The organism is Arthrobacter sp. 08Y14, assembly GCF_002929455.1.
Classification (GTDB): Bacteria; Actinomycetota; Actinomycetes; order Actinomycetales; family Micrococcaceae; genus Arthrobacter_B; species Arthrobacter_B sunyaminii.
Genome location: NZ_PJIX01000002.1, coordinates 900,889 through 1,016,231, shown reverse-complemented (window position 1 = coordinate 1,016,231; position 115,343 = coordinate 900,889). Strand labels below are relative to the sequence as shown.

Sequence of the window (115,343 nt, the reverse complement as noted above, 5' to 3'; positions counted from 1 at the left end):
GCATCATCCGTCAGCGGCAGGGGCGCGCCGAGGAGATCCTCTGCCCGGGCGATGAGGGTCTCAAGCGCGGCGTCGTCGAGGCGTTTCAACACGAAGACCTGGGTTCGGGAAAGGAGCGCCCCGTTGAGTTCAAAGCTCGGGTTCTCCGTCGTCGCGCCGACGAGGACGATGGTGCCGTCTTCGACATAGGGGAGGAACGAGTCCTGCTGGGCACGGTTGAACCGGTGAATCTCATCGACGAACAGCATCGTGCCCTGGCCGACCTCACGCCGGCGCTGCGCCGCGGAAAACACCTTTCGGAGGTCAGCGACGCCGGAGAAGGTGGCGGAGAGCGGTTCGAACGCCAGATCCGTCTGCTCGGCGAGGAGCCTGGCGATCGTGGTCTTCCCGCACCCCGGCGGACCCCACAACACCATGGACACGAGCCGGTGCGCCCCCACCATCTGGCCGATCGGAGCATCCGGTGCGAGCAGATGGTCCTGCCCGACGACGTCGCGCAGGGTGCGGGGCCGAAGCCGGTCGGCCAGAGGCCGGGAGGCGTCGTCGGCCTCGAACAGGGATGGTGTGTCGTTCACGAGCGCTCCGGTTTCAGGCCACCTGCGAGGTCGTAGGAGGCGTAGATGAGGTCCTCGATCAGCTCCGGCGTGATCCCGGCCCCGGGTCCAACGGATATCCAGTGTCGCTTGTCGAGGTAATGCCCAGGCGTGATCGACTCGTGGCTTACGTCGTCAAGCGATGCCGCTGTGTCACGGGCCATCTCCTGCAATTGCGCCCCGGAGAGCATCATCGCTTGTCCCGCACGTTGAATACCTCCTTGTCAGGCCTGAACGGATGCGTCCAGAGGCGGAGTGAACCTGATAAGTAACGAGTGTACGCACGCCCGCTGGTCGAGCGGGGACCCAGTGATGGCGCCGCACCCTGGAGTGAAGCCGCTACCCCAAATCTTCTGCCGAGCGGCCGCGGCGGTACTCAAGAACGGAGCAGGTTAGGAACCCAGTTGCAGCCAGGACCATGCAAAGGACCGACGCCGGCCCCCACCATTCCGGCAGCTGCTCAGCCAGCAGCACCGCGCCCACACCGAAAACGATCGAGGCACCGAACAGGCAGCGGCTCCAAGCAGTCATATGCACAGCCTAACCGCAGCACCTTCTGGTCTTGCCATTCTCCGGCGATCGGAGGCAACCGGGAGGAAGTCTCCGCTCTGGCTAGACTCTGGGCCATGACAGTTTCCGTTCTACTGCAACCGCTAGCCGGTGCCACACGCGGAATCCGGGTGACGTGATGGCACTGCCTCATGGCCAGCTGGGCTCGTCCACTATGGGTCTGGTGGTGGGTCTCGGACTTGCAGTCGCCGGCTGGTTCGCCATTGGACCCGATCACCTCGTCTACGCGTTTGTTGTCCAGGGAGCCTTTCTCTTCATGGCGCTCCTGACTGGTCCGGTACTGGTGGACGTTGCCCGCCAGCGCTACCGGGTCAAACCGTTCGAGCCACGGATTTACACCCTGCTGGGAGCGGAGGCATTCCGGCGCTTGCTCGGCGTTGTCGGCTGGAACAGGATCATTGGGCAGATGCGTCGGACAGAGCCAGGAGCGTCAGGAAAAGCCCGCTTCCTTAGAGGCACCGAGCAGTCCGAAACCGGTCACCTTCTCGGTTTCATCGCTACCGCAGTGCTGGCCATCATGGCCGTGGCGACATCGCACCCTCGAAGTGCTGCACAGATTCTGTTGATCGGGGTGATCCTGCACTTGTATCCCGTCATGATCCAGCGCATCACCCGCTTTAGAATCACCAGCCATCGAACCAGCATGAAGGAAAGCGAACGCTGACATGGATTTCATGGATATTGACGGGGCAAAGATAGCGTTCAGGGTCACGGGTTCCGGTCCTGCGTTGCTTGCACCGGAATGTAACTACACGTGGTTTCCCGAGCTGGTGGAACTGATGGCGCGTCGATTCACCGTCATCATTGCCTCGCCCCGCGATTTCGGAGCCAGCACGCGAACTCATGGACCATACAATCCTGACCGCTGGGCCAACGACTTGCGCCAAGTGGCTCTGAACCTGGGGTTTCCACGTTTCCTGTTCTTCGGTTATTCGTTCACCGGTGCATTCGGCCCTTGGCTGGCACAGCGGTTAGCCGAGCATGGGTCTGTAGCGGCCGTTGCCGCTGGTGGTTTCCCCCTGCTTGGAGACTACGGGATCACTTCCCGCGACGTTGATGCCCAGATGGCGGAAATGGAACGCGACGAAACCCTCTGGATGCAGATTGATCACAGGTTCGATCCTCTGGCGGGTGCCATTTTCTACCGTGAGCTCGCCAGCCTAGCCCCGAATTCCCTGGTTGATAGTGCTCCCAGTCCGCTCTATTGCTTCTGGGGCGACCAGGATCATGATGCTGTCGGGATGGTCCTGCCTCATGATGAGTTGGCTGACGGTTTGAGTCGGCGGGGTGTCCCATGGAAGCAGTATCCAGGGTACGACCACGAGGGCCTCAACGGTGAGTTGCAGGTTGCATGGCCAGATGTCGAGACGTGGCTCCTGGAACAGGCCGGCGAACAGGGCCTTTGAAATGGCTGTGCCTCTTGGGGGGGGTGGTCGGGGATCCGCGCAGCCGCCGGGCTGTTGCTACGGCAAACGGTACAACCACAGCGCTCTCAATCCTGGGGTTGGATCCGGCCGCTGTCCTACCAGGGGTTGGCCTTGTTCTCCTGAGCAGTACCCTCGCGGCGTTCTTGTCCAGTTTCGTCACGAACTATCTAACGCACAGGTCGCCTGTACCGTCGATTGCCGGATCCTGACCGGTAGTGACGGTGCGGGATTCTCCGCGGGACCGACCGCAGTACGATCCTCGCAGGCCCGGATCAGGGCGTGGCCCGGAACTGATCGGCGTGTTCGTTTGCCCATTGGGCGAAGGTTCGCGGGGGCCGCCCGGTAACCTCTTCGATGGTGTGCAGGATCTGGGCAGTCTCCTTGGGCGGGTTGCTGGCCAGCTGGATGCCGAACTCGACGTAGTCCTCGTCATAACCGTAACCACGAAGCCGTTCACGTTCTGCTTCCTCACTGAGGTGCACAAACTCGATTGGCTGACCGGTTGCGCCCGCAAGCAGGCACGTTCGCTCAGCCGGAGTGAGCGCTTCGGGTCCGGTCAGCGGGTACACCTTCCCTGCGTGCCCGTCTGTGGTGAGTGCGGCGACAACGACGCCGGCAATGTCGGCTTCGTGCACGACGGCGCTGGGATAGGCAGCGAGCATGGAGACTGTGCGTGAGGCCCGCACCTCGAGGGCCAGCTCGAGCGCGTTGCCCATGAACTCGGCCGGTTGCACGATGGTCCAGCTAATGGAGCTGGTTGCCAGGGCTTCTTCGACGCTGGTGGGTGACCAGCCGCCAAGGACGGTGATCCGGTCGACCCCGGAGCTCTCGGCAAGTTGAACGATCTCCACTCCGTTGGTGAGTTCTTCGCCGTTGTCACCGCCGAACGTGATCAGGTGGACGGCGTCCATGCCTGCGAACGCTGCTTCGAGGCTGGCGCCGTCGGTGAGGTCGCCGGGCACCACCTCAACTCCGTTCGGCAGAGCGGCTTTGGCGGGGTTGCGAGTGAGGGCGCGGACCGTGTGGCCGGCTGCGTGGAGCTGGGCGACAAGGTGGCGTCCGACCTGACCGGTGCCTCCGGTAACGAGGATGCGCATGGATGTGGGACCTTCCGTCGGTGTTAGCAGCAGGGATGCGGCGATCGCTGCTCCGGACAGCAACGACGGTTTTCATCGTGGCAGGGTTTGTGGCCAATATATGTCCACAAGGTCAACTAGCCTTGCAGCATGTCGACCAGCACCCGCGCCCTCGAGTTGCTTGGCTTGCTTCAGAACCGGCGCCACTGGCCCGGGGACGAGCTCGCTCGTCGGCTGGGCGTGAGCCAACGGACTTTGCGACGCGACGTGGACGGCCTCCAGGAATTTGGGTATCCCATCACGACGACGCGGGGGACGGGTGGCGGCTACCAACTCAGCGCCGGCGCATCGTTGCCCCCTTTGGTGCTCTGCGAGGAAGAAGCTGCTGCTGTAGTGTTGGGCCTCCGTGAGATGGCCTCGGGTGCCTATCCGCTGTCGGGCGATGCGGCGGTGAGCGCGATGGCGAAGATTGTCCAGGTGCTCCCTGCGCGTATCCGCCGTCGTATCGACAGTCTGCGCAGCGTTGCCGGCCCGCGAACGGATCGTCCGCGGAACGGTATGGCAGACGTGGCCTGCCTGACGACAGTGGCCCTGGCCTGCCGCGATCATGAGGTTCTGACTTTCGTGTATGTTACGCGCGATGGCCGCGGGAGCGAGCGGACCACTCATCCGCACCGAACCGTCGCGCTCGATCAGCGTCTCTATCTGATCGCCTGGGATCAGGACCGCGCGGACTGGCGCACCTTCCGCCTCGATCGCATTCAGAATCCGACCCGGACCGGCGCTACGTTCGCCCCGCGTGCACTACCAGAGGGTGATCCCGTGGATTACGTGCACCGTCAGATGGGGTCCATGCCAGCGAAGTACCTGGTCCATGCGAGCGTCCAGGCACCAGCCCCCCGGGTGCGGCAGGAAATCGTGCACTACGGCAGAGTTGATCCGGCCGGCGACGGACGGTGTGAGGTTCGGATCGCTGCCGATTCTCTCGATTGGGCGGCGTTCTGCCTTGCGGCCCTCGGCGTCAGCTTCACCGTTCACGGACCGCCCGAAGCGATCGATTACATGCGCGGCTGGGGCGAACGCCTTAAAGCAGCGACAGTACAGGGCTCCTGACGAAGCACTTCCGCCCGTTTTGCGAACGACGCAGATATCTCGAACATGCTTCCCACTGCCCGCTCAGCGGGCGTCCACGCGTTCCTGGTGTTTGCGTCCGGCCCGGGCCGCGAGGAACAACAGGGATCCGATCACTACATACACGGCCGCACTGAGCCAAATGGTCGCGGATTGCTGGGTGAGCAATGCGATGCTCGCAATGATGGCGAGGACCGGCAGGACCCGCGGCGCTTTGAAGTGGTCGTGGTCGACTTTGTCCTTTTTGAGGACGAGGACGCTGATGTTGGCCGAAAGGAACACCAAGAGCAGGAGCAGCACGGTGGTCTCGGCCAATGTGGCGAGATTTCCGGTAAGGGTAAGGACGATCGTCAATCCGGCAATGACGACGATGGAGACCCAGGGGGTGCGGCGGCCCGGCAGCACGCGGCTGAAGGCGCGGGGGAGCAGCTCTGCTTCTGCCAGTCCGTAGCCGACACGGCTGGCCATGACCATGAACAGCAGTGCTCCGTTGGAAATGGCGATCAGGGCGATAATGCTGAAGACTCCCGGCGGGATTCCGACGCCGCTGGCGGCGACAACATCAAGCAGAGGTCCTGTGGATTCGGCCAGGTCAGTCGGCGGCAGGACGATGACCGCCCCGATCGCGATGAGGAGATAGACGACGCCGGCGGTGCTGATGGCGCCGAACAAGGCGCGGGGGTAGGCCTTGGACGGGTTGCGTACTTCTTCGGCCATGTTGGCTGCGGCCTCGAAGCCGAGGAAAGAGAAGAAGGCGACGATCGATGCGGCGAAGGCGCCTTGGAGGGGCGGTACGTCCGGTGCAAACTCAAGGAGGCGGGATGGCTCCCCGTTGCCGGAGGTAAAGACGATGGCGGCGACGACGATGACGATGATGAGACCGGTTACCTCGATGATGGAGGCGACGAGGTTCGCCCCGAGGGACTCACGGACGCCGCGAAGGTTGATCAGGGTCAGCAGGATGATGAACACGACTGCCGCGGGGGCGGCCGGAACATCGATGATCGCTGTCAAATAATCGCCCGCGAAAGCGTTAGCAAGGGCAGCGGCTGTGGTGATTCCTGAGGCCATCATCAGGAAGCCGACGAGGAACGACACATAGGGGATGCCGAAAGCCCGGTCGGCGTAACGCGCGGCACCGCCGGCGTGGGGATATTTGGTGATCAGCTCGGCGTACGTCGCGGCGGTGAGCAGAGCAACGACCAGCGCAATCAGCAGGGGTATCCAGATCGCGCCGCCGACATCGGCGGCCATGGTACCCACCAGGGTGTAAATGCCGGCGCCGAGGGTGTCGCCGACAATAAACGCGAACAGCAGCGGCGCACCAATTGCCCGCTTCAGCCCGGTTGGTGCTTTGGAGGTGGCTGTGCCGGTATCTTTCGTCATTGGACTATTGGAGTCCGCTTGCTGCCCGAAGGCAACTACTTGGCCGAAATTCAGAATGTGGGTAATCAGCGCTGGTAGGGGGCGGACTAATTCAAGCCGTTCTCTGCTTTGTGTTGTTCGACCGTGCCGGAGCTTGCTGATGCCTACTACCGAGCGGACGTTGCCGGCGATCCGGAGGCGCGCAGTATCCTCACCGATCCAACATCGTCGCCGTCGGCAACCCTGCCCGTGTCATCCGCACGAGTGGATAGTTCTGCGTCCTGACACTACGCCTCCTGATCAGGGAGCTGCGCGATGAGGTTCTGCATTTTCTTCCGGCGGCGGGGAGTCCATATCGGGTACCAGGCTGCCATCACGGTGAAGAACACCGTGGCAGCCACCCAGAACCACGGATCGTCAGGGTTGTCGATAATGAGAAAAACACCTAACCCGGCGAAACCAATGAACACGAGCATTCCGAGGCAGGCCATAAGTCGCTCTTGCCGAATTGCCTTTGTCAGTTCCGGAAGCCATTGCTCCGCCCTTGCACCTTCGGGAAGTTCGCCGGAGGACAGGGCTGTCCGGAAGTTGGTGGCGGTGGGCCAGCCCGCAGGCTTCCGGCGCTCTCGTGCCCGCTGCCATTTCGTAAACCAGAGGATGAAGGCGCTGAGGGCTATGCCCGTGACAGCGGTGAAGGTGATGCGCCCCGGTTCCAGGATCTCTCCGGTGAAGTAGTCCATGCCGAGCAGGAAAACCGTGTAGAGAACTGCGATGAGGAGAAAGAGCCCCCAGCTTGGCAGCCGGCGTAACTTCCTGATCAGGAAGCCTTCCGTGTGCTGTACTGTCGCGGGGTTTCTGGTGCCGGGGCCGGACCCGCCCGGACTCGCGGCACCTTTGGAGCTGTTCATCTGATGAGCCTAAACGGTGCAGCGGGCGATACCGGCCAGGCACGGGACCGCTGCTTCCGCGCGCCGGGGCTGATGCTCCTCGGAAGGAAACACCAGCCCCGCAGAACAGCAGGTTAGTGCCCGCGGGCGATCCATTCCTCCAGGTGCGGCGCCTCCGCACCGATGGTGGTGGAGTCGCCGTGACCGGTCAGCACCCGGGTCTCCGACGGCAGGGTCAGGAGGCGTTCGCGGATGGACTTGATGATGGTGGGGAAGTCGCTGTAGGAGCGCCCCGTGGCTCCGGGGCCGCCGCTGAACAGCGTGTCACCGCTGAACACCACCGGTGAACCGTCGCCGGGTGCGTCGGCAGCCAGCAGGAAGCACACGGAGCCGGGGGAGTGCCCCGGCGTGTGCAGGGCCTGCAGGGTGATGTCGGCCACCTCGAAGATGTCGCCGTCCTCGATTTCGTCGTCGGGTCCCTCGTCCGGGAACACGGCGTCCCAGAGCATCCGGTCCGCGGAGTGCAGGAACACGGGGGCGCTGAAGCGGTCCCGGGCCTCGCCCACGGCGCGGATGTGGTCATCGTGTCCGTGCGTGAGCAGGATCCCCTGAACCTCACGGTCACCGACAGCGGCAGCCACGGCGTCGACGTCGTGGGCCGGGTCAATGATGATCACCTGTGCGTCGTCACCGACGATCCACACGTTGTTGTCCACGTCCCAGGTGCCGCCGTCCAGCGAGAAGGTGCCGGAGGTGACGACCTTGTCGATGTTCGCGCCCATCTAGAGGACCACCACCGAACGCAGGACCTTACCGTCATGCATCTTGGTGAAGGCTTCCTCAATGTCCTTCAGGCCGATGCGCTCGGACACAAAGGCGTCCAGGTCCAGGCGGCCCAGCTTGTACTGCTCCACCAGCATCGGGAAGTCGCGCGAGGGCAGGCAGTCGCCGTACCAGGAGGACTTCAGCGATCCGCCGCGGCCAAAGACGTCCGCCAGCGGCAGTTCGATTTTCATTTCCGGGTTGGGCACGCCCACCAGGACAACGCGGCCGGCGAGGTCGCGTGCGTAGAACGCCTGCTTGTAGGTTTCGGGGCGGCCGACGGCGTCAATCACCACGTCTGCGCCGTTGCCTCCGGTGAGGGCGCGGATGGCCTCGACCGGGTCTTCTTCCTTGGAGTTGATGACGTGCGTGGCGCCCTGGGCCTTGGCCAGTTCCAGCTTCTTCGCGTCAATGTCCACCGCGATGATGGTGGTGGCTCCGGCCAGCTGTGCCCCGGCAACAGCGGCAATGCCCACGCCGCCGCAGCCGATCACGGCTACGGACTCGCCGCGCTTGACCTCTCCGGTGTTGATGGCGGCGCCGATGCCGGCCATGATGCCGCAGCCGAGCAGGCCCACCGCGGCGGCGTCGACGTCGTCGTCCACCTTGGTGCACTGGCCGGCGGCCACGAGGGTCTTTTCCGCGAAGGCACCGATGCCCAGGGCGGCGGTGAGCTCGGTGCCGTCCTCCAGGGTCATCTTCTGGGTGGCGTTATGGGTGTTGAAGCAGTACTGCGGCTCGCCCTTGCGGCAGGCCCGGCACTCACCGCAGACGGCACGCCAGTTCAGGACCACGCGGTCACCGGGGGCAACCTCGGTGACATCGGGGCCGACGGCGGAAACCACGCCGGTGGCTTCGTGGCCGAGCAGGAACGGGTAATCGTCGTTGATGGCGCCCTGCTTGTAATGCAGGTCGGTATGGCAGACGCCGCAGGTGAGGATGTCCACCAGGGCTTCTCCGGGGCCGGGATCCGGAACCAGAATGGTCTCCAGTGAAACGGGGGCGTTCTTTTCCTTGACGACTACGGCCTGAACCTTATGAACCATGAGTGCTGCCTCTCGGGGGTGTCCGGGCGGGACGCCGATGTCCGGCGCTCCGCATCCATCCTATGAAGCGGGACGGATGTGCGCGAAGTTGACGTGAGTGAATGAATTAGTGAAGAAGGGCAGACCTTGCGGCCAGGTCCCGGCACTTGATTCACATAACCGGTGACCTTACCGCGAAAGCGGCCGTCGGACCTGCGTATTGAGAACTACTGGCGCCGCGGGGTTTGCCGCACGCCGTTGTACAGGTAACGGGCATAAATGCCGCTTTTGGCCTCATTACCTGTACTACGGACCGGCTGGGCGACGTTTTGGCCCCGGGAGGACTAGACGCCCAGGCGGGCCTTGACCTCTGCGGCGGACGGGTTGGTGGCCGATGAGCCGTCCGGGAAGATCACGGTGGGCACGGTCTGGTTGCCGCCGTTGATTTCTGCCACGAGTTCGGCGGTGCCGTCCACGTTCTCAATGTTCACCTCGTTGTAGCCGATGCCGACTGCGTCCAGCTGGGACTTCAGGCGGCGGCAGTAGCCGCACCAGGAGGTGGAGAACATAGTGATGGAACCGGCGTCGGGGGTGAATGCTTCTGCTGTGGCGGCCATGAAAGGCTCCTTTAATGTGCTCGGGAACAGGGGACTGCACCGTACAACCTCGCGGGCGCTTGTTCAATTCCCGCGGGCGGCCGGACGGACTGGCAGACTGGAAACATGTGCGGACGTTACGTAATGGCGAAGACGACGGCGGACCTGGTCGCTGAGGCCGAGGCCGAGGCCGATGCGTTCCTGGAGCTGCGCTCGTCCTGGAACGTGGCGCCGACGTCGGACGTGCCAGTGGTGCTGGAACGGTTTGTTGGCGAGCCGCAGCAGGAGCGCCGCCGGGTGCGCCAGGTGCATGTGGCGCGGTGGGGACTGGTGCCGGGCTGGGCGAAGGACGCTTCGGCCGGGGTGCGCGCCTTCAACGCGCGCAGCGAAACGGTGCTGGAGAAGCCGACCTTCCGCGATGCCGTTGTCTCACGCCGCTGCGCGGTGCCGATGCAGGGCTATTACGAGTGGAAAACCGGGCCCGGAAAAACCAAGCGACCCTATTATGTGCAGCGTGCGGACGGGGCGCTGACCTTTTTTGCCGGACTCTACGAATGGTGGCGCGACCCGGCGAAAGCGCCCGGAGAGCCGGGCAGCTGGCTGCTCTCGACATCCATCCTCACTGCTGCCGCTCCGGATCCGGCAGAGATCCGCAGTGCCGGGCAGCCGGGCGTGCTCGCGGAACTGGGGGAGCTGCACGACCGTATGCCGGTTCCGCTCTCCCGGCAGTCCATGCCCGTGTGGCTGGATCCGGCTGCGCGGGACGCGGCGGCACTGGTTCACCGGGTTGTTGCACAGGCGCACGGTGAGGCTGCACGCTGGACACTGCGGGAAGTGGGGCCGGCGGTGGGAAGCATCCGCAACGACGGGCCGGAGCTGCTGGCTGCCCCCGCCCCTGAAGCGACTGAGCCAGCCCTGTTCTAGCCGGTCAGATCGGAGAGGGTAACCTGCGCCGGATCGGTGTCATTGGGGTCGATGACCTCGAGAGTGACGTGGCCGTTCGCCTCGATGCGCAGGCCCGGGTTGTGGCACACTTCCCAGCGGTAGCCGTCGGGATCGGTGAAGTAACCGGAGTAGCCGCCCCAGCTCATCTGCGTTCCCGGTGCCGTGACCGACCCTCCGGCTGCAGCAGCTTCGGCCAGGACTGCGTCCACTTCCGCCGCCGAACCCACGTTGTGGCCCAAGGTGACGGGAGCGGCGGCCGCCTCACCCATGGGACCGGCTTCGGCTGCCAGATGGTCCCGCCGGAAGAACGCCAGCAGCAGCCCCGGGCCCACCTGATAAAAGATGACCTCTTCAGGGACGTGCTGGACAGCCTCCCAGCCAAGCCGGGAAGAATAGAACGCGTAGGTTACCTCGAGATCCCGCACGCCTGCGGTGATCACGGACAAAGAAGGTTTCACCCTCCTGATCTTGCCACTGCCTGCCGGAAAAGTTCGTGTCTTACGTGTGTGACTTTCCGGGCGATCTGCCGGCCGGAAGAGCTCAGGGCACCCGGAAGCGTTGACCCTGCCGGGGTGCGGGGCTGTCATGGGTTTATGGCACGGAATTCTCCACCACCACGTCGCCCGGCCGGGAGTCACGAGCCGGATGGCGCCGACGATCCGGCATCGGAGAACCGGACGCGGAAACGCACCGGGTGGGCCCGCTTCCTGATTCCGGTGGTGCTGATCGTGGTCTGGTTCGGAGTCGGAGGCATTGGCGGCCCCTACTTCGGCAAGATCAGCGAAGTGGCCGACAACAACCAAACGTCGTATCTGCCCGCCAGTTCGGCATCCACCCAGGTGGCTGAGCTGCAGAAGAAGTTCACGGACAGCGATGCGATTCCCGCCGTCGTCGTCTATGTGAACGACGGCGGCCTGACCGACGCGGACCGGACCTTCATTACCGATCGGGCGTCGGAGCTTTCAAAGGTGAGCGGCGTGGCCGGCGGAGTCTCCCCGCCGCAGTTCTCCACCGACGGCAAGGCAGCGGAAATCTTTGTTCCGGTGCAGGACAGTGACAGCGCCTCTGCCACCGTTGAGGACCTGAGCGGCGTGGTGCGCGAGGGCATCCCGCCGGGCCTGGACAGCTACGTCACCGGACCGGCCGGACAACTGGCGGATATCACCGAGGCCTTCGGCGGCATTGACACGTCGCTGGTGCTGGTGGCGGCGCTGGCGGTGCTGGTGATCCTCGTAGTGGTCTACCGTTCACCGCTGCTGCCGTTCCTGGTCCTGCTGACCTCCATCCTTGCCCTGTCAGCTGCCATCCTGGTGGTCTTCTATCTGGCCAAAGCCGGAACGCTCACCCTGAACGGCCAGGTGCAGGGAATCCTGTTTATCCTGGGCATCGGCGCCGCCACGGATTATTCCCTGCTCTATGTCTCCCGGTACCGGGAATCCCTTCGGGACCATGAGGGCCGGTGGGACGCTACCAAGGCGGCACTGAAGGGAACCTTCGAGCCGGTGCTGGCGTCTGCGGCCACGGTAACGGCAGGCCTGCTCTGTCTGCTGCTGAGCGACCTGAACTCCAATAAGGCGTTGGGCCCGGTGGCTGCCATCGGCATCGGCTTTGCGTTCCTGGCAGCTATGACGCTGCTGCCGGCACTGTTGATGCTGACCGGGAGGGCGGCCTTCTGGCCGCGCCGGCCCGCCTTCGGGTCCGAGCATCCGGACCGGGACGGGAACTCTCCCAAAGGGTTCTGGCCGCGCGTGGCCCGGACCGTCAAGGCTCATCCGCGCCGTACATGGGTGATTCCCACGCTGGTGCTCCTGATTGCGGCGTCAGGCCTGCTGCAGCTGCGGGCTTCCGGGGTGCCGCAGAGCGATTTTGTGCTGGGGCAAACCGCCACCAAGGAAGGCCAGCAGGTCCTGGGCGAGCACTTTCCCTCCGGCTCGGGCAGTCCGGCGCTGATTGTGGCTCCGGAAGGGGAACTGGACACCGTGGCCCGTGCAGTCCTGGAGGAACAGGGCGTGGATGCCCTGGCCGTGGATGCTACGGGCACCCCGGCCGGAACGCTTCCGGTGACGGCCGACGGCGTACAGGCCTCGCCAGTCCCGGGAACCTCAGGTGCGCCCAAGGTGGTGGACGGGAAAGTTCTGCTGGAGGCCACGCTGAAGGATGCCGCGGAGTCCGATGCCGCCGAACAGGCGGTAACCGCCATGAGGGATAACGTGGCCGGGATCGGCGATGTCCTCGTGGGCGGGGTGACGGCCACGACCATCGACACCAACGCGGCGGCCGCCCATGACCGGAACCTGATCATTCCGGTGGTCCTGGTGGTGATCCTGTTCCTGCTGATGCTCCTGCTGCGGGCGCTGCTGGCCCCGTTCCTGCTGATCCTGACGGTCGTGCTGTCCTTCGGAGCGACCATGGGCGTCTCCGCCCTGGTGTTCAACCACGTCTTCCGCTTCCCGGGTGCAGATCCGGCCGTTCCGCTGTTCGGCTTTATCTTCCTCGTGGCTCTGGGCGTGGACTACAACATCTTCCTAATGACCCGCGTCCGGGAAGAGAGCATCATTCACGGCACCAGGGAGGGAGTGGTCCGCGGGCTGATGATTACCGGCAGCGTCATTACCAGTGCCGGCATTGTTCTGGCGGCGACCTTCGCCGCCCTGGGCGTGATCCCGGTGCTCTTCCTGGCACAGCTGGCCTTTATTGTCGCCTTCGGGGTCCTGCTGGACACCCTGGTGGTGCGTTCGCTGCTGGTACCCGCCCTGTCCTACGACATCGGGCGCAGAATCTGGTGGCCTTCCAGACTCTCCCGGGTGGCACCGGGACATCACAGGAAGGCAGTTCCCGGTCATGCCGGGTCCGCCGGACAGTGGCCTCCGGAGAACCCGGGAGCCCCAGCCAGCTAATCTATTGTCATGGAAAGCCTTGATCACCAACGATCCATGACCTCCCAGCTGGACGATGTCCGCACCGCCATCGATGAAATTGACGAGGAAATCGTGGCGCTGATCTGGCGCCGGGAGCGGCTGGTGCGCCTCGCCGGCTCCCTCAAGGACAACGACGCCGAAGTCAAAGCTCCCGCGCGCGTCGAGGAGGTCCTCGAGCATGTCCGAACCACAGCACAAGCCCAGGACGGCGACCCCGCAGTGGTCGAGGCCACGTACCGGGCCATGATTGATGCCTTCATCGACTACGAGCTCAAAGTGCGGCATGAAGCGCAGGCCCAGGCCAAACTGGATGCCTTCTCCCGCAGCTAGCTGACGGGCGGGATGCCGGATTGCAGGTGTGGGGTACGGTACTCACACGTCATAGGTGCCCCGCACCGGGACAGCAGCCAGGGGGAGAAGCAGATATGGACCAGGAACAGACCGCACCGGAACAATGGCGGACCATCGCTGCTGCGCTCGCGGATGAGCGCCGGCTGCGGCTCTATGCACGGATAGTCACGGCTGCCGAGCGGGGTGCACCCCTTGACGGCCAGGACCTGGACCCCAAGGAACGCAAATCGCTGGCCGTACTGCAAAAGGCCGGCCTGGTTACCTCCGGCGCGTGCGATGTCCATCCCGCAGGCGGTGTGTTTGCCCGGTTGCTGGCCAGCGGCAAGGAAGCACCGGATACCTCGGTGCGCAGGTTCCTCGTGAACGGAAAAATCTCTTCGTATCCCCGGCGGCAGGCCGACCGGCTGGAGTTGCTCCACTACGTTGCCGGCCACGTCTTCGAATCCGTTCCGGCACCCCCGGGAGAGGTACCGGTCCTGACCGAACGGGAGATCACCGGCCGCCTGGGTGGCTATTCCACCGATCCCGCTGCCGTTCGCCGCTACCTGGTGGATGAGGGGATCGTCCTGCGCAATCCGGAGGGATCGCGTTACTGGCTGGCAAGTCCGCGCCCGGCGGACGGCATGGAATTTGCTTAGCGCAACTTGCTGCTACGAGGTTCCCTCTTCAAGGATCGACACGATGGAGAAGAGCGTAAAGCAGATGGCTCCGAGTCCAACCAGCACGTGCGCGCCGACAAAGAACGCCGGCTGGGTGTCTGCGGCTTCAAAGAGGAACGCGGCGAAGAACAGGCAGGTCAGGGCTGTTCCGATGGGCATCAGCGGGATGCGGTTGGCCAGGGCAAACGTGCGGCGCCAAACGAGGGCTAGCAGCAGCACCTTCGACAGGATGCTGAAGCAGATCAGTCCGAGGCCGATCAGCACACCTCCCGGAGCCAGCCGATAGGGCTCGCTGGAGCTGAACAGCACGAATAGTCCGAGCACTGCGTTGACCGTGCCCGCGGCCGCGACCAGCCAGGCCCAGGCGAAACGCTCGCCGTCGCTGAAGGCGTTGCGCACCTGGCGCACGATGCTCGCGACAAGGGCGATCAGCGCCGTGCAGATCGCTGAAAGACCGATCAGAACGTGGCCGGCAACGAAACCGGGAATGTCCCCGCGCACCAACAGTCCGGTCGCAAGACAGAAGCCGACGACGGCGGCCGCCGCCGGAACCGTGATCATGACGGCGCCGACGGTGCGGGAGTGGGCGCCCTCCGGCGGGCCGTCCAGAGGATTGAGCAGCTGTGCTGACTGGATCAGCGTGAACTTTGTGGATGCGGCGGCGACGGTGCTGACGCACGCGGCTACCAGGCCAACGCCAATCACGACGAAGCCCGCCGTGAGGTTCTGCGCGGTGTTGTCCCGGTTGGCCAGAACGATGCCCCAAATGACGGCGGCGGCGGCAACCACATAGCCGGAGAGCGGCAGGACGATTCCCCAGACACGTCCGTAGCCCTCGATGAGCTGTCTGATGATAGTGGCCGCTGTCGTGAACAGGGCATAACAGATGGCGGTCAGCCCCACGTTGACGTGTCCGGCGACAAAGTGATCGGCATCGTCCCGCCCGGCCAGGATGTAGAGGCCGTAGGACAGGCAAACAGCGCCCATCAGAAGCGGTATGGCGCGAAAAATGATGCTGATGGTGTGGTTCATGGCCTGCCCCGAGAGAATTCGTGGATCCCGTGCGGTTTCTTTCATCGCTGGTCGGCGTTAGTGCCAGTTTGCGCCTGCGGCACGGGCGGAACAACGCCGGAAGGCCCAAGGAGCACCACTGGCCGTGCAACGTGCCGCCCTCCGCGCGGACCGTTGACTTGGCAGGATGGCGGGCGTCGAATGGAAAGTGCTGTCTGGTCCGGCACTATTAAGGACGAACTCCCAAGGAGCGTCAATGGCCGCCAAATTTACCGCCCACGGCGCAGAAGCCACCCACCCCGTATCGCGCGCGGCCACCGATCTGGGTTCACCGGCATCGTCCCATCTGCTGGCCGCCCCACCCGCTGCGCCAAACGCACCCACCAGCGCAACTCCCCGGGGCCGGCGCGGCGGACCGCCCGCCGGCCCCGGAGACGGTGCTCCGGCACCGCACTCGCGGCGGCAAATCTCTCTGGTGTTTGCCGGCCTGATCCTGGCGGTGCTGATATCCGCACTGGACCAGACCATCGTGTCCACGGCGCTTCCCACCATCGTGGGAGACCTGCAGGGCCTGGACCATTTGTCCTGGGTGATCACCGCTTACCTGCTGACCTCCACCATCGGGCTGCCGATCTACGGCAAACTCGGAGACCTGCTGGGGCGCAAGAACATTTTTGTGTTTGCCATTGCCGTTTTCCTGCTCGGCTCCGCCCTGTCCGGGCAGGCGCACAGCATGACCGAACTGATCACTTACCGCGCCATCCAGGGTGTGGGCGGCGGCGGGCTGATCATCGGCGCGCAGGCCATCATCGGCGACCTTGTCTCCGCCCACGAGCGCGGCCGGTACATGGGGCTGATCGGTGCGGCCTTCGGGCTGGCGTCCGTGAGCGGGCCGCTGCTGGGCGGCTATCTGACCGAATACTGGTCCTGGCGGTGGGTTTTCTATATCAACCTTCCCCTGGGCATCCTTGCCCTGGCCGTCATCATCACGTCACTGCATCTGCCGGTGCGTTCAGGACCGCGGCCGCCGCTGGACTACGCAGGCGCGGCTCTGCTGGCACTCGTCAGCGCCGCGCTGGTGATGCTCACCAGCTGGGGCGGAACCACCTATGCCTGGACGTCCCCGACCATCCTGGGGCTGGGAGCCGCCGCCGCCGTCGGCATTGCCGTTTTCATTCCGGTGGAGCTGCGCGCGGCCGAACCAATGCTGCCGCTGCGGCTGTTCCGCAACCGAAACTTTTTGGTCTGCACCCTGGTGGGTCTGTCCGTGGGACTGGCGATGTTCGGCAGCATCTCCTACCTGCCCACCTTCCTGCAGATGGTCAACGACGCCTCCGCCACCATGTCCGGACTGATGATGCTGCCGATGACCGCCGGCCTGCTGATCACCTCGATCGGCACCGGGCAGCTCATTTCCCGCACCGGCAAGTACAAGATCTATCCCATTCTCGGCGCGGCCGTGATGATTGTCGGGCTGCTGCTGCTTTCCCGGATCTCCAACACCACGCCCTACTGGTTCACCGCGCTGGGGATGTTTGTGCTGGGCCTGGGCATCGGAGCATTGATGCAGAACCTGGTGCTGATTGTGCAGAACAGTGTTCCCTCCAAGGACATGGGCACAGGCGTCTCCTCCGCCAACTATTTCCGGCAGATGGGCGGATCACTGGGAATCGCCGTGTTCGGTTCCTTCTTTATCAAGCGCCTGAACGACCAGGTGGCGGACGCACCGCCGGAGGCCTCCGGAGTGCTCCGCAACGGAGTGAACTCGATCAGCCCGTCCGAATTGAAAATGCTGCCCGGGCCGGTGCGGGACTTCATTGCCCAGGCCTTCGGGGATGCCCTGCCGCCGATTTTCCTGCTCGGTATTCCGGCGCTGGGCGCCGGCCTGATCATGACCCTGTTCATCAAACAGATTCCGCTGTCCGAGACCGCGCGGGTGCGCCTCGGAGATGCGGAGCAGGAACCAACCGCCAAGTAAGCGTTAACCGGCACCAGGCACCACCGGCTAGGAGACCGCACCACATGTCCCACAAAGCACTTTCACCACGGATCGCCGCGAGCCCGGCAGCATTGGTTCCCGGCAATCCGGGGTCCGCCCCGGGTACGCAGCTGCAGGGTACGCGAAAGCGCGGACGGCACCGGGAGGAGGCCGCGCCGGCGCCGATGCCCAAACGGAACCTGCCCCTGGTCTTCACCGGGCTGGTGCTGTCCGTGCTGCTGGCAGCCCTGGACCAGACCATCGTGGCGACCGCACTGCCCACCATCGTGGGGGACCTCAACGGACTCGAGCACCTGTCCTGGGTGGTCACTGCCTACATCCTGGCAGCAACCATCGGCCTGCCGATCTACGGAAAACTCGGCGACCTGTTTGGCCGCAAGAGCATCTTCATTTTCGCCATTGTGGTGTTCCTGGTCGGGTCCATGCTGTCCGGGCTGGCGCAGGACATGGGGCAGCTGATCGGCTTCCGTGCACTGCAGGGCCTCGGCGGCGGCGGACTGATGATCGGCGCGCAGGCCATCCTGGGAGACCTCGTCTCTCCGCGCGAGCGCGGCAAGTACATGGGACTGATCGGAGCAGCCTTTGGGCTTGCCTCCGTTTGCGGACCGCTGCTGGGCGGCTGGATCACCGATGCCTGGTCCTGGCGGTGGGTCTTCTACATCAACCTGCCCATCGGAGCGGTGGCGCTCGCCGTCGTCGTCACCTCCCTGCACCTGGCCAAACCCCAGGGAGCCCGCTCCCGGCTGGACTACGCGGGTGCCGCTTTGCTGGCCGTTGCGAGCGCCGCCCTGATCATGCTCACCACGTGGGCGGGCACCACCTATGCCTGGTCAAGTCCGCAGATCCTGGCTCTGGCCGCATTGACCCTGGCTGCGGGTGCGGCATTTGTGCGGGTGGAGCTGAAGTCCCGGGAGCCGATCATGCCGCTGGGCCTGTTTCGCAACCGGAACTTCCTGCTGCCCGTGCTGGTGGGCATCTCCGTGGGCATCGCCATGTTCTCCACCATTTCCTACCTGCCCACCTTCCTGCAGATGGTCAACCGGGCAACTGCCACCGAATCCGGACTGATGATGCTGCCGATGATGGGCGGGCTGCTGCTCACCTCCATCGGCACCGGCCAGCTGATTTCCCGCACGGGAAAGTACAAGATCTATCCGATCCTGGGCTGCGCGGTGATCATTGCGGGGCTGGTGCTGCTGTCCCGCATTTCCGACACCACGCCGTACAGCTTCACGGCGCTCGGGATGCTGGTGATGGGCCTGGGTATTGGAATGCTGATGCAGAACCTGGTGCTGATTGTGCAGAACAGCGTCCCCGGCAGGGACATGGGGGCTGCAATTTCCGCGGCGAACTACTTCCGGCAGATCGGTGCCTCTTTTGGCATTGCGCTGTTCGGCTCGATCTTCATCCACCGCCTGGGCAATGAGATTGCCGCGGCGCCGCAGGGGGCGGGGGCAGCGGTGGGCGGGGACATCAATTCCCTGAGCCCGGCGACGCTGCGCGGTCTGCCGGCGCCGGTGCAGGACTTCATCGGTGCTGCCTTTGGACACGCGCTGCCGCCGATCTTCCTGCTCAGTGTGCCTATTGTCGCAGTAGCCCTGGTGCTGTGCCTGTTTATCCGGGAGACGCCGCTGTCCACCGTGGTCCGGACGGAAGCGGGGGAGGAAGTTTAGGCCGTCCGCGGAGGAATCCGGCGGCGGGAGTGCCGATTGTCAGATGATGGCCGTACACTGGAAACTGTTAGAACATATGTTCGAATTAGTTGATGTCCACAAACCAATTTTGGCCGCTGCGACGGCTTGGGTGCGGGCACGCCTGCGGCTGGGAGGAAGCTGGAATGGGTGTCTTCAGTGAGGCGGTAGAGGTGGTGTGCTCACCCGCCGGCCAGCCGCTTCGTCTTGTCTGGAGCGGCCGCACCTACAAGGTGGCAGCGGATCCCGTGCGCTGGTATGAGCGCCGGAACTGGTGGGATGAGGAAGCCCGGGCGGAACGCGGGCGTGGTCCGGGGCTGGTGGATTCGGAGATCTGGCGGGTACAGGCCCGGCTGACCCCGCGTTCGCCGCTGCGCACCCTGGATCTCTCGCATGACATCAGCTCCGGCCGCTGGCGCCTGATCCGTATCCATGACGCCCTGCGGGAAAGCGCCTAGGAACTGCCGGATATGAGCTTCACCCATCTGCATGCCGCCACCGCCTTCAGCGCCCACTACGGAGTGTCCTGGCCGGAGGAAATGGCGCAGGCCGCTGCGGCCGACGGTGCAGACGCGCTCGCCTGCACCGACCGTGACGGGCTGTACGGGACGGTCAAGCACCTGCGCGCCTGCATGGACGCCGGCATTGATCCGATTGTGGGGGTGGATCTGGCGGTGCTGGGGGAGCCGGATGCTTCCGGTGCCCGGCCGGTCACCGGAAGAGTTGTGGTCCTGGCCCGTGGCCGGCGGCAGGGAGCCGGCTACCGTGCGCTGTGCCGGCTGATTTCCGATGCACACGCCGGCACCTCAGCGTCCGCGGCACGCAAGGGCAGCAAACCGGTGGGGGTGACCATGGCGCAGCTGGCGTCACGGGCAGCGGGCGACGGCGGCGGTGGGGGGTCCGGTGCCCGCGGCCCCGGAGCCGGCGGTGACGCGGAGCCTCTCCTGACCGTCCTGGTGGGACCGCATTCCGACGTCGGCACCGCCATGCGCAGCCGCAGCTACGCCGTCGCCCGTACGCTCTTTCGCCGCTGGCAGGAGACGCTGCCGCGCGCATCGCTTGCCGTGGAGGTGGTGGCCCACCTCAGCGCCCCGGGAACCAACCTCAGCCTGGCCCACGCCGTGCGCATGTTCCGCCTGGCGGATGAAATGCAGCTGCCGGCCATCCTCACCAACGCCGTGCGCTACGTGGATGCCGACGGCGCCGCCACCGCCGATGTCCTGGATGCAGCCCGGGCGCTGACCTCCATGGGGCGGCTTTCGGATTTGCAGCCCAACGGACAGGGCTGGCTGAAGAGCGCCGCGCAGATGAAGTCCCTTGCCCGCGAGATCAGCAACGAGGCGGGCTACGGAACCGCCGGGGCCGCCCGGATGCTCCGGGACACGGAGGCGCTCGCCGATGCCTGCCGGATGGATCCGGTGCTGGACATGGGGTGGAAGCAGCCGGTGGTTCCGGAGGCCTCGGTGATCGGCATCAACAACGAACCCATGGCCGAGCTGGTAAGCCGCTGCGAAGCCGGCATCGGCCGCCGGTTCCCCGCACAGGATCAGGCCGCCGAAGCCCGGCTGCGCAACCGGCTGGCCCATGAACTGGGCATCATTGAACGGCTCGGGTTCGCCTCGTACTTCCTGACTGTCGCCGAGGTTTCCGCCATGATCACCGGCATGGGCGTGCGTGCCGCAGCCCGGGGCTCGGGAGCCTCCTCACTGGTGAACTATCTGCTGGGCATCAGCCACGTGAACCCGCTGGCCCATGACCTGATTTTTGAACGGTTCCTCTCCCGGGACCGTTCCACCCTTCCGGACATCGACATAGACGTTGAAAGTGCCCAGCGGCACAACGTCTATCACCGCATCTTTGAACGCTTCGGCGCCGAACGGGTCACCCTGATGAGCATGCAGAACGGTTACCGGGCGCGAGGAGCGGTGCGCGACGCCGGCATGGCCCTGGGCCTGGCCGAAGAGGACATTGGCGCCGTGGCCAAACAGCTGTGGCGCTTCTCGGCACGAAAGTTCCGGGAAGCGCTCGCGGAAAAGCCGGAGCTGCGGGACATCGCCGAACGGGTCCAGGGCAACCGGCAGCTGGATTTGCTGGTGGACCTGACCGAACGCCTGGACCGGCTGCCGCGGCACATTTCCATGCACCCGTGCGGCGTGATCCTGGGGGACACCTCCCTGCTGGACCGCACGCCGGTGCAGCCCTCCGGCCTGGGCCTGCCCATGTCCCAGTTCGACAAACACGACATGGATCCCATGGGCATGCTCAAACTCGACGTGCTGGGGGTGCGGATGCAAAGCGCCATGGCCTATGCGCTGCAGGAAGTGCGCAGGCTGCATCCCACCAGGGAAGACACCGTCCGCGCCGGGGCGCACCCCGCCGGGCCTGCGGGGAACGGCCCCGACTATGTGCTGGCGGACGGCTCCATTGACCTCGACGCCGTCCCCCTGGACGACCCTGCCACGTATGACCTGATCTGCAGCACCTACACGCTGGGATGCTTCCAGATCGAATCCCCGGGACAGCGGGAATTGATCGGCAAGCTCGCCCCGCGGGAGTTCAATGATTTGATCATCGACATTTCTCTGTTCCGGCCCGGACCCATGAAATCCGACATGGTGCGCCCGTTCCTGGAACACCGGCACGGCTGGTCCCCGGAGGTGTATCCGCACGAAGCCCTGCGGCCGGTCCTGGCGGAAACGCACGGGGTGACAGTGTTCCATGAACAGGTGCTGCGCACCTTTGACGTGTTCACCGGCTGCGGATTGGCCAAGGCCGACGAACTGCGCCGGCTGCTGGGCAACGAGGATGCCGAAAAGTCAGTGGAAGACTTCTTCCGCACCGAAGCAGCCAAGCGGGGCTACGGCGCCGAAGTCATCGACAAGGTCTGGGGCACGCTGAAGGCCTTCGGCAGCTTCGGCTTCTGCAAGGCGCACGGGGCAGCCTTCGCGGTGCCCACCTACCAGTCCGCGTGGCTGAAGACCCACCACCCCGAAGCCTTCCTGGCGGGGATCTTCGAACACGATCCGGGCATGTATCCGCGCCGCCTGCTCGTGGCGGAGGCCCGGCGGATGGGGATCCCCATCCTGCCGCTGGACATCAACCGCAGCGGTGCGCAGTACCGGGTGGAACGGGTGCCGGCGGTTCCGGCAACACCGGGGCATCCGGCCCGGTCTTCGAAGCTGGGCATCCGGCTGAGCCTGGCCGGGATCTACGGATTGTCGGCGGCAGAGCTGCGGCGCATCACCGCCGGCCAGCCCTACGATTCCCTGGCCGACCTGCGGGCCCGCGCCAGAGTGGGGCGGGCTACGCTGATGCGACTGGCCTCCCTGGGGGCTTTCGATTCGCTGGCCCGGGAGACCGGAACCGGCGCCTCCCGCGCTGATCTGCTGCACCATCTGGACACCGCACCGCCGCGGCCGGCCCCGCGGAAATATGATCCCATTCCCGGACAGCTGGCGCTGCCGCTTGGGGACACCGAACTGGAGAACCTGCGGCCGGAACTGCCCGAACCAACGCTGCGCGAGAAGGTGCGCACGGAACTTGATCTGCTGTCCGTGGACGTCAGCGCCCACCTCATCGACAGCTACGGTCCGCTGCTGGCCGAACTGGGCGTCACCAAGGCCCGCGACCTGATCGGTCTGCGCAACGGCTCCAAAGTGCTCGTGGCCGGCATCCGGGTGGCCACCCAAACGCCGCCCATGCGCGGCGGCCGACGCGTGGTGTTCATCAGCCTCGACGACGGCACCGGGTGCGTTGACTGCACGTTCTTCACCGAGGCACAGGAGAAAACCGGTCCGCTCCTTTTCGGCACCGAGCTGATGCTGATCCGGGGGCTGACCCGCCGCACAGGGGAGCGCGGCATGAGCCTGCAGGCCCTGGAAGCATGGAACCTGGCGGACACTTCCTCGCTTCCGCTGCCCCGTCCCCAGCGCGGCAGGTTGGTAGGGCCCAACTCCAGCGGATAACATCAAAGGGGCGCAGAAAGAGCCGGCCGTGTCCAGGCCGTGCCACAGACGCCATACAACGAAATCTAGGAGACAACCGTGTCAGTGCCAGAGAAGTTCACCCTCATCGTCAACGACGAGGAGACCACGGTGGATACTGGCACCACAGGTGCACAGCTGTTCTTCGACCGCCGCGACGTCGTCGTCATGCGCGTGGACGGTGTCCTGAAGGATCTGGACACCGAGCTTGCCCCGGGCACCGCCGTTGAAGCCGTGACCATCGATTCCGAAGACGGACTGAACGTGCTGCGCCACTCCACCGCCCATGTCATGGCCCAGGCCGTGCAGCAGCTGCGCCCGGACGCCAAGCTCGGCATCGGCCCGTACATCAAGGACGGTTTCTACTTCGACTTCGACGTTGCCGAGCCGTTCACCCCCGAGGACCTGAAGACCCTCGAGAAGATGATGCAGAAGATCATCAACTCGAACCAGAAATTTGTCCGCCGCGTGGTGAGTGAAGAAGAAGCCCGCGAAGCCATGGCCAATGAGCCGTACAAGCTGGAACTGCTGGGCAAAAAGGACGGCGCAGACGAGGCCGGCGAGGGCGCGAACATCGAGGTCGGCGCCGGCGAAATCACCATCTACGACAACGTGGACCGCAAGTCCGGCGACGTCATCTGGTGTGATCTGTGCCGCGGCCCGCACCTGCCGAACACCAAGCTGATCTCCAACGCCTTTGCACTGACCCGTTCCTCCGCCGCCTACTGGCTCGGCGACCAGAAGAACCAGCAGCTGCAGCGCATCTACGGCACAGCCTGGCCGACCAAGGACGCCTTGAAGGCGTACCAGGAACGCCTGGCCGAGGCCGAGCGCCGAGACCACCGCAAGCTGGGCACCGAACTGGACCTGTTCTCCTTCCCGGACGAACTGGGCTCGGGCCTGCCGGTGTTCCACCCCAAGGGCGGCATCATCCGCAAGGCTATGGAGGATTACTCCCGGCAGCGCCACACCGAGGCCGGCTACGAGTTCGTCTACACCCCGCACATCACCAAGGGCCACCTGTACGAGGTCTCCGGCCACCTGGACTGGTACCGCGACGGCATGTTCCCTCCCATGCACGTGGACGAGGTCACCGACCCGGAGACCGGCGAGGTCACCAAGCCCGGCCAGGACTACTACCTGAAGCCGATGAACTGCCCCATGCACAACCTGATCTTCCGCTCCCGCGGACGGTCCTACCGTGAACTGCCGCTGCGGCTGTTCGAATTCGGCTCGGTCTACCGCTACGAAAAGTCCGGCGTGATCCACGGCCTGACCCGCGTGCGCGGCATGACCCAGGACGACGCCCACATCTACTGCACCCGCGAGCAGATGAAGGACGAGCTGACCACCACGCTGAAGTTCGTGCTGGACCTGCTCAAGGACTACGGCCTGGACGACTTCTACCTGGAGCTGTCCACCAAGGATCCGGAGAAGTACGTCGGCTCCGACGACGTGTGGGAGGAAGCCACCCGCACCCTGGCCGAGGTGGCCGAAGAATCCGGCCTGGACCTGGTCCCGGATCCGGGCGGCGCCGCGTTCTACGGCCCCAAGATCTCCGTCCAGGCCCGCGACGCCATTGGCCGCACCTGGCAGATGTCCACCATCCAGCTGGACTTCAACCTGCCCGAACGCTTCGAGCTCGAATACCAGGCCGCCGACGGCACCCGCCAGCGTCCGGTCATGATCCACCGCGCCCTGTTCGGTTCCGTGGAACGCTTCATGGCAGTGCTGACCGAGCATTACGCCGGCGCGTTCCCGGCCTGGCTGGCACCGGTTCAGGTGGTTGGCATCCCCGTGGCCGAGGCGTTCAACGACTACATGTTCGACGTCGTCGACAAGCTCAAGGCCGCCGGTATCCGCGCCCAGGTGGACACCGGGACCGACCGCTTCCCGAAGAAGATCCGCACCGCTTCCAAGGACAAGATTCCGTTTGTCCTGATTGCCGGCGGCGACGATGCCGATGCCGGAGCAGTGTCCTTCCGCTTCCGCGACGGCAGCCAGGACAACGGCGTGCCCGTGGAAGAGGCCGTCAAGCGGATTGTCGAAGCCGTCCGGAACCGGGACAAGTAGGACGGCGGCGGCAGGAGTGCAGATGGAAAACAGCAGCCAGGACGACGGCGGCAGTCCCTATCCCGGGGATGCCGCAGTCACGGACTCATTCGAGCTTGCAGGCGTGCCGGATTCATTTGCACGCCTGTGGACGCCGCACCGCCTGGCGTACATCAAGGGCGGGCAGGAACAGGTCTCCTCGGAGCACAACTGCCCGTTCTGTGCCGCGCCTGGCCGCTCCGACGAGGAATCACTGATAGTCCACCGCGGCAAGTACGCCTTTGTGATCCTCAATCTGTTTCCGTACAACGCCGGGCACCTGCTCGTCTGCCCGTACCGGCACGTGCCGGATTACACGGACATTGATGAGCAGGAAACGGCTGAGATTGCGTCGCTGACCCAGACCGCCATGCGCGTGCTGCGGAAAGTCTCCAACCCCAGCGGCTTCAACCTGGGCATGAACCAGGGCGTCACCGGGGGAGCGGGTATCGCCGCCCACCTGCACCAGCACATTGTGCCGCGCTGGGGAGGGGACGGAAACTTCCTGCCGATCATCGCGCAGACGAAGGCCATCACCCAGACGCTGGGCGACGTCCGGCAGCAGGTGGCCGACGCCTGGCCGGTCAGCGGCTCCGGCCAGGACAGCGAGGACTGACCCGTGCTAAATAAATACGCGCGGGGATTCTTCACTGCCGTTTTCACCCCGCTGGCCAGCTGGCTGCTGCGCCGCGGGATCACACCGGACATGGTCACCATCGCCGGAACGCTGGGTGTGATGATCGGCGGGCTGGTGTTCTACCCGCTGGGACAGTTGTTCTGGGGAACCCTGTTCATTACCGCGTTCATCTTTTCCGACGTCATTGACGGCATCATGGCCCGTCAGCAGGCACGGACCGGAAAATGGGGCGGATTCCTGGACTCAACCCTGGACCGCTTCGCCGACGGCGCCCTGTTTGCCGGCGTGAGCATCTGGTTCTTCACCGGCGGCAACAACGACGCCATCGGCATCGCCGCCATCATTGCGCTGGTGCTGGGCATGCTGGTTTCCTACATCCGGGCCAAAGCGGAGTCACTGGGATTCAACGCCAACGTGGGCATTGCCGAGCGCGCGGAACGACTAGTCTCCCTGCTGGTGGCCACCGGCCTGGTGGGTCTGGGTGTTCCTGAAATCCTGCTGCTGGTGGTCCTGGTGCTCCTCTGCGCTGCCAGCTGCGTCACCATTGCCCAGCGGATGCTGGCGGTTCGGCGGCAGGCGCTGCCCAAGGCCGGATAGTCACAGCATTCTCCTCAGCAAAACAGGCAATTCCCAGCGGCCCGTCACCGGAAGCAATCCGGCGGCGGGCCGTCTGCTTAACGGGACGTTGAACGCCTAGGCTTGGGGCAGCAGCGATCGCTGCATTGGTTTTTCGCGAAGGTGAGAAGTTCCATGAACATTCCAGAGCCCCAGGGCATGCCTGTGCCTGTTTCCGTGTCCGGTTCCCTGTCTCCGGTCACCGGCAGCAGCCGGGTCAAGCGCGGCATCGCCGAAATGCTCAAAGGCGGTGTGATCATGGATGTGGTCACCGCCGAGCAGGCACGCATTGCCGAAGACGCCGGCGCCGTTGCCGTCATGGCGCTGGAGCGCGTGCCTGCCGATATCCGCGCACAGGGCGGTGTCTCCCGGATGAGCGATCCGGACATGATCGACAGCATCATCGACACCGTCTCCATTCCCGTCATGGCCAAGGCCCGCATCGGGCACTTTGTGGAGGCCCAGGTCCTGCAGTCCCTCGGTGTCGACTACATCGACGAATCCGAGGTCCTGACGCCGGCCGACTACGCCAACCACATCGACAAATGGAAATTCACGGTTCCCTTTGTCTGCGGCGCCACGAACCTCGGCGAAGCCCTGCGGCGGATCAACGAGGGCGCGGCCATGATCCGGTCCAAGGGCGAGGCCGGCACGGGAGACGTATCCAACGCCACCATGCACATGCGCACCATCCGTTCCGAGATTGCCCGGCTGTCCTCGCTGCCCGAGGATGAACTGTACGTCGCCGCCAAGGAACTGCAGGCCCCCTATGAGCTCGTCAAAGAGGTGGCCGCGGCCGGCAAGCTTCCGGTGGTGCTGTTCACTGCCGGCGGCATAGCCACTCCCGCTGATGCCGCCATGATGATGCAGCTGGGCGCGGACGGCGTGTTTGTGGGGTCGGGCATCTTCAAGTCCGGCAACCCCGCACAGCGTGCGGCAGCCATCGTCAAGGCCACCACCTTCTTCGACGACGCCGATGAGGTCGCCAAGGCCTCGCGCGGACTCGGTGAGGCCATGGTGGGCATCAATGTGGACGAGATCCCGCAGCCGCACCGGCTGGCCGAACGCGGCTGGTAGCTTCAGGGACTGGTTCTTCCGCAGAGATCAGGCTGGGAACGGGGCGGCCCTTGACCCAGCCTGATCTTCTCCGGCAACTGAACTGGGACGGCATTCCAGGAAGCCGGTCTATTGCCGTCCCCTGGCAGTGTCGGTTAAATGTCTAAATGTCTCAGATCTCAAATGCCTCAGGTGGAGTTGGCACGGCTGCGGGACTGGGCTATCAGTACCTGGTCGCCGTCGAGGATGTCCTTGACCACATGGCGAAACATCCTGCCGAGGATTTCGTTTTGGAGAGTGAAGACCACGTTTCCGACGTTGTTGATTACTCAATCACTGATCCAGACGGCATCAGGCTGCTCTCCGTCCAAGCCAAGTCTTCTGTGGACGGCCCACAAGGAAAACGTATGGGTGTACCCGAGATTGCCGGAATCCTTCTGCAATTGATCGAACACGATTCACGGCGTTATCTCATCCGAACGAACAGGCGTCTCACGACAGCAGGCGAGGCATTACGTTCCGCTCTCGTGTCGCTCGATCCGTCGACAGCGACGTCACCCGGCGTAATCGAGATCATCGGTCCGCATCTCTCCCCGGGGTGCCTCACAGAAGCCATCGACGCGGGCATAAACGTTTCCCGCCTTGCACGGTGCGTTGTTCTATGTGAACCCCTTGATCTCGACGTTCTCCGTTCCCAGATCGAGGGAAAGGCACAACACCAGCGCAGACTTCGCGGTGATGGCACGGGTCGCCACACAGCGGAGGTGTTGGTGGGATACCTGACTTCGCAAATCCTGCACCTGTCCAGCCGCCGGAAGGGTCGCCGTCTCGACCGCGCTGGGTTAGAGCGGTTGTTGGGCGTGCCGAACCTCGTCCTAGCGGGTGCCGCAGGAGAGGTCGATTGGGGAGTTCCCCTTGGCCCGGTCCCCGTAACGCGGACAATTGGCAGAGCCGAGGCACTTGCGGGCATCACCAAGACGTTCAGTGGCCCGCCCGTTGGAGCCGTGCGAAGGGTCGCCCTTACGGGGCTGTCAGGCATCGGCAAATCGACAGTAGCGAGGCTGTATTTGGATACTGCGCGCCACTACTACGACCGGATCCTGTGGATTGATGCACATAGTACGGAGGCGATCCGTGAGGCGGTCTCGGCTTGCGTCGGAATCGACGCAAGGGATGCCTCGACGGATATCGTTGCTGAACAATTCAAGTTCACGATCTCGAGAGTACCTGCGACGTGGCTGCTCGTTTTCGACAACGCACCTGACGACCGGACGGTTGCTCCGTGGCTCCCCGTTGTCGGAGCGATCGACATGCTCGCGACCTCGACCAACTCGGCAGGCTGGGGCCAGTGGCACCGCAACCGGCTCCACCCCATGACAGACCCGCAGGCGATCGCCCTCTTGTGTGAACGCCTCGAACTTGCCAGCCTCGATGCCGACGCTGAGAGGGACGCGCTAAGACTCTGCGGCGCTTTGGGGAATTGGCCGCTGGCCATCGAGCTTGCGTGCGGGTTCCTTGCAGACAGCGGGCGCGGCCTTGAAATGACTGACGCCTACCTGGACCGGCTCAAGGAACATATCATCGACGACGAAACTCTCGTCCCGCCAGATTATCGCTCGCACCCCTCGCTGCTTCAGGCAATCTCTATAGCGCTGGACACGGTCACATCGCGGGATGACCGCCTCCCTCTGCGCGCCATGGCCCTTATGGAGACCCTCGCTTACCTCCCGCCTCGCTCGGCCCCGCTTCAGCTCGCTGGCGGAGTAACCGTTGCGGCAGAATCAATGGCTGGTAGATATCAGCTCGCTGACGAAGAGGACGCCAAACCGGGATCTGAAACTGAGCAACACGTGGAGATCGCGGTCCGACAGTTGTCGATGGCGTCGTTGGTCCATCGCGTCCAAGCCCCCGAAACCGCAGGGGGCGACCTGGTACGTACCAATGACATCGTCCTCGAAGTCGTTCGGGGACACCACAGCAACACAGCGCGATTACGGGTCCTCGGACTGCTCCAGCTGGTCCTGAGCGATCAAATCAGGTCCGCAGTCGACACCTATAAATTCAACAATGCTGAGCTGCTTGCCACCTCGGCATTGACGACAATCGATTTCTCCGAACGCTTCAGGGCATACACGCCCGAGGGCATTACCTTGATTGGGAACATGGCAAACATGTTCGCACACCGAGGTGACCCGGAATCGGCGCAGTCCCTCTATCGTCAGGAGCTAGGGACCATGGATCGATTGGACCTAGATGCCCCCGTGCTCCGGGCCATCATTCATTCCAACATCTCGACAATCCAAATCCAAAACAACGCTCCCATCGGTGAAATCCGCCAGACCATTGATTCCGCCATTTACTATCTGGGCAGGTGCGCCATCGACCCGGGCACCCACCATTCGGTGGCCCAAGCCGCCACTCAGGTCTACGAGAACGTCCAGTTACTCGCAGGTTCCGATAGCGGGCTCAATGTCGAGGTCACGGACCTGTGGGTCTCGTTCCTGGTTGACTCGTTCCCCGATGTCAAGGCCGGCTCGGCTTTCCGGGAGTTTCACGATCAATTGAGGTCCCTCGGCAACAACGACTCGGCAACGCTGGGTGGCATCGAGGAACGGTTGCGGGTAGAGACCAGCCCCGCAGTCCATCTCCAACTGCTCTTCCTCCGTGGTGATGCCCTCGCCTCGCTGGAGCGTTATGAAGACTCAATCGACGCGTTCCGTGAGGCGCTCGTACACGCGGATGCACGTGCCATCGGATTGAGTGCTGGGTGGGTTGAGGTTCTCAACGCATGGCGGACGGCCGCCTTCCGGGTTCTAGAGATGTTCGATATGGAAGCGCTTGAGTTCTGCCGACAGATGGATTCGCTCGTTGATGCTTTGCGGCCCCACCAGACGGACGATTCCGTGACGCTGGAGTTGTGCGGGGTTGTGACCCGTGTGCTGGATCATGACCTCGAAGAGAGTTCCGCCCGGGTTGAAGCCCTGGCTGGGCAGGCGATAGCGCCCACCCACCTGGCTCCTCATCCCGAAGGTTCGCTTTTGGCTATCGCCGCGTGCCAGCGGATCGTTCGTCTCCGGCAGTCAGCCTCCGGAGCTCCCATTGTTCCGCTCCGTGCGTGGGGTCTTGGTCGTGTTTGGACTGCCCAAGGGCCGCAGCGAAGAGTCTTTGCAGCGATGGACAGCTCCCATGTCGAACACATGACCCCCTCTGGCTTAGCAGGTCGGTGGGTGTGTGATGAGAATGGAGCGGGGCTCCTCATTGGCGGGGAATCCCCGGTGCTTGCCTGGTCACCAATGAGGGAAACCTGGTGGATGGAGTGGGAGGACGCCAACACCGTTCCTGCAACAGTGCGTCTTCGGGAGGTGATCGTCTCGCCAGAGTTCGCAGCTGACCGAAGGAACGTGCTAATGGGTTCCGCATACGAGGGATCAGATCAACACATCATCGACCCGGACGGACCCATAATCGAGATCGGAATCTTTGGCTGAGGAAGACCATCTGCAGGTGGAAGCGGGCTCCGGCCGGGTGACGCCCGGCTGGTAGCCCGCTTAGCGCAGATCCAGGAACAGGTATTGTCCGCGGCCGATCAGTTCGAATCCCCGGGCCGCGCACAGTTCGGCGCCTCCCGGTGCAGCGTTGATGGCCAGCCGGTCGGCGCCGGCAGCGGCCGCCACTGCAGCCGCCCGGCTCAGCAGGGCCGTACCGTAGCCGCTGCGCCGGCTGGAAGGTCCAACGGACAAACCGAAAATTCCGGCCAGGGATCCTTTGCGGGGTTTCCGTGCCGGTGCCGCGGGAATGCCGGGCCTGCCGGTGATCGGATCCGGTGTGTTGGACGGCTGGTCGGCGGCGGTCGGATCGTACACCCAGGCACGGCCCGTCAGCTTCCCGTCACCCCGTGTGGTCAGATGCCAGGCGGTGCGCGGGTGGGTACGGCCGGCAGCGAGCTCGTCGGCGTCGGGCCCGGTGACCTCAGGAGGATCCGGGTCCAGGGCCGCCGCGGCCGCGCTGTACTGCTGCGGCGCGGACACGGGGGCGCTCATCCACAGCGGCTGCGGACCCCTGCGGAAACCGAACGCCTCCAAAGGTGCGTAGCTTGCCGCGTTGTTCATCCATACGGAAACGCTTTGGGCACCGAGCCGCATGCCCTCGGCCAGGCCGGGACGGACGCCGGCCGGTGAAATCCGCTGCGGATACAGCAGCACCAGCTGCCGCCTCGCCGGCAGCCATGCCCATTCCGACTCATGGGTGGAGAAAGTACGCCCGCGGGTGACGCCGGCCAGGTTCCTCAGCCAGTCCTGATGCAGCTCCTGGCAGGCGGCAATGGTGACCATGGCGGATCAGGCCAGGCCGCGGCGGTGCAGCAGCGGCTCAATGGCTGCTTCCCGGCCCCTGAAGTTCCGGAAGGACTGCAGCGGATCAATGCTGTTGCCCCGGGCGAGCAGTTCGCGGCGGAACCGGTCCCCGTTCTCCCGTGTCAGTCCGCCGTTTTCCTTGAACCACTCCACGGTGTCAGCGTCCAGCACTTCGCTCCAGATGTACGCGTAGTAGGAGGCCGCGTAGCCGCCGGCGAAAATGTGCTTGAAATAGCCGGACCGGTAGCGCGGCGGCACCAAATCCAGAGCGACGCCGGCACGTTCCAGGGCTGCGGCCTCGAACGCTTCGGGGTCCTGCACTGTTTCCCCCGGCGCCAGCTCGTGCCAGGCAAGATCAAGCAGCGTGGCGCCCAGGTACTCCGTGGTGCCGAAGCCTTCACCCCAGGTGGAGGCTGCCTCGATCCGGTCGATGGCGTCCTGGGGGAGCGGCTCGCCGGTGGCGTAATGCTTGGCAAAGTTCGCCACGACCTCGGGCCACAGCATCCACATCTCGTTTACCTGGGAGGGATACTCCACGAAGTCACGGGGAACGGCGGTGCCGGAGAACTGCGGGTAGGTGACATCCGAGAAGAGGCCGTGCAGGGCGTGGCCAAATTCGTGGAAAGCTGTCACCACTTCGTCGAAGGAGAGCAGGGTTGGCTCTCCGGCGGCCGGCTTGGCGATGTTGAGGTTGTTGATGACCACGGAGGCGGTTCCCAGCAGCGAGGACTGGTGCACGAGTGAGTTCATCCACGCACCGCCGGCCTTGGTGTCACGGGTGTAATAGTCACCCAGGAACAATCCCAGCCCTGAACCGTCCTCGTTTTTGACTTCCCAGACCCGGACGTCCGGGTGGTAGCCGGCCAGGTCCGGGCGTTCGGTGAAGGTCACGCCGTACAGACGGTTGGCAGCGTAGAAAACGCCGTCCTTCAGGACCCGTTCCAGCTCGAAATAGGGCCGCAGCGCCGCGCGGTCCACATTGAACTTTTCGCGCCGCACCTGCTCGGAGTAGTAGGACCAGTCCCAGGCCTGCAGGTCCTCGACGCCGTCCCGGGCGGCAGCCTCGCGCAGCAATTCCGCCTCGGCCTGTGCATTGCGGACCGCGGGCGGGGCCAGCTTCCCGAGCATCGCGTGGATGGCCTCCAGTGACGGAGCCGTCTGGTTGTCGGTGGCGAACTCGGCGTGGTTTGCGAAGCCCAGGAGTTCAGCCCGCTCGGCACGCAGGGCCGCCATTTCCGCGGCAATCCCCAGCGTATTCTCGCTGTTGTTCCGGAAACCGCGGTTCAGGGAAGCCTCGAGGAGGCGCCGGCGGGTGTCCCGGTTGGTGAGGGAGGCCAGCGCCGGCTGCGAGGTCGGCAGCACCAGGGATAGCAGGTACTGTTCCTTGCCTGCCCCGGCCCCGCCTGCCTCAACGGCGGCCGCTGCTGCTGAGGCGATATCGTCGTCGGACAAGCCGTCCAGTTCAGCAGCGTCAGTCACCAGCAGCGCCGATTCGTTGGTGTCCTTCAGCAGTTTCTGCGCATATTCGGTGCCCAGCACTGACAGCCGGGCATTCAGCTTCCGCATGCGCGCCTGTCCTTCGTCGTCGAGCTGGGCTCCGGCGCGGATGAAGCTGCGGCGGTACTCGGACACCAAACGGGCGGATTCCTCATCCAATCCGTCGGTGGAGACGGCACTGACCCGTTCGAAGAGGGCCTTGTTGAGATAGATGCTGTCCTCGTGCTCAGCCAGCTGCGGCCCGACCTCCTGCTGGATCGCCTGGATCTGCTCCGTTGCATCCGCCGCCGCGAACGTGAAGAAAACGTAGGCCGTGCGGGCCAGCGTCTGACCGGCGCGCTCCATTGCCGCGATGGTGTTCTCAAAATCCGGGGTGTCGCTGTTTGCCGCTATGGCGTCGATTTCCATGAGGTTTTCCTCGAAGCCGGCCTTGAAGGCGGGGAGGAAATCATCGGGAGTGATCTGCTCAAACGGCGGGAGCTGGTAGGGCAGGGTGCTGGTGTGCAGGAAAGGGTTACTCATAAGCGTCAAGACTCGCACACGCTCAGTGACGCGAACAACAGAAACGCCGTCGTACGCTTGGCGGGACTGCGCGGGGCGGTCTTTGGACTGAACATGTCACACGGGGGAGCACTTTATGGGTATGCGCAGCATCGGATTTGGGCTCGCCGCCGGGGCAAAGGGCCGAGCAGCTGCCAGGGGCAAAGCCGCTGCTGCACTGCTCCTGCTTGCCGCTGCAGCCGGCTGTGCACCGGCGGCACCGTCTCCGGACGCTGACGCACCGGCATCCAATTCCGCGTCGAGCTCCGCGCCGAACCCGTCTGCCGCCTCGGCCTCGGCTACTGCCTCCGAGCCCGGATCATCCGGAACAGCTGCCGGCGCCGTTCCTACACCCACCCCCGGACTGGGGGAGGAATGCGCGGCGGTGCGGTGCTTCTCGATGATGGTGGCCGGAGATTTGCTGGTGCACCCGCAGCTCTGGACCCAGGCCGGCGCCGACGCCGCGGCCTCCGGGAAGCTGCCGCTTGACTTTACACCGCTGCTCGAAGGCAAGCGGGCCTATCTGGACTCGGCGGATCTGGGCATCTGCCACATGGAAACACCCGTCGCGGAAGCGGACGGCCCCTACACCGGCTATCCGCTGTTCAATGTTCCGCCGCAGATCCTGACTGCGGCCAAGGACGTGGGCTATGACGCCTGCACCACCGCCAGCAACCACACCGTGGACGCCGGAACCGCCGGACTCAACCGGACCCTCGGCGTACTGGATGCACTGGGCCTGCCGCACACCGGCTCGTATGCCTCGGAGGCGGACGCCGCGAAGCCCTTCATCCTGCAAACTCCCGCCGCCAGGGTTTCCGTTGTGGAGGCCACCTACGGCTTGAACGGCATGACCGCGGACTTTGGCTGGCAGGTGGACCTGCTGGATCCTGCGGTGATGATCGCCAAGGCCAAGGCCGCCCGGGCCGCCGGTGCCGACGTCGTGGTGGGAGCCATCCACGCCGGGGATGAATACGCCTCCGTTCCCAATGCGCAGCAGGTCGAGGTGGCCCATGCCCTGGCTGACAGCGGCGAGTTCGATTTCATTTACGGCCATCACAGCCACTCCGTGCTGCCCATCGAAAACTACAACGGAACCTGGATCGCCTACGGTCTGGGCAACTCCGTCACCGAGCTGTCGCCCTGGTATGACGTTAACAATGAGGGCTTGATCCTGCGCGCCCAGTTCGGACAGGACGACGACGGCGCCTGGTCCGTCACTGACCTGGCGTGGGCTCCGTCCGTGATCGTCCGGGACCCCTACCGCTGGTGCTCCGTAGCCGCGGACCTGCCCCAGGGTGCCTGCGCAACACCCGAACACCAGGCTGCGGTGCGTGCCCGGACCATTGGCGTGGTCGAGTCCATGGGTGCTGCCGACGCCGGCGCCCACGAATGGCTGGTCTCCACGGATCCGGTGCGCTGACTCTTTCGACCGGGGCAATCCGGAGATCCGCTTTGGGATTCCTTCGTGCAGTTGACGGGCCCAAAGGGGCGGAATCCGCTGGTTTGAGCCCGTTAGCTGCACGGAGGATCCGGGCAGCAAATCGGCTTATGGTGGCCGCATTGGGAAGGCGGAGACATGAGGGTGGGGAAGCTGTTGGGTCTGCTCTGTCTTCTCCTGCTGTTGGTCGGCGCCGGATCAGGCGGGCTGGCGGGAGCAGCAGTGAGCATCGCCTCAGAAACCCAGGCACGTTCCGATCCGGCCTTCGCGGGCTGGAGTTCGGGGGCGTCGTGGTGGGGAGTGACGGTGGTCTACACCGTCACGGGCGCCCTCGTGGGTGCCGGTGCCGGTCTGGTCAGCTTTCTCGGCGCAGCCACCGGGCTGCTGGTGCAGGAGGGGGCACATCCGGGCCGTTCGCGCCGGTCCGCCGCAGCGGCGGCCGGGACGGGCGCCGGTATCTTCACCGCCGCCGCAGCCGCCCTGGTGCTTCCGGACCAAGGAGCGGATACCGCGCTCCTCTTCATCGGTCTCGGTCTTGTCCTGCTGAGCGGCACCCTGGCGGCTCTTCTGGCCGGTTATGTCAGGAGACACCTGGAACGCAGGTCTGCCGCCGGGTAGTGATACGGCAGCTCCTGCCGGGGAACCGGCAGCAGAAGGCACCGCCGGAGGCAGATTCGCCGGGTACTCCGATGGCGGGTAGGCTCCGTGGCATGAACACAACCCGTGAGTACCGCCCGGCTTTCTTCATTATTGGTGCAGCGTTGCTCGGAGCGCTGGCCGTAATCCTGACGCCGGGACTGTTCGAGGATTTCGGAACTGCTCGCCTCGTTACCGTCCTGGCACTGACTGCAGGTGCAGTGTGTTTTGCGGTCGCAGCCGTGCGGCTCCGGCGCGCCGGCACGGAGTAGAGGAAGCGGCGCTGGCTCCAGGCTCGATTCTACCGGGGGCGCTGGGAGGCGTGCTGCCGGGCCAGCTCCGAGAGCTTCGCCAGCTCCGCCAGATCCTTGGCTGACGATGGCCGCGGCTCAAAGGAACCGAACTTGCGGATCACGGCCTGCTGAAGCAGGAAGTCGGCAATGGCAGGGTTCTTGGGCAGCAGGGAGCCGTGCAGGTAGCTGGCCACCACGTTGCGGTAGCGGGCACCCTCCCAATTGTCCTTGGAGTTATTCCCCTCGCCCTTGCGGACCTCGGCCAGCGGACGTACGCCCGAACCCAGGAACGTCTGGCCGGAGTGGTTCTCGTAGCCGTGGATTTCACCGAATTCCTCGCTGACTGACAGCACATTGCCGATCAGCCGTTCGGTGCCGCCGTGGGTTTCCAGATCCAGCAGCCCGATGCCCGGAATCACGGTCCCGGTGTGGGTCTTGAAGAAGTTGCCGAACAGCTGGTAAAGCCCGCAGATGGCGAGCATCGGCAGGTCGTCTTCGGCCATGGCGCGCAGGGTCGGGGCAATCGCCTGCAGATCGTCCTGGATAACCACCTGCCCGCTGTCCTGTCCGCCGCCGCCCACCAGCAGGTCAACGTCCGCCGGGAACTCGTCGCCCACGTTGTATTCCAGGACGTTGGCAGTGTAGCCGTGCCATTTCAGGCGCTGCTTCAGGACCAGGACGTTGCCCCAGTCGCCGTAGATGTTCATCTCCCGCGGGTATAGCTGCAGGATGTTGATGGTCCGGTCTTCGCCGGCCGCGGGGTTGAGCGCCTCGCTCATGAGACCACCTCTACTGTCGTGATCTTGGAAAGTTCGCGCCGAACGGCCAGCATGGCCGTGTACGTGCAGAAAATGCGCATGGGGGAGGACCCGGAGGACGCGATGAACTTCTTCAGTGCACCGGTGATGTCCGGATCAATGGCGGCCACCGGCACGTCGTCGTACTTCAGCCGCAGCGCCATGTCATAAGCGCGGACGCCGGTGACCATGTCCACGCCGTTCTCGGCAAGGGTCTCGAAATCCACGTCCCACAGCCAGGACATGTCCCGGCCGTCAGCGTAATTGTCGTTGATGGCGATCATGGTCGAGTAGCCGTGGGCGGCAAAGGACTTCAATCCCAGCCGGAAACCGCTGGGATTCTTCACGAGCACCAGTTCCAGCGGCTGGCCGTTGACCACCAGCGACTCGCCGCGGCCAAACGCAGGTTCCACGTTGGACAGGGCGGTGAACAGCGCCTCCGAATTGGCCTGCGGACCGGCGATCACGCGGGCCAGCGCCAGGGCGGCCGCTGCGTTGAAGATGTTGTAGACCCCGCGCAGCTTCAGTCCGGTGGTCACCACCGTGTTGTCCACGCGGAAGTCCGCGTCGGTTTCGGCCACGCGCTCCAGCACGACGTCGGCGGGCAGCACAGCTGCCGCGGCTTCGGCCGAGGAGCCGCGCATCTCGTCGTCGTTCGGGAAGGTGCTGCGCAGGGACTCGTGGAGGCCGAAGTAGCGGACCTCCTGCTTGTCCAGGGAGCCGGCGATGCCGGCCACGCGCGGGTCTTCGCGGTTCAGGACCACGGTGCCGGTGGTGGCCTTGGCGATGGCCTCCAGCAGACGGGTGGTCTTGTCGATCTCGCCGAAGCGGTCCAGCTGGTCCCGCAGGACGTTCAACAGCAGTGAATAACGCGGCTGGATGAGTTTCACGAAGTGCACGGCATGCGCTTCATCGAGTTCCAGGACGGCGACGTCGGCGTCCAGGCGTCCGCGCCAGTCCACCTCGCCGAGCAGGGCCGCGGCCACACCGCGGGTGAAGTTGCTGCCCGTGCGGTTGGTAAAGACCTTCAGGCCCTGGCTTTCGAGCAGCTCCACCACCATTTTGGTGGTGGTGGTTTTGCCGTTGGTGCCGGACACCACGGCAACACCGAGCGGAAGGTCAGCCAGCGTGCGGCGGATGAAATCGGGGTCGATTTTCTCCACCACCAGGCCGGGCAGTGCGGAGCCGCCGCCGCGCAGTTTGGAGGCACTGCGGACCAGCTTGCCTGTCAGGACGGAGAAAGAACTCATGGTTTATGAATATATCGCAAGGAGCTCCGCGGACCTTCTTCCCGTTGCCCTCCACCGGGGCATTTGAACCGTAGACTGGCCCGATGACAAGCGAAGGTTCCCTGCGGGTGGGTGTGCTGGCGCTGCAGGGCGGCGTCCGCGAGCATGCGGCTGCACTGGCGGCAGCGGGAGCCACTGCGGTCCCGGTTCGTCGTCCCGGGGAACTGGACGGGCTCCACGGGCTGGTGCTGCCCGGCGGCGAGTCCACCACCATCGACAAACTGATGCGGACCTTCGGTGTATACGGCCCGCTGCAGGAACGGATCCGTAACGGGTTTCCGGTCTACGGCTCCTGTGCGGGAATGATCCTGCTCGCAGACCGCATTTCGGATCCGGCCCGCAGCGGAACCGGCGAACCTCAGCAGACTCTGGGCGGGCTTGACATGGACGTGCGCCGCAACGCGTTTGGCCGTCAGCGGGAGTCCTTCGAAACCCTGCTGGATTTCAAGGGTCTGGAACGCCTGCCTTCTGCAAATGGTGCCCTTTCCGTGCCTCCGGTGCACGCTGTTTTTATCCGTGCGCCCTGGGTGGAAAAGACCGGAAATTCCGTCGAGGTCCTGGCCCAGGTTCCGCCGCAGAGGCATGGTCATGCGTCCGCTGAGGAATTCGTCGCTAGAATTGTGGCAGTGCGTTCTGGAAACCTGCTGGCCACCTCGTTCCATCCGGAGGTAACGGGGGAGAGCCGGATCCATGAACTTTTTATCCAGATCATCAGAGGAGAAGCGTAGATGTCGGGCCACTCTAAATGGGCAACCACCAAGCACAAGAAGGCCGTCATTGACGCCAAGCGTGCAAAGTCGTTTGCCAAGCTGATCAAGAACATCGAAGTTGCGGCCCGCGCGGGCGGCGCCGACATGGCCGGCAACCCCGGCCTGGAACTCGCGGTGTCCAAGGCCAAGAAGACCTCTGTGCCCATCGACAACATCAACCGCGCCGTCAAGCGCGGTGCCGGCCTGCTCGGTGAAGCCGTCGATTACCAGACCATCATGTACGAGGGCTACGGCCCTCAGGGCACCGCCCTGCTGATCGAGTGCCTCACGGACAACAAGAACCGTGCCGCCTCCGAGGTGCGCCTGGCCGTGACCCGCAACGGCGGCAACATGGGAGATCCCGGATCGGTGGCCTACATGTTCACCCGCAAGGGCGTTGTCACGCTGCCCAAGAAGGACCTCACCGAGGATGATCTGCTGATGGCCGTGCTGGACGCCGGTGCTGACGAGGTCAAGGAATCCGGCGAGAACTTCGAGATCATCTCCGAAGCCGCGGACCTGCGTGCCGTTGTTGCCGCGCTCGAGGAAGCCGGCATCGAGTACGACACGGACGAGGCCGAGTTCCTGCCCTCCATGCATGTGGAGCTCGACGCGGACAACGCACGGAAGTTCCTCAAGCTCGTGGACGCCGTGGAGGATCTCGACGACGTACAGAATGTCTACTCCAACGCGGATATCTCCGCCGAGGTCTTTGCCCAGCTCGAAGACGACTGAGCCGTAGGTGAGCCTGCGCGTCCTGGGTGTTGACCCGGGCCTGACCCGGTGCGGGCTTGGCGTGGTCGACGTCGAACGCAACCGCCGCGCCACCCTGGTGGCTGTGGGGGTAGTCGGCACCGAGGCAGGAACTGCCCTGGACGGCAGGCTGCTGGTCATCTCCGACGCCATTGACCTGTGGCTGGACACCCATAAACCGGATGTTCTGGCCGTGGAACGCGTCTTTAGCCAGCTCAATGTCAGTACGGTCATGGGCACCGCCCAGGCCTCCGGCGTCGTTATTGCGGCGGCCGCCCGGCGCGGAATTCCTGTGGCCCTGCACACGCCCACCGAGGTTAAGGCAGCGGTCACGGGGTCCGGTTCGGCCAACAAGGACGCGGTGGGGAAGATGGTCACCAAGATCCTGCGGCTGGACGCCCCGCCCAAGCCCGCCGACGCCGCCGATGCGCTGGCGCTGGCCATCACCCACGCCTGGCGGCGCTCGGTGGCCGGTCCGGGGCAGACGACGGCCGGATCGGCGTCCGGGGCGCGGGCCGTTGTGAGGCCGCCGACCAGCGGGCTGACACCGGCCCAGCGGCTCTGGGCCGAGGCGGAGGCACGTGCCCGGCGCTGAGCACAGCGCGCCGGAACCGGGATCAGCGCCGGCACACAGTAGGCTATTCGTAGATATGTTCTACACAGCCCCTGGAGTTTTGTCATGATCGCATCCCTGCGCGGGACAGTAACGCACGTTGGCCTGCATTCGGCGGTGATCGACGTCAACGGCATGGGCATGCTGGTCCAGGCCACGCCGCAAACGCTGAGCTCCCTGCATGTGGGGCGCGAAGCCCTGGTGCAGACCGCCATGATTGTCCGCGAGGACTCCATGACCCTCTACGGTTTCACCGACGCGGACCAGCGCGAAGTCTTCGAAACGCTGCTCAGCGTCAGCGGCGTTGGCCCGCGCATCGCCCTCGCCGTCCTGGCGGTCCACACCCCCGAAGCCATCCGCGTGGCCGCATCCACCGGCGATGACAAGGCCTTCAGCAAGGTCTCCGGCATCGGGCCCAAGGGTGCCCGCCGGATTGTGCTGGAGCTCGCCGACAAGCTTGTGCCGCTGGGAACGGCCGACAGTCCGGCGGCAGCACGCTGGCAGGATCAGGTCCTGGCCGCCATGACCGGGCTGGGCTGGTCGGAGAAGGACGCCAACGCCGCCATCGACGCCGCCGTCGCCGAAGCTCCGGACATTGCCGCCGGCGGGAACGTGGGCGAAATCCTGAAACTGACGCTCCGCCGGCTGGGCACCGACGGCGCCCGGGCGCGTGCTCCCCGCCAGCAGGTGGGCTGACGTGTCCATCCTGCCCGGCGACGGACTGGTTGCCCCCACCGGCGACCCGGATGACAAGGCCATCGAGGCCGCCCTCCGGCCCAAGAACCTGGATGACTTCGTGGGCCAGAAGCGCGTGCGCGAGCAGCTCTCCCTGGTACTGGAGGCATCCCGGCTGCGCGGCCGCAGTGCCGACCATGTGCTGCTGTCCGGACCGCCAGGACTGGGCAAGACCACCCTGTCCATGATCATCGCCGCCGAAATGAACGCGCCGCTGCGCATTTCCTCCGGCCCGGCCATCCAGCACGCCGGAGACCTTGCCGCCATCCTGTCCTCCCTCACTGAGGGGGAGGTGTTGTTCCTCGACGAAATCCACCGGATGTCCCGGCCCGCCGAAGAAATGCTCTACATGGCCATGGAAGATTTCCGCGTGGACATCATCGTGGGCAAGGGTGCCGGAGCCACCGCCATTCCGCTGGACCTGCCGCCGTTCACCCTCGTGGGAGCCACCACCCGAGCCGGGCTCCTCCCGGGTCCGCTGCGGGACCGCTTCGGCTTCACCGGACACCTGGAGTTCTATTCCACTGACGAACTGGAACTGGTCCTGCGCCGCTCCGCCATGCTGATGGACATGAAGGTCAACTCCGCCGGGTTCGCCGAAGTGGCCGGGCGTTCCCGCGGCACACCCCGAATTGCCAACCGGCTGCTGCGCCGGGTGCGGGACTGGGCGCTGGTGCACGGCGTGGACCAGATCGACGCCCGGACGGCCGGAGCGGCCCTGGATATGTACGAAGTGGACGCCCGCGGACTGGACCGGCTGGACCGGTCAGTGCTGCGCGCGCTCGTCACCAAGTTCAACGGCGGCCCGGTGGGCCTGTCCACCCTGGCCATCGCCGTCGGCGAAGAACCGGAAACGGTGGAAACCGTCGCCGAGCCGTATCTGGTGCGCGAAGGCCTGCTCGGGCGGACACCGCGTGGCCGGGTGGCAACCCGTGCCGCCTGGGAGCACCTCGGCCTGGAGATGCCTGAAAATGTTGCAGCGAACCTGCCGGAGAACATGTTCTCCGGACCCGGGACCAATACGTCAGCCGAAGCCGGGGCCGAAGAGTCCTAGCGGGCAGGCCGCAGCGGATGCGCTTTGTGCCAGGACCGGTTGAGGATACCGGCCGGGGGAGTGAAAATGCAGTACAGGGAGAAACTTTTCCGCCGCTGCGGACGTTTTACCTCTAGACTGGTCATTCGTTGACCCGGGCTTCCCGCCCTGCGATATCTGCACACCATCTCCACAACAGAAACGGAACCACTCTGTGTTCTTAAACGTCATGGCCCAAACCACCGCCGATCAGAACGCCGGAGGTTTCAGCTTCAGCAGCCTCCTGCTGCCCATCCTGCTTGCCCTGTTCATCTTCATGATGTTCCGCAAGCAGAAGAAGACGCAGCAGACGGTTCAGCAGCAGCGGACCCAGATGGTTCCCGGAACCGAAGTGATGACCCAGTTCGGACTGTTCGGCACCATCCTGTCGATTGACTCCGAGGAGAACAAAGCTGTCCTGGAGCTTTCCCCCGGCAACACCGCCACCGTTCACCTGCAGGCACTGACCAAGGTTGTCACCACGGAGCCCGCCGTTGAAGAGGAAGCTCCCGTAGTTCCCGACGACGCTTCATCGCTCACGGCTGCCGAACAGGCCGACGACGCCCCCCGCACCGCTGACCCGGTTCGCCGCGACGACTCGGCTGCGCATCCCGATGAGACGCCCGAGGAAACACTCGAACGCCTGAACCGCGAAAACAAAAAAGAGAACTAGACTCTCCACGGGCCTGCGGATGAAGACTCTCCGCGGGCCCCTCCGGAGTCAACCTTGCCTCCGGTGTGTCTCACCCTAGAAGGACTATCCTCTATGCCTCGTACCGGCCCCGGCTCGGCCGCTAAAAAGACGCTCCTCTGGTTGGGCGTCATTTTTGCTGCTCTGGCCCTTTTACTCGGCGGCGGTTCCATGTGGAGCAACGCCAGCTGGACCCCCAAACTTGCCCTCGACCTCGAGGGCGGCACCGAAATGATCCTGGCACCCCAGGTTCAGGGCGGCGCCGACATCACCCAGGAACAGCTGGACCAGGCCGTGGAAATCATCCGCCAGCGCGTGGACGGCAGCGGTGTGTCCGAGGCAGAGATCACCACGCAGTCCGGCCGCAACGTTGTGGTTTCACTTCCCGGCGTTCCCTCGGCTGAGACACGCCAGCTGATCCAGGCATCGGCGCAGATGGAGTTCCGCCCGGTGCTCGCAATTGCAGCCGGCGGTCCCGTTGAAACACCGCTTCCGGACGAGCAGCTGCCCAAGCCCGCCGGCGAACCGGCCAACGCGTCTGACGACAACTGGATCACCCCCGAGCTGTACCGCGAATTCGAAAGCACGGACTGCACGGATCCGGCCACGCTGGAAGCGTCCACTGAGGCGGCCCCGGCCGACCAGCCGCTGATCACCTGCGAACCGGGCACCGGAGCCAAGTACATCCTGGGCCCGGTGGAAGTTCCCGGCTCCGACATCGCCGATGCCACCTTCGGCCTGTCCACCAGCAGCCAGGGTGCCTCGATCAACGAGTGGGGCGTGAACATCGAGTTCAACGGTGAGGGCACCGAAGTTTTCAAGGGCGTAACTGAGCGCCTCTTTGCCTTCCAGCAGGGTGACCCGCACAACCAGTTCGCCATTGTGCTGGACGGCCAGGTTATCTCCGCACCTACGGTGCAGGGCGTCATCACCGACGGAAAGCCCCGCATCACCGGCAACTTCACGCAGGAGTCAGCAAAGGCGCTGTCCGAGCAGCTGAAGTACGGTGCGCTGCCGATCAGCTTCGACATCCAGAGCGAGCAGCAGGTCTCGGCCACCCTGGGCGCCGACCAGCTCAAGATGGGACTCATCGCGGGACTCATCGGCCTGGCCCTGGTGGCGGTGTACTCGCTGTTCCAGTACCGGGCCCTGGGCTTCGTCACCATCATCTCCCTGGTGGTTGCCGGTCTCCTGACCTACCTCGCCATCTGCCTTCTCGGCTGGTCGCAGAACTACCGGCTCTCCCTGGCCGGCGTGGCCGGTCTGATCGTGGCCATTGGCCAGACGGCCGACTCCTTCATCGTCTACTTCGAACGAATACGCGATGAACTGCGCGACGGGCGCGGACTCGTCTCCGCCGTCGACAACGGTTGGAAGCGTGCCAAGCGCACCGTGCTGGCCTCCAAGGCAGTGAACGTGCTCGCCGCCGTCGTGCTCTATTTCGTAGCCGTGGGCAATGTCCGCGGATTCGCGTTCACCCTGGGCCTGACCGCGATTGCCGACCTCATTGTGGTGTTCATGTTCACGCATCCCACCATGGTGCTGCTGGCCCGCACGAAGTTCTTCGGCGAAGGCCATAAGTGGTCCGGTTTGGACACCACCCGCCTGGGTGCCGTGCCGCTGTACCGCGGAGCCGGCCGCATCCGCGAACCCGGAACAGTTCCTGTCCGCACCAAGAACAAGGCTGCTTCCAAGGAAGCGGAACGCCGGATGACTATTGCCGAGCGACGGGCAGCCGAAAAACAGGAATCAATGGCCGGATCCGGCCCCAGCACAGAGAAGGAGGGCTAGGAATGAGCAAGCTCCCCCGCTTTGCCACTTTCGGCAATGAGCTTTACACCGGCAAGCGCTCCTACCCGTTTGTGCCCAAGGCCAAGCTCTGGTTCCTGATTGCGGCAGCGGCCGTCATCATCTCCATCCTCATCCCGGTTGCCAAGGGCGGCTTCAACCTCGGCATCGATTTCCGCGGCGGCTCCGAATTCACCGTGTCGGGTGCGGCCAACACCGACATCTCCGCGGGAGAAGAAGCCGTTGGCGAGGTGGCCAGCGAGGCCCGCATCACCAACATCGCACCCGGCACCGTGCGGGTGCAGACCGAGCAGCTCAGTGATGACCAGACCCTTGAAATCAAGGACAACCTGGCACAGGCCTATGACGTTGAAGAAGACCAGGTGACGTCCACGTTCATCGGACCCACCTGGGGCCAGGACGTGAGCCGGCAGGCATTGATCGGGCTCATCGTCTTCGTGGCCCTGGCTGCAGTGCTGATGGCCCTGTACTTCCGCACCTGGAAGATGTCCCTGGCTGCCATCACTGCGCTGCTGGTGGTCATGGTGACCACAGCCGGCCTGTACTCGCTCAGCGGCTTCGAAGTCACGCCGTCGGCCATCATCGGCTTCCTGACGGTGCTCAGTTACTCCCTGTATGACACGGTGGTGGTCTTCGACAAAGTCCGGGAAAACACCAAAAACCTGGACAAGAGCACCAAGCGCACCTTCATGGAACAGGTGAACCTGGCTGTGAACCAAACCCTGGTCCGGTCTATCAACACTTCGGTGGTGGCAGTCCTTCCGGTGGCGTCCGTACTGTTTATCGGTGCGTTCCTGCTGGGAGCCGGAACGCTCAAGGATCTGTCCCTCGCGCTGTTCATCGGCATCATCCTGGGCACCGTGGCCACCGTGTTCATTGCGGCCCCGATGTACGCCTGGCTGCGCCGGAACGAGCCGGAGATTGTCCGGCAGGCCAAACGCGTCAAGGAACGCCGTGCGCAGGAAGCCAAGGAAGCTGCTGCGACAGTAGTTCCGGCCGGCGCCACGGAGGTCTCCACCGGGCGCTAACGCTGCCGGGGCGCTGCGGGAAAGCTGCCGCAATCGGCAAAAGACCTCCGGAACGGTGCATTCCTTGATTGGTGCACCGCCCCGGAGGTCTTCTGTATACAGGGGCACGTCGGGGCATCCCAGATGGTTCGGCGAGCTGTATGCACAGGCATAGACTTGAACCGAAGACTAGTTCGCTTAGCCGGCGCCGTGACTTGGGGGAACGGCAGCGCATAAAGTGGAGCAGGTCGATAAACGTCTCAGAGAGGGCAGCAGTGGGCGAGAGCGAGAAACCGGCCGACAAGGCGGGTGCAGACAGGGCCGCGGGAACACCTGTAAAGGCTAATGCCGCTGCCCGGGTTCCTGCTGCGCCGCAACTGGCCCAGGCATCCCGCACCGGCCAGCAGCCCACGCCCGCATTGACGCCCAATCCCGCTCCCCGCGCAGACGGAAAGACAACCGACGCAGTGCCTGCCGGAGCCGCCGGAGCAGGCGGCCCCAAGCCTGTGCCCGCGCGTCCCGCGCCCGGCCGCAGAACGTCTACGAGAGCCCGGCTGGCCCGGCTGGCAGGCCGGGGCAGCTCCGGCTACTCACCCATGCTGGAGCCGCTGCTTCGCACCGTTCGGGTTAATAACCCCAAAGAGGACCTGGACCTGATCCAGCGGGCGTACCTGGTCGCCGAGCGCAGCCATGAGGGACAGAAGCGCAAGAGCGGCGATCCCTACATCACGCATCCGGTGGCAGTGGCCACCATCCTCGCGGAGCTGGGCATGACCGGGACGACGCTGGCTGCGGCCCTTCTGCATGACACCGTCGAGGACACCAGCTACACCCTGGATGAGCTGCGCCGCGAGTTCGGCCCGGAAGTGGCCATGCTGGTGGACGGCGTCACCAAGCTGGACAAGGTCACTTTCGGTGATGCGGCCCAGTCCGAAACGGTGCGCAAAATGGTGGTCGCCATGGCCAAGGACATCCGCGTCCTGGTCATCAAGCTGGCCGACAGGCTGCATAACGCACGCACCTGGCGTTTCGTGTCGCAGGAGTCCTCCGCCCGGAAGGCCCGCGAGACACTTGAGATTTTCGCTCCGCTGGCCCACCGGCTGGGTATGAACACCATCAAGTGGGAGCTGGAAGACCTGTCCTTCGCGGCCCTGCACCCGAAGGTGTATGACGAAATTGTGCGTATGGTCGGGGACCGCACCCCCGAGCGGGAAAAGTATTTGTCCACCGTGCGGACGCAGATCGCCGATGACCTGCACGCGGTGAAGATCAAGGCCACCATCACCGGCCGGCCCAAGCACTACTACTCGATCTACCAGAAGATGATCGTTCGCGGCAAAGACTTCGACGACATCCATGACCTGATGGGCGTGCGGGTCCTCGTGGACTCCGTGCGGGACTGCTACGCCACCTTGGGCGCCCTGCATGCGCGGTGGAACCCGTTGCCCGGGCGGTTCAAAGATTACATCGCCATGCCGAAGTTCAACATGTACCAGTCACTGCACACCACGGTGATCGGTCCCGGCGGCAAGCCCGTGGAAATCCAGATCCGCACCCATGACATGCACCGGCGCGCAGAATACGGCGTGGCTGCCCACTGGAAGTACAAGGACGGCTCCAAGACACCCGGCGGCGCCGACAACAATGACATGGGCTGGCTGCGTTCCCTGGTTGACTGGCAGCAGGAAACCTCGGATCCGGATGAATTCCTGGATTCGCTGCGCTTCGAAATCAACGCCCGTGAGGTTTTCGTCTTCACGCCCAAGGGCGAGGTCATGGCCCTGCCGGCCGGATCCACCCCGGTGGACTTTGCCTATGCCGTGCATACAGAAGTGGGTCACCGGACCATTGGCGCCCGTGTCAACGGCAAACTGGTGCCGCTGAACAGCGAGCTCGAACACGGCGACTGGGTGGAAATCTTCACCTCCAAGGCCGAAGGTGCCGGTCCAAGCCAGGACTGGCAGGGGTTCGTCAAGAGCCCGCGTGCCCGGAACAAGATCCGGCAGTGGTTCACCAAGGAACGCCGTGAAGAGGCGATCGACAAGGGCAAGGACCTGCTGACCCGGGGGATGCGCAAGCAGAACCTCCCGCTGCAGCGCCTGATGACCCACGACGCGCTGGTGACCGTGGCGCAGGAACTGCACCACCAGGACATCTCGGCACTGTATGCTGCCGTCGGGGACGGACACACCTCCGCGCAGAACGTGATCGAGCACCTGGTTGCCTTGATGGGCGGTCACCAGGGGACCGAAGAGGACCTGGCGGAAACACCGGTTTCAACCGCGGCCCGCCGGCCCAAGTTCACCGACTCGGGCGTGACCGTGCGCGGAGTCGGAGACGTGTGGGTCAAGCTGGCCCGGTGCTGTACCCCGGTGCCGCCGGATCCCATCATCGGCTTCGTCACCCGCGGTTCGGGCGTGTCGGTGCACCGCAGCGACTGCCGCAACGTGTCGGAACTCCGGGACCAGCCGGACCGCATTGTGCCGGTGGAATGGGCGCCCACCCAGTCTTCGGTCTTCCTGGTGGAAATCCAGGTGGAAGCGCTGGACCGCAAGAGCCTGCTGTCCGATGTCACCCGGGTCCTTTCCGAGAACCACGTGAACATCCTCTCGGCCAGCGTGAACACGTCGAGTGACCGCGTGGCCATGTCCAAATTTGTCTTTGAGATGGGCGATCCGAAATACCTCGACCACATTCTCAGTGCGGTGCGGAAGATCGACGGCGTGTTCGACGTCTACCGCACCACGGGCTCCCGGCGGCGCGTCTGATCCTCCGGCCCTGCCGGGGGAGCCTGGAACGCCAGGTCCCGCTGCGCCTGGTCGATCGCGAGGTCAACGCGGCGCAGAGCTGCTGATTTTCCCGGCTGCCGGGGGCCGTCTTCCACCGCGCCGCGGACCGCTGCCAGGGGACAGCGAAGCACCGGATTCGCGGCGATCGCCAGCAGCGCCTGAACTGCCTCCTCTTCCGGGCCGTGCCTGGCCAGATCCGAGGCAGTGCGCAGGGGAGTGGTGACGGTGATGCCGGCAATCTCCATGCCGTCTTCACTGTCCAGATGCACCTCGTGCAGCACGGCGGCGCTGAACGGCGGCAGGGCCGTGGTGCGGCTGCGGTGGTCAACCAGCAGCTGGAGCCGCCGGGGAGCAGGCGCACAACCATAAATCCAGGCTGCAGTGAACCGTCCCAGCATGATTTTCCCGCGGAGCCGTGCGGGCAGGGCATGGGCGGCAGCCAGCGCCCGGCACACCGGGTCCGGTTCAATGTCCCAGCGCACGTAGCTGTCCGTATAAAGCCAGCGCAACAATCCGTCGCGCTCCATGGCCTGCAGCTCGACACTGGAAAAAGAACCGCCCGCAAAGAACAGGGCACCACCGGTGGAAGTGAAGGCCGGCAGTACCCCGGGACAGGGAAACAGGGTTGCTGGCATGCGCCCACCTTCGCCGACCCGGGGACAAAACAGAAGGCCCGGCGTCTGCGTTGTGGACAACGCTGCCGCCGGGCCTTCGAAGGTGCTGAAGCTACTAGGAGAAGTCCTGCGCTGACTTCTGCAGCATGGCCAGCCACTGCTGGCGGGCTTCCAGGGCTTCACGGGCGTCGGCGATCTTCTTCGCGTTGCCGTTCTTCTCTGCCGTGGCCAGGTCTTCCTGGAGGGAAGCGATGGTGGCTTCGAGCTGGCTCAAGGCGCTGTTGGTGCGGGCCTTGGTTTCCGGATTGCTCCGCTGCCAGTGCTCGTCCTCGGCGGCCTTGACGGCTTCCTCGATGCGGCGGATACCGGCTTCCATCCGTCCCATGTCGGCCCGGGGAACCTTTCCGGCCTCTTCCCAGCGGTCGCGGATGGCGTTCAGCGCCTTCCGCGCCGCGGTGAGGTCGCGCACCGGAAGGATGCCCTGGGCTTCCTTCAGCAGTTCTTCCTTCACCGCGAGGTTGGCGGCGAACTCTTCGTCGATGACCTCGTTGGCTGCCTGACGGGCGGCAAAGAAGGTGTCCTGCGCGGCGCGGAAACGGGCCCACAGGGCATCGTCATCCTTGCGGCTGGCACGCTTGGATGCCTTCCACTCATCCATCAGCTGCCGGTATTCAGCGGCCGTGTTGCCCCAGTCGGTGGACGTTGCCAGCTCCTCGGCACGGGCAATCAGCGCTTCCTTGGCACGCTTGGCCGCGGTGTTCTCACTGTCCAGCTGGGAGAAGTATGCCCGGCGGTGACGGTCAAAAACGGTACGGGCGGACCGGAAACGCTTCCACAGGCTGTCTTCGTTGCTGCGGCCGAGCCGGGGACCGTTCTTCTGGGCCGTCTTCCACGCTTCGAAGAGCTCATTCATCCGGTTGCTGCTGGTCTTCCACTGGATGGTGGCCGGATCCTTGGCAGCAATCTCCTCAGCCTCAGCCACAATGGCCTCGCGGGCGGCGAGCTCGCGCGCCCGAACGGCCTCGGCTTCGGCCCGTTCAGCGGCTTCGGCTTCCTTGATGCTGGTGCGCAGGGTTTCGATCCGGGCGTCGAGAGCCAGGACGTCACCCACCATCTTGCGTTCAGCGACCTGCTCGCCAAGGTGCTTCAGGGTCTTCAGCATGTCCGTGGCGGGAGCCTTGGCCTGCACCCGTGCCTCCAGCAGCGCAAGCTGGCTGGCGACGTCGTCGTACTTGCGCACGAAGTAGGCCAGCGCTTCATCGCGGCTGGCATCCGGATACTGGCCCACCGGGAATTCTTCCCCTTCGACAATCAGGAAGACGTGGCCGTCCTCCTCGACGCGGGCGAAGCGGGCAGCCTCCTCCAGCGACGTGGAGTGGACCGGAGGTGCGGCGATGACCGGCTTGGGGGTTACCGAGGGTCCCGCTGCAGGCGCCGGGTGCCGTGCTGCAAAAGCTGCCGGGCTGGGCGTTGCGGGCCGTGGGGTTTCGGGAGCCTCCGGAGTAGTCCCGGAAACTGTTTCGTCGGATTTCTGACTGTCTGTCACCGCTAAAAGTCTTTCACTCGAGGTTTGGCAGTGCGGAGCCCGCGCTGCCATTTACTTCAGGGTAAACGAGTCTATCGTCACCGGGGTTTTCGGCGTTCCGTCCTGGACTTCAGCGCCGTCCTTCACAGCTCCCTGCGCGGCAACCGCTTCCAAAACATCCAGGCCTGAGGTTAGCTTACCCATGATCGTGTAGCCGCCCGTATCCTGCGGGATAAGCGAGTCTTTGTAAACGATGAAGAACTGGGTGCCGTTGCTGTCCGTGGAGGCGCCCCGGGCCACCGCAATGGAACCGGCCGGATACACTCCGTCCGCCGGCGTATTCTCCACCGGACCCCACTGGTACGCCGGATCTCCGGCTCCGTCTCCGTTCACGGATCCGCACTGCAGAACGCCCATGGTCTCACCCGTGGTGAGGCGGTGACACGTTTTGCCGGCAAAGAAACCGGACTCCGCCAGGGAAGAAAACACTGCGACGGCCTGCGGTGCGACATTGCCGTCCAGCTCCACGCCCAGGTCCCCGGCACTGGTGGACAGCGTTCCGGAGAAAACCTTTCCCTCCGCAGCGGACTTGTCCGGGACAGGGCCGGGCGCGGCACCGTTCGTTTCACCGGCCGCAGCCTGCTGCTCAATGAGCCGGGTCTCCTCCGGCGTCGGATTCGAAGAAAACCAGGCCACCTGCAGGGCCAGTGCCAGCGCCAGTGCCAGGACACCCGCCGTGCCGGCAAAAAGGTTGTCCCGTTTCCGGCGCTTGGCCTGACGCTGCGCCAGATCCCGTTTAGCCTGCATCCGGGCAATGCGCCGGCGGGTTTCACGGTCCTGTCGGGGAGCGGCCACGGTGTCTCCTGGGGTCTTGGACTGGCATGGACGGCAGGACGACAGCGTCCTGCCGGGCGGTGCAGGTCCCTCCGGTTCGCCTTGGCGCGCGCGGACAACCTAAAATGAGTGCCGCACATAGTTTAGGCATGCCGTCAGGCGATTTCCCTGCAGCAGACTGCCCATATCCCCAGAAGGAGCTCGCCCCGCATGGCACGCAAGGCCTCACTGTCAGGTTTCCCCGAATGGCTGCCGCAGGAGCGTCTGGTTGAACTCCATGTGCTGGACGTGCTGCGGCGCACCTTTGAACTGCACGGTTTCACCAATATTGAGACGCGGGCGGTGGAAACCGTTGGACAGCTGCTGCGCAAGGGCGAAATCGACAAGGAAGTCTACGCGCTGAGCCGGCTGCAGGCCGAGGAAGGTGAATCCTCCGGCAAGCAGGACCCCAACCAGCTGGCGCTCCACTTTGACCTGACCGTCCCCTTTGCCCGCTACGTGGTGGAAAACGCCGGGCACCTGGCGTTCCCGTTCCGCCGGTACCAGATTCAGAAGGTGTGGCGCGGAGAGCGCCCGCAGGAGGGCCGCGCCCGCGAATTCACGCAGGCGGACATTGACGTGGTGGGCGACGGCGACCTGCCCTTCCGGTACGACGTCGAGCTGGCGCTGGTCATCGCCGAGGCGCTGGGTGCGCTGCCCATCCCGGACTTCCTGATCCGGGTGAACAACCGCAAGCTGGCCGAGGGCTTCTACCGGGGAATCGGGCTGGAGGACACCGCCGGTGTGCTGCGCAGCATCGACAAGCTGGAAAAGATCGGCGCCGCACGGGTCGCGGAGCTGCTGCAGGAAGAACTCGGTGCCACCGCTGAGCAGGCCGACGCCGCCCTGAAGCTGGCATCCATCCGCACCGGGGACATGTCCTTCGTGGACCAGGTACGCGCCCTCGGCGTAACCAATGAGCTGCTCGAAGAAGGTTTGGACGAGCTGTCCCAGGTCATCGCCGAAGCCGTCAAGCGTGCTCCGGGACGCGTGGTGGCGGACCTGAGCATTGCCCGGGGCCTGGACTATTACACCGGCACCGTCTACGAAACCGTCCTGGTGGGACACGAGTCCCTGGGCTCAATCTGCTCCGGCGGGCGTTACGATGCCCTGGCTTCCAAGGGCAACCGGAAGTTCCCCGGCGTCGGGCTCTCCATTGGCGTGACCCGCCTGGTGATGCGCATCCTGAGCCAGGAGTTTGCCGCAGCGAACCGCAGTGTTCCCACCGCCGTCCTGGTGGCCCTGACCAATGACGAGTCCTGGTCCGCCGCGCAGGACATCGCCGGAAACCTGCGGGCCCGCGGCATCCCCGTGGAAGTGGCAGCGAAGGCGGAGAAGTTCGGCAAGCAGATCAAGTATGCGGACCGCCGCGGCATCCCGTTTGTCTGGTTCACGTCCGAGGACGGCAGCCATGAGGTCAAGGACATCCGCTCCGGCGAACAGGTCCCTGCCGATCCGCAGACCTGGACCCCGCCGGCCGAGGACCTGTTTGTCCAGGTAAACCCCGCCTAGCGTCCCTAGTGTTCGCGTCCGCCGGCCCATTCCGGGCTCGCGGCTGTCTCCCGGCTCGCGGCTGTCTCGCCGTGTTTGGCTGTCTCGCGGTACGCGGCTGTCTCCCGGTACGCGATGGCGGCCTGTACGCGGGAGGCCACACCGAGCTTGGCCAGTACCCGGGAGACGTGGGTCTTCACCGTGGTTTCGGCAATGCCCAGCCGTCGGGTGATCTGCTGGTTGGACAGTCCCTCGCCCAGGCAGGCCAGGACCACTTCCTCGCGGGCGGTCAGCGGCTCGGTCAGCCGCCCCGGGGCCGGTGCCGGTAAGCCGGGGGCAGCTGCCGGGGGCTGTCCCTGTACAAACGCCGCAATCACCGTGCGGGTAACCGCGGGGGAGAGGACACTGTCGCCGTCGGCCACACTGGCGACCGCACGGACCAGTTCAGCCGGCTCCACCGACTTCAGCAGGAAACCTGCAGCGCCGGCCCGCAGGGCTGCGTGCACGTACTCGTCAATGTCGAAGGTGGTCAGCACCAGTACGGCGGACAGCGCCTGGCCGGTGATCTCAGCGGTCGCCGCTATGCCGTCCATTCCCGGCATGCGCAGGTCCATGAGAACGACGTCGGGGCGCAGCGCCCGCGCCATCCGCACCGCCGCCGCGCCGTCGGCGGCCTCGCCCACCACCGTAAAGCCGCCCAGTGACTCCAGGATCATGCGCAGACCGGCGCGGATGGCTGAGTGGTCATCCGCCAGCAGAACGGTAACCGGGTTATTTGCGCTCAATGGATCTCCTGGGTCAGGGGCCGGCCAGCCCGGCTTTCCACCGGCAGATGCGCCTGCACCAGCCATTCGGCGCCGTTTTTCTCTGTTTCGGTAATTCCCGCACTGAAACTGCCCTCGAGCTGCCCGGCGCGAAGCGACATGTTCCGCAGTCCGGCGCCGTTGCCGGCGCGGCAGGGATCGGCAGTGGCTGCCTGCTTCGACGACGCGTCCTCTTGAGACCCATCCGCCGGTGACCCATCCGCCGGTGACACATCCGCCGGGGGCAGGGCGTTGCGGATACTAATGTCCAGGAACCCGCCGGCCTCTCGGACCCGGACGGTGACAGGACAACCGGGCGCGTGCCGGACGGCGTTGGAAAGTGCCTCCTGCACGATCCGGTAACAGGTGCTGCCCACAAGCACCGGGACTTTGAGGTCCGGTTCCAGGTCCAGTTCCACCGGGTTGCCGGACAGTCGGGCCGAGGCCGCCAGCGCCGCCAGCTGGTCCAGTCCGCCGGCCGCCGTATCCGCCGCCGGGGAATCCGGTCCGCCGTCGGCCTCAAGCAGGTCGATCAGGGACCGCATTTCCTGCAGCGCCTGCACGCTTTCCGTGCGCACCTGGGCGAGCACGCGGCGGTCCACATCAGGGTTGCCGGCGGCCAGGGCGGCAGCCGACTGCAGCGCCACGGCGGAAAGGTGTCCGGCAATCGCATCATGGAGTTCACGGGCCATGGCGCTGCGCTCCGCGGCGACAGCCACCCGAAGGTTCAGCTCAGCCAGTTCTTCGGTACGCTCGGCACGCAGGCGCTCGGTCTCCGCCCGCTGCCGTTCCTGTTCCGCGCGGTCGCTTTGCCGCCGGACAGAACCGGCCCACCAAAGCGGAATGAGGCAGATGAGTACGGCCTGAAGCAGTCCGAAAAGAACCGCCGGCCAGCCCCCGTAGCCCAACCCCACCAGCACCGGCAGGATCACGACGCCGGCCACCGCCGCAGTTTGCACGCCCCGGCTGACGCGCGGCGAGCCAAAGAGGATGCCGGCGTAGAAGAGTTCAAACAACAGCAGATAGGTGATGATGCCGCCGCCCAGCAGGATGCTGGCTACAACGGCGGTGCCGGTGATTGCCAGCATCGCCGGAACGCTTCGCCGGCGGAACACCAGACCGGCACACCCGAGCAGCAGGACCGGCGCCCAGGCCCAGCCCGGAACGCGGGGCAGCGGCGGCAGCAGGTCCGCGCCGTTGACGCCAATGAACATAAGGATGGAGCCGCCCACAAGGTATCCAACGGCAGAGGCGACACCGGACTCCCAGACCCCGTCCAGGGAATAGCGGTTGTTGGGTGCGGGCATGACTCCAGAGTAGCCACCGGGGCGGCCCGCGGTGCCTGCCTGCTGAGGACAATCCTCCGAAAGGATGACGGGCCGCGGATCCGGTGGCACCAAAAGCCGACGACGGCGGCGGGACCTGCGGGTTTAGCTGTAGCCATGGATTTCTTGGTATATCTCATCATCGGCTGTGAAATTGGTTTCTGGGTTCTTCTCGCTGCGGGGCTCTGCACCCGTTATCTGCTGCACCAAAAGCGTCTGGGCCTGGCGCTGCTGGCCAGTGTCCCGCTCCTGGATGTGGTGCTTCTGGCCGCGGCCGGAGCAGACCTGGCGCGGGGCGGCAGTGCCGGGAGCATCCACGGGCTGGCTGCGTTCTATCTGGGCTTCAGTGTGGCGTTTGGCCATACCCTGATCCGCTGGGCCGATGTCCGGTTTGCACACCGGTTCGCCGGCGGCCCGCCCCCGGTCAAACCTGCCAAGGGCACGGCGCCCTACCGGCGCGGTCTCTGGATTGAATATGGACGCGTGCTGATGGCGATGGGCATTGCGGTTGCCGTGCTGCTGGCCATGATCGCGTTCCTGGCAGCCCCCGGCGAGACCGGCGAACTGTGGGCCTGGGTGAAGCGGGCGGGACTGGTGGCCGGAATCTGGCTGGCGGCCGGTCCGGTCTACGGGATGTTCGAACAACCGGCAAAGGTCCTGCCGCCGCAGCCCGGGACGTCGGCCCGGACGTAGGCAGCCGTGCGGGATGCCGGTATCGCCTAGGCTTAAAGCATGTCCATTGCACCAACCGAAGCCCTGCTGCCCTGTGCCGAACTGCACCTGCACATTGAAGGAACCCTGGAACCGGAGCTGATTTTTGAATTGGCTGCCCGGAACGGAATTTCACTTCCCTACGCCGATCTTCAGGAGCTGCGCAGCCGGTATGAGTTCACCGACCTGCAGACCTTCCTGGACCTTTACTACGCCAACATGGAGGTGCTGCGGACCGAAGCGGACTTCGCCGACATGACCCGCGCCTACCTGCGGCGGGCCGCCGCGGCGGGGGTACGGCACGTGGAAATGATGGTTGACCCCCAGGCGCATCTGCTCCGCGGGGTTCCGTTGACGGACTGCATCAACGGAGTGGCGTCAGTCCTGGCCACCAGTCTGGAGGAGTTCGGCATTTCCACCGAACTGATTGCCGCGTTCCTGCGGGACCGGCCGGCCGCCGAAGCGGAAGAGGTCCTGGCGCAGCTGATCGCTTCCAACGCTCCGATCGTGGGCATCGGCCTGGACTCCGCGGAAACCGGCAATCCGCCGGAAGGCTTCGTGGACCTGTACCGGACGGCCCGGGACGCCGGCCTCAAATGCGTGGCCCACGCCGGCGAAGAAGGTCCGTCGCACTACATTGAACAGGCACTGGACTTGCTGCTGGTGGACCGGATCGACCACGGGCTGCGCTGCCTGGACGATCCCGGCTTGGTGGACCGTCTGGTGCGGGACAGGATTCCGCTGACAATCTGCCCGCTGTCCAACGTCCGCCTGCGTTCCGTGGATACCCTCGCCGATCATCCGCTGCCGCAGATGCTGGCGGCAGGCCTGAACGTGTCAGTGAACTCCGACGATCCGGCGTACTTCGGCGGCTACGTGGATGACAATTTCGCTCTGCTGCGGGACACCTTCAACCTGACCGCGGACCAGCTTGCGGAGCTGGCCGTCAATTCCGTGGAGGCATCGTTTGCGCCCCCGGCCCGGCGCGCAGAGCTGCTGGAGATGATTCGCTCTTGGCGTGCGGCGCAGGACTAGCGCCGGTCAGGACGGGGGAGGCGATATTCCGTTCGTCGGGGGCGCAGCCCCGGATCGGCGGAAGGTCAGCCGCACCACCAGTCCAAACACCAGCACGATCAACATCAGCACAATTGCCAGCGGCGGCAGACTCAGCGCTGTGACGAGGGCGCCGGCCAGCCCCGCAAGGTTCACGGCCCGCGGCGTGTACCAGCGCCGGTACTCCAGCGAATAACCGCACAGATTGGTGATGGCCGCGTGGAGCAGCAGGGCAAAGCAGGCCAGGCCAAGCAACGTGCCCAGACTGATGGTCAATACCAGGACGACGACGGCGGCACCCGCGGCTGCAACCGCCGGCCACGGAACGGAACGCTTCCGGCCGGCGTGTGCAAATACCCGGGGTAGGTCTCCGTCGCCGGCCATCGCGGCAGCGGTGCGGGCGCTTCCTTCCACGAGGACCCAGACCCCGCACAGGCTCGCGGCGCCGGCCGCAATCGCCACGGCACCGGTGCCGATGCCCAGCCCCACCGCAGCCACCGGCTCGCGCAGCGGAGTTACTGATGCCGCCAGGCCTGCCGGGCCCTGAAACCACGTGATGAGGGACAGGGCCACCAGCAGGTACAGGACAAGGGCCACGATGATGGATGCCGGAATGGCCCGGGGCAGGTTGCGTTCCGGTTCGCGGACCCGAAAGCCTCCGGCAGCGAGGCGGGCGTATCCGGCAAACGCAAAAAAGGCGAACGCCGCACCCCGGAGCAACCCGGTGGTCGACTCCGTCTCCTCCAGCACGCCCGGCTGCGGCGGCGGTCCGCCGGCCTCGTTGAAGGCGACCACCACGCCGAAACCCAGCACGCCGATCACGAAAGCCAGCACAAAACGGATGACCCAGGTGCTGCGCTGCAGTCCGAACAAATTGAGGGCAGTCGCCGCCAGCGCCGCTCCCGCGGCTGCGGGGCGGGCCTGATCCGGAACCACATACAAGCCGAAGGTCAGGGCCAGCACGGCGGCCGAAGTCACCAGTGCGCACACCATGGTCCATCCGGTAAAGAATCCCATATATGGCCCCAGCAGGACCCTCGCCGCTGAACGCGCGGTTCCGCCGGCATTGCGGTGACCGCTGATGCGCAGTCCGGCACTGAGCAGGAAGGTTGATGCTGCGGTGCAGTAGGCCACGAGGGCGGCGAGGGCGAGGGAGGCCGCCAGGGCAAATCCGGCAGCGTTCGCGACCGGGGGCAGGACCACAAAAATCCCGCCGCCCACCATGCAGCCGATGCCCACGGTGGTGGCATCAAATCCGCCCAGCGGGAGTTTCGCTCCGGAGCTTCCGGACACGTGCCCCTCCGTTCAGTCGGGCCCGGGCGGTGCTGCACCCGCACCGGGCTGCGCAGCGGTGCCCTTGGCAGGGAAAGGATGTGAACACCGGTAAACTCATGAAGAGACCTTGTATTCACAATGAGCGGGAACAGTGGTTTCCGCAAGCAATCTTGAAAGGACTGCTGTGCTGCGCACTCATGCCCTTGGTTCCCTGAGGGCCGAGCATATTGGACAGACCGTCACCCTCGCTGGCTGGGTGGCCCGACGCCGGGACCACGGCGGCGTTGCCTTCCTTGACCTCCGTGATGCCTCCGGAGTGGCCCAGGTGGTGGTCCGCGAAGAGGACGTCTTCCACGGACTGCGCAACGAATACGTTCTTCAGATCACCGGCACCGTGCAGAAGCGTCCGGAAGGCAATGAAAACCCCTCACTGGCCACCGGTGAAGTGGAAATCATCGCTGATGATGTGGTGGTCCTGAACACGTCCGACCCGCTGCCGTTCCAGATTGACGAGCACGTGGAGGTTGGTGAGGAAGCCCGCCTGAAGCACCGCTACCTGGACCTGCGCCGTCCCACCCCCGCACGGAACATGCGCCTGCGTTCCGAAGCCAACCGTGTGGCCCGCAACCTCTTGCATGACGAGGGCTACGTGGAAATTGAGACCCCCACGCTGACGCGTTCCACCCCCGAGGGTGCCCGTGACTTCGTGGTTCCCGCACGTCTGGCTCCGGGTTCCTGGTACGCCCTGCCGCAGTCTCCCCAGCTGTTCAAGCAGCTGCTGCAGGTTGGCGGATTCGAAAAGTACTACCAGATTGCCCGCTGCTACCGCGACGAAGACTTCCGTGCGGATCGTCAGCCGGAGTTCACCCAGCTGGATATCGAAGCAAGCTTTGTCGAGGAAGATGACATCATCGCCCTGGGCGAGGCTGTGGTGAAGGCACTGTGGAAGCTGATCGACGTCGACATCACCACGCCGATCCCGCGCATGACCTACGCGGACGCGATGGCCCGCTACGGCTCCGATAAGCCGGACCTGCGTTTCGGCCTGGAACTGACCGAACTCACCGAGTTCTTCAAGGACACCACCTTCCGCGTGTTCCAGGCTCCCTACGTGGGCGCCGTCGTCATGCCCGGCGGAGCCTCGCAGGCACGCCGCACACTCGATGCCTGGCAGGAATGGGCCAAGCAGCGCGGCGCCAAGGGCCTGGCCTACGTGCTGGTGCAGGAAGACGGCACCCTGACCGGTCCCGTTGCCAAGAACCTCACCGACTTTGAGCGCGAAAACCTGGCGGAGAAGGTAGGCGCCAAGCCCGGTGACTGCATCTTCTTCGGCGCAGGTGAAAAGACCGAGGCACGCGCACTCCTCGGCGCAGCGCGAGTCGAGATCGGCCACCGCACCGGCCTGATCAACCCGAATGACTGGGCTTTTGTCTGGGTGGTTGACGCCCCCATGTTCGAGCCGGCTTCCGCTGCCGTTGCCGCGGGCGACGTGGCCGTGGGCGGCGGTGCCTGGACTGCGGTCCACCACGCCTTTACCTCACCGAAGCCCGAGTTCATGGACACCTTCGACACGGATCCCGCATCGGCTCTGGCCTACGCCTATGACATTGTCTGCAACGGCAACGAAATTGGCGGCGGCTCCATCCGTATCCACCAGCGCGATGTGCAGGAGCGCGTCTTCAAGGTCATGGGCCTGTCGCAGGAAGACGCCCAGGAGAAGTTCGGGTTCCTGCTTGAAGGATTCAAGTACGGCGCACCGCCCCACGGCGGCATCGCCTTCGGCTGGGACCGTGTGGTCGCGCTGCTTTCGGGCAGCGAATCCATCCGCGACGTCATTGCCTTCCCGAAGTCCGGCGGCGGCTATGACCCGCTGACCCAGGCTCCGGCTCCGATCACTGCCCAGCAGCGCAAGGAAGCCGGCGTGGACTTCAAGCCGGAAAAGAAGGCTGAAGCCAAGAAGGACGACGCCAAGAAGGACTAGGTCTTTCGCAGGATTCCAGAATGATGAAGGTGCCCGGCCGCTGATGCGGCCGGGCACCTTCATCTTTCGACGCGCCGGTAAATTTGGGTGAATTATTCCGGCAGCCTGTTTTAGCCCGGTGCGGGCGCCATAGTGGGGACCGGCAAATTGTAGACAACAAGCCAGTAATCTCCGTCCGGCCCGTCCACTGTGATGGACGCCGGGGTTTGATCGGGTGTGACGATGTGTTCAAAAGACGTTAGGACCGGCCAATTGCAATTGTTGCTGCTGGAAGCGGTCACTGGGTTTGAATCAGCGTCCCGAACCTCGATGCTGTAGTCCCCGGGCTGGTTACAGGTGAGGTACACGCTGAAGCTGGTCCCCGGTTCCATTGCGGGCAGATCGAAGGTGCTCCTCCCGGTGCCGGGTTCCTCGAGCATGAGGCTCGCGTTGAGAGGGCGCCCCTGGGGATTTTGCTGGAAGTAGCTCTCGAGGCTGATGGGATTGTCCGCCCGGAACAGTGCCAGCATGGCGGGGTCGCTGGGGGCAGGAGGCTCCGTGCTTCCCGGGGGCAGTTCCACGCCGATGCTGCTCCGGCTGGACGAACCGGCTTTGGGGGAGGCCGTGGCGGTCTCCCCGGCTGTGGCTGACGATGTGGCCGGTTTAGAGGAAGCGGCCTCGGGCTCCTCCTGGGCGCTGCATCCTGTCAGCACCAGACCCAGCGCCGCTGCGGGAAGCAGGGCCTTATGCATAAACGGCAAATCCGACGCTCTGCCGGGCCTTGCCTTATTCCGTGATGTTCCATTGGCATTTCTGTTTCTGGTCATCTCCGCTACTTCCTTCCGAAGTAATCCGAAGAACGATAGTGGAGCCGGCTTCGAATGTAAAGGATTGGTAACGGACGGCCGCTGTCATAAACGCGTGGAAACAATTCCCGGCTCCGTATTTCCGGTGCCGACACATTTCTGCCGGTCAGGCGAATTCGGGAACGCCCAGACGGCGAAACGCTGAACCGTGGAATATCAGGGGCTCATGGGCATCGTCGTGTGAGGCATGGCCGTGCACCCGTAGCAGAACCACCTGATGGTCCCCGGCCGGAACCTCATTCTCCACAGAGCACTCAAGCCAGAGGGCGGCCCGGTCCAGGAACAATGATCCGGAGTCATCCGTGTGCAGATCCAGTCCGGCGAAGCGGTTTCCGGCCCTGGACGCAATCTGTTTGCAGACGCCCTCGTGATCGGAACCCAAAATCGACACGCCAATCCGGGCCGAGCCCCGCAGCACCGGCCATGTGCGGGACGTGTTCTGCACGGCAAACATCACCAGCGGCGGATCCATGGAAACGCCCACCGTGAAGGAAGAAGCAACCAGGCCCTGCGGCTCGCCGTCGATGACCGCGCACAGGGCGGCAACGCCGGACGGAAAACGGGAGAACGCCCGGCGCAATGCAGCGGGCTGAAGGTCGGTCAAAAGTGCCATGCTCAAAAGATCCTCTGCCTCAAGCGCCCGGTAACCCGATACGTCGGTAGCGAAGCGCGGTACTTGCCGGGCCGGTTGGAAACCGGGCGGCCGAATCGTCACCTGGAGCACCCCGCTACGGCGAGAGGGTTGCCGTCCAGCCGGCCAGGGCCCGTGGCTGGAACTCTTGATTCTTGCTCCAACGTAGGCCGGGCAGCACCGGGACACAAACCCCCGCCACAGTTCGTAAACTCCGCTTCATAAAAGTCATGGGGATGAAGGGATACAGTGTGAAGAATGAGACAGCGGTGGTTTAAACAGGTGGACGTTTTCGGCAGCGAACCGTATTTGGGCAACCCGCTGGCGGTGGTGCTCGAAGCGGAAGGGCTGACGGATGCTGAGATGGCCTCCTTCGCCCGGTGGACCAACCTTTCCGAGACCACCTTCGTCCTGCCGCCCACTGTGGACGGGGCCGACTACCGGGTCCGGATCTTCACCCCCGGCGGGGAGATTCCCTTCGCCGGACACCCTACGCTGGGCACGTGCCACGCCTGGCTGGAGACCGGGGCCAAGCGCCGGTACCCCGACGTCGTCGTACAGGAATGCGGCATAGGACTCGTGACGCTGCACGCCAATGCCGGGATCGCGGCGTTTGCCGCTCCGCCCCTGCTGCGCTCCGGTGAGCTGGAGGACGATGTCCTGGACCAGGCCCGGCAGGCGCTGGGCCTGGAACCGGAGCAGATCCTCGCCTCCAACTGGATCGACAACGGACCCGGCTGGCTGGGACTGCTGCTCCGGGACGCCGCAACCGTCTTGGCGCTGAACCCGAATCCCGTGATCATGGGCAACCTGCGCGTGGGCGTCATTGGCGCGCAGCCGGCGGACGCGGAAACAGACTTTGAAGTGCGCGCCTTCGTACCGGGTCTCGGTATTGCAGAGGATCCGGTCACCGGCAGCCTCAACGCCGGACTCGCCCAGTGGCTGATCGGAGCCTCACTGGCACCGGAACGCTACGTCGTCACCCAGGGCACTGCCGTCCAGCGCTCCGGCCGGGTCCGGGTCTTCACCCGGGACCGCAAAATCTGGGTGGGCGGATCCACGGTCACCTGCATTGACGGCACCGTCACACTGTAAATCGGGCACCATGTTCACCCTAAACTCGCTTGCCCTTCCGGTTATCGGTGCACCCATGGCCGGGGGGCCTTCCACCCCGGAGCTGGCTGCTGCAGTGGGGGAGGCCGGCGGGCTCGGCTTCCTGGCCGCCGGTTACAAGAGCACAGGCACCGTGGCGGACCAGATTACCCAGCTGCGCAGGCTGAGCGGCCGGCCCTTTGGCCTGAACCTCTTCGTTCCGGATGCTGCCAACACCTACCCGGTTGCCGCGCAGGATCAGGCTGCAGGGAAGGCGGCAGCCCGGGCTCGAAAAATCGAAGCGGCCCTGATCTTCCGTGAGCACCTGGTCACAGCAGCAGGACAGGGGCCAGCCGGAACCACGGTCCCCGAACCCGGGATGCCGAACCCCAACGACGACGACGCCTGGCAAGCCAAGCTGGAGCTGGTCCTCCGGGAGCGGGTCCCGGTAGTGTCCTTCACCTTCGGATTGCCGGAACCGGCGGTCTTTGCCGAACTTGCCGCGCAGGGAATCTGCAGCGTGGTGACGGTCACCGATGCCGGCGAGGCGCGCGCGGCGGCAGCTGCCGGAGCGAACGTCCTGTGCGTGCAGGGCCCGGAAGCCGGCGGACACCGGGGAACCCTTGACAGCGGGAAGGTGCCGGGGAAGGTCTCATTAACTGGCCTGCTGGACCAGGTTCGAGAAGCCTGCCCGCTCCCGTTGGTAGCCGCGGGAGGGATTTCCACCCCGGAGGACGCGTCCGCAGCTCTGGCCGCCGGGGCAGGTGCCGTCCAAGTGGGAACACTGCTGCTGCTCAGCGACGAAGCCGGGACCAGCAAGGTACACCGCGGCGGGTTGATGGATGCCGTGCAGGGGCGCAGGGATCCTGACACTTCGCTGACCCGGGCTTTCTCCGGCCGTCCGGCGAGGGGGCTGGTCAATGACTTCATGCGTGCCTATCCGGATGCCCCGGACGCTTACCCGTACATCAACCACATCACCGGCCCGCTCCGGGCCGACGCCGCGGCGGCAGGCAATCCGGAAGGAGTCAGCCTGTGGGCCGGCACAGGGTTCCGGCATGCCGCTGAAGGTCCGGCGCCGGTGATCCTCCGTCGCCTGTTCGGGCTGGCCGACTGAGGCCGGGCCCGTCGCGGGACAGCACGGGGTTTGGTATCAGAACGGGTCAGGGCACCGTAATTCGGATGAAAACGGAGCAGGCATCCTTAGCAGCCTGAGCCAGCACCGCCAGTTTGGGGTCCTGAACATCGAGCGGACGCAGCCGGGTCAGGTTGCTCCACCGCGCGAAGATCTTCTGCCGCGCCAGCACCTCGGTCAGCTGACGGTCTCCGCCGAACACCAGATACTCCGGCGGATGTTCGGTGAAAATGCGGGCGGCCTGCTCGGCTGCGGTCTCCACCAGCGCGTCGGCCTGGTTGGCCCGACGCCGCGCAAAACGCTGCTGCGATCCGCCGCCCGCGGCAGTGCGCGACTGCACATAGCGGTTGCCGGTTTTGGACGCGAGCAGCTGGCCCTCCCGGGCAACACCCGCGGCGTATCCGCCGCGGCGCAGCAGCACAATCCCGAGCGTCCGCGACTGGCCGGCCAAGGAGACCAGGCGTTCGACGTCGTCGCCCCCTCGCCCCGGACGTCCGTCGTCAGGCCACGGCGCCAACAGGTCGGCTTCGGTGCCGTTGGCGGCGGACACATGAAGGCCTCCGTGTTCGGGGGTGATGTCCAGCGCGCCGGCTCCGGCGGCCAGACGGTCCAGCCAGCCCGGCAGCCGCTGCGCGGAAACGAAGGTGTTGCGTGTGGCAGGCATATCCGGATTCTCCTGGTGAAACTGCCCACGGAAGGCGGACAGCAGCCGGCATCCGCCGGGCAAACTCCTACGCTACGGCACGAGTAGCCTAGTGAGGTGAGTGATTTGTTCAGCAGCGACAGCGACACCTCCGACACGGACGGCGACAGCGCGGGATTCGGTGCCGGCACGGACGACGGCGCCCCCAAGCGTCCGCGCAGCCCGTTGGCGGTGCGGATGCGGCCGCGCACCCTTGATGAAGTAGTGGGCCAGCAGCATCTGCTCGGGCCGGGATCTCCGCTGCGCACTTTGGCTGAGTCCGCCGATGACCGCGGTCCGGCCGGCCCGTCTTCGGTCATGCTGTGGGGTCCTCCCGGAACCGGGAAAACCACCCTGGCCCATGTGGTGGCACGCGGCTCCGGCCGAAAGTTCGTCGAGCTCTCCGCCATCACCGCAGGCGTGAAAGACGTCCGGCGCGTCATGGAAGAGGCCCTCACCAACCGGGACCTGCACCGCATCACCACCGTATTGTTCCTGGACGAGATTCACCGGTTCAACAAGGCCCAGCAGGACGCGCTGCTGCCCGGGGTGGAAAACCGCTGGGTGGTCCTCGTGGCGGCCACCACGGAGAACCCGTCCTTCTCAGTCGTGTCGCCCCTGCTGTCCCGGTCCCTGCTCCTAACCCTGAAACCGCTCACCGAAGAGGACATTGCTGCACTGCTGCAGCGGGCCGTGACGGATGAGCGGGGCCTGGCCGGCCGGGTCCGCCTCAGCGACGAAGCCCTGGAGCATCTGGTGCGTCTGGCTGCCGGGGACGCCCGCCGCGGCCTGACCGCGCTGGAAGCTGCCGCCGGCGTCGCCTACTCCGAACGCACCGAGGGTGAGGACGTCCCCGAGGTCACCCTGAGCGACGCAGAGAAAGCACTGGATGTGGCGGCCCTGCGCTATGACCGCGCAGGAGACCAGCACTATGACGTCACCAGTGCCTTCATTAAATCCCTGCGCGGCTCCGATGTGGACGCCGCCCTGCACTACCTGGCCAAGATGCTGGAAGCGGGGGAGGACCCGCGCTTTATTTCACGCCGGCTGATGATTTCCGCGGCCGAAGACGTGGGCATGGCGGATCCCACCGCGCTGCAGACCGCCGTCGCCGCCGCCCAGGCAGTGCAGATGATCGGCATGCCGGAGGGCCGGATCATCCTGGCCGAAGCCGTGGTGCACATTGCCACCGCGCCCAAATCCAATGCCGCGTACAACGGGATCAACGCCGCCATAGCCGACGTGCGCGCCGGCCGGGGGCAGGGCATCCCGGCGCATCTGCGGGACGCGCACTACCCGGGCGCAAAGCAGCTCGGGCACGGCAAGGGCTACATTTACTCCCATGACGAACCGCACGGCGTAGCCCGGCAGCAGTACCCGCCGGATGACCTGGTGGGCCGGAACTACTACGAGCCGACGGCCAACGGAGTTGAACGCGACATTGCGGCCCGGCTTCAGCGGCTGCGGGGCATCGTTCGCGGAACGTAAAAACGGCGGCTTCGGCTGGCCGGGCCGGGGAACGGTGCGTCCGCGTCTCCGTGCTAGCATTGATGGTTGACTGGCAAGTGCGACGCCGAATCCCCTTTCCGCTTTTACCGGCGGAAAGTTGTGCCCGGCGCCGTGTCTGTAGCAGAAGGCAGCGGTTGGCCCGAGCTCTCCCTAATGGAGGCCAGTACTTACGTATCAGTCATCTCGGTATCCCGGTGCAAACCAGGGCTGCGGTGGCCAAACCGCCAAAACAGTGAAAGGTGAACGTGGCTAACAACACACGTGCACGCCGTCAGGCCCGCGCTTCGCGCGCCCTCGGCATTGCTTTGACCCCCAAGGCAGCCAAGTACTTCGAGCGTCGTCCTTACCCCCCGGGTGAGCACGGCCGCGCACGCCGCAAGCAGGACAGCGACTACGCTGTACGTCTGCGCGAAAAGCAGCGTCTGCGCGCCCAGTACGGCATCCGCGAAGCACAGATGACCCGTGTCTTCGAGGAAGCCCGCCGCACCGCCGGTCTGACCGGTGAAAACCTGATCGAGCTGCTCGAGATGCGTCTTGACGCCCTCGTGCTGCGCGCCGGCTTTGCCCGCACGATCGCCCAGGCCCGCCAGCTTGTTGTGCACCGCCACATCATGGTTGACGGCGCCCGCGTGGACCGCCCGTCGTTCCGCGTTTCCGAAGGCCAGCTCATCCATGTGCACCAGCGCAGCGAGACCATGACGCCGTTCCAGGTTGCCGCTGCCGGCGCCCACCGCGACGTCCTGCCCGCCGTTCCGGGTTACCTGGATGTTTCCCTGGACAAGCTGCAGGCACGCCTCGTGCGTCGCCCGAAGCGCTCGGAAGTTCCCGTGACCTGCGAAGAGCAGCTCGTCGTGGAATACTACGCACGCTAATTTCGAGTCTTCTCGAATTTTCTGGACAGCCCGCGGCCCCGTGCCGCGGGCTGTTCGGTTAACCGGCCCCTTTCGGCGGCTGTTCCCCCTCAGGAATCAGTAAGTCCCGCCGGGGACAAGTAAGTGCTGCGGCCTTGAAGTGGGTAAGGTACATAGCGGAAGTTTTTAGTTTTCAATCCAAGAGGAGAACCATGTCGGGTGGAGATATTGCCGGTCTGATTGCGGCCGGTGTGTTTGCGGTGCTGGTGGTGCTGCTGGCCGTCCCGATCTGGAAGCTCGGCAAGGTGTTTGATGAGCTGCGCGGTGCAATCCGCACCATCAGCGACGAAACCACGCCGCTGATCGAAGAAGTCACCACCACAGTGTCCACCACCAACCTGCAGCTGCAGAAGGTGGACGGCATTTCCTCCAACGTCTCGGATGCCACAGCCAACATCTCTGCGCTGTCCTCCCTAGTTGCTGCCACCGTGGGATCGCCGCTGATCAAGGTGTCAGCCTTCAGCTACGGCGTCCGTTCGGCCCTTTCCTCACGCGGCGCCAAGAGCCGCGGCCGCCGCAGCCGCTAACCAGCCACCAGCACAGGAGCAAAGAGAATGATCAAGCGAGTCTTTTGGATGTCCATCGGTGTCACCATCGGGGTCATCGCTGTCCGCCGCCTCTCGGACGCCAAGAACACCCTGGGTCCGGCCGGACTCAACCGGGCCGTCGGCACCGCTGCCGACGCCCTGCAGAACTTCGCCGATGCGTTCCGTGAAGGCATGACTGAACGCGAAGGTGACCTCCGCACCGCCCTGGGCATGGAAACCGGCGACACCGTTGCCGACACCATGGCCGCCGTGCGCCGCTGATCCACTACTGGCCAGCACCGTCTGGCACTGCCTGCGCGCAGCTCAAAGCTGCGCACGCCTGAATTACCGGAAGGGTAAAAAGCACCATGAAGTCCCACGAGATTGCACGCCGCTGGCTGGATTTTTTCAGCAAAAAGGGCCACACGGTGGTTCCCTCCGCGTCGCTCGTCACCAATGATCCGTCGCTGCTGTTCACCGTGGCCGGCATGGTGCCCTTCATTCCGTACCTGACTGCACGCGAAAAGCCCCCGTACAGCCGGGCCACCAGCGTGCAGAAGTGCATCCGCACCGCGGACATCGAAGAAGTGGGCAAGACCGCACGCCACGGCACCTTTTTCCAGATGGCCGGCAACTTCTCCTTCGGCGACTACTTCAAGGAAGACGCCATCACCTTCGCGTGGGAGCTGCTGACCTCCGACGTCGAGAAGGGCGGCTTCGGCCTGGACCCCGAGCGTCTCTGGGTCACCGTCTATGAGGACGGCGACGAGCGCGACGACGAAGCGCGCGCCATCTGGCGCGACAAGATCGGCATCCCGAACGAGCGCATCATCGGCACCGGCAAGGCCGACAACTACTGGAACACCGGACAGGCCGGCCCCGGCGGCCCCTGCTCCGAGATCTACTACGACCGCGGCCCGGCTTACGGCCTCGAGGGCGGCCCCGCCGTCGACGAAACCCGCTACATCGAGATCTGGAACCTGGTCTTCATGCAGTACCAGCTCTCCGCTGTGCGCTCCAAGACGGACTTTGACGTTGCCGGCGAACTGCCGCAGAAGAACATCGACACCGGTCTCGGACTCGAGCGCCTCGCCATGATCCTGCAAGGCGTGGAGAACATGTACGAGACCGACCAGGTCCGCCCCGTCCTGGACAAGGCAGCCGAGCTCTCCGGCAAGACCTACACCTCCGCCGAGGACCCCTCGGACCCGCACCACGCCGACGACGTCAAGCTGCGCGTCGTGGCGGACCACGTACGTTCCGCGCTGATGCTCATCTCCGACGGCGTCAGCCCCTCCAACGAAGGCCGCGGCTACGTGCTGCGCCGCCTGATCCGCCGTGCCGTGCGCAGCATGCGCCTGCTGGGAGTGGAAACCGCCGTCCTGCCCGAGCTGCTGCCCGTCTCCCGGGACGCCATGAAGGGCACCTACCCCGAGGTGGAAACGGATTTTGCGCGCATCAGCCGCATTGCCTACGCCGAGGAAAAGGCCTTCCTGCGCACCATCGCCTCCGGCACCGAGCGCCTGGAGGAAGCGGTCAAGATGTCGCAGGCGGCCAACAAGCCGCTGTCCGGCGAAGACGCCTTCACCCTGCACGACACCTACGGTTTCCCGATCGACCTGACGCTGGAAATGGCCGAGGAAGCCGGGCTGAAGGTGGACGAGGCCGGATTCCGTTCCCTCATGCAGGAACAGCGCCAGCGGGCCCAGGCGGACGCCCGCGGCAAGAAGCACGGCCACGACGACGTCTCGGTGTTCAATGAACTCCTCGCCGCCGGACAAACCGTTTTCACCGGCTATGACGAGCTGACCAGCGAATCCTCGGTCCGCGGCATCATCTCCGCAGGCTCCCGGGTACCGTACGCCGGCCAGGGCACTGAAATCTCCCTGGTCCTCAACGAGACCCCGTTCTACGCCGAAGCCGGCGGCCAGGCCGCCGATACGGGCCTCATCACCGGAGACGGCTTTGTCCTCGAGGTGCAGGACGTCCAGCGCCCGGTCAAGGGACTGAGCGTGCACAAGGCCATTGTCCGCGAAGGCGAAATTGCCGAAGGCGCCAACGTCCTCGCCGCCGTCGACGCCCAGCGCCGCCATGAAGCCGAGCAGGCGCACTCCGGCACGCACATTGTGCACGCCGCCCTGCACCAGATTCTCGGCCCGGAGGCGCTGCAGCGCGGTTCCTTCAACAAAGCCGGCTACCTGCGCTTCGACTTCTCCTGGGGTGAAGGACTCTCCGACGCCGCCAAGTCCGAAATCGAAGAAGTGTCCAACCTCGCGATCCGCAGCAACTATCAGGTTGAGACCAAGATCATGTCCCTGGCCGAGGCTAAGGCCCTGGGCGCCACCGCACTGTTCGGTGAAGCCTACGGCGACACCGTGCGCGTGGTGGAAATGAACGGCGACTGGTCCCGCGAACTCTGCGGCGGCACGCACGTGGCCTCCACCTCCCGCATCGGCAGCCTGACCCTCCTGGGCGAACAGTCCGTGGGATCCGGCAACCGCCGCGTGGAAGCCTTTGTGGGCATGGATGCCTTCCGCCACCTCGCCGCCGAGCGCGCCCTGGTGAACGAGCTCTCCGAAATGCTCAAGGTCCCCTCCGCCCAGCTGCCGGACCGGCTGGCCGCCACCCTGGCCAAGCTGAAGTCCACTGAGAAGGAACTGGAGCGTCTGCGCCGCGAGCAGCTGGCGGCTTCCGCCGCCGCACTGGTCTCCACTGCGGTCGACGTCGACGGCGTCCGCGTCCTGATCCACGACGCCGGCACCGGATCCGGTGCCGATGACCTTCGCACTCTGGCGCTGGATCTGCGGTCCCGGCTTGGCAGCGGTGCTGCTGTAGTTGCCGTAGCCGGAGTCTCCAACTCCCGCCCCGTGGTGATTGTTGCCACCAACGAGGAGGCCCGCGCGGCCGGAGTGAAGGCCGGCGCCCTGGTCAAGACAGCCGCCGGCATCCTCGGCGGCGGCGGGGGCGGCAAGGACGATGTAGCGCAGGGCGGCGGTTCCGACGCCTCCAAGCTGGGTGTTGCACTCACCGCCGTCAAGGCAGCCGTAGCCAACCGGGGCTAAAAATGGCACCGCAGGATTATCCCCGGGGAGTCAAGCTCGGGGTGGATGTCGGCCAGGTCCGGGTGGGCCTGGCCGTCAGCGACCCGGACGGAACGCTGGCTATGCCGGTGAAGACGCTAAAACGGGATGCAAAGAAGAACAGCGACATCCGGGTTGTTGTCCGCGAGGCGGCCGACCGCGGCGCAGTACAGGTGTTTGTGGGCCTTCCGCGAAGCATGAGGGGCACCGACACCGCTTCTACCGTGATGGCACGGGATTACGCTCAGGCGCTGCTCACGGAGCTGGAGCGCAGCGGACTGGCCGTTCCCGTGTCCCTGGTGGATGAGCGGCTCACCACGGTGTCCGCCCACCGCTCTCTGCATGAGGCTGGCTTGAACAGCAAGGAACACCGTAGAGTGGTTGATCAAGCAGCCGCTGTAGCAATTCTGCAGCACGCCATTGACATGCAGCGTTCCCTTGAACGCGATGTGGGGGAGCCGGTCACAATCTGCCGGCAGGAGCGCCATCTTGGCGCGCTGCCGGCCCCGACACAGGAGCCAACTATTTCCCAGGACAACTTGCGCGGAAACGGGTCTGCGCTGTGAGCCACAGGTATCCGGACTATCCAGCCATGGGCACGGAACCGGAGTATGAACCCACCGCACACCACGAGACGGGCTACGTGCCGGAATCGGAGGTCCCTGTGGCCGTCCTCTTCGCTGAAGAGTCCGAGACCCGCAGGAGCCGCCGTCCGTCGCGTGAAAAGCAGCGCCGCAGGCGCCGCCGCACCATTGTCATGCTGGTCGTCCTGGTGTTCTTTGCCGGTGTGGTCTTCGGCCTCACCATGTTCCTGCGGGATCTGCTGGGCATGAACGAGATCAAGGATTACGAAGGGGCCGGAACCGGCAGCGTTAGCTTTACCGTTGCCGAAGGTGACGGTCCAATGGTCATTGGAAACAAGCTGGAGGCCGCAGACATCGTTGCCACCTCCAAGGAGTTTGTCGGTACCTTCCAGACGGAGTCTGACGGCCGGGAAATCCAGCCCGGTTCCTATGAGATGAAGCAGCAGATGTCCTCTTCCGCAGCACTTGAAGCCCTCCTGGGCGAGCAGGGTGCAGCAGTGCACTACGCCGCAGTGGCCCGTGACCTGCGTCAGGGTGAAGTCTTCGAAATCCTCAGCACTTCGACCGGCATCCCCCTGGCCGAATTCGAAGCGCTGGCGAAAAACCCGCAGGCTTTCGGCCTCCCCGCCGCGGCCGTGAGCCTGGAAGGCTACCTGCACCCGGGCGAATACCGCTTCCCGCTGGACCAGGATGCAACTTCGATTGTCACCGAAATGGTGAACAGCACGTTCACCACACTGGAGGACGCCGGCATCACCGATCCGGACGAGCAGTACCGGATCCTGACCAAGGCCAGCATCATCCAGGCCGAAGCCGGGGAAGCGGACTACGCCAAGGTTGCCGGTGCCATTCAGAACCGGCTGCGGGAAGACAACGTGGAAACCTCCGGGCTGATCCAGTCCGATGCGACGGTGACCTACGGTTTGAACCGCAAGAGCTACGACCTCACGCCCGAGGAAAAGGCTGACAAGTCCAACCCGTACAACACGTACGCCAACCCGGGGCTGCCCGTAGGTCCGATCGGTTCCCCGAGCACGGAGGCCGTCGAGGCGGCCGCCAACCCCGCCGACGTGCCGTTCTACTACTGGGTCACTGTCAACCTGGACACCGGCCAGACAGAGTTCTCCTCCACGCTGGCCGAGCACGCCAAGTACGTAGCCCAGTACCAGGAATGGTGCGCCACGCAGAAGCCGGGCAGGTGCGGGTAGTTGACGCACACCGCCCGGCGGGCCGCCGTCCTCGGGCATCCGGTCGGTCATTCAAAATCGCCGCTCCTGCACCGCGCAGCCTACGAATACCTGGGCTTCAGCTGTACGTATGACGCCGTGGATGTTCCCGAAGAACACGCCGCCGCTTTCGCGGCAGCGCTTCGGGAGGACAATCCGGCGGACCCGCAGTGGGCCGGGCTGTCCGTAACAATGCCGCTGAAGGCGGCACTGCTGCCCGCCATGGATCGGCTGACTCCCATGGCCTCGGCCCTGGGGGTGCTGAATACCGTCACCTTCGAGTACACGGATGACGGTGTTCAGCTGACCGGGCACAACACCGACGTCGCCGGAATCGTGCGTGCCCTGCAGCACGCCGGTTCCCGGCCCCGGCCCCGGATCGCCGTCCTGGGTGCCGGCGGCACCGCCTGCGCGGCGGTAGCCGCCGCCGGGCAGCTCGACGCCGCCGAGGTAAAGGTCTATGCGCGGAGTTTCCGAAAGTCGGCAGACGGTACGGCCGGCGTCCAGGCGGCCGGCAGCCGCACCGGTACGCCCGTTGCCCTCCACCCCTGGGAAGAGGCGGCAGCTGCCTGCGCAGCCGCCGACGTCGTCATCTCCACGCTGCCCCCGCGGGCTGCTGATTCGCTGGCGGACGCGGTTGCCGCACAAACGGGGGACCGGACCGGATCCGTGCTCCTGGATGTGGCCTATGATCCCTGGCCCAGCCGCATCGCGCAGGCCTGGGATGAGGCCGGCGGACGGATTGTTCCGGGTCAGGAGATGCTGCTGTACCAGGCGGTGGAACAGGTTCGGCTTTTCACCGGGGATCAGTTCCGCGACGAAGCCGCCGTCATAAACGTGATGTGTGACGCAGTGGGAGCACCGCGGCGCTGAACGCACGCACCGGACATGGCAGTATTGAAGGCATGTTGCGATGGTTGACCGCCGGTGAGTCCCATGGACCTGCGCTGGTAGGAATAGTTGAGGGCGTCCCCGCGGGCGTCGAAGTCGATAGCTCCATGATCCAGGAGGCGCTGGCGCGCCGGCGGCTCGGTTACGGCCGCGGTGCCCGGATGAAGTTTGAACAGGACCAGGTGCGCCTTCTCGGCGGAGTACGCCATGGCCTCACCCAGGGCGGACCCGTGGCCATTGAAGTGGGCAACACTGAATGGCCCAAATGGCAGCAGGTCATGTCCCCGGATCCGGTGGACCCCGCATTGCTGGCCGAGCAGGCCCGCAACGCCCCGCTGACCCGCCCGCGCCCCGGCCACGCAGACTTCACCGGCATGCAGAAGTACGGTTTCGATGAAGCCCGTCCCGTGCTGGAGCGGGCCAGCGCCCGGGAAACGGCCGCGCGTGTGGCGCTGGGCGCCGTCGCTTCCTCCTTCCTGAAGTCCCTGGGCATTGAACTGGTCTCCCATACCGTGAGCATTGCCGGTGTTGCCAGCCCTGAGGGCTCTGCGCTGCCCGAACCCGCTGACGTTGCCGCGCTGGATGCCGATCCGCTGCGCTGCTTCGACGCGGAAACCTCGGCGGCCATGGTTGCCGAAGTCGATGCCGCCCACAAGGACGGCGAAACCCTCGGCGGCGTGGTGGAAGTTCTGGCTTACGGACTGCCGCCGGGCCTGGGCAGCTACGTGCACTGGGACCGGCGCCTGGACGCCCGCATTGCCGGAGCCCTGATGGGCATCCAGGCCATCAAGGGCGTCGAGATCGGCGACGGCTTCCTCACGGCTGCGCGCCGGGGGTCAGCTGCCCATGACGAAATCCTGCAGGACGAAGACGGGCGGGTCGTCCGCTCCGGTAACCGCGCCGGCGGCATCGAAGGCGGTATGAGCATTGGCGAGGTCCTGCGCGTCCGCGCGGCCATGAAGCCGATTGCCACCGTGCCGCACGCCCTGCAGACCGTTGACGTCAGCACCGGCGAACCGGCACGTGCCCACCACCAGCGCTCCGATGTGTGTGCCGTTCCGGCAGCAGGTGTGGTGGCCGAGGCCATGGTGGCGCTCGTGCTCGCAGAAGCCGTGACGGAAAAGTTCGGCGGGGACTCGGTGGCCGAAACGGCCCGGAACCTGCGGACCTACCTCGAGAACATTCCGAGCGCCCTGGAATCGGCTGGCACCAGTGTCCGGCAGTCCTGACCGCTCTGCCCTTTCCAACTCTGCCGGTTCGAGTACCGCAGGCCGGCTGAAGCCTGCGGCGCACATTGTCCTGATCGGGTTCATGGCGGCAGGGAAGTCGGTGGTGGGGCGTGAGCTGGCTGCCCGGCACCGGCTGAAATTCACGGATACGGACCAGCTGGTGGCGGACTCGCACGGTCCGATTCCTGAAATCTTTGCGGCGCGCGGAGAGTGCGGATTCCGCGAACTTGAAGCCCGCAGCGTCGCCGCAGCGCTGGCGGACAAGACTCCCGGCGTCATTTCGCTGGGCGGAGGTGCGGTGCTGGACACCGGCACCCAGCAGCTGCTGCGCCGCGCCACCGTAGTGTTTTTGGACACGGACCTGGAAACAGTCCTGCCCCGCATTATCCGTTCCGGAAACCGCCCGATGCTCGCCGGAGATCCCGTGCGCCGCTGGGAGGAACTGGCGAAAACCCGCCGTCCGGTCTACGAATCCCTGGCCGACTTCACCATCGACACCCGGGGACTTGCCGTCCCGGCCGTTATCGACCGGCTGACAACCATCCTCAATGAAGGAGCTTAATCACATGGCCTCCGATCCCACCGTTATCCCGGTGACCGGCGAAAGCCCCGCAAGCAATTACGACGTCGTCATCGGCAACGGTCTGCTGGACCGCCTCCCGGCCATGCTGGGGGAGCGGGTCCGCCGGGTACTGGTCATCCACCCGCGGGCCCTGCGGGCCACCGGAGACACGGTGCGGGACGAGCTTGCCGCCACCGGCCTGACTGCCGTGACCGCCGAGATCCCCGACGCCGAAGAGGGCAAGCACATCCAGGTGGCTTCGTTCTGCTGGCAGGTACTGGGCCAGAATGACTTCACCCGTTCCGACGCGATTGTGGCGGTGGGCGGCGGCGCTGTCACCGATCTGGCCGGCTTTGTGGCGGCCACCTGGCTGCGCGGCATCAAGGTGGTGCACATTCCCACGTCCCTGCTGGGCATGGTGGACGCGGCGGTGGGCGGCAAAACCGCCATCAACACTGCCGAGGGCAAGAACCTCGTGGGATCCTTCCACCCGCCCGCAGGGGTGCTCGCTGACCTGGATGCGCTGGCCACGCTGCCCAAAAACGAGCTCCTCAGCGGCATGGCTGAGGTCATCAAATGCGGTTTTATCGCAGACCCCGCCATCCTGGACCTCGTGGAGGGAAACCCGGACGCCGTGGGCGACGGCGCCTCCGACGTGGTGCGCGAACTCGTGGAACGTTCTGTTGCGGTCAAGGCCGAAATTGTCTCGGCCGACCTGCGCGAAGCCGGACGCCGTGAGTTCCTGAACTACGGCCACACCCTGGGCCACTCCATCGAACTGGCCGAACGCTACCAGTGGCGCCACGGCGCCGCAGTCTCCGTGGGGCTGGTCTTCGCCGCCGAATTGGGCCGGACTGTCGGCAGGCTAGACGACGCCACCGCGGACCGGCACAAAACGATTCTCGAGTCCCTGGGACTGCCTGTCACGTACCGGAAGGACCGCTGGTCGGCTCTGCTGGACGGCATGCGGCGGGACAAGAAGTCCCGCGGTGACCTGCTGCGGTTCGTGGTCCTGGACGGGCTGGCCAAGCCCTCCATGCTGGAAGTTCCGGACACCTCGCTGCTGTTTGCCGCGTACCAGGAGATCGCTTCCGAGCCGCAGGGCGGGATCCGCCTCAGCCTGTAGGTCCCCGGAGCGGGTAGAATGGTCGACGGACTTAAAACGAAACTTGGCGAATCAACGAAAGAGAAACTGTGGCGACGACCAACGACATCAAGAACGGCACCGTGCTGAAGCTTGAAGGCAACCTTTGGAGCATCATCGAGTTCCAGCACGTGAAGCCGGGCAAGGGTGGTGCGTTTGTCCGTACCAAGATGCGTAACGTGCGTTCAGGCAAGGTAGTGGACAAGACCTTCAACGCCGGCATCAAGATCGAAACGGCCACCGTTGACCGCCGGGATTACCAGTACCTGTACCAGGACGGCGAAGACTACGTCTTCATGGACACCTCGGATTACGATCAGCTGACCGTGCCGGGCACCATCGTGGGCGACAACGCCAACTTCATGCTCGAATCCATGATGGTGACCATCGCCATCCACGAGGGTTCCCCGCTGTACATCGAGCTGCCCCCGTCCGTGGTCCTGGAAATCACGTACACGGAACCGGGCCTGCAGGGTGACCGCTCCACCGGCGGCACCAAGCCCGCCACCGTGGAAACCGGTTACGAGATCCAGGTTCCGCTGTTCCTGGAACAGGGCACCAAGGTAAAAGTAGACACCCGCACCGGCGATTATTTGGGACGCGTTAACGAGTGAGTGCACGCACTAAGGCCCGCACCCGGGCACTGGAAGTTCTGTTTGAAGCTGAACAGCGTTCAGCATCGGCCTTTGACATGATCAAGGCCCGCAGGGAACAGACCGATCAGACGATCAACCCCTACACCATGGATTTGGTGGAGGGTGTGGTCTCCATGCAGGAGACCATCGACGAGTTCCTGAGCACCTATTCTCAGGGCTGGCCGCTGGAACGGATGCCGTCCGTGGACCGCATCATCCTGCGCATCGGCGCCTGGGAACTGCTGTACAACGACGACGTACCGGACAAGGTGGCCATCAGCGAAGCCGTTGAGCTTGCCAAGACCCTGTCCACGGACGAGTCACCGTCCTTCGTCAACGGACTGCTGAGCCGGCTTCACCAGCTGAAGCCTTCGCTGCTGGCCTAAACCGCCGGCAGGAGACAGCACCCGCAGGGCGCTGTGACAGCAACAGCCCGCCGCGGCCTCCCCTTGGGGTGAGCCGCGGCGGGCTTTTTGCTGCCGTCAGCGGTGCCTGTTAGACCAGCCCCCGGGCCGTACCGGCGGAACGGGCCAGCATCATGGACCGGGTGCGGGTGATGTCCTGCAGCAGGGTCCGCTCGGTTGCCTGGTTGGCGGCCACATCGCGTCCGGCAGCAATCTGCTGGCGGGTCAGGGCCAGGCGTGTGGCCTCGGCAATGAAAGTCTTCATGATGCGGCGGGCTCCAAACCTGCCCGCCCAAGCCATCGCCTGGTGCCTGCCGGCGCGGGTGGAGAGCATCAGCACCTCCTGGGGCGTGAACCAGCCAGCGGCTGCGTACTCGCCCAGCCGCTGCCGGGTGAGCCGCTGCTCGGCACGGCGCAGCAGGAGGACTCCCGTGACGGCCAGCGCAAACAGCGGCACCTGCAGCAGGAAGTAGAAGGCGAAGAAGTCTCCCGAGACCAGTGCCGTTCCGCCGTTCCAGAACATGTGGCCCACGATGGCGGCCAAAAGGCCCAGGAAAAAGGCGCCCGTGATCCGGGCGGTGCCGCCGCGCCGGACGGCGAACCCCAGGGCCAGTCCGATGGCGGAGGTGAACAACACGTGCGCAAAGGGGGAGAACAGCCCCCGAAGCACAAAGACAAACCCCAGCTGAGCCCCGAACCCGCCGCTGGTAATCAGCGCCGACCCGAAGTACAGAATGTTTTCGGTGAAGGCAAAACCCGCTGCCACCGTTCCTGCGTACACCACGCCGTCCACCGGCCCGTCAAAATGGCTGCGCCGCACAAACACCAGGATCAGCACGCCCAGTCCCTTGGCGATTTCCTCCACGACCGGAGCTTCGAGGACAGGGCCGATGAACTCCGGCGCGAACCCGGGCAGGAGCGCGTAGAACAGCCGGGCTACGTAGGGGCCCGCAAGCAGGGCGATGCCCACTGACACTCCGGCGCCCCAGAGGAATGCAAACAGCAGCGCCGAGCGCGGTTCCGGTTCCCACCGATCCACCCAGCGCAGTCCCAGCAGACAGATTCCCAGGGGTATCAGGGCCAGGATGCCGCAGAGCGCAAAGGCGGCAGTGCCCAGCTGCCACCACAGGAACCAGGCAACCGCCAGGAGTGCCACCGACGCGCCCACGGTCAGCAGGACGGCGACGGCGGTTCCCTTGCCGGTCTTCGGCGGCGCGGACCACAGCGGCTGCACGGGCACCGGGCCGGCACCCGGCGGTTTCACCCTGGCCGGCTGCAGGGAACCAGCCTGCGGGGACACCGGAACCCGGTCCAGGGCGGGGAAGTCCTCGGGGCCGCGGCTGGTCATAAAGTTGCGCCTGTCATATGCCAACCATAAAAGGAAAAGTTCCCGCAGTGGCGACAATCGGCGTGGCTAGGGGGTTGCCGGAGCCTGTCACGGAGCACAGGCGCCCTACCGGGTCCTGCGGCGGCCGTAACAGACGGTGTCACACTGAGTGCCAGCCCCGTCCACCGTGATAGCTTGATCAGGCATTCACCCTTTAAATTCCGTCCTGTGAGGCGGGGAAGGAGGAGGCAGAATATGGACTTGTCCAACCCGCCGGGCGCATCCGCACCCGCACGCACCGTTCTGGCTTCAGCTGATATTGACCGCGCGCTTACCCGGATTGCACATGAAATCCTGGAAGCCAACAAAGGCGCCGCAGACCTCGTCTTAATGGGGATCCCGCGCCGGGGCTACCCGCTCGCCCGCCGGCTCGCCGCTCGAATCGCCGCCGCGGATCCGTCAGTGGATCCCGCCGCCATCGTAGGGCAGCTTGACGTCACCATGTTCCGTGACGATCTGGCCCGCCAACCCACCCGCACCCCGCACGCCACCGAAGTTCCGCTCTCCGGAATCGATGACAAAGTGGTGGTCCTCGTTGATGACGTCCTCTATTCCGGCCGCACCATCCGCGCCGCGCTGGACGCCCTCACGGATCTCGGCAGGCCCCGCATTGTCCGGCTCGCCGTCCTTGTGGACCGAGGCCACCGCGAACTGCCTATCCGCGCGGACCACGTGGGTAAGAACCTGCCCACTGCCTCCACGGAGAAGGTCCGCGTGCACCTGCACGAAACCGATTCCCCGGCCGTGGACGAAGTGGTTATCGAGGGCGCCCTGTGAAGCACCTGCTCTCTACCCGGGACCTCAGCCGCACCGACGCCCTGGCCATCCTGGACACCGCTGAACAAATGGCGGCTGTCTCCCAGCGCGAGGTCAAGAAACTGCCCGTGCTGCGCGGACGCACGGTGGTGAATCTGTTCTTCGAAGATTCCACCCGCACCCGCATCTCCTTTGAAGCCGCGGCAAAGCGCCTTTCCGCCGATGTCATCAACTTCTCCGCGAAGGGATCTTCCGTCTCCAAGGGTGAATCCCTGAAAGACACTGCACAGACCCTCGCCGCCATCGGTGCCGACGCCGTGGTGATCCGCCACGGTTCCTCCGGCGCGCCAGCCCGCCTGGCCGGCTCCGGTTGGATTGACGCCGCCGTGCTGAACGCCGGCGACGGCACGCATGAGCACCCCACCCAGGCCCTGCTGGACGCGTTCACCATGCGCCGGCACTGGGCGCGGCTGCACGGGACGGCGTCCACCGGCACCGACCTCACCGGGATGCACGTGGTCATTGTGGGCGATGTGCTGCACTCCCGGGTTGCCCGCTCCGATCTGTGGCTGCTGCGCACCCTGGGCGCCTCGGTGACGCTGGTGGCTCCGCCCACGCTGCTGCCGTTCGGCGTCGAATCCTGGCCGTGCGAGATCAGCTATGACCTGGACGCGGCCCTGGAAACCGGGCCCGACGCAGTCATGATGCTGCGTGTCCAGGGCGAACGCATGCACTCCGCGTTCTTCCCCTCCGTCCGCGAATACTCACGGCGCTGGGGTTTCGACGACGTCCGGCTCGGCCGCCTGGACACCCTCGGCCTGACGGACACCATCCTCCTGCACCCGGGCCCGATGAACCGCGGACTGGAGATCTCCTCCCGTGCAGCCGATTCGCCGCGGGCCACCATCCTGGAACAGGTCAGCAACGGCGTGTCCGTGCGCATGGCCGCCCTCTACCTTCTGCTGGCCGGGGAGAACACCCCCGCCGCTCCCGCCACCTTGGAGAACGCACAGTGACATCTGTCCCCGCCCCCGCAGCGCCCCCCGAACCGAAAACATACCTGATCCGCAACGCTTCCCTGCTCGGCAAGGAAACCGCCGATCTTCTGATCTCCAACGGCCTGATCTCCGCCGTCGGACCCGCTCTCGAAGCGCCGGAAGGCGCCGTCGTCATTGAGGCCGAAGGCCTGATTGCACTGCCCGGCATGGTTGACCTGCACACTCACCTGCGTGAGCCCGGCCGCGAAGACGCCGAAACCGTCGAAACCGGCACCCGGGCCGCCGCTCTTGGCGGATTTACCGCCGTCCACGCGATGGCCAACTCCAATCCGGTGGCGGACACCGCCGGCGTGGTGGAGCAGGTCTGGAGCCTGGGCCGCCGGTCCGGCTGGGTGGATGTGCGTCCGGTGGGCGCCGTGACCGTGGGCCTGGAGGGGGAACGGCTGGCCGAGCTTGGCGCCATGGCCGACTCCCGCGCCCGGGTCCGCGTCTTTTCCGATGACGGCAAGTGCGTCTCGGATCCGGTGCTGATGCGCCGCGCGCTGGAATACGTGAAAGCGTTCGACGGCGTGATCGCCCAGCACGCGCAGGAGCCCCGCCTGACCGAGGGCGCGCAGATGAACGAGGGCGAGGTCAGCGCCGTCCTGGGGCTCGCCGGCTGGCCCGCCGTGGCGGAGGAATCCATCATTGCCCGCGACGTGCTGCTGGCCCGTCACACCGGCTCCCGGCTGCACGTCTGCCACGTCTCCACCGCCGGTTCCGTGGAGATCATCCGCTGGGCCAAGGAGCGCGGTATCAAGGTCACCGCCGAAGCAACCCCGCACCACCTGCTGCTCACCGACGACCTGGTCAGCAGCTATGACCCGGTGTACAAAGTCAACCCGCCGCTGCGCACTGCGGCCGACGTCGAGGCACTGCGCCGCGGCCTGGCCGACGGCACCATCGACATTGTGGGCACCGACCACGCCCCGCACCCCTCCGAACACAAGGAATGCGAGTGGGCGCAGGCCGCCATGGGCATGACGGGGCTGGAAACCGCGCTGTCCGTGGTCCAGCACGCCATGATTGAGACGGGACTGATGGACTGGGAAGGCTTCGCCCGCGTGACTTCCCTCACTCCTGCCGCCATCGGCGGCGTACAAACCCAGGGCCGGCCGCTGGCAGCCGGGGAACCGGCCAACGTCATATTGGTGGACCCGTCTGCGCGACGCACCGTGGACCCTTCTAAGATGGCTTCAAAGGGACGCAACTCACCGTTTGCCGGGCTGGAACTGCCCGGCGTTGTGCAGGCAACCTTCTTCGCCGGCCACCCCACGGTCCTGAATGCCGACCTCAACACACCTCACCCCGTTTCCGCAGAGGAGTCCGCATGGATCGCGTGATATTTGCCCTGGGCACGCTTGCCCTGATCCTGGTGCTCCTGGGTCTTTTCGCCTGGAGCTGGCGCGGACGCCAGCAGCGCCAGCAAAACGTGCAGCGGCCGGTGCCGATGCCTGACGGCCTCGAAGTTCCCCGGTTCCAGGCACTGGGCCAGTACGTCTGCACCACCACGGCAGGGGACTGGCTGGACCGGATCGCCGTCTACGGCCTGGGCGTGAAGTCCAACGCCACCGCCGCCGTCTTCGATGAAGGCGTGCTGCTGGTGCGCAGCGGCGCTCCCGACGTCTGGATCCCGCGAGAGGACCTCGAAGGGGTCCGCCTGGAACGGGGCATGGCCGGAAAATTCGTGGAAAAGGAAGGCCTGGTCATCATCACCTGGAAGCTGGGTTCCGCCACCGTGGACACGGGCTTCCGCAACCGCACCCCCGAAGAGAAGACACCGCTGGTATCAGCGATCACCGAACTCCTGCCGGCTGAGCCGTCAGAAACAAGCGAGGAACAACTGTGACCGTCCCCACCACCTCATCCACCGCAGCTGTCCTGATGCTTGAAGACGGCCGCACCTTCCGCGGCCGCAGCTATGGCGCCGAGGGAACGGCCCTGGGCGAGGCCGTCTTTGCCACCGGCATGACCGGCTACCAGGAAACCATCACCGACCCCTCCTACGCCCGCCAGCTCGTGGTGCAGACCGCACCGCACATCGGCAACACCGGAGTAAACACCGACGACGCCGAATCACGGCGCATCTGGGTGGCCGGCTACATTGTGCGTGACGCGGCCCGCCGCCCGTCCAACTGGCGCTCCGAGCGCAGCCTGGACGAGGAACTCAGCGCCCAGGGCGTCGTCGGCATCTCCGGTGTGGACACCCGCGCCGTCACCCGCCACCTGCGTGAGCGCGGCGCGATGAAGGCCGGGATCTTCTCCGGCGCCGATGCCGCCCGCCCCGACGCCGAGCTGCTCGCCGACGTTCGAGGACAGGAGTCCATGGCCGGCGCCCGCCTCGCCGAGGAAGTCAGCGTGGAAGCCGCCTACGTCATTGAGCCGAAGGACCACGGCTGGCAGGGGGAGCCCCGCTTTACCGTGGCCGCCCTGGATCTGGGTATCAAGTCCATGACTCCGGTCCGCTTCGCCGAGCGCGGCGTCCGGGTCCACGTCCTGCCCGCGTCTGCAACCCTCCCGGACGTGCAGGCCCTCAATCCCGACGGCGTGTTCATGTCCAACGGCCCCGGCGACCCGGCGACGGCAGATGACCAGGTTCAGCTGCTCCGCGACGTCCTGGACACCGGGACGCCCTTCTTCGGTATCTGCTTCGGCAACCAGATCCTGGGCCGCGCCCTGGGCTTTGGCACCTACAAGCTGCCTTACGGACACCGCGGCATCAACCAGCCCGTCCTGGACCGCCGTACCGGCAAGGTGGAAATCACCAGCCAGAATCACGGGTTCGCCGTTGACGCACCGCTGGACGGTCCCGTCACCGCGCCGGAATCCCGGTTCGGCAAGGTTGAAGTCAGCCACGTGTCCCTGAATGACAACGTGGTGGAAGGCCTCGCCTGCCTGGACATCCCCGCCTTCTCGGTCCAGTACCACCCCGAAGCCGCTGCCGGACCGCACGACTCCGCCTACCTCTTCGACCGCTTCGTCGACCTCATGGCCTCCAGCAAGAACAAGGAATCCCGCTAATGCCCCGCAGAACCGATCTCAAGTCCGTCCTGGTGATCGGCTCCGGCCCGATCGTCATTGGCCAGGCCGCCGAATTCGACTACTCCGGCACGCAGGCACTGCGCGTGCTGAAGGAGGAAGGCCTGCGGGTCATCCTGGTCAACTCCAACCCGGCCACCATCATGACCGACCCGGAGTTCGCCGACGCCACGTACGTCGAGCCGATCACTCCGGAGGTCGTTGAGAAGATCATCGCCAAGGAACGCCCCGATGCCGTGCTGCCCACCCTCGGCGGGCAGACGGCGCTGAACACCGCCATTGCCCTGGACAAGAACGGTGTGCTGGAGAAGTACAACGTGGAGCTGATCGGCGCCAACATTGCCGCCATCGAACTCGGTGAGGACCGCGAGAAGTTCAAGGGCGTCGTGGAGCGCTGCGGCGCTGAATCGGCCGAGTCGATCATTGTGCACAGCATGGACGAAGCCTTCGCTGCCGCGGAGAAGCTGGGCTACCCGATGGTGGTTCGCCCCTCCTTCACCATGGGCGGACTTGGCTCCGGCCTGGCCTACAACGCCGAAGACCTGCGCCGCATCGCCGGCGCCGGCATCCAGTACAGCCCCACCTCCGAGGTATTGCTCGAAGAGAGCATCCTCGGCTGGAAGGAATACGAGCTGGAGATGATGCGGGACAAGAACGACAACGTGGTGGTTGTCTGCTCCATCGAGAACTTCGACCCGGTGGGCGTGCACACCGGCGACTCCATCACCGTGGCCCCGGCCATGACGCTGACCGACCGCGAATACCAGAAGCTGCGTGACATCGCCATCGCGGTGATCCGCGAGGTTGGCGTGGACACCGGCGGCTGCAACATCCAGTTCGCCATCGAACCGGACACCGGCCGCGTCGTCGTCATTGAAATGAACCCGCGCGTCTCCCGTTCCTCGGCGCTGGCCTCCAAGGCCACCGGCTTCGCCATCGCCAAGATCGCCACCAAGCTCTCCCTCGGCTACACCCTGGACGAGATCCCGAACGACATCACGAAGAAGACCCCGGCGTCGTTCGAACCCACCCTGGACTACGTGGTGGTGAAGGTTCCGCGCTTCGCGTTCGAGAAGTTCCCGGCCGCGGATCCCACCCTGACCACCACCATGAAGTCAGTGGGTGAAGCGATGGCCATTGGCCGCAACTTCACCGAGGCACTGCAGAAGGCGCTGCGCTCCCTGGAACAGAAGGGCGCCTCGCTGTCCTTCGACCCGGTCGCGGCGGACGCCGTTCCCGGACTCATCGAGGCCGCCAAGCGGCCCACCACGGACCGGCTCAAGCAGGTCCAGCAGGCACTGCTCGGCGGCGCCACCGTGGAGGACCTCTACGAAGCCACGGGCATTGACCCCTGGTACCTGGACCAGCTGCAGCTGATCAACGAGGTGGCCGCGGAAATCTCCGGCGCCGGCACTGTCAACGAGGAAATCCTGCGGCTGGCCAAGCGGCACGGGTTCTCCGACGAGCAGATCGGTGCCCTGACCAACACGCCCGAAGCCGTCATCCGCGGTGTCCGGCATGCACTGAACATCCGTCCGGTCTACAAGACGGTGGACACCTGCGCCGCCGAATTCGCTGCCTACACGCCGTACCACTACTCCTCCTATGACGAGGAGGATGAGGTGGCGCAGCATGAGAAGCCGTCCATCATCATCCTGGGCTCCGGACCCAACCGGATTGGACAGGGCATCGAGTTTGACTACTCCTGCGTACACGCCACCATGGCGCTGCGCGAAGCGGGCCACGAGACGGTCATGATCAACTGCAACCCGGAGACGGTGTCCACGGACTATGACATCTCCGACCGCCTCTACTTTGAGCCGCTGACCCTCGAGGACGTCCTGGAGGTCATCGCGGCCGAGCAGCGCACCGGGGGAGTACTCGGCGTGTTCGTCCAGCTTGGCGGGCAGACGCCGCTGAAGCTGGCCCAGGCACTAGCCGACGCCGGCGTGCCGATCCTGGGCACCTCACCCGAGGCGATTGACCTGGCCGAACACCGCGGCGCCTTCCAGCATGTGCTGGACGAGGGCGGCCTCATCGCCCCGAAGAACGGCACCGCGGTGTCCTTCGACGACGCGAAGAAGATCGCCGACGAGATTGGCTACCCCGTGCTGGTCCGCCCCTCCTACGTCTTGGGCGGCCGCGGCATGGAGATCGTCTACGACGAGGCGAACCTCTCGCGCTACATCGCCAATGCCACGGAAATCACCCCGGACCACCCCGTGCTGGTGGACCGGTTCCTGGAAGACGCCATCGAGATCGACGTCGACGCCCTCTTTGACGGCACCGACCTCTACGTGGGCGGCATCATGGAACACATCGAAGAGGCCGGCATCCATTCCGGCGACTCCGCCTGTGTCCTGCCGCCCATCACCCTAGGCACCGACGTCGTCGACCGCGTCCGTGAGGCCACCCGGATCATTGCCGCCGGTGTGGGCGTGCGGGGCCTGATCAACATCCAGTTCGCCCTTGCCTCGGACGTTCTCTACGTCATCGAAGCGAACCCGCGGGCCTCCCGGACCGTGCCGTTTGTCTCCAAGGCCACCGGCGTGCAGCTGGCCAAGGCGGCGGCCCTGATCGGCACCGGCCACACCATCGCCGACCTGCGGGCGGCCGGCAAGCTGTTCGCCGTCGGCGACGGATCGGTGCTCCCGCTGGACGCTCCGGTGGCCGTGAAGGAAGCCGTGCTGCCCTTCAGCCGCTTCCGGACCCCCGAAGGCACCGTGGTGGATTCCCTGCTCGGCCCGGAGATGCGCTCCACGGGTGAGGTCATGGGCATCGACAAGTATTTCGACACAGCCTTCGCCAAGTCCCAGGCGGCCGCCAACTCGGCGCTGCCGACCGAGGGCAAGATTTTCGTCTCCGTGGCGAACCGCGATAAGCGCTCCATCATCATGCCGGTGAAGCTGATGGTGGACCTCGGATTCGAGATCCTGTCCACCGGCGGCACCGCCGAAGTCCTGCGCCGCAACGGCATCACCGCCACCACGGTGCGCAAGGTCAGCGAAGGCACCGGTCCGAACGGTGAGGGCACAGTCGCGGACCTGATCACCGCCGGAGAAATCCACCTGGTGGTCAACACGCCCTCCGGCGGCCAGGCGCGCGGTGACGGCTACGAAATCCGTGCCGCCGCCACATCTATCGGCTGCCCGGTGGTCACCACGGTCTCCGAATTCGGCGCTGCAGTGCAGGCCATCGAGGCCATGCGTTCCTACGAATGGGACGTCACGTCCCTGCAGGAACACGCTGCCAAGCTGAAGGCTTCATCGGGTGTCTGAACACATGCCTGAGCCGGCAGCCGACGCGGTGCCTGCCCCGGCGCGCCCCTCGTTCGGGGCGCGCCTGCAGGAGGCCATGGACACGCGCGGGCAACTGTGCGTTGGCATTGACCCGCATCCGGGCCTGCTGGCTGCCTGGGGCTTGAACGACGACGCCGCCGCCCTGGAGCGCTTCTCCCTCACCGTCCTGGAGGCGGTGGGGGAGCAGGCCGCGGCAGTGAAACCTCAGGTGGCCCTCTTTGAACGGCACGGATCCGCCGGTCTGGCCGCCCTGGAACGGGTACTGGCCGCCTGCTCCGACGCCGGCGTGCTGAGCATTGCCGACGCCAAGCGCGGGGACATCGGCTCCACGATGGCTGCCTACGCAGACGCCTGGCTGCGGGACGGATCGGCCCTCGCAGCGGATTCGCTCACCGTCAGCCCGTACCTGGGGTTCGAGTCGCTGCGCCCGGCCCTTGATCTTGCACAGGCCTCGGGGCGCGGTGTGTTTGTCCTGGGACTGACCTCCAACCCCGAAGGGGCCTCGGTCCAGCACGTGGGAGGGGACCACTCCGTGGCAGCAGGGATTGTGGACGCCGCGGCGGCTGAAAACAGCCGCGAGCTGGGGCGGGCGGCCGCAGCCGGTGCAAGCCGGCAGCTGGGCTCCACCGGCCTGGTGATCGGAGCTACCGTGGGGACGGCCCTGACCGAGCTGGGAATCCACCTCGCCGCCGCCCACACGCCCGTCCTTGCCCCGGGTCTGGGCGCCCAGGGGGCTACGGGGGCGGACCTTCGGGCCACCTTCGGCGCTGCCTATCCCAACGTGCTGGCAACCTCCAGCCGGGACATTCTGAAGGCCGGTCCCTCGCAGGCGGCGCTGAGGGACGCCGCCCGGCAGACCCTGGCGGGACTTACCGGGTAACGGAACGCGTAGCGCGGCGCATTGCAATTGCGGTTCGGTTACGGATAGGTTCAGACCGTACCCCCATACACCAGCACCGCCCCAGCACCGCAGCTGCGTTACGTGCCGCCGTGCCGGGCCAGTCCTTGCCCGGGAGGGTCTTTTGAACCTCAAGCCACTGACAGACGATGAACGCACCAGGGCCAGGGAGAAGGCGACAGCCGCCAGGTCTGTCCGGGCCGATATAAAGGCCAAGATTAAGTCCGGCGAAATGTCCGTGGAAGAGGTCATTTTGTCCCGCTCCTCGGAGGAAGCCGTGGGCCGGCTGAAGGTCGTGGATCTGCTCCGGGCACTGCCCGGCGTTGGAGAGCGCCGCGCAGCTGGAATAATGACTACCGTGGGTATTGCCCCGACCCGGAGAGTACGCGGTCTGGGCGTCCACCAGCGCAAGGCGCTGATAGAACTTTTGGCAACCGACTAGGCCGCTCCCGCTGCGGCCGCACCGTCGGGGCCGAATCACAACGAGAGTAAAGAAGGTCCTCAGTGTCGCAACCGCGGCTGACAGTTCTTGCAGGTCCAACCGCAGTTGGCAAAGGCACAGTCTCCACGTTTATCCGGGACAACTACCCGGAGGTGTGGCTGTCTGTTTCCGCCACCACGCGTGCCCCGCGCCCGGGAGAAGAAAACGGTGTCCACTACTTCTTCGTCTCCGCCGACGAGTTCGATTCGATGGTGGAAAAGGGCGAAATGCTGGAGTGGGCCGTCGTCCACGGCCGGAACCGTTACGGCACGCTGCGCAGCACGGTAGAGTCGGCCATGGCCGAGGGCCGGTCGGTGCTCCTGGAGATTGATTTGCAGGGCGCCCGGCAGGTTAAAGCGTCAATGCCTGAGGCGAATTTCGTGTTCCTGGCGCCGCCGTCGTGGGATGAAATGGTCCGCCGGCTGGTGGGGCGGGGCACCGAAACACCCGAAGAGCAGCAGCTACGGCTGGAAACAGCTAAACTGGAGCTTGCTGCCGAGCCCGAGTTCGATCACACCGTGGTAAATGATGACGTACAGCGGGCAGCAGCTGAGCTTGTATCACTCATGGGAATCAGTCCGCGCCAGAGCTGACGAACCGCCACATCCCGTATCAAGAATTTTGGAGAATTTGTGTCTACTGCTTCTGAAGGCATCATCAACCCGCCGATCGACGACCTGCTGAACGTAGCCGACTCGAAGTACGCACTGGTCATCTACGGCGCCAAGCGCGCCCGCCAGATCAATGCCTACTACTCGCAGCTGCACGAAGGCCTGTTCGAGTATGTCGGCCCGCTCGTGGAAACCAAGCTGAACGAGAAGCCGCTTTCCATCGCCCTGCGTGAAATCAATGAGGGCATGCTGGTCAGCCGCCCCGTAGAATCCGCAGAGTAGATTCACCGGCAATAAACAACAGCTGACCCGCGCGGTCAGGGTCAGGAGCAGCAGCGGTGCGCATAGTTATGGGTGTGGGCGGCGGGATCGCCGCCTACAAGTCCGCGTCGCTGCTGCGTCTTTTCACTGAGGCCGGACACAACGTCTCGGTTATTCCCACTGAAGCCTCCAAGAGGTTCGTGGGAGTGGCCACTTGGGAAGCGCTGTCCGGCAACACTGTCTCCAGTTCGGTGTTCGACGAGGTGGAGAAGGTCAACCACGTCCGGCTCGGCCATGAGGCGGACCTCATTGTGGTGGCTCCCGCCACGGCGGACCTGCTGGCCCGTGCCGCGTCCGGACAGGCCGATGACCTGCTCACCAACACCTTGCTCATGGCTCGGGGACCGGTTCTTTTCGCTCCTGCCATGCATACGGAAATGTGGGCCCACCCGGCGACCCGCGCCAACGTGCAAACCCTGCGCAGCAGGGGAGTGCTGGTCATGGAACCCGGCGTGGGACGGCTGACCGGCACGGATTCCGGTGCCGGCCGGCTACCCGACCCCGAAGACATTTTCGCCGCGGCCATTGCTGCGGCAACCCCGCCGGAGGATCCTGCGGCCCTGCCCGGCCCGCTGCACGGCAAAACCGTCACGGTCACCGCCGGCGGTACCCGCGAGCCCCTGGATCCGGTCCGGTTCCTGGGCAACCGATCCTCGGGGAAGCAGGGGGCCGCACTGGCCCGGGCGGCCCTCGACGCAGGAGCCCGCGTCCGCTTCATTGCCGCCCACATGGACGTTCCCGCCCCCGACGGCGTAGAGCTCACCCGCGTGGAGACAGCACTGGAGCTCCGGGAGGCGGTGCACGCCGCTGCCGTGGACTCGGACGTACTGATCATGGCTGCGGCGGTGGCAGACTTCCGCCCCGACACCCAGTCCAACACCAAGATCAAAAAGCGCGACGACGGCGCTGACCCGGTGATCACCCTGGTCCGCAACCCGGACATTCTCGCCGAAGCCGTACAGCAGCGCAGTAAAGCCGGCGCAGGAACAGCCCGGCCGGCCCTCATTGTGGGCTTCGCCGCGGAAACCGGTGACGGCTCCGCTGACGTTTTGGATTACGGCCGGCAGAAACTCAAGCGCAAGGGCTGTGACCTGCTGGTACTCAACCGGGTTGGCACCTCCCTGGTGTTCGGCCAGGACAGCACGGAAGTGACCTTGCTTTCACCGCAGGATTCAGAGTCCGTCCCGCCGCCCAGCTACACGGGCACTAAAACCGATGTTGCGCAGCGGATTATCGGCCGCATCGAACAGGAATTGGAAGCAGCTCTTCCCGTCCGCTGACTTCAGCACTCGGCGGCGGAGCGGCCAAGGCCGGCATAAGTCACACCAATCCAGCAAAGCCCAATTCCGGCAACCCGGCCCGGACCAAGTAGAGTAAATCTCGTGACTTTCCCAGATACTTCAGCACTTTCGGCTGCCCGCGACGGGCTGCGCCTCTTCACCTCGGAATCCGTCACTGAGGGTCATCCGGACAAAATCTGTGACCAGATCAGTGACGCGATCCTGGACGGCCTGCTCAAGGTGGACCCCGAATCCCGTGTGGCCGTGGAGACGCTGGTCACCACCGGCCTGGTCCATGTGGCCGGCGAGGTCACCACCGAAGGTTACGTCGAGATCCCCCAGCTCGTGCGGGACACGATCCTGGGCATCGGCTACGACTCTTCGGCCAACGGCTTTGACGGCGCCCGCTGCGGCGTGTCCGTCTCCATCGGCCAGCAGTCACCCGAAATCGCTTCCCGGGTTTTCAACTCCGTGGAAAACCGGGCCGGGACCGGAGATCCCCTGGATGCTCAGGGCGCCGGCGACCAGGGCATCATGTTCGGCTATGCCTCTGATGAAACCTCAGTCCTCATGCCCACGCCCATCTGGCTGGCACACCGGCTCTCCGAGCGTCTGACAGCCGTCCGCAAGGACGGCACACTGGGTTACCTCCGTCCGGACGGCAAAACCCAGGTCACCATCGGTTACGACGGCGACCGCCCGGTCTCCGTGGATTCCGTGGTCATCTCCTCGCAGCACGCGGCCGACGTCGAGCTGGAGCAGTTGCGTGCCGACCTGGCCACCCACGTCATCAAGCCTGTCCTGGCAGGCACCGATCTGGACACGTCCCGGGTCAAACACATCGTCAACCCGGGCGGTACCTTCGTTATCGGCGGTCCGGTGGGCGATGCAGGCCTGACCGGCCGAAAAATCATCGTAGACACCTACGGCGGCTTTGCCCGCCACGGCGGCGGTGCCTTCAGCGGCAAGGATCCGTCGAAGGTTGACCGTTCCGCGGCCTATGCCATGCGCTGGGTGGCAAAGAACGTTGTTGCCGCAGGACTGGCCCGCCGTGCGGAGATTCAGGTTGCCTACGCCATCGGCATGGCACACCCGGTGGGCATCTACGTGGAGACGTTCGGCACCGAAACTGTGGATCCGGTGCGCATCGCGCAGGCCATTGAGGAAGTGTTCGATCTTCGCCCGCTGGGCATCATCAATGCCCTGGACCTGAAGCGCCCGATCTACCAGAAGACCGCCGCCAACGGCCACTTCGGCCGTGAAGACGACGAATTCACCTGGGAGCGCAAGGACCGGGCCGGAGACCTCCGCAGCTACTTCAACGCCTAAGCGGACCTATGCCCCGGGAACCGGACAGCGACAACGGCCAGTTGTCCCTGCTGCACGGCTTCGTGTCGCCGGCCCGGAGCCTCGGGACGCAGCCTGCGGCGCCTGCACTGCCGGTGGCACGGGTCCTGCTGGACTCGCCGCTGCCGCACCTGGACCGCCCGTTCGATTATTTGGTGCCCGCGGACCTGGATAAAGACGCAGTGCCCGGCGCCCGGGTCAAGGTGCGGTTCGGCGGTCAGGAACTGGCAGGTTTCATTACCGAACGCACGGCACAGGCCGACACCTCGGCCCGGCTGGTTGCGCTGGGGAAAGTCGTGTCGCCGCAGCCGGTCCTGGCCCCGCAGATCCTGAGGCTGGCCGAGGCCTTGGCGGCCCGCTACTCCGGCACCGTGCATGACGTACTCCGCGTGGCCATCCCTCCGCGTGCGGCGCGGGTGGACAAGGAATTCACTGTGCAGGCCCGGGAAGCGGCCGCGTCTGATGGGGATGCAGGCTTCGGTCCGGAAGGCTCCGGCCCCAATCCCTGGGCCCGTTATCCGCACGGACCGCGGTTCCTGACGCATCTGGCGGCCGGACACAGTCCCCGGGCAGTGCTCTCCTCCCTGGGCGGGTTTGGACCCGGAGCCTGGCCGGAGGAAATTGCGGCCGCCGTGTCATCAACCCTGTTGTCCGGCCGGGGTGCCGTCGTCGTGGTTCCCGATGCCAAGGACCTTGCCTGGCTGGAAAAAGCGCTGGCCGCCCGCATCGGTGCGGACGCCTATGTGCGGCTGACCGCCGACGACGGCGCCACGCCCCGGTACCGTTCCTTTTTGAAGGTCCTGCATGGAGACGTGCAGGTGGTGATCGGCACCCGTTCCGCTGCTTATGCGCCGGTGCGCAACCTGGGGCTGGCCGTGATTTGGGACGACGCCGATGACCTGCACGCCGAGCAGCGTGCGCCGTACCAGCACGTGCGTGATGTCCTGCTGCTGCGTGCCGCCGAGGAAGACACGGCACTTTTGGTGGCCTCGCATTCGCGCAGCACCGAAGCCCAGCGGCTCGTGGCCAGCGGCTGGGCCGCCAGCATCACTGCCGAACGCAGTACAGTCCGATCGCTGGCACCACGCGTGGTCAGCACAGCCGATTCCTTCAATATGGAGCGCGACCCGCTGGCGGCCCGCGCCCGGATTCCCCACGCGGCATGGAAGGCGGCGCAGGACGGACTGACGCGCGGCCCGGTACTGGTGCAGGTGGCGCGCAGTGGTTTCTCTCCTGCGCTCTCCTGCCAGGAGTGCAGGGAGCCGGCGCGTTGCCGGGCCTGTTCCGGTCCGTTGGGACTGGCCAGCCGCAACGGGATTCCGGCGTGCCGCTGGTGCGGGCGGCCGGAGCCGGTGTGGAGCTGCGGCAACTGCGGAGGGACGCAGCTGCGCGGTTCTGCCGCCGGAGCGGGGCGCACCGCCGAGGAGCTCGGCCGGGCTTTTCCCTCCGTGACAGTCATATCCTCCGCGGGGGACCATGTTCGGGCCGAGGTGCCCGATGCTCCGGCGCTGGTGGTCGCAACGCCGGGTGCCGAGCCCGTGGCTGCCGGCGGCTATGCGGCCGCCGTTCTGCTGGACGGCAACGCAATGATGTCGCGTGAATCGCTGCGGGCAGGCGAGGAGACGCTGCGCCGCTGGTTCAGTGCCGCAGCACTGGTCCGTCCTGCCGGAGACAAGGGGCTGGTGGTGGTCACTGCCGATGACACCACCACTGTGGGCCACCTGCTGCGCTGGGATCCGGCAGGAGCCGCTGAACGCGAGCTGGAACTGCGCCGAGAGCTGGGCCTGCCGCCTGCCGTGCGGTACGCCGAGCTCACCGGGTCCCGTGAGGCTCTCACGGCTTTTGTTCCCCGCCTGGACCTGACGGTGGAAACCCGGGTGGTGGGGCCGGCGCCGCTGGAGGACCCGCCGGGACCGGCTCCGGTCCACCGCGACGGCCAGCTGGGCGGTTCCGGCGGCCGGTACCGCACGCTGTTGTTCTTTTCCTATGCCGCCGCCCCGTCCGTGACTGCAGCCCTGCGGGCCACCAAGGCCGCCGTCTCAGCGAAGAGGACCGGCGACCCCGTGTATGTGCGCGTGGACGGGACGGACGTTCTCTAACCGGAGCCGTACCGGACGGGGATCTTCCGCCGCGGGCGGGCCGGATCGACCGGCAGCAGGACATTGAGGACGCCGCAGGTGTAGTGCGCGCTGATGTCTGCAGTCTTGACGGTGTCGCCCAGCAGGATGTGCCGTTCAATCAGGCCGCGGCGGCGGTCCCGGACCAGCCACTTCGCTCCGGAAAAATCTCTGAGGGTGCGGTGACCCCGAAGGGTGAGGAGCTGTCCATCCACATCGAGGGTCAGCGATCCGGGGTCCAGCCCCGGAAGGTCGGCGTGCAGGATGTAGTGGTCATCTTCGCGGTATAGATCCACCGCCATTCCCGCTTCCATTTCCCCCAGCGGATCGCCCCGCCCCACCATGCCTATCAACTCCCTCACGGTGCCTTTTTGCCCACGCCGGACACCAGCTGCTGCCGGAATATCAGTAGTTTAGGGCGGGGGAAGGCGGGTAAAAAAATCGGCGCTGTGTCTTCCCCCGTGTCTTCCCCCGTGCCTTCCTCCGTGCCTTCCCCCGTGCCTTCTCCGGGCTGACCCCTCAGGCTGTGCGGCGGCGCAGGGTAACGGCGCCCAGGACAACAAAGACCACCGCGAAGGCGGCCAGGATACCGATTTCACGGATGATTTCCGCTGTGGAGCCGCTGCCGTCGGCGACAAGGTTCAGTGCCTCCACGGCGTGCGACAGCGGAAGCCAGTCTGACACCGCTTCCAGGACCGCCGGCATCCGGTCCCGGGGGATGAAGATCCCGCCCAGCAGGATCTGGGGAAACACCAGGGCGGGCATGAACTGGATGACCTGAAACTCGGTACCGGCGAAGGCGCTGACGAACAGGCCCAGGGTGGCACCGAGTACCGCGTCGGCCACCGCCACCGTGACCAGCAGCCCGAGGCTTCCTTCGACGTCGAGCCCGCAGACCCAGACGGCGAAGGCGGAGGCAATCAGGGACTGGATCATTCCCAGCAGCCCGAAGGCGAGCGTGTAGCCGGCGATGAAATCAAACTTTCCCAGCGGCTGCGTCATGAGGCGCTCCAGGGTGCCGGAGCGCCGTTCCCGCAGGGTCGTGATGCTGGTGACCAGGAACATCACGATGAAGGGGAACAGCCCCAGCAGTGCCGGTCCCAGGTCGCCAAACACGCCGGTGTCTTCGAAAATCCAGGCCAACAGGCCAATCAACAGGCTCGGCACCAGCAGCAACAGGATCACCGTCCGTGGATCATGGCGGATCTGTGCCAGCACCCGTGCCGCCGTGGCCAGCGCGAGGGGCGGATTCATGCCGCACCCAGCAGGGCAAGGAAGGCAGCGTCGGCATCAGGGGCACCGGTGCGTTCCAATAACTCCGCCGGCGTCAGGTCGGCCAGCAGCCGCCCCTCATGCAGCAGGAGGATCCGGCCGCACCGATTGGCCTCGTCCATCACATGGCTGCTCACCAGGAGGCTCACGCCGCGCGAGGCCAGTGTGGCGAAGAGGTTCCACAGGTCCCGGCGCAGGACCGGATCCAGTCCCACCGTGGGTTCGTCGAGGATCAGCAGCTCCGGGGTGCCCAGCAGGGCCACGGCCAGCGAGACCCGGCGGTGCTGGCCGCCGCTGAGGCTGCCGGCCAGCTGTCCGGCCTGCCCGCCCAGATCGGTTTCCTGCAGCACCCGGTCCGGGTCAGTGGCCGGGGCTCCCAGGATCCTTGCGAAGTAGCGCAGGTTTTCCAGGACGCTCAGATCGTCGTAGACGCCGGCTCCTTGGGCCAGGTAGCCGACTCTGCGTCGCAGGTCCGGGCTGCCGGCGGTGGAACCGAGTACCTGGACGGTGCCTTCTGTGATCCTTTGGGTGCCCACCACAGCCCGCATAAAGGTGGTTTTGCCGCTGCCGCTGGGCCCTAAAAGCCCTACGACCTGTCCGCGGGGAACCGCCACGGTCAGGCCGTCCAGTGCGGTGGTTCCACCGCGCTTCACCAGGAGTCCGGTCGACCGGATGGCAGGGCTGTCGATCGGTGCACCCGCTGGCGGAGGAAGCGGATCTGTCGGATCTGGAGGCTGCATGTGGCCGACTCTGCCCCCGGTGCCGGATACAGTCAACGGGCCGGGGCATCCTGCAGGCATCCGGGCGGAAACAGCAGCGCATCCAAAAACAGCTGCATCCAAAAACAGCACTGCATCCAAAAACAGCACCGCATCAAAAACAGCACGTTCGGTTGTGCACAACTCAATTGTGAGCTAGGTTGGGCCGATGAGTGATTCCCTCCACCGGCAGGTCTGCTTTTCCCTGTACTCGGCATCCCGGGCAGCCACGGCGGTGTACCGGCCGCTGCTGGATCAGCTGGGCCTGACCTACCCGCAATACCTGGTGCTGACGGTGCTGTGGGACAGCGACGGCGTGAGCGTACGAGACCTGGGGCGGTCCCTGGAACTGGATTCCGGAACGCTTTCGCCCCTGCTCAAACGCCTCGAGGCTGCCGGGCTGGTGGTGCGGCGCCGCTCGTCCGCCGATGAGCGTCGGGTCGACATCCACCTGACGGAAAACGGCCGTGCCCTGCAGGCCAAAGCACTGGACCTGCCGCAGCGGGTGGCTGAAGCCGCGGGACTGGAACCGGAAGAGCTGCAGGCGCTGCAGGAAACGCTTGCCAAAGTCACGCGGGCCCTGCGGGACGCCGCCCACTGACGGACAGGTTCACCGCCGCCCGAGATTTTCCCATACCCCACGGACCTCCGGGTCCCGAACAGGAAGGCATTTTCATGACCGATTACCCCCAGACCAGTCGCGAAATCCAGCTGGCATCACGCCCCGAGGGCTGGCCCACGGACGAGAACTTCCGGCTCGCCGAGGTGCCCGTGCCCAAGCTGGAAGACGGCCAGGTGCTGGTGCGCAACCTGTACATGTCCGTGGATCCCTACATGCGCGGACGCATGAACGATGTGAAGTCCTACGTGCCTCCCTTCCAGATCGACGCCCCGCTCGACGGCGGTGCCATTGGTGAGGTGGTGGAGTCCCGTTCCGAGGGACACCGGCCCGGCGACAAAGTTCTGCACGGCCTCGGCTGGCGGGACTACGCCGTCCTGGACGGCAAGCGCGCCCGCGTCATCGACGCAGAGGCGGCCCCCGCGTCTGCTTACCTGGGCGTGCTGGGCATGACCGGCCTGACGGCATATGCAGGGCTGACCAAGGTTGCAGAGTTCAAGGAAGGCGACGTCGTCTTCGTCTCCGGCGCCGCCGGCGCCGTCGGATCCCTGGTGGGACAGATTGCCAAGGCTATGGGTGCCAAGAAGGTCATCGGCAGCGCCGGATCAGCCGAAAAGGTGCAGCGCCTGCTGGACCTGGGTTTCGATGAGGCCTTCAACTACCACGACGGGCCCGTCAAGGAGTCACTGAAGAAGGCAGCCGGCGCGGACGGCATCGATGTCTACTTCGACAACGTGGGCGGCGAGCACCTCGAAGCAGCCATTGCGGTGATGAATAAGTACGGCCGGATTGCCATGTGCGGTGCCATTTCCCAGTACAACACCACAGACGTTCCCACCGGCCCGCGCAACCTCGCCCTGGCCATCGGCAAGGAACTGACGCTGCGCGGGTTCATCGTCGGAAGCTACAACCAGTACGCCGACGAGTTTGCCGAACTGATGTCGGGTTGGCTCAACGACGGCAAGGTCAGCTACGACGAGACCTTCGTGGACGGACTGGAGAACGCTCCTCAGGCATTTATTGACCTGATGAAGGGCGCCAACAAGGGCAAAATGGTCGTGACCCTGCAGGCCTGATCTGCTGCGGTAGCCAAACCCCCGGTACCAGCGGGAAGGGGCGGAACTCTCGGGTTCCGCCCCTTCCCTTTTTCTGTGCCCCGGACCCGTGCGGGTGCGGGGCACAGCACCGACGGCAGCCGTGCCTGGCGGTTGCCCGACTCGGATTAATCTTTAAAGCGGGAATTCAACTATGGAAAGGAGCCCTATGACCGACGTCAAACCCGCCCAAGGCCGGAAGCCCGGCCCGGTAACCATCGTTACCGGTTCCATCCTGGGTCTCCTGGTCATAGCTGCAATGTTCTCCAGCGTCACCGCCGGACTGGGACTGCTGGCGTTCTCCGGACTGCTCACCGGCCTGTACGTCCTCATCACAGGGCGGCGGTCCTGGGCTCGGATCCCTGCCGGACGGCGCGGCGGAGCCATTACGGTGGCTGCATCGGTCGTCACGCTGATCGTGGCCGGCACCCTTGCTCCCGCCGCTGAGCTGGAGGAGACTTCGCCGATTTCTGAACCGGGACCTGTGTCATCGCCGTCGGCTTCCGCCACACCGACCCCGGTCCAAACATCTGAACCGACGCCGACTCCTGAAACTGAACCGACTCCTGAAACTGAACCGGCTCCTGAGGCCGAGCCAGAATCCGAACCGGAGACTGAAGCGGCGGCACCTGCAGCGGCCGGCACCGCCCTGGCCCAGCTGGACACCATCCCGATCAAGGGCCGGGCACCGAAGACCGGTTACGACCGGGACCTGTTTGGGCCCGCGTGGAAGGACGTTGACCGCAACGGCTGCGACCAGCGCAACGATATTCTCCGGCGCGACCTGGAATCGGTGAGCCTCAAGCCGGGGACGAACAACTGTGTTGTCGCCGCCGGCACCCTGCTGGATCCGTTCACGGGGTCGGTGATCAGCTTCGTGCGCGGGGAAGGCACTTCCAACGCTGTCCAGATCGACCATGTGGTGGCTCTCTCCGACGCTTGGCAGAAGGGGGCCCAGCAGATGGCACAAAACCAGCGGGAGGCATTCGCCAATGACCCGCTGAATCTTCTCGCCGTGGACGGCCCCTCCAACGGTGCCAAGGGTGACGGTGACGCTGCAACGTGGCTTCCACCGAACAAGGGATTCCGTTGTGAGTACGTGGCCCTTCAGACTGCAGTGAAAGCCAAATACGGGCTGTGGATGACACAGGCTGAATCCGATGCGATCCGCGGGATCCTCACCTCATCGTGCCCTGACCAGCCGGTTCCTGCCGACGGCGGTGTCATCGTCGCACCGGAACCTGCTCCCGCGACAGTGCAGGCCCCCGCAGAAGCTCCCGCACCTGATTCAGCCCCCGCACCTGATTCGGTGCCGGCCGCCCCGGAGGATGTCTACTATGAGAACTGCGATGCCGTGAAGGCTGCCGGTGCTGCACCGATCCAGGTAGGCGACCCGGGGTGGCAGCCAAAGTTTGACCGCGACGGCGACGGGGTCGGCTGCGAGAATTGATCGGTTCAGGCAGGTAAGCCGCCGAGCGGACTACCTGCCTGAACGGCCGGCCTGATGCTGCCGGACGGCCTCCTGTGCTGCTTCCACAAGTTGTACGGCAGAGGTGTCCCACGAATACTCCGCGGCGCGCCGCAGTCCGGCCTCCGAGACCTGTCGCCAGCGCCGCGGATCCGCCAGCGTGAGCACTGTATCCGCAAAATCCTTGGGGCTGTCCGGATCCGCCAGCAGTGCTGCCCCGCCCGAGACCTCACGGAAGATCGGAATGTCGCTGGCCACCACGGGCGTTCCCAGCGCCATCGCCTCGATCATCGGCAGCCCGTACCCTTCGGCCCGGGACAGCGTCACCAGTGCGGTGGAGGTGCGCAGCATGTGCTCGTATTCCTCGTCGCTGACCCCGTTGTGGAACACGACGTCGGTCCCCGGCGGCACGAGTGCTTCGAGCTCACGGCGACGTTCCGGGGTGATCCGACTCAGCAGGTGCAGCGTGTAACCGGGCAGGTGCTCCATGCCGCGGATCACGGTTTCCACGTTCTTGTAGGGCATGAAGGACCCCATGTAGAGCAGGCTCTTCTCCGGGGCTTCATCGGGATCCCGGGCAAGGGCACCGGGCTGGGGAGCGTTGCCGACAATGCGGACCGGACGCCGGGTGAGCCGATGGCGCATCATCAGGGCACGCGTGGTTTCACTGATGGTGGCGACGACGTCGGCCCGGTTCAGCAGCAGCCTCTGCGGCCAGTACGCGAGGTGGTACAGCCGCCACAGTGCCCGCACCGGCAGCGGCAGGAAACCGGGCGGCGTCGGATTCGAATAGTAGATCAGGTCATGCAGGGTCAGGATCAGCGGGTACTGTCGTCCCCAGCTGCCCATCGTCTGCATGGGAGACACGACGACGTCGGGGCTGTACCGGTTCACGCGCAGGGCCACCAGGAGCTCGGCAGGGGAGAGCGGGCTGTTGATCTTCACCCAGGGCAGGTCCGGCAGCAGGGCCAGCTGCCGTTCATCGGAAATCAGCATCAGTACAGAGGCGTGCCGGGACACAGCTTCGATCAGGGAGGCGCCGTAGCGGCTGATTCCGTCATGGTGATCGATGCGGGTGAAACGGGCGTCCACGGCTATGCGCAGTGTCATGCGTGTCTCCGGAGCAGGAAATCGGAAATCAGCCGTGCCGCTTCGGCGGGTGCTTCGTAGTGGACCAGGTGGCCAACGCCGGGAAGGACGTGCAGTTCGGCATCGGGAATCAGCGCGGCCAACCGCTCCTGTCCGGCCACGGAGCCGAGGTCATCGCGCTCCGCGGCGATCAGGAGGACGGGCATGGCAAGCTGTTCGGCGCTGTCCCGGACGGTCGTGGAGATGGAGGCACGGAAGGCATCCAGGACCACGTCACGATTGGCGAAGGCACTGAAGTAGGCGGCGTGCTGGCCGTGGATCCAGCGGCGCAGCGCAGGGTCCCGGGTCTTGGCCATGAAGATGCTCATGCCCCGGACAATGGCCGGATGCTGCAGCAGGGCCATGCCCAGAGACTCGGGCAGGCGGGCAGCGGCCAGATAGTAAAGTTCGGCGGCTTTGCTGGTGATGCCTTTGGGACCTTCCAGCGCCGGTTCGCAGATGGGATTGACCAGGACCAGTTCGCTCAGCAGCTCCGGGTGATCCGCGGCCACCCGGGACGCGATGATGGAGCCGAAGGAATGGCCCAGCAAAACCGTATCCGTGCCGAGGCCTAGCATCTCGGAGGACAGCAAAGCGGCAACAAAGCCGGCGTACGCCCCGACGTCGTGCGTTCCCTGAAGCGGCTGTCCGGATCCGAAGCCCGGCAGATCGGGCACCAGGATCCGGTGTTGGGGAAGTGCCTCCACCACGCGCAGCAGGCCGTGATGGTCGCCGCGGAACCCGTGGACCATGAAGATCGGGGAACCCGAGGGGTGTCCGGGGGCTGCCGGAAAGTCCCAGCAGCGCTGGAGGGTGCCGTCCACCGCAATGGTGCGGACTTCCGCACTGCGCGTCAGCCTAATGTCTGCCACCTGCCTGTCCCGTGGTGCCGTGCGCATTAGTTGACCTTGTCCGGATGGGATCCGGAGCGCTGGTTCCGGTCCAAACCGGCGATGGCGGCCTGCTGCTCGGGCGTCAATTCGAACGAAAAGACGTCCAAATTCTCCGCGATGCGCTCGGCGGAACTGGCCTTGGGAATGGCGATATTCCCCTGTTCGATATGCCAGCGCAGGATCACGCGGGCGGGCGAGACTCCCAGATCTGCGGCGATGGAGGTGATGACCGGATCGGCGAGGACGGCACCGCGGCCCAGCGGGCTCCAGGCAACGGTGCGGATGCCCAGCTCCTGGTGCAGCTTGGTCAGCGGACGCTGCTGCAGCCAGGGGTGCAGTTCCACTTGGTTGACGGCAGGGACCACGTCGGTGGCGTCCATCAACTGCTGCAGGTGGTCCGGCTGGAAGTTGGACACCCCGATGGCGCGAACCCGGCCGGAGCGGTAAAGCTCCTCCAACGCCCGATACGTGTCAATGAACAACCCCCGCTCGGGGCAGGGCCAGTGGATGAGGTACAGGTCGAGGGTGTCCAGGCCAAGGCGTGCCATGGTGGCGTCGAAGGCACGCAGGGTGGAGTCGTAACCCTGGTCCGTGTTCCAGACTTTTGACGTGAGAAATATCTCATTACGGTTGACATTCTCGTCTGCGATAAAGTCTCGTACCGCCTCGCCAACGCCCTCTTCATTGCCGTACAACGCCGCCGTGTCCACGTGGCGGTACCCGGTGCCGAGGGCCAGAGTAACGAGATCCGCCGCATCAGGGGCGGGTACCTTGTAGGTGCCGAATCCCACCTGATCCATGCGGACGCCGTTATTGAGGGTAAATTTGGGTGCCGGTTCCATGCAGAAGACTCTACCGAGGTTGACGGTTGCCGAGTGAATTCCGCCCGAGTACGGTTGGCCGGTAAGTCTGAGCAAACGGAAACGTTCTGTCTCCGTGCACTGCCTCCTTCTCTGGTGGATGCGGTGTTGGGGGAAACGCTGGAACGCACTAATGCAGAACAGCAATAATTCGCAAATGCGACGGCGGCACTGCTGCCGGCTGTGGGTCCACCCGGGGAGGGAGCCATGGCACAGTTGAGACAGGCCAGCGGGCAATCGGCTGGTTCGAGAAAATTCGAAGGATGGAGAAGTCAATGGTGACTCTCGGTGAGGTATTCCTCAGTGAGTTTGCGGGAACGGCAATGCTAATCCTGCTTGGTTGTGGTGTGGTCGCGAACGTGGCCCTGCGCAAGACGAAGGGCAATGGCGGAGGGACCCTCATGGTCAACTTCGGCTGGGGCCTCGGTGTGTTTGCGGGTGTGTTCGTGGCGGTTCAATCAGGCGCGCATCTGAACCCGGCAGTGACGATGGGTCTGCTTTTCAACGGTTCAGACCTGGCATCCGGAGTGGAGACCAGCTTTGCCTCCGTGATGGTCTACCTGGTCGCGCAGCTGCTTGGCGCAATGCTGGGTGCCGTGCTGGCCTGGCTGGCGTACAAGAAACAGTTCGATGACGAACCCGATGCAGAGAACATCCTGGGCGTGTTCTCCACCGGTCCGACCATCCGGTCCTACGGCTGGAACGTTGTCACCGAGGTCATCGGCACGTTCGTGCTGGTGTTCGTCATCCTCGCCTTCGGCGGTACCCCCAACGAACTTGGTCCGTTGGCCGTTGGTCTCCTGGTGGTTGCCATTGGCGCTTCCCTCGGCGGACCCACCGGCTACGCCATCAACCCTGCCCGTGACCTCGGTCCGCGCATCGTCCACGCGCTGCTGCCCATCCCCAACAAGGGCAAGAGCGACTGGGCCTACTCCTGGGTTCCGATCGTCGGACCCATCATTGGCGGCTCGCTGGCCGGCATCGTGTTCAACGGAATTCCGATGCCCGTTGTCTAAGGCCTGCACACCGGCGCCCTGACCCCGCCGCATCCCCCGTACGTCCCCCCTGTAAAAGGAGCGAATCATGCCTGACCCGAGCTACATCATTGCGATTGACCAGGGAACCACCAGCAGCCGTGCGATCATTTTTGACCACGACGGCAACATTGTCTCGACCGGCCAGAAGGAACACGAACAGATCTTCCCCCGTGCAGGTTGGGTGGAGCACGATCCCGAGGAAATCTGGACCAACGTCCGCGAGGTCGTGGGAACCGCACTGTCCAAGGCAAACCTGACGCGGCACGACATTGCCGCCGTCGGTATCACCAACCAGCGCGAAACCGCTGTGGTCTGGGACAAGACCACGGGCAAGCCGGTCTACAACGCCATTGTCTGGCAGGACACCCGCACACAGCCCACCGTGAATGAGCTGGCCAAGGACGGCGGCCTGGACCGGTACAAGGACCGTGTGGGCCTTCCCCTGGCCACGTACTTCTCGGGCACCAAGATCAAGTGGATCCTGGACAATGTGGACGGAGCTAGGGAGCGTGCCGAAGCCGGCGACCTGATCTTCGGCAACACGGACTCCTGGATCGTCTGGAACCTCACCGGCGGCACCGACGGCGGCGTTCACATTACCGACGTCACCAACGCCTCCCGCACGCTGTTCATGAACCTGGAAACCCTGACCTGGGACGAGGACATCCTCAAGGACTTCGGCGTGCCGCTGTCCATGATGCCGGAGATCAAGTCCTCCTCGGAGGTCTACGGCACCGTCCACACCTCGCAGCTGCTGCGCGAAACCCCGGTTGCCGGCATCCTCGGCGACCAGCAGGCCGCCACGTTCGGCCAGGCCGCCTTCGGCCAGGGTGCTGCCAAGAACACATACGGCACCGGCTGCTTCCTGATTTTCAACACCGGCGAAGAGATTGTCCGCTCCGAAAACGGTTTGATCACCACCGTGGCCTACCAGATCGGCGATTCCAAGCCGGTGTACGCACTGGAAGGCTCCATTGCCGTCACCGGTTCACTGGTTCAGTGGCTGCGCGACAACCTGGGCATGATCCAGAGCGCGCCGGAGATTGAGCGCCTGGCCAACGAGGTCACCGACAACGGCGGCGTCTACATTGTTCCGGCCTTCTCCGGGCTCTTCGCTCCGCACTGGCGTTCCGATGCCCGCGGCGCGATTGTCGGCCTGACCCGCTTCGTGAACAAGAACCACATTGCCCGCGCGGCGCTGGAGGCCACCGCCTTCCAGACCCGCGAGGTGCTCGACGCCGTCAACGCCGACTCCGGCGTTCCGCTCACCGAACTGCGCGTGGACGGCGGCATGGTGGCCAATGAGGCACTCATGCAGTTCCAGGCCGACATCCTCGGCGTGGACGTTGTTCGCCCCAAGATCGTGGAGACCACCGCCCTGGGCGCCGCCTATGCGGCAGGCCTGGCAGTGGGCTACTGGAACGACACCGACGAGCTTGAGACCAAGTGGGCCGAAGACAAGCGCTGGACCCCCCAGATGGAAGACAGCGAACGCCAGCGTCAGATGCGCCTGTGGTCCAAGGCCGTCACGCGCACCTTTGACTGGGTGGACGAGGACGTGCTGTAACCAGCACGCGGCGTCTTCGGACGGCAACTGGGCGTCTGAAGACGACAATTGAGGATTGGGCCCCGGCGGGCAAAACGCCGGGGCCCTTTTCATGCCTCTAGGGATCTGCAGCCGGCCGGTGAGGCGGTTTGACCCACTGTGAACGCTTCGGTAGCGTGCCAGCAGCATCAATGGTGATGCAGATCACGAAAGCGGGCACGGGTGTTGCAATTCTCCACAACAGCAGGGGACAGGACATTGCCGGTCGCTGTCATCGGATCCGGCCCGAGCGGGCTGGCTGCCATGCGGGCGCTCTCACGCCGGGGGCTGGACTTTGTCGGCTTTGAGCAGTTCACCGACGTGGGCGGGCTGTGGAACATTGATAACCCGGTGAGCACGGTCTACGAGTCGGCACATCTCATTTCCTCGAAGTCCACTACCGCTTTTGCGGAGTATCCGATGCCGGCCGGCACGCCGGACTATCCCGGCCACAGCCATTTGCGGAAATACTTCAGCGGGTACGCGGAAACCTTCGGCCTGTACCGCCACATCCGCTTCTCCACCCGGATAACGGACGCGGTAACGGCCGACGACGGGTGGCAGCTGACCTGGCAGGACGGGCAGGGTGCCGGCAGCGGCAGGTTCAGCGCCGTCATCGTCGCCACCGGCACCCTGCACACCCCGGCCATTCCCCAGTTTCCCGGCAACTTCTCCGGCGAGATCCGCCACTCGGCACAGTACAAGAAGGCCACCGACCTTGCCGGAAAACGAGTGTTGATCGTGGGTGCCGGCAACAGCGGCTGCGACATAGCGGTGGACGCCGTGCACCACGCAGCCTCGGTGGACATCAGCGTGCGCCGCGGCTATTACTTTGTGCCGAAATACGTGTTTGGCCGACCCACCGACACCCTCAACCAGGGCAAACCCCTGCCGCGGCCGCTGAAACAATTCATCGACAAACGGCTGCTGCGCATGTTTACCGGCGACCCGCACCGCTTTGGCTTTCCGGCGCCGGACCATCGAATCTATGAGTCGCATCCTGTGGTGAACTCGCTGATCCTGCACCATCTGGGCCACGGCGACCTGCAGGTGAAGGCGGATATCAGCCGCTTCGAGGGCAGCACCGTGCATTTCCGTGACGGCAGTGCCGGAGACTACGACCTCATTCTGCTGGCCACCGGCTACGTGTTGGATTATCCGTTCCTGAGGCCGGAGCTGCTGGGCGGGAACGGGCCGTCCCCGGATCTTTATCTCAACATCTTCAGCCGCGAGGCGAAAAACCTGATGGTGGTGGGCATGGTGGAAGCTTCCGGCCTCGGTTGGGAGGGCCGATACCGCCAGGCCGAGCTGGTGGCTGCGTATCTCGCGGCACAGCGGGACACGCCGGAAATTGCAGGGGCCTTCCGCAGCACCATCAACGGCGCCTCACCGGACATCACCGGCGGCTACCGCTACCACGGTACGGACCGGGGGAGCCACTACGTCAACAAAGACGCTTACCGGGCAGAGCTCGCCGCACATCTGGCCCGGCTTGCCGGCCCGGCCGCCGCTTCCGGCGTTTCTGAGCCCGCACTGGCGGAGGCGCAGCGCTGATGCCCATCGACGACGTCGTCCTGAACTTTTCTCCCGGCTCGCTGGTGATCCTGAACGTGGTCCTGGCCGTCATCATCCTCGGGATCGCACTGGAGGTCCGGCCCTCGGATTTCCGCACCGTGCTGCGCAGCCCGAAAGCGGTGGTGCTGGGCATCGCGGCACAGTATCTGCTGCTGCCGGCGGTCACGGTTGGCATAGCTCTGGCCCTGCAGGTCCCGGCCTCCATTGCGCTTGGAATGATCCTGGTGGCCTGCTGTCCACCGGGCGGAATTTCCAACGTCCTCACCCACCGGGCACACGGCGACGTCGCGCTCTCAGCGTCCATGACAGCGGTTTCCAACCTCGTGGCCATCATTGTGATGCCCCTGAACGTGGCCTTCTGGGCGGCGCTGAGCCCCTCCACGGCCTCGCTAATGCGCGACTTCTCCCTGGACCGCGGCGGGATGCTGATTCAGGTGCTGCTGATTATCGGAGTTCCCTTTGCCGTTGGAATGCCTCTGGCCCGCCGCTTTCCGGCAATCATTAACCGGCTCCGGCCCTGGGTGCAGCGGATCGGGCTGGTAGCCCTCCTGGCCTTTATCGTTGCCGGGACGGCGAGCAACCTGGGTCCGCTGCGCGAACATCTGGGCACCATCTTCCTGGTGGTGCTGCTGCATGACGCCATTGCGCTGGCGGTGGGCTACTTCAGTGCCGCGGCCGTCCGGCTGGATGAAGCCAGCCGGCGGGCCGTCACCTTTGAGGTGGGCGCGCGCAACATCGGGCTGGGACTCGGGCTGACCCTGACGTTTTTCTCCGGCCTGGGCGGCATGGCCATGGTCGCGGCCTGGTGGGGAATCTGGGACATCCTGGCCGGACTGCTGCTGGCTGCGTGGTGGCGGCGGCGGGATGCCCGGCGTGCCGCTGCAGGGGAACCCCGGGAGGCTGCACTGTGAACCGGGTCTGCGTAACCGGCGGCAACGGATTCCTGGGCAGTGCCGTCGTTGCCCGGCTGGCAGCGGACCCCGGGATCAGCTCCGTCCTCAGCTTGGACATCCGCGAACCCGCCGCAGACCGGCGGCTCGACGGCGTCGAGTACGCGCTGGCCGATGTCTGCTCGCCGGACGTCGGCCGGCTGCTGAAGGCTCACCGCATCGACACCGTGGTTCATCTGGCGGCCATCGTGAACCCGGGCAGGGACACCAGCAGGGAACAGGAGTTCCAGGTGGACGTGGTGGGTTCGCGGAATGTCCTGGCGGCCTGTATCTCCGCCGGGGTTCAGCACGTGGTCATCTCCTCCTCGGGGGCTGCCTACGGTTACCACGCGGACAACGCCCCCTGGCTCAGCGAAGCGCATCCGCTGCGCGGCAATGACGAGTTCGCCTATTCCCGGCACAAACGTCTGGTGGAAGAAGAGCTGGCTCGGCTCCGCAGCGACCATCCCGAACTAAAGCAGACCATCTTCCGGATCGGCACCATCCTGGGGGAGCGGGTGCAAAACCAGATCACCGCCCTGTTTGATGCGCCCCGGCTGCTGCGGGTGGCCGGCAGCGACTCGCCGTTTGTCTTCATCTGGGACGAGGACGTCGCTGACGCCATGGTGCAGGCTGTCCTCACCGGCCGCAGCGGGATCTACAACGTGGCAGGCGACGGCGCACTGACGGTCCGCGAGATTGCTTCGCTCATGGGAAAGCGGACCATCAGCGTGCCGGCCCCGTTGCTGGCCGCCGGGCTGTGGCTGGGACACAAGCTGAAGCTGACCGTGCACGGACCGGAACAGCTCCGTTTCCTGCGCTACCGGCCGGTTTTGGACAATACGGCACTCAAGAATGAGTTCGGCTTTACGCCCTCGCGCACCAGCAGGGAGGCCTTTCTGGGGTTCCGGGCCGCGAGGGAGGCTGCTGCGGCGGACACGATGGCAGGCTAGAAGTAGCTCACCCCGTTGGTCTTGAACGGCAGGCCCAGCCCGCCGGCCACTTCAGCCAGCACCTCCGGGCAGAAGAAGTACCACTTCAGCTCCGCGATGAGCGGCGCACCGTGGGCAGCGCGCACGCGCAGGACATCCGCCACCACCCCGGGAGCCTCCGGCGTTTCCTTCGGCCGCTCCCACAACAGGATGATGTCCTCACCGCCGAAGTGATGGACAGTTGCCCGGTAGAGTTCGGCGGCGTCCGAGCCGAACGTGTGGGTCATGGAACCGGTGCGGATTTGTTCGTGTCCGGTTTCGCTGACATTGCCGATGACCTCGGACCGCCCGCTCGCCAGGAAGAGGTCCACCATGGCATCAATGTCATAGGCGTTGAAGGCAACCGCCAGCCGGCGCAGGAGCAGCGCGTGTTCCGCCGGCGGCACGGCGCCGGTTTCAGTCCCGGGATGTGCGAAAGAAGACGCACCCTTTCCTGAACCGCTGCGGGCTGCCTGAAGGGTGGCCCGCCCGCGGTGCAGGGCCGACTTCACGGCGCCCGGAGTCGTCTCCAGCATGCCGGCGATTTCGGCCAGGGAATAGGAGAACACATCTTTGAGGACCACGCACGCCCGCTCCTTCGGGGGCAGGAGGTGCAGCAACTGACGGAGAGCAGACTCCACGTCCAGGTTGGCCAGCGGATCAGGAGCGGTCTCGTCCGGGAGCTCAGGGGCGGAATCGGTCCACCCCAAAGCCGTTCGGCTGCTGCGGCGCAGTGAATCTATCCAGGTGTTCGTGGCAATCCGAACCAGCCACGCCTCAGTATTGAGGATAGGTTCGTGCCGCTGCGAGGCTTCCGCCAGGGCTTTGGTCAGTGTTTCCTGCAGCAAATCCTCCGCATCCCATACCGTGGGGGTCAGGCTGCGGCAGTATGTGTAGACGGAGCCCCTCACGGGCTCCAGCGCCAGCAGGAAATCACGGCGGGCGCGGCGCAAATGATTTCGATTATTCGCGAAAGCCGGTGTCTCCGCTGCAGTGCGGACATTGCGTACCGCTGCCGTTCCCGCCTCAAGTGCCATTGACATTTCCCCTCGTTTTCCCCGCCGTCGGCGGTGCCTGATGAAAAGCATGACACTGCGCCATGTCCTTGCCCGGTAGACGCACGGGCACGCCAAAAAGATACGGAAACCGTGAAAACTATCCCGAATGCGGCAGAATCGCCGGATGGAACTGCACACGCCCCGCCTGCTCCTGCGCCCTTACCGGGAGGCGGATTTGTCGGCTGTGCACGGCTTTGCGTCCGACCGGCGGCTGACCGAATACGTTGAATGGGGCCCCAATACCCTGCAGGACAGCCGCGACTTCCTCGCAGCGTGTCGGGCGGAGGAGCAGCAGGATTCGCGGCGGGCCTACACCTTTGCGGTGACCGTGCCCGACGGCGGTGAAGGTCCGGGGAGCGGGCCGTTCGGCTCCGTGGGGCTGACACTGGACAACGCCGGCACGGGTGAGGTTGGCTATGTCATCGCCGCAGACCGCTGGGGCTGCGGCTACGCGACCGAGGCCGCGTCCGCCGTCGTGCACTTTGGTTTTACAATGCTGGGGCTGGATTGCATCCGCGCCACCTGCCGGCCGGGCAATGCCGCGTCAGCCCGGGTGCTGGAGAAGACCGGAATGGTGCTGGAAGCCCGCCTGCCCGCGCACAAGCTGATCCGCGGCAAGTGGGAGGGCTCGCTGCTGTATGCGATCAGTCCGTCATAAGGCTGTGGCGCGGCTGCCGCAAAGAGACGGCTGTTGTAAAGTGGAAAGATGAACGCTTTCCTCCTCCTTAGGTAGCCGCGCACCGTCCGTGCGCGGCCCAGCCCCTTGCCTGCCGAGGGGCTTTTGTGTGTCTGGGGGAGAGCGTGACGAAACTTGAGTTTAAGCGGCGGGACCGGCACGGACCGGCAACCGCGGATCAACAGGATTTCTTTGAGGACAGAGGCGACAACAGTGAGTACGCAGTCACAGACGGATGAGTCTGAAGAGGCCGTATACAGTTTTGCGGACATTGAGCAGAAGTGGCCGGCGGTCTGGGACGAGCTGGGTGTCTTTCAGCCCGCCGACGACGGTTCCAAGGAACGCCGCTATGTCCTGGACATGTTCCCGTACCCCTCCGGTGACCTGCACATGGGCCACGCCGAAGCGTTTGCCATGGGCGACGTCGTCGCGCGTTACTGGCGCCAGCTCGGCTATGACGTGCTGCACCCGATCGGCTGGGATTCCTTTGGCCTGCCTGCAGAGAACGCCGCGATCAAGAACAACGCGCACCCCAGCGACTGGACCTACCGCAACATCGACACGCAGGCCGCGTCGTTCAAGCGCTACGCCATCAGTGTTGACTGGTCGCGCCGGCTCCAGACCTCGGACCCGGAGTACTACCGCTGGACGCAGTGGCTGTTCAAGCGTTTCTACGAGCGGGGCCTGGCCTACCGCAAGAACTCTCCGGTCAACTGGTGCCCCAAGGACCAGACCGTGCTGGCCAACGAACAGGTTGTCAACGGCGCCTGTGAGCGCTGCGGCACCCAGGTCACCAAGAAGTCGCTGAACCAGTGGTACTTCAAGATCACCGATTACGCCGACCGGCTGCTGGATGACATGGAGCAGCTCAAGGGCCACTGGCCCGAGCGTGTGCTGGCCATGCAGAAAAACTGGATCGGCCGTTCCGAAGGCGCGCATGTCCGGTTCACCATCGAGGCCGACGGCGACAAGCCGGCCGAGCAGGTCACCGTCTTCACCACCCGCCCGGACACCCTGGCCGGAGCGACGTTCTTTGTCGTCGCAGCCGACGCTCCGCTGGCAGTTGAGCTGACCACCGACGAGAACATGGATGCCCTGCTGGATTACCGCGAGCAGGTCAAGGCCCTCTCAGACATCGAGCGCCAGTCCACCGAGCGCACCAAGACCGGCGTCTTCACCGGCCGCTACGCCATTAACCCGCTCAACGGTGAGAAGCTGCCCGTCTGGGCCGCCGACTACGTGCTGGCCGACTACGGCACCGGCGCCATCATGGCCGTGCCCGCGCATGACCAGCGCGACCTGGACTTCGCCAAGACCTTTGACCTGCCGATCAAGGCTGTCCTGGACACAGGCGAAGAGGATCCGGCAGAGACCGGCATCGCCACCACCGGCGAAGGCACCCTCATCAACTCCGGCAAGCTGGACGGCCTGCCGAAGTCCGAAGCCATTCCCGCCGCCATTGAAATGCTCGAGGAACAGGGCACCGGCGAGAAGTTCGTGAACTTCCGCCTGCGCGACTGGCTGCTGTCCCGCCAGCGCTTCTGGGGCACGCCCATCCCGATCATCCACTGCGAGAAGTGCGGCGAGGTTCCGGTTCCCGATGACCAGCTGCCCGTCACTCTGCCCACCGGGCTGAAGGGCGAGGCACTGGCGCCGAAGGGCACCTCCCCGCTGGCTTCCGCCGAGGAATGGGTCAACGTTGCCTGCCCCAACTGCGACGGCCCCGCCAAGCGCGACACGGACACCATGGACACCTTCGTGGACTCCTCCTGGTACTTCATGCGCTTTGTTTCCCCGCACTACACCGAAGGACCGTTCGATCCGGAGGCCGCGAAGAACTGGATGCCGGTCGGCCAGTACGTGGGCGGCGTGGAGCACGCCATCCTGCACCTGCTGTACGCGCGCTTCTTCACCAAGGTGGTCCATGACATGGGCCTGCTGGAAGCCAGCGAACCGTTCAGCTCGCTGCTGAACCAGGGCCAGGTCCTCAACGGCGGCAAGGCCATGTCCAAGTCGCTGGGCAACGGTGTGGATCTGGGCCAGCAGCTGGACAAGTACGGCGTCGACGCGGTGCGCCTCACCATGATCTTCGCTTCCCCGCCGGAGGACGACGTCGACTGGGCGGACGTTTCGCCGTCGGGCTCCGCGAAATTCCTGGCCCGCGCCTGGCGCCTGGGCCAGGGTGTCACCAGCGAACCCGGCGTCGACTTCGCCAAGGGCGACAAGAAGCTGCGCGCGCTGACGCACCGCACGGTTGCCGATGCGGCCGAACTGCTGGAGAACAACAAGTTCAACGTGGTGGTGGCCCGGACCATGGAACTGGTCAACGCCACCCGCAAGGCGATCGACTCCGGCGTCGGCGGAGCGGACCCGGCCGTCCGCGAAGCCGCCGAGACCGTGGCGATCATCCTGAGCCTGTTCGCCCCGTACACCGCCGAGGACCTGTGGGCTCTGCTGGGCCGTCCGGCCTCCGTGGCGAACGCCGGCTGGCCCGCCGTGGACGAAACCCTGCTGGTCCAGGACACGGTCACCGCCGTCGTCCAGGTCCAGGGCAAGGTGCGCGACCGCCTCGAGGTGGCCGCCGACATCAGCGAAGATGAGCTGCGCGAATTGGCGCTGGCTTCGGACGCGGTGCAGAAAACGCTCGACGGCCGCGGCATCCGCACTGTGATCGTGCGCGCTCCGAAGCTCGTGAACATCGTTCCGGCGTAGGCTGGCCCTCACGACAGAACACCGTGCACGCTGATTCGGGGGACCTATGAACGTGGACTGGCTGGACAAGCTGTCCGCGCGCGCCAAACGGGGGCGGCTTCGGGAAACCGGGACCGCCCCCGCACCCCGGGTCGGCGTGGTCACAGACTCCGCCGCTGCGCTGCCGGAAAACTGGGCTCAGTCCGCCGAGGTCACCGACCTGGTGCGCGTGGTGTCCATGCCGGTCATGATCGGCGACCAGATTTACAGCGAGGGCACCGACCGCATGATCGGCGCCCTCGCGCTGGCTCTGGCGCAGGGGTCCGACGTACGGACCTCCCGTCCCGCTCCGGGGCAGTTCGAGGCCGCCTATGCAGAGCTGGCTGCGGCGGGCTGTTCGTCGATTGTCTCGCTGCATCTCTCCGGCGAATTGTCCGGAACCGTGGATTCCGCCCGACTGGCGGCCCGGACCGCTGCCGTTCCCGTGACCGTCATCGACACGGCCAGTGTGGCGATGGGCGTGGGTTTCGCCGTCGCCGCCGCTGCGGAAACGGCGCGCGACGGCGGAACAGCGGCGGCCGTGGCCGATGCGGCACGCGCAGCGGCGAAGTCCGCCAGCATACTTTTCTACGTTCCCAGCCTGGAGCAGCTGCGCCGCGGCGGCAGGATCAGCGCCGCCGCCGGCTGGTTCGGCACCCTGTTTGCGGTCAAACCCATCCTGGTGGTGCGTGAGGGCAAGGTGGTTCCGCTGGAGCGGGTGCGGTCCGCGCCCCGTGCGCTGGCCCGGCTCACCGAACTGGTCCGGCAAAACATCACCGCCCGCACCGGCAGGGTGCGGGTGGCAGTGCACCACTTCGGCAATGAAGTGGAGGCCGAGCGTCTGGCCGGAACCATCGCGGAGGCCGCCCCCGACGTCGAACTGATGATCTGCTCGCTGCCCGCCGTCCTGGCAGCCCATGCCGGACTGGGTGTGCTGGCAGTGGCGGTCTCCGGAGATTCCGGAGCTGCACCGCAGGTGCAGATTCCCGGGCCGGAAGCCGGACCCGGAAGCAGCTAGGCCTATACGTGGTTGCTCCCGCCGCCGTCGTATGTTTAGGTGAAGCACTGGTTGGACCAAATGCATTCCCTGGAGGAAAAGTGGCGGGAACAGAACCATCAAGTCTGTATCGCCGAACATTGCGTGCAGGAATTGTCCTTGGCGCGGTAGGCCTTCTCGTACTGGTGCTCACTGACCCGTTCATTCGGAACTTCGGTGCGCTCAACTTCAACGGTGAGAACGGGTTCTTCGTGGTTTTGACCCAAGTATATTTACACGCCCCGCAAGTCTGTCTCACTTTTTCGGCTGCTTTGATCTCCGCGGCATTGGTGATGCGCCACATTGATGCCGCGAAGGTCAATGCCGCTCCATCAGGGCGGCACCAGCCGTCCGACGATTTCCGCGCCTGAAGGGTGTCTGCGCCTCAGATGCGGGCCTGGACAAGATTGGCGAACGGCAGTTTGCCGTAAGCCTGCAGGAACTGCGCGTGGTATGCCGCCAGCGCCGGATTGAGCTGTTCAGCCGGCAGCTCCTTCCATGCCAGGAGAAGATCTTCCGAGTCCGCCAGCTGCCAGATCAGCCGGCCGTCCCAGTGTCCCGGCGGCAAGCCGTTTCCGAAGTCCACAAATTCAGAGATCTGGCGCCGGAGCCCGCGGTTGCCCTTGCTGCCGGGGCTGGCTTTTCCAATAAACAGTATGTCCGCGTCCGGCACCCACTCAGCGGTGAGCTTGTCTTTAGGCAGAGAAGGGTTTTTCTTTTTGAAGACGCCGGCCGTGCTTGTGCGGAGGAACCGTGGTTCAAAGCCTTGCGGCCTCACAACAGCGAAGAGTCCCTGCCGCTGCGGGATCCGATTGATGTCCAGGGTGTTCACGGACCGGAATCCGGTGAACCCGTCGGTCTGGAGGGACTTCTTATTCAACGGGTTCGGGCTCCTGGATAGGGGTGGGGGCGTACGCAGGCCCGGAGATCGGGCAATGCGCACCGTCAATCTTACCGGGCCGCTCCTTGGGCAGACAGCAAGCGAACAGTGGCCGCTGGTGCAATAGACGGTAGATTATTTCAAGCATCATCCGGGGTGGAACTGCTCCCGCTCCCCGGACACACGAACGATAGGCAGATCAAGGATGGCCCTGGAGGCCGCTCTCAACATAGCCATGACCCTGGCAATTGCAGCACTTGCCTGGTGGGCGCGGAGGTACCCCAACCGGGCCAAGGATTATCCGGAGCGGGTGAGGATGCCCAAGTTCATTGCCTTTATAGGGTGGCTGTTTGTTGTAGTGGGGCTTCTTATGGGGACGTGGGCCTTTGGATCGTCTGAGGGCCCGCTCGGTGCTCGAATCGGCTCGTCAGCGATTCTTGCCGGTGGAATCGGTTTTATCGCCATGTACCGCAATTTCTACATCGTGACTGGACCCTATGAGGTGGTTTTCCGCAGTGTGCTCGGTAAGGAGCAGGTCATTCGCTACCGGGAGATTGCGCATTACAGCGTGGCTCCTTTGAGAGGTCAGCAATTCCTGGATGTGAGGTCCGTTCACGGAGTGAAGCTCAGCATGAACATCAGCGCCTACGATCTGAGTCCCCTGTTGCGGGCCATTGATTATCGCCAGGCCACGGGCCGCTGGCCCGTCCCTGTTGATGCTCCGATTTCGGAATCTCCCTCAGCGACGGACCTGCGGTAGCCCGCCTGGTGTCCCTGCACAGGGAGTTCGGATGTGACGGAACAGCCCTTGTTCTACACACATCCCGGACTCTTTCATCGGCAGGTCCCGGCGCCGCTCTAGTTTGGGTCCCATAGCAGAACACCGCTGGGACACGGCACCCTCGACCGCACAGCAAGCACCCCGGCGCCGCTGGCTGATGTCCCTTCGGGG

The 115,343-nt window shown here is 65.2% G+C and carries 106 protein-coding genes and 1 riboswitch (1 of these 107 running past the window's edge); of the genes, 73 read left to right on the top strand and 33 right to left on the bottom strand.

What is annotated here, in order from left to right; genetic code table 11:
- From CXR03_RS11215 to CXR03_RS11205, 3 genes are all read right to left on the bottom strand, one after another.
- Nucleotides 1–575: the start of a replication-associated recombination protein A gene (locus CXR03_RS11215; protein WP_104103831.1), read on the bottom strand. The gene continues 769 nt to the left of window position 1, outside the view; 575 of the gene's 1,344 nt are visible here — the first part of the coding sequence; the start codon lies at nt 573–575; its stop codon lies beyond the left edge, outside the window.
- Nucleotides 572–757 (bottom strand): MmcQ/YjbR family DNA-binding protein, encoded by a 186-nt coding sequence (locus CXR03_RS11210; protein ID WP_219816225.1) that lies wholly within the window; start codon nt 755–757, stop codon nt 572–574. The genes CXR03_RS11215 and CXR03_RS11210 overlap by 4 nt, the downstream gene beginning before the upstream one ends.
- Before the next feature lie 175 nt (nt 758–932).
- The gene (locus tag CXR03_RS11205) at nt 933–1,124 is read right to left on the bottom strand and encodes a hypothetical protein (RefSeq protein ID WP_104103829.1); all 192 of its coding nucleotides are present in this window, start codon (nt 1,122–1,124) and stop codon (nt 933–935) included.
- Between the two features lie 157 nt (nt 1,125–1,281).
- Here CXR03_RS11205 and CXR03_RS11200 point away from each other — a divergent pair, with 157 nt between their 5' ends.
- Both CXR03_RS11200 and CXR03_RS11195 read left to right on the top strand, forming a co-directional pair.
- Nucleotides 1,282–1,827: a hypothetical protein gene (locus CXR03_RS11200; RefSeq protein WP_146070488.1), complete on the top strand. Its 546-nt coding sequence runs from the start codon at nt 1,282–1,284 to the stop codon at nt 1,825–1,827.
- A 1-nt stretch (nt 1,828) separates the two neighbouring features.
- Nucleotides 1,829–2,569: an alpha/beta fold hydrolase gene (locus CXR03_RS11195; protein WP_104103827.1), complete on the top strand. Its 741-nt coding sequence runs from the start codon at nt 1,829–1,831 to the stop codon at nt 2,567–2,569.
- A 293-nt stretch (nt 2,570–2,862) separates the two neighbouring features.
- Here the strand turns inward: CXR03_RS11195 and CXR03_RS11190 are convergent, their stop codons facing one another.
- Nucleotides 2,863–3,687, bottom strand: a complete 825-nt coding sequence (locus tag CXR03_RS11190) for an SDR family oxidoreductase (protein WP_104104114.1) — start codon at nt 3,685–3,687, stop codon at nt 2,863–2,865.
- Nucleotides 3,688–3,816: 129 nt separating this feature from the next.
- Here CXR03_RS11190 and CXR03_RS11185 point away from each other — a divergent pair, with 129 nt between their 5' ends.
- Nucleotides 3,817–4,779: a YafY family protein gene (locus tag CXR03_RS11185; protein ID WP_104103826.1), complete on the top strand. Its 963-nt coding sequence runs from the start codon at nt 3,817–3,819 to the stop codon at nt 4,777–4,779.
- 63 nt (nt 4,780–4,842) lie between these two features.
- On the opposite strand, the gene CXR03_RS11180 is transcribed toward CXR03_RS11185, so the two are convergent.
- From CXR03_RS11180 to CXR03_RS11160, 5 genes are all read right to left on the bottom strand, one after another.
- Complete coding sequence (locus tag CXR03_RS11180; RefSeq protein WP_104103825.1) at nt 4,843–6,183, bottom strand: APC family permease; 1,341 nt, start codon at nt 6,181–6,183, stop codon at nt 4,843–4,845.
- Between the two features lie 266 nt (nt 6,184–6,449).
- Complete coding sequence (locus CXR03_RS11175; protein ID WP_104103824.1) at nt 6,450–7,070, bottom strand: hypothetical protein; 621 nt, start codon at nt 7,068–7,070, stop codon at nt 6,450–6,452.
- A 113-nt stretch (nt 7,071–7,183) separates the two neighbouring features.
- Nucleotides 7,184–7,831, bottom strand: a complete 648-nt coding sequence (locus CXR03_RS11170; protein ID WP_104103823.1) for an MBL fold metallo-hydrolase — start codon at nt 7,829–7,831, stop codon at nt 7,184–7,186.
- Nucleotides 7,832–8,917 (bottom strand): S-(hydroxymethyl)mycothiol dehydrogenase, encoded by a 1,086-nt coding sequence (locus CXR03_RS11165; RefSeq protein ID WP_104053997.1) that lies wholly within the window; start codon nt 8,915–8,917, stop codon nt 7,832–7,834. It abuts the gene before it with no gap.
- 323 nt (nt 8,918–9,240) lie between these two features.
- On the bottom strand, nt 9,241–9,513 hold the full coding sequence (locus tag CXR03_RS11160) for a mycoredoxin (RefSeq protein WP_104103822.1): 273 nt from the start codon (nt 9,511–9,513) through the stop codon (nt 9,241–9,243).
- Between the two features lie 105 nt (nt 9,514–9,618).
- On the opposite strand from CXR03_RS11160, the gene CXR03_RS11155 reads away from it, so the two are divergent.
- Nucleotides 9,619–10,416, top strand: a complete 798-nt coding sequence (locus tag CXR03_RS11155) for an SOS response-associated peptidase (protein WP_104103821.1) — start codon at nt 9,619–9,621, stop codon at nt 10,414–10,416.
- Here CXR03_RS11155 and CXR03_RS11150 read toward each other — a convergent pair.
- Nucleotides 10,413–10,895 (bottom strand): VOC family protein, encoded by a 483-nt coding sequence (locus CXR03_RS11150; protein ID WP_104103820.1) that lies wholly within the window; start codon nt 10,893–10,895, stop codon nt 10,413–10,415. The two genes, CXR03_RS11155 and CXR03_RS11150, sit on opposite strands and share 4 nt — an antisense overlap.
- A 135-nt stretch (nt 10,896–11,030) precedes the next feature.
- Between CXR03_RS11150 and CXR03_RS11145 the strand changes: the two genes are divergently transcribed.
- The 3 genes from CXR03_RS11145 to CXR03_RS11135 all read left to right on the top strand — a co-directional run bounded on the left by CXR03_RS11145 (nt 11,031) and on the right by CXR03_RS11135 (nt 14,344).
- The gene (locus tag CXR03_RS11145) at nt 11,031–13,334 is read left to right on the top strand and encodes an efflux RND transporter permease subunit (RefSeq protein WP_104103819.1); all 2,304 of its coding nucleotides are present in this window, start codon (nt 11,031–11,033) and stop codon (nt 13,332–13,334) included.
- A 9-nt stretch (nt 13,335–13,343) separates the two neighbouring features.
- Entirely contained in the window at nt 13,344–13,685 is a 342-nt protein-coding gene (locus CXR03_RS11140; RefSeq protein ID WP_104103818.1) for a chorismate mutase, read from the top strand.
- 95 nt (nt 13,686–13,780) lie between these two features.
- Nucleotides 13,781–14,344 carry a DUF2087 domain-containing protein gene (locus CXR03_RS11135; protein WP_104103817.1) on the top strand — a complete coding sequence of 188 codons (564 nt, stop codon included), beginning with the start codon at nt 13,781–13,783 and terminating at the stop codon, nt 14,342–14,344.
- A gap of 12 nt (nt 14,345–14,356) precedes the next feature.
- On the opposite strand, the gene CXR03_RS11130 is transcribed toward CXR03_RS11135, so the two are convergent.
- Nucleotides 14,357–15,397: a DUF2776 family protein gene (locus CXR03_RS11130; protein ID WP_104103816.1), complete on the bottom strand. Its 1,041-nt coding sequence runs from the start codon at nt 15,395–15,397 to the stop codon at nt 14,357–14,359.
- A gap of 235 nt (nt 15,398–15,632) precedes the next feature.
- On the opposite strand from CXR03_RS11130, the gene CXR03_RS11125 reads away from it, so the two are divergent.
- The 9 genes from CXR03_RS11125 (at nt 15,633) to CXR03_RS11085 (ending at nt 30,936) form a co-directional block, all read left to right on the top strand.
- Nucleotides 15,633–17,354 carry an MDR family MFS transporter gene (locus CXR03_RS11125; RefSeq protein ID WP_104103815.1) on the top strand — a complete coding sequence of 574 codons (1,722 nt, stop codon included), beginning with the start codon at nt 15,633–15,635 and terminating at the stop codon, nt 17,352–17,354.
- A 44-nt stretch (nt 17,355–17,398) separates the two neighbouring features.
- Nucleotides 17,399–19,048, top strand: coding sequence for an MDR family MFS transporter (locus tag CXR03_RS11120; protein ID WP_104103814.1), 1,650 nt, complete (start codon nt 17,399–17,401; stop codon nt 19,046–19,048).
- A 164-nt stretch (nt 19,049–19,212) separates the two neighbouring features.
- Nucleotides 19,213–19,524 (top strand): DUF6504 family protein, encoded by a 312-nt coding sequence (locus tag CXR03_RS11115; RefSeq protein ID WP_104054007.1) that lies wholly within the window; start codon nt 19,213–19,215, stop codon nt 19,522–19,524.
- 12 nt (nt 19,525–19,536) lie between these two features.
- Nucleotides 19,537–23,031 (top strand): DNA polymerase III subunit alpha, encoded by a 3,495-nt coding sequence (locus tag CXR03_RS11110; RefSeq protein WP_104103813.1) that lies wholly within the window; start codon nt 19,537–19,539, stop codon nt 23,029–23,031.
- A gap of 78 nt (nt 23,032–23,109) precedes the next feature.
- Nucleotides 23,110–25,122: a threonine--tRNA ligase gene (gene thrS / locus CXR03_RS11105; RefSeq protein WP_104103812.1), complete on the top strand. Its 2,013-nt coding sequence runs from the start codon at nt 23,110–23,112 to the stop codon at nt 25,120–25,122.
- A gap of 22 nt (nt 25,123–25,144) precedes the next feature.
- Nucleotides 25,145–25,756 carry an HIT domain-containing protein gene (locus CXR03_RS11100; RefSeq protein ID WP_104103811.1) on the top strand — a complete coding sequence of 204 codons (612 nt, stop codon included), beginning with the start codon at nt 25,145–25,147 and terminating at the stop codon, nt 25,754–25,756.
- Between the two features lie 3 nt (nt 25,757–25,759).
- Entirely contained in the window at nt 25,760–26,374 is a 615-nt protein-coding gene (gene pgsA / locus CXR03_RS11095; protein WP_104054011.1) for a phosphatidylinositol phosphate synthase, read from the top strand.
- Nucleotides 26,375–26,551: 177 nt separating this feature from the next.
- Nucleotides 26,552–27,469 (top strand): pyridoxal 5'-phosphate synthase lyase subunit PdxS, encoded by a 918-nt coding sequence (pdxS, locus tag CXR03_RS11090; RefSeq protein ID WP_104104113.1) that lies wholly within the window; start codon nt 26,552–26,554, stop codon nt 27,467–27,469.
- Nucleotides 27,470–27,615: 146 nt separating this feature from the next.
- Nucleotides 27,616–30,936 (top strand): hypothetical protein, encoded by a 3,321-nt coding sequence (locus CXR03_RS11085; RefSeq protein WP_146070487.1) that lies wholly within the window; start codon nt 27,616–27,618, stop codon nt 30,934–30,936.
- Between the two features lie 60 nt (nt 30,937–30,996).
- Here CXR03_RS11085 and CXR03_RS11080 read toward each other — a convergent pair whose 3' ends face one another.
- Nucleotides 30,997–31,779: a GNAT family N-acetyltransferase gene (locus CXR03_RS11080; RefSeq protein ID WP_104103809.1), complete on the bottom strand. Its 783-nt coding sequence runs from the start codon at nt 31,777–31,779 to the stop codon at nt 30,997–30,999.
- 6 nt (nt 31,780–31,785) lie between these two features.
- Nucleotides 31,786–33,819, bottom strand: a complete 2,034-nt coding sequence (locus CXR03_RS11075; protein WP_104103808.1) for a M3 family metallopeptidase — start codon at nt 33,817–33,819, stop codon at nt 31,786–31,788.
- A 121-nt stretch (nt 33,820–33,940) separates the two neighbouring features.
- Between CXR03_RS11075 and CXR03_RS11070 the strand changes: the two genes are divergently transcribed.
- The 3 genes from CXR03_RS11070 (at nt 33,941) to CXR03_RS11060 (ending at nt 36,186) form a co-directional block, all read left to right on the top strand.
- Nucleotides 33,941–35,260, top strand: coding sequence for a CapA family protein (locus CXR03_RS11070; protein WP_104103807.1), 1,320 nt, complete (start codon nt 33,941–33,943; stop codon nt 35,258–35,260).
- 240 nt (nt 35,261–35,500) lie between these two features.
- Nucleotides 35,501–35,896 (top strand): hypothetical protein, encoded by a 396-nt coding sequence (locus CXR03_RS11065; RefSeq protein WP_146070486.1) that lies wholly within the window; start codon nt 35,501–35,503, stop codon nt 35,894–35,896.
- A gap of 92 nt (nt 35,897–35,988) precedes the next feature.
- Nucleotides 35,989–36,186: a hypothetical protein gene (locus CXR03_RS11060; RefSeq protein WP_104054015.1), complete on the top strand. Its 198-nt coding sequence runs from the start codon at nt 35,989–35,991 to the stop codon at nt 36,184–36,186.
- Nucleotides 36,187–36,215: 29 nt separating this feature from the next.
- On the opposite strand, the gene CXR03_RS11055 is transcribed toward CXR03_RS11060, so the two are convergent.
- Both CXR03_RS11055 and CXR03_RS11050 read right to left on the bottom strand, forming a co-directional pair.
- Nucleotides 36,216–36,986, bottom strand: coding sequence for a type 1 glutamine amidotransferase (locus tag CXR03_RS11055; protein ID WP_104103804.1), 771 nt, complete (start codon nt 36,984–36,986; stop codon nt 36,216–36,218).
- A complete protein-coding gene (locus CXR03_RS11050; protein ID WP_104103803.1) occupies nt 36,983–38,254 on the bottom strand; it encodes a Mur ligase family protein in 1,272 nt (423 codons plus the stop codon). Before CXR03_RS11050 ends, CXR03_RS11055 begins: the two co-directional genes overlap by 4 nt.
- A gap of 83 nt (nt 38,255–38,337) precedes the next feature.
- Between CXR03_RS11050 and pdxT the strand changes: the two genes are divergently transcribed.
- The 9 genes from pdxT to CXR03_RS11005 all read left to right on the top strand — a co-directional run bounded on the left by pdxT (nt 38,338) and on the right by CXR03_RS11005 (nt 48,490).
- Nucleotides 38,338–39,021 carry a pyridoxal 5'-phosphate synthase glutaminase subunit PdxT gene (pdxT, locus tag CXR03_RS11045; RefSeq protein WP_104103802.1) on the top strand — a complete coding sequence of 228 codons (684 nt, stop codon included), beginning with the start codon at nt 38,338–38,340 and terminating at the stop codon, nt 39,019–39,021.
- Nucleotides 39,022–39,777, top strand: coding sequence for a YebC/PmpR family DNA-binding transcriptional regulator (locus CXR03_RS11040; RefSeq protein ID WP_104054019.1), 756 nt, complete (start codon nt 39,022–39,024; stop codon nt 39,775–39,777).
- A gap of 7 nt (nt 39,778–39,784) precedes the next feature.
- On the top strand, nt 39,785–40,390 hold the full coding sequence (gene ruvC / locus CXR03_RS11035) for a crossover junction endodeoxyribonuclease RuvC (protein ID WP_104054020.1): 606 nt from the start codon (nt 39,785–39,787) through the stop codon (nt 40,388–40,390).
- 84 nt (nt 40,391–40,474) lie between these two features.
- Nucleotides 40,475–41,104, top strand: coding sequence for a Holliday junction branch migration protein RuvA (gene ruvA, locus CXR03_RS11030; protein ID WP_104103801.1), 630 nt, complete (start codon nt 40,475–40,477; stop codon nt 41,102–41,104).
- A gap of 10 nt (nt 41,105–41,114) precedes the next feature.
- Nucleotides 41,115–42,197 (top strand): Holliday junction branch migration DNA helicase RuvB, encoded by a 1,083-nt coding sequence (gene ruvB / locus CXR03_RS11025; protein WP_104054792.1) that lies wholly within the window; start codon nt 41,115–41,117, stop codon nt 42,195–42,197.
- 208 nt (nt 42,198–42,405) lie between these two features.
- On the top strand, nt 42,406–42,888 hold the full coding sequence (yajC, locus tag CXR03_RS11020) for a preprotein translocase subunit YajC (RefSeq protein ID WP_104103800.1): 483 nt from the start codon (nt 42,406–42,408) through the stop codon (nt 42,886–42,888).
- A 93-nt stretch (nt 42,889–42,981) separates the two neighbouring features.
- The gene (gene secD / locus CXR03_RS11015) at nt 42,982–44,697 is read left to right on the top strand and encodes a protein translocase subunit SecD (RefSeq protein ID WP_104103799.1); all 1,716 of its coding nucleotides are present in this window, start codon (nt 42,982–42,984) and stop codon (nt 44,695–44,697) included.
- Between the two features lie 2 nt (nt 44,698–44,699).
- Complete coding sequence (gene secF, locus CXR03_RS11010) at nt 44,700–45,743, top strand: protein translocase subunit SecF (RefSeq protein WP_104103798.1); 1,044 nt, start codon at nt 44,700–44,702, stop codon at nt 45,741–45,743.
- 575 nt (nt 45,744–46,318) lie between these two features.
- A complete protein-coding gene (locus CXR03_RS11005; protein ID WP_258073628.1) occupies nt 46,319–48,490 on the top strand; it encodes a bifunctional (p)ppGpp synthetase/guanosine-3',5'-bis(diphosphate) 3'-pyrophosphohydrolase in 2,172 nt (723 codons plus the stop codon).
- On the opposite strand, the gene CXR03_RS11000 is transcribed toward CXR03_RS11005, so the two are convergent.
- The 3 genes from CXR03_RS11000 to CXR03_RS10990 form a co-directional block, all read right to left on the bottom strand.
- Nucleotides 48,457–49,146 (bottom strand): hypothetical protein, encoded by a 690-nt coding sequence (locus CXR03_RS11000; RefSeq protein WP_104103797.1) that lies wholly within the window; start codon nt 49,144–49,146, stop codon nt 48,457–48,459. The two genes, CXR03_RS11005 and CXR03_RS11000, sit on opposite strands and share 34 nt — an antisense overlap.
- A gap of 94 nt (nt 49,147–49,240) precedes the next feature.
- The gene (locus tag CXR03_RS10995; protein ID WP_258073599.1) at nt 49,241–50,671 is read right to left on the bottom strand and encodes a DUF349 domain-containing protein; all 1,431 of its coding nucleotides are present in this window, start codon (nt 50,669–50,671) and stop codon (nt 49,241–49,243) included.
- Between the two features lie 51 nt (nt 50,672–50,722).
- Nucleotides 50,723–51,505 carry a peptidylprolyl isomerase gene (locus CXR03_RS10990; RefSeq protein ID WP_258073598.1) on the bottom strand — a complete coding sequence of 261 codons (783 nt, stop codon included), beginning with the start codon at nt 51,503–51,505 and terminating at the stop codon, nt 50,723–50,725.
- Between the two features lie 189 nt (nt 51,506–51,694).
- Between CXR03_RS10990 and hisS the strand changes: the two genes are divergently transcribed.
- Nucleotides 51,695–53,035, top strand: coding sequence for a histidine--tRNA ligase (hisS, locus tag CXR03_RS10985; protein ID WP_104103795.1), 1,341 nt, complete (start codon nt 51,695–51,697; stop codon nt 53,033–53,035).
- A gap of 5 nt (nt 53,036–53,040) precedes the next feature.
- Here hisS and CXR03_RS10980 read toward each other — a convergent pair whose 3' ends face one another.
- Together CXR03_RS10980 and CXR03_RS10975 are read right to left on the bottom strand one after the other, a co-directional pair.
- Nucleotides 53,041–53,799, bottom strand: coding sequence for a response regulator transcription factor (locus CXR03_RS10980; protein WP_258073597.1), 759 nt, complete (start codon nt 53,797–53,799; stop codon nt 53,041–53,043).
- Nucleotides 53,796–55,124 (bottom strand): histidine kinase, encoded by a 1,329-nt coding sequence (locus CXR03_RS10975; RefSeq protein WP_104103794.1) that lies wholly within the window; start codon nt 55,122–55,124, stop codon nt 53,796–53,798. Before CXR03_RS10975 ends, CXR03_RS10980 begins: the two co-directional genes overlap by 4 nt.
- Before the next feature lie 135 nt (nt 55,125–55,259).
- Between CXR03_RS10975 and CXR03_RS10970 the strand changes: the two genes are divergently transcribed.
- Both CXR03_RS10970 and CXR03_RS10965 read left to right on the top strand, forming a co-directional pair.
- A complete protein-coding gene (locus CXR03_RS10970) occupies nt 55,260–55,835 on the top strand; it encodes a hypothetical protein (RefSeq protein WP_104103793.1) in 576 nt (191 codons plus the stop codon).
- A 39-nt stretch (nt 55,836–55,874) separates the two neighbouring features.
- Nucleotides 55,875–56,888 carry an adenosine deaminase gene (locus CXR03_RS10965; protein WP_104103792.1) on the top strand — a complete coding sequence of 338 codons (1,014 nt, stop codon included), beginning with the start codon at nt 55,875–55,877 and terminating at the stop codon, nt 56,886–56,888.
- 6 nt (nt 56,889–56,894) lie between these two features.
- Here CXR03_RS10965 and CXR03_RS10960 read toward each other — a convergent pair whose 3' ends face one another.
- Complete coding sequence (locus CXR03_RS10960) at nt 56,895–58,199, bottom strand: APC family permease (RefSeq protein ID WP_104103791.1); 1,305 nt, start codon at nt 58,197–58,199, stop codon at nt 56,895–56,897.
- A 166-nt stretch (nt 58,200–58,365) separates the two neighbouring features.
- On the opposite strand from CXR03_RS10960, the gene aspS reads away from it, so the two are divergent.
- Complete coding sequence (gene aspS / locus CXR03_RS10955) at nt 58,366–60,162, top strand: aspartate--tRNA ligase (RefSeq protein WP_104054034.1); 1,797 nt, start codon at nt 58,366–58,368, stop codon at nt 60,160–60,162.
- 110 nt (nt 60,163–60,272) lie between these two features.
- Here the strand turns inward: aspS and CXR03_RS10950 are convergent, their stop codons facing one another.
- Nucleotides 60,273–60,893 (bottom strand): hypothetical protein, encoded by a 621-nt coding sequence (locus tag CXR03_RS10950; RefSeq protein WP_104103790.1) that lies wholly within the window; start codon nt 60,891–60,893, stop codon nt 60,273–60,275.
- A gap of 220 nt (nt 60,894–61,113) precedes the next feature.
- Nucleotides 61,114–61,620, bottom strand: coding sequence for a flavin reductase family protein (locus CXR03_RS10945; RefSeq protein WP_104103789.1), 507 nt, complete (start codon nt 61,618–61,620; stop codon nt 61,114–61,116).
- Between the two features lie 54 nt (nt 61,621–61,674).
- A riboswitch (SAM riboswitch) is annotated at nt 61,675–61,792 on the bottom strand.
- A 104-nt stretch (nt 61,793–61,896) separates the two neighbouring features.
- On the opposite strand from CXR03_RS10945, the gene CXR03_RS10940 reads away from it, so the two are divergent.
- Complete coding sequence (locus tag CXR03_RS10940) at nt 61,897–62,733, top strand: PhzF family phenazine biosynthesis protein (RefSeq protein ID WP_104103788.1); 837 nt, start codon at nt 61,897–61,899, stop codon at nt 62,731–62,733.
- A gap of 10 nt (nt 62,734–62,743) precedes the next feature.
- Nucleotides 62,744–63,847, top strand: a complete 1,104-nt coding sequence (locus tag CXR03_RS10935; protein ID WP_104103787.1) for a nitronate monooxygenase — start codon at nt 62,744–62,746, stop codon at nt 63,845–63,847.
- Between the two features lie 46 nt (nt 63,848–63,893).
- Here CXR03_RS10935 and CXR03_RS10930 read toward each other — a convergent pair whose 3' ends face one another.
- Nucleotides 63,894–64,529 (bottom strand): acVLRF1 family peptidyl-tRNA hydrolase, encoded by a 636-nt coding sequence (locus CXR03_RS10930; protein WP_104104109.1) that lies wholly within the window; start codon nt 64,527–64,529, stop codon nt 63,894–63,896.
- Nucleotides 64,530–64,625: 96 nt separating this feature from the next.
- Between CXR03_RS10930 and CXR03_RS10925 the strand changes: the two genes are divergently transcribed.
- The 13 genes from CXR03_RS10925 to nusB all read left to right on the top strand — a co-directional run bounded on the left by CXR03_RS10925 (nt 64,626) and on the right by nusB (nt 77,231).
- Nucleotides 64,626–66,035 (top strand): replication-associated recombination protein A, encoded by a 1,410-nt coding sequence (locus tag CXR03_RS10925; protein ID WP_258073596.1) that lies wholly within the window; start codon nt 64,626–64,628, stop codon nt 66,033–66,035.
- Between the two features lie 266 nt (nt 66,036–66,301).
- A complete protein-coding gene (gene rpsD / locus CXR03_RS10920) occupies nt 66,302–66,928 on the top strand; it encodes a 30S ribosomal protein S4 (RefSeq protein ID WP_104054795.1) in 627 nt (208 codons plus the stop codon).
- A gap of 191 nt (nt 66,929–67,119) precedes the next feature.
- Nucleotides 67,120–67,494 carry a DUF948 domain-containing protein gene (locus CXR03_RS10915; protein WP_104054040.1) on the top strand — a complete coding sequence of 125 codons (375 nt, stop codon included), beginning with the start codon at nt 67,120–67,122 and terminating at the stop codon, nt 67,492–67,494.
- A 30-nt stretch (nt 67,495–67,524) separates the two neighbouring features.
- A complete protein-coding gene (locus CXR03_RS10910) occupies nt 67,525–67,776 on the top strand; it encodes a hypothetical protein (RefSeq protein WP_104054796.1) in 252 nt (83 codons plus the stop codon).
- Nucleotides 67,777–67,862: 86 nt separating this feature from the next.
- Nucleotides 67,863–70,556 carry an alanine--tRNA ligase gene (alaS, locus tag CXR03_RS10905; RefSeq protein WP_104103786.1) on the top strand — a complete coding sequence of 898 codons (2,694 nt, stop codon included), beginning with the start codon at nt 67,863–67,865 and terminating at the stop codon, nt 70,554–70,556.
- Between the two features lie 2 nt (nt 70,557–70,558).
- Nucleotides 70,559–71,140, top strand: a complete 582-nt coding sequence (gene ruvX, locus CXR03_RS10900) for a Holliday junction resolvase RuvX (RefSeq protein ID WP_104054042.1) — start codon at nt 70,559–70,561, stop codon at nt 71,138–71,140.
- Nucleotides 71,141–71,166: 26 nt separating this feature from the next.
- Nucleotides 71,167–72,366 carry an endolytic transglycosylase MltG gene (mltG, locus tag CXR03_RS10895; protein ID WP_258060334.1) on the top strand — a complete coding sequence of 400 codons (1,200 nt, stop codon included), beginning with the start codon at nt 71,167–71,169 and terminating at the stop codon, nt 72,364–72,366.
- Complete coding sequence (locus CXR03_RS10890; protein WP_104054044.1) at nt 72,367–73,257, top strand: shikimate dehydrogenase; 891 nt, start codon at nt 72,367–72,369, stop codon at nt 73,255–73,257.
- A gap of 32 nt (nt 73,258–73,289) precedes the next feature.
- The gene (gene aroC, locus CXR03_RS10885) at nt 73,290–74,504 is read left to right on the top strand and encodes a chorismate synthase (RefSeq protein WP_104103785.1); all 1,215 of its coding nucleotides are present in this window, start codon (nt 73,290–73,292) and stop codon (nt 74,502–74,504) included.
- Nucleotides 74,488–75,066 (top strand): shikimate kinase, encoded by a 579-nt coding sequence (locus CXR03_RS10880; protein ID WP_258073595.1) that lies wholly within the window; start codon nt 74,488–74,490, stop codon nt 75,064–75,066. Before aroC ends, CXR03_RS10880 begins: the two co-directional genes overlap by 17 nt.
- A gap of 4 nt (nt 75,067–75,070) precedes the next feature.
- Complete coding sequence (aroB, locus tag CXR03_RS10875) at nt 75,071–76,192, top strand: 3-dehydroquinate synthase (RefSeq protein ID WP_104103784.1); 1,122 nt, start codon at nt 75,071–75,073, stop codon at nt 76,190–76,192.
- 68 nt (nt 76,193–76,260) lie between these two features.
- A complete protein-coding gene (gene efp, locus CXR03_RS10870; protein WP_104054047.1) occupies nt 76,261–76,824 on the top strand; it encodes an elongation factor P in 564 nt (187 codons plus the stop codon).
- Complete coding sequence (gene nusB / locus CXR03_RS10865; RefSeq protein ID WP_104054048.1) at nt 76,821–77,231, top strand: transcription antitermination factor NusB; 411 nt, start codon at nt 76,821–76,823, stop codon at nt 77,229–77,231. The genes efp and nusB overlap by 4 nt, the downstream gene beginning before the upstream one ends.
- A gap of 109 nt (nt 77,232–77,340) precedes the next feature.
- Here nusB and CXR03_RS10860 read toward each other — a convergent pair whose 3' ends face one another.
- A complete protein-coding gene (locus CXR03_RS10860) occupies nt 77,341–78,597 on the bottom strand; it encodes a PrsW family intramembrane metalloprotease (RefSeq protein WP_104103783.1) in 1,257 nt (418 codons plus the stop codon).
- A gap of 234 nt (nt 78,598–78,831) precedes the next feature.
- Between CXR03_RS10860 and pyrR the strand changes: the two genes are divergently transcribed.
- From pyrR to CXR03_RS10795, 13 genes are all read left to right on the top strand, one after another.
- Complete coding sequence (pyrR, locus tag CXR03_RS10855; RefSeq protein WP_104103782.1) at nt 78,832–79,413, top strand: bifunctional pyr operon transcriptional regulator/uracil phosphoribosyltransferase PyrR; 582 nt, start codon at nt 78,832–78,834, stop codon at nt 79,411–79,413.
- Entirely contained in the window at nt 79,410–80,408 is a 999-nt protein-coding gene (locus CXR03_RS10850; RefSeq protein WP_104103781.1) for an aspartate carbamoyltransferase catalytic subunit, read from the top strand. The genes pyrR and CXR03_RS10850 overlap by 4 nt, the downstream gene beginning before the upstream one ends.
- On the top strand, nt 80,405–81,772 hold the full coding sequence (locus CXR03_RS10845; protein WP_104103780.1) for a dihydroorotase: 1,368 nt from the start codon (nt 80,405–80,407) through the stop codon (nt 81,770–81,772). The genes CXR03_RS10850 and CXR03_RS10845 overlap by 4 nt, the downstream gene beginning before the upstream one ends.
- Entirely contained in the window at nt 81,760–82,278 is a 519-nt protein-coding gene (locus tag CXR03_RS10840; protein WP_104103779.1) for a hypothetical protein, read from the top strand. The genes CXR03_RS10845 and CXR03_RS10840 overlap by 13 nt, the downstream gene beginning before the upstream one ends.
- Nucleotides 82,279–82,313: 35 nt before the next feature.
- Nucleotides 82,314–83,450 (top strand): glutamine-hydrolyzing carbamoyl-phosphate synthase small subunit, encoded by a 1,137-nt coding sequence (carA, locus tag CXR03_RS10835; RefSeq protein ID WP_104104107.1) that lies wholly within the window; start codon nt 82,314–82,316, stop codon nt 83,448–83,450.
- The gene (gene carB, locus CXR03_RS10830; RefSeq protein WP_104103778.1) at nt 83,450–86,746 is read left to right on the top strand and encodes a carbamoyl-phosphate synthase large subunit; all 3,297 of its coding nucleotides are present in this window, start codon (nt 83,450–83,452) and stop codon (nt 86,744–86,746) included. Before carA ends, carB begins: the two co-directional genes overlap by 1 nt.
- 4 nt (nt 86,747–86,750) lie before the next feature.
- Complete coding sequence (pyrF, locus tag CXR03_RS10825) at nt 86,751–87,647, top strand: orotidine-5'-phosphate decarboxylase (RefSeq protein ID WP_104104106.1); 897 nt, start codon at nt 86,751–86,753, stop codon at nt 87,645–87,647.
- 142 nt (nt 87,648–87,789) lie between these two features.
- Nucleotides 87,790–88,107 carry an integration host factor, actinobacterial type gene (mihF, locus tag CXR03_RS10820; protein ID WP_104103777.1) on the top strand — a complete coding sequence of 106 codons (318 nt, stop codon included), beginning with the start codon at nt 87,790–87,792 and terminating at the stop codon, nt 88,105–88,107.
- Between the two features lie 62 nt (nt 88,108–88,169).
- Entirely contained in the window at nt 88,170–88,739 is a 570-nt protein-coding gene (gene gmk / locus CXR03_RS10815; RefSeq protein ID WP_104103776.1) for a guanylate kinase, read from the top strand.
- Nucleotides 88,740–88,778: 39 nt separating this feature from the next.
- On the top strand, nt 88,779–89,039 hold the full coding sequence (gene rpoZ / locus CXR03_RS10810; protein ID WP_104054057.1) for a DNA-directed RNA polymerase subunit omega: 261 nt from the start codon (nt 88,779–88,781) through the stop codon (nt 89,037–89,039).
- 56 nt (nt 89,040–89,095) lie between these two features.
- On the top strand, nt 89,096–90,358 hold the full coding sequence (gene coaBC, locus CXR03_RS10805; RefSeq protein ID WP_104103775.1) for a bifunctional phosphopantothenoylcysteine decarboxylase/phosphopantothenate--cysteine ligase CoaBC: 1,263 nt from the start codon (nt 89,096–89,098) through the stop codon (nt 90,356–90,358).
- Nucleotides 90,359–90,460: 102 nt separating this feature from the next.
- Nucleotides 90,461–91,687 (top strand): methionine adenosyltransferase, encoded by a 1,227-nt coding sequence (gene metK / locus CXR03_RS10800; protein WP_104103774.1) that lies wholly within the window; start codon nt 90,461–90,463, stop codon nt 91,685–91,687.
- A gap of 8 nt (nt 91,688–91,695) precedes the next feature.
- Complete coding sequence (locus tag CXR03_RS10795) at nt 91,696–93,804, top strand: primosomal protein N' (RefSeq protein WP_104103773.1); 2,109 nt, start codon at nt 91,696–91,698, stop codon at nt 93,802–93,804.
- Here CXR03_RS10795 and CXR03_RS10790 read toward each other — a convergent pair.
- The 3 genes from CXR03_RS10790 to CXR03_RS10780 form a co-directional block, all read right to left on the bottom strand.
- Nucleotides 93,801–94,184 carry an Hsp20/alpha crystallin family protein gene (locus CXR03_RS10790; RefSeq protein ID WP_146070485.1) on the bottom strand — a complete coding sequence of 128 codons (384 nt, stop codon included), beginning with the start codon at nt 94,182–94,184 and terminating at the stop codon, nt 93,801–93,803. The two genes, CXR03_RS10795 and CXR03_RS10790, sit on opposite strands and share 4 nt — an antisense overlap.
- Nucleotides 94,185–94,341: 157 nt before the next feature.
- Nucleotides 94,342–95,076, bottom strand: coding sequence for an ABC transporter permease (locus CXR03_RS10785; RefSeq protein ID WP_104103771.1), 735 nt, complete (start codon nt 95,074–95,076; stop codon nt 94,342–94,344).
- A complete protein-coding gene (locus CXR03_RS10780) occupies nt 95,073–95,834 on the bottom strand; it encodes an ABC transporter ATP-binding protein (RefSeq protein WP_104104105.1) in 762 nt (253 codons plus the stop codon). The genes CXR03_RS10785 and CXR03_RS10780 overlap by 4 nt, the downstream gene beginning before the upstream one ends.
- A gap of 187 nt (nt 95,835–96,021) precedes the next feature.
- Between CXR03_RS10780 and CXR03_RS10775 the strand changes: the two genes are divergently transcribed.
- The 3 genes from CXR03_RS10775 (at nt 96,022) to CXR03_RS10765 (ending at nt 99,015) form a co-directional block, all read left to right on the top strand.
- On the top strand, nt 96,022–96,453 hold the full coding sequence (locus CXR03_RS10775; protein WP_104103770.1) for a MarR family winged helix-turn-helix transcriptional regulator: 432 nt from the start codon (nt 96,022–96,024) through the stop codon (nt 96,451–96,453).
- 74 nt (nt 96,454–96,527) lie between these two features.
- Nucleotides 96,528–97,547: an NADP-dependent oxidoreductase gene (locus tag CXR03_RS10770; RefSeq protein WP_104103769.1), complete on the top strand. Its 1,020-nt coding sequence runs from the start codon at nt 96,528–96,530 to the stop codon at nt 97,545–97,547.
- Nucleotides 97,548–97,734: 187 nt separating this feature from the next.
- The gene (locus CXR03_RS10765; RefSeq protein WP_258073594.1) at nt 97,735–99,015 is read left to right on the top strand and encodes a DUF1524 domain-containing protein; all 1,281 of its coding nucleotides are present in this window, start codon (nt 97,735–97,737) and stop codon (nt 99,013–99,015) included.
- A 30-nt stretch (nt 99,016–99,045) separates the two neighbouring features.
- Here the strand turns inward: CXR03_RS10765 and CXR03_RS10760 are convergent, their stop codons facing one another.
- Genes CXR03_RS10760 through CXR03_RS10750 form a run of 3 tightly spaced genes read right to left on the bottom strand, consistent with a single transcriptional unit; the run spans nt 99,046 to nt 101,896 of the window.
- Nucleotides 99,046–100,137, bottom strand: a complete 1,092-nt coding sequence (locus CXR03_RS10760) for a glycosyltransferase family 1 protein (RefSeq protein ID WP_104104103.1) — start codon at nt 100,135–100,137, stop codon at nt 99,046–99,048.
- Nucleotides 100,138–100,139: 2 nt separating this feature from the next.
- Complete coding sequence (locus tag CXR03_RS10755) at nt 100,140–101,060, bottom strand: alpha/beta fold hydrolase (RefSeq protein WP_104103768.1); 921 nt, start codon at nt 101,058–101,060, stop codon at nt 100,140–100,142.
- Nucleotides 101,060–101,896, bottom strand: coding sequence for an aldo/keto reductase (locus tag CXR03_RS10750; RefSeq protein ID WP_104103767.1), 837 nt, complete (start codon nt 101,894–101,896; stop codon nt 101,060–101,062). The genes CXR03_RS10755 and CXR03_RS10750 overlap by 1 nt, the downstream gene beginning before the upstream one ends.
- A gap of 296 nt (nt 101,897–102,192) precedes the next feature.
- On the opposite strand from CXR03_RS10750, the gene CXR03_RS10745 reads away from it, so the two are divergent.
- From CXR03_RS10745 to CXR03_RS10725, 5 genes are all read left to right on the top strand, one after another.
- The gene (locus tag CXR03_RS10745) at nt 102,193–102,930 is read left to right on the top strand and encodes an MIP/aquaporin family protein (protein ID WP_104104102.1); all 738 of its coding nucleotides are present in this window, start codon (nt 102,193–102,195) and stop codon (nt 102,928–102,930) included.
- A gap of 67 nt (nt 102,931–102,997) precedes the next feature.
- Nucleotides 102,998–104,518, top strand: coding sequence for a glycerol kinase GlpK (glpK, locus tag CXR03_RS10740; protein WP_104103766.1), 1,521 nt, complete (start codon nt 102,998–103,000; stop codon nt 104,516–104,518).
- Between the two features lie 237 nt (nt 104,519–104,755).
- Nucleotides 104,756–106,090, top strand: coding sequence for an NAD(P)/FAD-dependent oxidoreductase (locus CXR03_RS10735; RefSeq protein ID WP_219816224.1), 1,335 nt, complete (start codon nt 104,756–104,758; stop codon nt 106,088–106,090).
- Nucleotides 106,090–107,022: a bile acid:sodium symporter family protein gene (locus CXR03_RS10730; protein WP_104103765.1), complete on the top strand. Its 933-nt coding sequence runs from the start codon at nt 106,090–106,092 to the stop codon at nt 107,020–107,022. The genes CXR03_RS10735 and CXR03_RS10730 overlap by 1 nt, the downstream gene beginning before the upstream one ends.
- Nucleotides 107,019–107,993, top strand: a complete 975-nt coding sequence (locus CXR03_RS10725) for an SDR family oxidoreductase (RefSeq protein ID WP_104103764.1) — start codon at nt 107,019–107,021, stop codon at nt 107,991–107,993. Before CXR03_RS10730 ends, CXR03_RS10725 begins: the two co-directional genes overlap by 4 nt.
- Here CXR03_RS10725 and CXR03_RS10720 read toward each other — a convergent pair.
- Complete coding sequence (locus tag CXR03_RS10720; RefSeq protein WP_181034558.1) at nt 107,990–109,048, bottom strand: RNA polymerase sigma factor; 1,059 nt, start codon at nt 109,046–109,048, stop codon at nt 107,990–107,992. The genes CXR03_RS10725 and CXR03_RS10720 overlap by 4 nt on opposite strands.
- A 145-nt stretch (nt 109,049–109,193) precedes the next feature.
- Here CXR03_RS10720 and CXR03_RS10715 point away from each other — a divergent pair, with 145 nt between their 5' ends.
- The 4 genes from CXR03_RS10715 (at nt 109,194) to CXR03_RS18145 (ending at nt 113,882) form a co-directional block, all read left to right on the top strand.
- Nucleotides 109,194–109,727, top strand: a complete 534-nt coding sequence (locus tag CXR03_RS10715; RefSeq protein ID WP_181034557.1) for a GNAT family N-acetyltransferase — start codon at nt 109,194–109,196, stop codon at nt 109,725–109,727.
- A 204-nt stretch (nt 109,728–109,931) separates the two neighbouring features.
- Nucleotides 109,932–112,457, top strand: a complete 2,526-nt coding sequence (leuS, locus tag CXR03_RS10710) for a leucine--tRNA ligase (protein ID WP_104104100.1) — start codon at nt 109,932–109,934, stop codon at nt 112,455–112,457.
- Nucleotides 112,458–112,503: 46 nt separating this feature from the next.
- Nucleotides 112,504–113,493, top strand: coding sequence for a DegV family protein (locus CXR03_RS10705; protein WP_104103761.1), 990 nt, complete (start codon nt 112,504–112,506; stop codon nt 113,491–113,493).
- An 8-nt stretch (nt 113,494–113,501) separates the two neighbouring features.
- Nucleotides 113,502–113,882 carry a hypothetical protein gene (locus CXR03_RS18145; RefSeq protein WP_146070484.1) on the top strand — a complete coding sequence of 127 codons (381 nt, stop codon included), beginning with the start codon at nt 113,502–113,504 and terminating at the stop codon, nt 113,880–113,882.
- Between the two features lie 14 nt (nt 113,883–113,896).
- On the opposite strand, the gene CXR03_RS10695 is transcribed toward CXR03_RS18145, so the two are convergent.
- Nucleotides 113,897–114,391: a hypothetical protein gene (locus tag CXR03_RS10695; RefSeq protein ID WP_104103759.1), complete on the bottom strand. Its 495-nt coding sequence runs from the start codon at nt 114,389–114,391 to the stop codon at nt 113,897–113,899.
- Between the two features lie 235 nt (nt 114,392–114,626).
- Between CXR03_RS10695 and CXR03_RS10690 the strand changes: the two genes are divergently transcribed.
- Entirely contained in the window at nt 114,627–115,151 is a 525-nt protein-coding gene (locus CXR03_RS10690; protein ID WP_258073593.1) for a hypothetical protein, read from the top strand.
- The last annotated feature ends 192 nt before the right edge of the window (nt 115,152–115,343 follow it).

Bases quoted from the DNA above. Each gene is read 5' to 3' on its own strand.
- CXR03_RS11000 (WP_104103797.1), bottom strand. From the start codon at position 49,146: ATGCCAGCAACCCTGTTTCCCTGTCCCGGGGTACTGCCGGCCTTCACT.
- CXR03_RS10780 (WP_104104105.1), bottom strand. From the start codon at position 95,834: ATGCAGCCTCCAGATCCGACAGATCCGCTTCCTCCGCCAGCGGGTGCA.
- CXR03_RS10770 (WP_104103769.1), top strand. From the start codon at position 96,528: ATGACCGATTACCCCCAGACCAGTCGCGAAATCCAGCTGGCATCACGC.
- mltG (WP_258060334.1), top strand. From the start codon at position 71,167: ATGGGCACGGAACCGGAGTATGAACCCACCGCACACCACGAGACGGGC.
- CXR03_RS11185 (WP_104103826.1), top strand. From the start codon at position 3,817: ATGTCGACCAGCACCCGCGCCCTCGAGTTGCTTGGCTTGCTTCAGAAC.
- CXR03_RS11210 (WP_219816225.1), bottom strand. From the start codon at position 757: ATGGCCCGTGACACAGCGGCATCGCTTGACGACGTAAGCCACGAGTCG.
- CXR03_RS11190 (WP_104104114.1), bottom strand. From the start codon at position 3,687: ATGCGCATCCTCGTTACCGGAGGCACCGGTCAGGTCGGACGCCACCTT.
- CXR03_RS10945 (WP_104103789.1), bottom strand. From the start codon at position 61,620: ATGGCACTTTTGACCGACCTTCAGCCCGCTGCATTGCGCCGGGCGTTC.
- secD (WP_104103799.1), top strand. From the start codon at position 42,982: ATGCCTCGTACCGGCCCCGGCTCGGCCGCTAAAAAGACGCTCCTCTGG.
- CXR03_RS11140 (WP_104103818.1), top strand. From the start codon at position 13,344: ATGGAAAGCCTTGATCACCAACGATCCATGACCTCCCAGCTGGACGAT.
- CXR03_RS11110 (WP_104103813.1), top strand. From the start codon at position 19,537: ATGAGCTTCACCCATCTGCATGCCGCCACCGCCTTCAGCGCCCACTAC.
- CXR03_RS10720 (WP_181034558.1), bottom strand. From the start codon at position 109,048: ATGGCACTTGAGGCGGGAACGGCAGCGGTACGCAATGTCCGCACTGCA.
- CXR03_RS11005 (WP_258073628.1), top strand. From the start codon at position 46,319: ATGCTGGAGCCGCTGCTTCGCACCGTTCGGGTTAATAACCCCAAAGAG.
- secF (WP_104103798.1), top strand. From the start codon at position 44,700: ATGAGCAAGCTCCCCCGCTTTGCCACTTTCGGCAATGAGCTTTACACC.
- glpK (WP_104103766.1), top strand. From the start codon at position 102,998: ATGCCTGACCCGAGCTACATCATTGCGATTGACCAGGGAACCACCAGC.
- CXR03_RS10915 (WP_104054040.1), top strand. From the start codon at position 67,120: ATGTCGGGTGGAGATATTGCCGGTCTGATTGCGGCCGGTGTGTTTGCG.
- carB (WP_104103778.1), top strand. From the start codon at position 83,450: ATGCCCCGCAGAACCGATCTCAAGTCCGTCCTGGTGATCGGCTCCGGC.
- pdxT (WP_104103802.1), top strand. From the start codon at position 38,338: ATGACAAGCGAAGGTTCCCTGCGGGTGGGTGTGCTGGCGCTGCAGGGC.
- CXR03_RS11075 (WP_104103808.1), bottom strand. From the start codon at position 33,819: ATGAGTAACCCTTTCCTGCACACCAGCACCCTGCCCTACCAGCTCCCG.
- CXR03_RS10765 (WP_258073594.1), top strand. From the start codon at position 97,735: ATGACCGACGTCAAACCCGCCCAAGGCCGGAAGCCCGGCCCGGTAACC.
- CXR03_RS10755 (WP_104103768.1), bottom strand. From the start codon at position 101,060: ATGCGCACGGCACCACGGGACAGGCAGGTGGCAGACATTAGGCTGACG.
- CXR03_RS10930 (WP_104104109.1), bottom strand. From the start codon at position 64,529: ATGCCTGCCACACGCAACACCTTCGTTTCCGCGCAGCGGCTGCCGGGC.
- CXR03_RS11200 (WP_146070488.1), top strand. From the start codon at position 1,282: ATGGCACTGCCTCATGGCCAGCTGGGCTCGTCCACTATGGGTCTGGTG.
- CXR03_RS10965 (WP_104103792.1), top strand. From the start codon at position 55,875: ATGTCCATTGCACCAACCGAAGCCCTGCTGCCCTGTGCCGAACTGCAC.
- CXR03_RS10730 (WP_104103765.1), top strand. From the start codon at position 106,090: ATGCCCATCGACGACGTCGTCCTGAACTTTTCTCCCGGCTCGCTGGTG.
- pdxS (WP_104104113.1), top strand. From the start codon at position 26,552: ATGCCTGTGCCTGTTTCCGTGTCCGGTTCCCTGTCTCCGGTCACCGGC.
- aroC (WP_104103785.1), top strand. From the start codon at position 73,290: ATGTTGCGATGGTTGACCGCCGGTGAGTCCCATGGACCTGCGCTGGTA.
- CXR03_RS11080 (WP_104103809.1), bottom strand. From the start codon at position 31,779: ATGGTCACCATTGCCGCCTGCCAGGAGCTGCATCAGGACTGGCTGAGG.
- ruvX (WP_104054042.1), top strand. From the start codon at position 70,559: ATGGCACCGCAGGATTATCCCCGGGGAGTCAAGCTCGGGGTGGATGTC.
- CXR03_RS10975 (WP_104103794.1), bottom strand. From the start codon at position 55,124: ATGCCCGCACCCAACAACCGCTATTCCCTGGACGGGGTCTGGGAGTCC.
- pyrR (WP_104103782.1), top strand. From the start codon at position 78,832: ATGGACTTGTCCAACCCGCCGGGCGCATCCGCACCCGCACGCACCGTT.
- hisS (WP_104103795.1), top strand. From the start codon at position 51,695: ATGGCACGCAAGGCCTCACTGTCAGGTTTCCCCGAATGGCTGCCGCAG.
- CXR03_RS11180 (WP_104103825.1), bottom strand. From the start codon at position 6,183: ATGACGAAAGATACCGGCACAGCCACCTCCAAAGCACCAACCGGGCTG.
- yajC (WP_104103800.1), top strand. From the start codon at position 42,406: ATGGCCCAAACCACCGCCGATCAGAACGCCGGAGGTTTCAGCTTCAGC.
- CXR03_RS10775 (WP_104103770.1), top strand. From the start codon at position 96,022: ATGAGTGATTCCCTCCACCGGCAGGTCTGCTTTTCCCTGTACTCGGCA.
- CXR03_RS10795 (WP_104103773.1), top strand. From the start codon at position 91,696: ATGCCCCGGGAACCGGACAGCGACAACGGCCAGTTGTCCCTGCTGCAC.
- CXR03_RS10715 (WP_181034557.1), top strand. From the start codon at position 109,194: ATGGAACTGCACACGCCCCGCCTGCTCCTGCGCCCTTACCGGGAGGCG.
- CXR03_RS11155 (WP_104103821.1), top strand. From the start codon at position 9,619: ATGTGCGGACGTTACGTAATGGCGAAGACGACGGCGGACCTGGTCGCT.
- CXR03_RS11120 (WP_104103814.1), top strand. From the start codon at position 17,399: ATGTCCCACAAAGCACTTTCACCACGGATCGCCGCGAGCCCGGCAGCA.
- CXR03_RS10950 (WP_104103790.1), bottom strand. From the start codon at position 60,893: ATGCATAAGGCCCTGCTTCCCGCAGCGGCGCTGGGTCTGGTGCTGACA.
- CXR03_RS11070 (WP_104103807.1), top strand. From the start codon at position 33,941: ATGCGCAGCATCGGATTTGGGCTCGCCGCCGGGGCAAAGGGCCGAGCA.
- carA (WP_104104107.1), top strand. From the start codon at position 82,314: ATGCTTGAAGACGGCCGCACCTTCCGCGGCCGCAGCTATGGCGCCGAG.
- CXR03_RS11170 (WP_104103823.1), bottom strand. From the start codon at position 7,831: ATGGGCGCGAACATCGACAAGGTCGTCACCTCCGGCACCTTCTCGCTG.
- CXR03_RS11055 (WP_104103804.1), bottom strand. From the start codon at position 36,986: ATGAGCGAGGCGCTCAACCCCGCGGCCGGCGAAGACCGGACCATCAAC.
- CXR03_RS11135 (WP_104103817.1), top strand. From the start codon at position 13,781: ATGGACCAGGAACAGACCGCACCGGAACAATGGCGGACCATCGCTGCT.
- CXR03_RS11205 (WP_104103829.1), bottom strand. From the start codon at position 1,124: ATGACTGCTTGGAGCCGCTGCCTGTTCGGTGCCTCGATCGTTTTCGGT.
- CXR03_RS10935 (WP_104103787.1), top strand. From the start codon at position 62,744: ATGTTCACCCTAAACTCGCTTGCCCTTCCGGTTATCGGTGCACCCATG.
- pyrF (WP_104104106.1), top strand. From the start codon at position 86,751: ATGCCTGAGCCGGCAGCCGACGCGGTGCCTGCCCCGGCGCGCCCCTCG.
- CXR03_RS10690 (WP_258073593.1), top strand. From the start codon at position 114,627: ATGACCCTGGCAATTGCAGCACTTGCCTGGTGGGCGCGGAGGTACCCC.
- aroB (WP_104103784.1), top strand. From the start codon at position 75,071: ATGGCCTCCGATCCCACCGTTATCCCGGTGACCGGCGAAAGCCCCGCA.
- CXR03_RS11040 (WP_104054019.1), top strand. From the start codon at position 39,022: ATGTCGGGCCACTCTAAATGGGCAACCACCAAGCACAAGAAGGCCGTC.
- CXR03_RS10785 (WP_104103771.1), bottom strand. From the start codon at position 95,076: ATGAATCCGCCCCTCGCGCTGGCCACGGCGGCACGGGTGCTGGCACAG.
- CXR03_RS11165 (WP_104053997.1), bottom strand. From the start codon at position 8,917: ATGGTTCATAAGGTTCAGGCCGTAGTCGTCAAGGAAAAGAACGCCCCC.
- CXR03_RS11160 (WP_104103822.1), bottom strand. From the start codon at position 9,513: ATGGCCGCCACAGCAGAAGCATTCACCCCCGACGCCGGTTCCATCACT.
- ruvA (WP_104103801.1), top strand. From the start codon at position 40,475: ATGATCGCATCCCTGCGCGGGACAGTAACGCACGTTGGCCTGCATTCG.
- alaS (WP_104103786.1), top strand. From the start codon at position 67,863: ATGAAGTCCCACGAGATTGCACGCCGCTGGCTGGATTTTTTCAGCAAA.
- CXR03_RS11100 (WP_104103811.1), top strand. From the start codon at position 25,145: ATGGAAAACAGCAGCCAGGACGACGGCGGCAGTCCCTATCCCGGGGAT.
- CXR03_RS11125 (WP_104103815.1), top strand. From the start codon at position 15,633: ATGGCCGCCAAATTTACCGCCCACGGCGCAGAAGCCACCCACCCCGTA.
- CXR03_RS10705 (WP_104103761.1), top strand. From the start codon at position 112,504: ATGAACGTGGACTGGCTGGACAAGCTGTCCGCGCGCGCCAAACGGGGG.
- CXR03_RS10860 (WP_104103783.1), bottom strand. From the start codon at position 78,597: ATGACCAGCCGCGGCCCCGAGGACTTCCCCGCCCTGGACCGGGTTCCG.
- CXR03_RS10970 (WP_104103793.1), top strand. From the start codon at position 55,260: ATGGATTTCTTGGTATATCTCATCATCGGCTGTGAAATTGGTTTCTGG.
- CXR03_RS10840 (WP_104103779.1), top strand. From the start codon at position 81,760: ATGGATCGCGTGATATTTGCCCTGGGCACGCTTGCCCTGATCCTGGTG.
- CXR03_RS11060 (WP_104054015.1), top strand. From the start codon at position 35,989: ATGAACACAACCCGTGAGTACCGCCCGGCTTTCTTCATTATTGGTGCA.
- CXR03_RS11130 (WP_104103816.1), bottom strand. From the start codon at position 15,397: ATGAACCACACCATCAGCATCATTTTTCGCGCCATACCGCTTCTGATG.
- CXR03_RS11195 (WP_104103827.1), top strand. From the start codon at position 1,829: ATGGATTTCATGGATATTGACGGGGCAAAGATAGCGTTCAGGGTCACG.
- CXR03_RS11145 (WP_104103819.1), top strand. From the start codon at position 11,031: ATGGCACGGAATTCTCCACCACCACGTCGCCCGGCCGGGAGTCACGAG.
- CXR03_RS10940 (WP_104103788.1), top strand. From the start codon at position 61,897: ATGAGACAGCGGTGGTTTAAACAGGTGGACGTTTTCGGCAGCGAACCG.
- CXR03_RS11115 (WP_104054007.1), top strand. From the start codon at position 19,213: ATGGGTGTCTTCAGTGAGGCGGTAGAGGTGGTGTGCTCACCCGCCGGC.
- CXR03_RS11050 (WP_104103803.1), bottom strand. From the start codon at position 38,254: ATGAGTTCTTTCTCCGTCCTGACAGGCAAGCTGGTCCGCAGTGCCTCC.
- CXR03_RS11085 (WP_146070487.1), top strand. From the start codon at position 27,616: ATGTCTCAGATCTCAAATGCCTCAGGTGGAGTTGGCACGGCTGCGGGA.
- CXR03_RS11175 (WP_104103824.1), bottom strand. From the start codon at position 7,070: ATGAACAGCTCCAAAGGTGCCGCGAGTCCGGGCGGGTCCGGCCCCGGC.
- CXR03_RS10750 (WP_104103767.1), bottom strand. From the start codon at position 101,896: ATGGAACCGGCACCCAAATTTACCCTCAATAACGGCGTCCGCATGGAT.